Origin of the sequence: Myxococcus sp. CA005, assembly GCF_006518205.1 — a bacterium.
GTDB classification, from domain to species: domain Bacteria; phylum Myxococcota; class Myxococcia; order Myxococcales; family Myxococcaceae; genus Myxococcus; species Myxococcus xanthus.
The window spans coordinates 1-88,526 of sequence record NZ_SRLV01000030.1 but is presented as its reverse complement, the minus strand read 5'-3'; the positions used below and the strand labels follow the sequence as shown (position 1 = coordinate 88,526).

At 66.2% G+C, this 88,526-nt stretch carries 70 protein-coding genes and 7 pseudogenes; 33 read left to right on the top strand and 44 right to left on the bottom strand.

Annotated features, from left to right (window positions below; translation table 11 throughout):
* Positions 1-124 precede the first annotated feature (124 nt).
* From FMQ63_RS15865 to FMQ63_RS15855, 3 genes are all read right to left on the bottom strand, one after another.
* The gene (locus FMQ63_RS15865; protein ID WP_020477694.1) at positions 125-607 is read right to left on the bottom strand and encodes a hypothetical protein; all 483 of its coding nucleotides are present in this window, start codon (positions 605-607) and stop codon (positions 125-127) included.
* 230 nt (positions 608-837) lie between these two features.
* Positions 838-1,191, bottom strand: a complete 354-nt coding sequence (locus FMQ63_RS15860; RefSeq protein ID WP_011551828.1) for a VOC family protein — start codon at positions 1,189-1,191, stop codon at positions 838-840.
* A 169-nt stretch (positions 1,192-1,360) separates the two neighbouring features.
* A complete protein-coding gene (locus FMQ63_RS15855) occupies positions 1,361-2,185 on the bottom strand; it encodes an AraC family transcriptional regulator (RefSeq protein ID WP_225909819.1) in 825 nt (274 codons plus the stop codon).
* Between the two features lie 393 nt (positions 2,186-2,578).
* Between FMQ63_RS15855 and FMQ63_RS15850 the strand changes: the two genes are divergently transcribed.
* Positions 2,579-3,172, top strand: coding sequence for a hypothetical protein (locus FMQ63_RS15850; protein ID WP_011551830.1), 594 nt, complete (start codon positions 2,579-2,581; stop codon positions 3,170-3,172).
* A gap of 133 nt (positions 3,173-3,305) precedes the next feature.
* On the opposite strand, the gene FMQ63_RS15845 is transcribed toward FMQ63_RS15850, so the two are convergent.
* The gene (locus FMQ63_RS15845) at positions 3,306-4,874 is read right to left on the bottom strand and encodes a S28 family serine protease (RefSeq protein WP_020477692.1); all 1,569 of its coding nucleotides are present in this window, start codon (positions 4,872-4,874) and stop codon (positions 3,306-3,308) included.
* Positions 4,875-5,431: 557 nt separating this feature from the next.
* Between FMQ63_RS15845 and FMQ63_RS15840 the strand changes: the two genes are divergently transcribed.
* Positions 5,432-5,770, top strand: a complete 339-nt coding sequence (locus FMQ63_RS15840; protein ID WP_228556431.1) for a hypothetical protein — start codon at positions 5,432-5,434, stop codon at positions 5,768-5,770.
* Between the two features lie 93 nt (positions 5,771-5,863).
* Positions 5,864-6,046: a hypothetical protein gene (locus FMQ63_RS37970; protein ID WP_020477690.1), complete on the top strand. Its 183-nt coding sequence runs from the start codon at positions 5,864-5,866 to the stop codon at positions 6,044-6,046.
* A gap of 417 nt (positions 6,047-6,463) precedes the next feature.
* Here FMQ63_RS37970 and FMQ63_RS15830 read toward each other — a convergent pair whose 3' ends face one another.
* Complete coding sequence (locus FMQ63_RS15830; RefSeq protein ID WP_011551836.1) at positions 6,464-7,345, bottom strand: LysR family transcriptional regulator; 882 nt, start codon at positions 7,343-7,345, stop codon at positions 6,464-6,466.
* Positions 7,346-8,023: 678 nt separating this feature from the next.
* Between FMQ63_RS15830 and FMQ63_RS38735 the strand changes: the two are divergent.
* The 6 genes and pseudogenes from FMQ63_RS38735 to FMQ63_RS15800 form a co-directional block, all read left to right on the top strand.
* Positions 8,024-8,209, top strand: a pseudogene (locus tag FMQ63_RS38735) (helix-turn-helix domain-containing protein); the annotation flags it as partial.
* 15 nt (positions 8,210-8,224) lie between these two features.
* The gene (locus tag FMQ63_RS15825; RefSeq protein ID WP_020477689.1) at positions 8,225-8,641 is read left to right on the top strand and encodes a hypothetical protein; all 417 of its coding nucleotides are present in this window, start codon (positions 8,225-8,227) and stop codon (positions 8,639-8,641) included.
* A complete protein-coding gene (locus tag FMQ63_RS15820) occupies positions 8,638-9,804 on the top strand; it encodes a DUF418 domain-containing protein (protein ID WP_011551838.1) in 1,167 nt (388 codons plus the stop codon). Before FMQ63_RS15825 ends, FMQ63_RS15820 begins: the two co-directional genes overlap by 4 nt.
* Before the next feature lie 514 nt (positions 9,805-10,318).
* Positions 10,319-10,576 (top strand): YjhX family toxin, encoded by a 258-nt coding sequence (locus FMQ63_RS15815; RefSeq protein WP_020477688.1) that lies wholly within the window; start codon positions 10,319-10,321, stop codon positions 10,574-10,576.
* A gap of 653 nt (positions 10,577-11,229) precedes the next feature.
* Positions 11,230-11,733, top strand: coding sequence for a TlpA disulfide reductase family protein (locus tag FMQ63_RS15810; RefSeq protein WP_100248062.1), 504 nt, complete (start codon positions 11,230-11,232; stop codon positions 11,731-11,733).
* A gap of 208 nt (positions 11,734-11,941) precedes the next feature.
* Entirely contained in the window at positions 11,942-14,287 is a 2,346-nt protein-coding gene (locus FMQ63_RS15800; RefSeq protein ID WP_011551841.1) for a hypothetical protein, read from the top strand.
* Positions 14,288-14,433: 146 nt separating this feature from the next.
* Here the strand turns inward: FMQ63_RS15800 and FMQ63_RS15795 are convergent, their stop codons facing one another.
* The gene (locus tag FMQ63_RS15795) at positions 14,434-16,854 is read right to left on the bottom strand and encodes an Ig-like domain-containing protein (RefSeq protein WP_216608933.1); all 2,421 of its coding nucleotides are present in this window, start codon (positions 16,852-16,854) and stop codon (positions 14,434-14,436) included.
* A gap of 281 nt (positions 16,855-17,135) precedes the next feature.
* On the opposite strand from FMQ63_RS15795, the gene FMQ63_RS37450 reads away from it, so the two are divergent.
* The 4 genes from FMQ63_RS37450 to FMQ63_RS15785 all read left to right on the top strand — a co-directional run bounded on the left by FMQ63_RS37450 (position 17,136) and on the right by FMQ63_RS15785 (position 20,843).
* Positions 17,136-17,297, top strand: coding sequence for a hypothetical protein (locus FMQ63_RS37450; protein WP_011551843.1), 162 nt, complete (start codon positions 17,136-17,138; stop codon positions 17,295-17,297).
* A 174-nt stretch (positions 17,298-17,471) separates the two neighbouring features.
* Positions 17,472-18,920: an Ig-like domain-containing protein gene (locus FMQ63_RS15790; RefSeq protein ID WP_011551844.1), complete on the top strand. Its 1,449-nt coding sequence runs from the start codon at positions 17,472-17,474 to the stop codon at positions 18,918-18,920.
* A 423-nt stretch (positions 18,921-19,343) separates the two neighbouring features.
* Entirely contained in the window at positions 19,344-19,484 is a 141-nt protein-coding gene (locus FMQ63_RS37445) for a hypothetical protein (RefSeq protein ID WP_020477684.1), read from the top strand.
* A gap of 288 nt (positions 19,485-19,772) precedes the next feature.
* On the top strand, positions 19,773-20,843 hold the full coding sequence (locus FMQ63_RS15785) for an acyltransferase (RefSeq protein WP_231405763.1): 1,071 nt from the start codon (positions 19,773-19,775) through the stop codon (positions 20,841-20,843).
* Between the two features lie 360 nt (positions 20,844-21,203).
* On the opposite strand, the gene FMQ63_RS15780 is transcribed toward FMQ63_RS15785, so the two are convergent.
* The 7 genes from FMQ63_RS15780 to FMQ63_RS15745 form a co-directional block, all read right to left on the bottom strand.
* Complete coding sequence (locus tag FMQ63_RS15780; RefSeq protein WP_011551846.1) at positions 21,204-22,631, bottom strand: hypothetical protein; 1,428 nt, start codon at positions 22,629-22,631, stop codon at positions 21,204-21,206.
* Positions 22,632-23,038: 407 nt separating this feature from the next.
* Positions 23,039-23,803 carry a hypothetical protein gene (locus FMQ63_RS15775; protein ID WP_020477683.1) on the bottom strand — a complete coding sequence of 255 codons (765 nt, stop codon included), beginning with the start codon at positions 23,801-23,803 and terminating at the stop codon, positions 23,039-23,041.
* Positions 23,804-24,235: 432 nt separating this feature from the next.
* Positions 24,236-25,915 carry a hypothetical protein gene (locus FMQ63_RS15765; RefSeq protein WP_020477682.1) on the bottom strand — a complete coding sequence of 560 codons (1,680 nt, stop codon included), beginning with the start codon at positions 25,913-25,915 and terminating at the stop codon, positions 24,236-24,238.
* Positions 25,916-26,182: 267 nt separating this feature from the next.
* Positions 26,183-27,541, bottom strand: coding sequence for a M23 family metallopeptidase (locus FMQ63_RS15760; protein WP_011551850.1), 1,359 nt, complete (start codon positions 27,539-27,541; stop codon positions 26,183-26,185).
* Positions 27,542-28,441: 900 nt separating this feature from the next.
* Positions 28,442-29,287, bottom strand: coding sequence for a fatty acid desaturase (locus tag FMQ63_RS15755; protein ID WP_011551851.1), 846 nt, complete (start codon positions 29,285-29,287; stop codon positions 28,442-28,444).
* On the bottom strand, positions 29,284-30,720 hold the full coding sequence (locus FMQ63_RS15750) for a cytochrome P450 (protein ID WP_011551852.1): 1,437 nt from the start codon (positions 30,718-30,720) through the stop codon (positions 29,284-29,286). Before FMQ63_RS15750 ends, FMQ63_RS15755 begins: the two co-directional genes overlap by 4 nt.
* A 20-nt stretch (positions 30,721-30,740) precedes the next feature.
* Positions 30,741-32,768, bottom strand: a complete 2,028-nt coding sequence (locus tag FMQ63_RS15745; RefSeq protein WP_011551853.1) for a lipoxygenase family protein — start codon at positions 32,766-32,768, stop codon at positions 30,741-30,743.
* Positions 32,769-32,973: 205 nt separating this feature from the next.
* Here FMQ63_RS15745 and FMQ63_RS15740 point away from each other — a divergent pair, with 205 nt between their 5' ends.
* Positions 32,974-35,043, top strand: a complete 2,070-nt coding sequence (locus FMQ63_RS15740; protein WP_225909820.1) for a lipoxygenase family protein — start codon at positions 32,974-32,976, stop codon at positions 35,041-35,043.
* Positions 35,044-35,518: 475 nt separating this feature from the next.
* Here the strand turns inward: FMQ63_RS15740 and FMQ63_RS15735 are convergent, their stop codons facing one another.
* Positions 35,519-37,015 carry a PLP-dependent aminotransferase family protein gene (locus FMQ63_RS15735; RefSeq protein ID WP_011551855.1) on the bottom strand — a complete coding sequence of 499 codons (1,497 nt, stop codon included), beginning with the start codon at positions 37,013-37,015 and terminating at the stop codon, positions 35,519-35,521.
* 61 nt (positions 37,016-37,076) lie between these two features.
* Here FMQ63_RS15735 and FMQ63_RS15730 point away from each other — a divergent pair, with 61 nt between their 5' ends.
* Positions 37,077-37,859, top strand: a complete 783-nt coding sequence (locus FMQ63_RS15730; RefSeq protein WP_026113806.1) for a YggS family pyridoxal phosphate-dependent enzyme — start codon at positions 37,077-37,079, stop codon at positions 37,857-37,859.
* 78 nt (positions 37,860-37,937) lie between these two features.
* Here the strand turns inward: FMQ63_RS15730 and FMQ63_RS15725 are convergent, their stop codons facing one another.
* From FMQ63_RS15725 to FMQ63_RS15705, 5 genes are all read right to left on the bottom strand, one after another.
* Positions 37,938-38,396, bottom strand: a complete 459-nt coding sequence (locus tag FMQ63_RS15725) for a GNAT family N-acetyltransferase (RefSeq protein WP_011551857.1) — start codon at positions 38,394-38,396, stop codon at positions 37,938-37,940.
* On the bottom strand, positions 38,393-38,854 hold the full coding sequence (locus FMQ63_RS15720; protein ID WP_141276655.1) for a transposase: 462 nt from the start codon (positions 38,852-38,854) through the stop codon (positions 38,393-38,395). The genes FMQ63_RS15725 and FMQ63_RS15720 overlap by 4 nt, the downstream gene beginning before the upstream one ends.
* A complete protein-coding gene (locus FMQ63_RS15715) occupies positions 38,851-39,036 on the bottom strand; it encodes a hypothetical protein (RefSeq protein ID WP_176973859.1) in 186 nt (61 codons plus the stop codon). Before FMQ63_RS15715 ends, FMQ63_RS15720 begins: the two co-directional genes overlap by 4 nt.
* A 229-nt stretch (positions 39,037-39,265) precedes the next feature.
* Complete coding sequence (locus FMQ63_RS15710) at positions 39,266-39,745, bottom strand: (2Fe-2S)-binding protein (RefSeq protein ID WP_011551860.1); 480 nt, start codon at positions 39,743-39,745, stop codon at positions 39,266-39,268.
* Positions 39,746-39,747: 2 nt separating this feature from the next.
* Positions 39,748-41,904: a xanthine dehydrogenase family protein molybdopterin-binding subunit gene (locus tag FMQ63_RS15705; RefSeq protein ID WP_011551861.1), complete on the bottom strand. Its 2,157-nt coding sequence runs from the start codon at positions 41,902-41,904 to the stop codon at positions 39,748-39,750.
* A gap of 283 nt (positions 41,905-42,187) precedes the next feature.
* Between FMQ63_RS15705 and FMQ63_RS15700 the strand changes: the two genes are divergently transcribed.
* Entirely contained in the window at positions 42,188-42,613 is a 426-nt protein-coding gene (locus FMQ63_RS15700; RefSeq protein ID WP_020477680.1) for a hypothetical protein, read from the top strand.
* A gap of 263 nt (positions 42,614-42,876) precedes the next feature.
* Here FMQ63_RS15700 and FMQ63_RS15695 read toward each other — a convergent pair whose 3' ends face one another.
* From FMQ63_RS15695 to FMQ63_RS15680, 4 genes are all read right to left on the bottom strand, one after another.
* A complete protein-coding gene (locus FMQ63_RS15695) occupies positions 42,877-43,401 on the bottom strand; it encodes a cyclophilin-like fold protein (RefSeq protein WP_196942308.1) in 525 nt (174 codons plus the stop codon).
* Between the two features lie 242 nt (positions 43,402-43,643).
* Positions 43,644-44,411: a glucose 1-dehydrogenase gene (locus tag FMQ63_RS15690; protein ID WP_011551863.1), complete on the bottom strand. Its 768-nt coding sequence runs from the start codon at positions 44,409-44,411 to the stop codon at positions 43,644-43,646.
* Between the two features lie 266 nt (positions 44,412-44,677).
* On the bottom strand, positions 44,678-45,733 hold the full coding sequence (locus FMQ63_RS15685) for an aldo/keto reductase (protein WP_011551865.1): 1,056 nt from the start codon (positions 45,731-45,733) through the stop codon (positions 44,678-44,680).
* Positions 45,734-46,668: 935 nt separating this feature from the next.
* Positions 46,669-47,613: a LysR family transcriptional regulator gene (locus FMQ63_RS15680; protein ID WP_011551866.1), complete on the bottom strand. Its 945-nt coding sequence runs from the start codon at positions 47,611-47,613 to the stop codon at positions 46,669-46,671.
* A gap of 129 nt (positions 47,614-47,742) precedes the next feature.
* On the opposite strand from FMQ63_RS15680, the gene FMQ63_RS15675 reads away from it, so the two are divergent.
* Complete coding sequence (locus FMQ63_RS15675; RefSeq protein ID WP_026113804.1) at positions 47,743-48,759, top strand: zinc-dependent alcohol dehydrogenase family protein; 1,017 nt, start codon at positions 47,743-47,745, stop codon at positions 48,757-48,759.
* A 233-nt stretch (positions 48,760-48,992) separates the two neighbouring features.
* Here the strand turns inward: FMQ63_RS15675 and FMQ63_RS15670 are convergent, their stop codons facing one another.
* Together FMQ63_RS15670 and FMQ63_RS15665 are read right to left on the bottom strand one after the other, a co-directional pair.
* Positions 48,993-49,769, bottom strand: coding sequence for a DNA alkylation repair protein (locus FMQ63_RS15670; RefSeq protein ID WP_011551868.1), 777 nt, complete (start codon positions 49,767-49,769; stop codon positions 48,993-48,995).
* Entirely contained in the window at positions 49,766-50,266 is a 501-nt protein-coding gene (locus FMQ63_RS15665) for a MarR family winged helix-turn-helix transcriptional regulator (RefSeq protein ID WP_020477676.1), read from the bottom strand. The genes FMQ63_RS15670 and FMQ63_RS15665 overlap by 4 nt, the downstream gene beginning before the upstream one ends.
* Positions 50,267-50,900: 634 nt before the next feature.
* On the opposite strand from FMQ63_RS15665, the gene FMQ63_RS15660 reads away from it, so the two are divergent.
* Positions 50,901-51,395, top strand: coding sequence for a hypothetical protein (locus FMQ63_RS15660; protein WP_225909821.1), 495 nt, complete (start codon positions 50,901-50,903; stop codon positions 51,393-51,395).
* Between the two features lie 490 nt (positions 51,396-51,885).
* On the opposite strand, the gene FMQ63_RS15650 is transcribed toward FMQ63_RS15660, so the two are convergent.
* The 8 genes and pseudogenes from FMQ63_RS15650 to FMQ63_RS15615 form a co-directional block, all read right to left on the bottom strand.
* On the bottom strand, positions 51,886-54,285 hold the full coding sequence (locus FMQ63_RS15650) for a kelch repeat-containing protein (RefSeq protein WP_225909822.1): 2,400 nt from the start codon (positions 54,283-54,285) through the stop codon (positions 51,886-51,888).
* 1,158 nt (positions 54,286-55,443) lie between these two features.
* A pseudogene (locus FMQ63_RS37440) lies at positions 55,444-55,731 on the bottom strand (IS3 family transposase); the annotation flags it as partial.
* Positions 55,732-55,738: 7 nt separating this feature from the next.
* Positions 55,739-55,993, bottom strand: a pseudogene (locus FMQ63_RS15640) (IS30 family transposase); the annotation flags it as partial.
* Between the two features lie 64 nt (positions 55,994-56,057).
* On the bottom strand, positions 56,058-56,363 hold the full coding sequence (locus FMQ63_RS15635; RefSeq protein WP_011551874.1) for a transposase: 306 nt from the start codon (positions 56,361-56,363) through the stop codon (positions 56,058-56,060).
* A gap of 169 nt (positions 56,364-56,532) precedes the next feature.
* Positions 56,533-57,090: a dihydrofolate reductase family protein gene (locus FMQ63_RS15630; protein WP_011551875.1), complete on the bottom strand. Its 558-nt coding sequence runs from the start codon at positions 57,088-57,090 to the stop codon at positions 56,533-56,535.
* 9 nt (positions 57,091-57,099) lie between these two features.
* Entirely contained in the window at positions 57,100-57,288 is a 189-nt protein-coding gene (locus FMQ63_RS15625) for a transposase (RefSeq protein ID WP_011551876.1), read from the bottom strand.
* A gap of 21 nt (positions 57,289-57,309) precedes the next feature.
* Positions 57,310-57,795, bottom strand: coding sequence for a transposase (locus tag FMQ63_RS37965; protein WP_225909964.1), 486 nt, complete (start codon positions 57,793-57,795; stop codon positions 57,310-57,312).
* Positions 57,796-58,366: 571 nt separating this feature from the next.
* Positions 58,367-59,746 carry an SH3 domain-containing protein gene (locus tag FMQ63_RS15615; RefSeq protein WP_011551878.1) on the bottom strand — a complete coding sequence of 460 codons (1,380 nt, stop codon included), beginning with the start codon at positions 59,744-59,746 and terminating at the stop codon, positions 58,367-58,369.
* A gap of 939 nt (positions 59,747-60,685) precedes the next feature.
* Here FMQ63_RS15615 and FMQ63_RS15610 point away from each other — a divergent pair.
* Positions 60,686-61,828: a DUF1259 domain-containing protein gene (locus FMQ63_RS15610; protein WP_225909823.1), complete on the top strand. Its 1,143-nt coding sequence runs from the start codon at positions 60,686-60,688 to the stop codon at positions 61,826-61,828.
* A 214-nt stretch (positions 61,829-62,042) separates the two neighbouring features.
* Here FMQ63_RS15610 and FMQ63_RS37435 read toward each other — a convergent pair whose 3' ends face one another.
* From FMQ63_RS37435 to FMQ63_RS15585, 3 genes are all read right to left on the bottom strand, one after another.
* Complete coding sequence (locus FMQ63_RS37435) at positions 62,043-63,254, bottom strand: hypothetical protein (protein ID WP_020477669.1); 1,212 nt, start codon at positions 63,252-63,254, stop codon at positions 62,043-62,045.
* Between the two features lie 1,432 nt (positions 63,255-64,686).
* Positions 64,687-65,769 carry a hypothetical protein gene (locus FMQ63_RS15590; protein WP_011551883.1) on the bottom strand — a complete coding sequence of 361 codons (1,083 nt, stop codon included), beginning with the start codon at positions 65,767-65,769 and terminating at the stop codon, positions 64,687-64,689.
* Positions 65,741-66,442: a hypothetical protein gene (locus FMQ63_RS15585; protein ID WP_011551884.1), complete on the bottom strand. Its 702-nt coding sequence runs from the start codon at positions 66,440-66,442 to the stop codon at positions 65,741-65,743. The genes FMQ63_RS15590 and FMQ63_RS15585 overlap by 29 nt, the downstream gene beginning before the upstream one ends.
* A gap of 239 nt (positions 66,443-66,681) precedes the next feature.
* On the opposite strand from FMQ63_RS15585, the gene FMQ63_RS15580 reads away from it, so the two are divergent.
* The 3 genes and pseudogenes from FMQ63_RS15580 to FMQ63_RS37960 form a co-directional block, all read left to right on the top strand.
* Positions 66,682-67,407 (top strand): hypothetical protein, encoded by a 726-nt coding sequence (locus FMQ63_RS15580; protein WP_225909825.1) that lies wholly within the window; start codon positions 66,682-66,684, stop codon positions 67,405-67,407.
* 23 nt (positions 67,408-67,430) lie between these two features.
* Complete coding sequence (locus FMQ63_RS15575) at positions 67,431-67,781, top strand: hypothetical protein (protein WP_216608932.1); 351 nt, start codon at positions 67,431-67,433, stop codon at positions 67,779-67,781.
* 545 nt (positions 67,782-68,326) lie between these two features.
* A pseudogene (locus tag FMQ63_RS37960) lies at positions 68,327-68,706 on the top strand (transposase); the annotation flags it as partial.
* Positions 68,707-69,082: 376 nt separating this feature from the next.
* Here the strand turns inward: FMQ63_RS37960 and FMQ63_RS15565 are convergent.
* The 7 genes and pseudogenes from FMQ63_RS15565 to FMQ63_RS38730 form a co-directional block, all read right to left on the bottom strand.
* Complete coding sequence (locus FMQ63_RS15565; protein ID WP_255509245.1) at positions 69,083-69,457, bottom strand: VOC family protein; 375 nt, start codon at positions 69,455-69,457, stop codon at positions 69,083-69,085.
* Between the two features lie 233 nt (positions 69,458-69,690).
* Positions 69,691-69,921 carry a hypothetical protein gene (locus tag FMQ63_RS15560; RefSeq protein WP_020477665.1) on the bottom strand — a complete coding sequence of 77 codons (231 nt, stop codon included), beginning with the start codon at positions 69,919-69,921 and terminating at the stop codon, positions 69,691-69,693.
* Between the two features lie 5 nt (positions 69,922-69,926).
* Positions 69,927-70,217 (bottom strand): annotated as a pseudogene (locus tag FMQ63_RS15555) (gamma-glutamylcyclotransferase family protein); the annotation flags it as partial.
* A 66-nt stretch (positions 70,218-70,283) separates the two neighbouring features.
* Entirely contained in the window at positions 70,284-70,979 is a 696-nt protein-coding gene (locus FMQ63_RS15550; protein WP_020477664.1) for a hypothetical protein, read from the bottom strand.
* Positions 70,980-71,100: 121 nt separating this feature from the next.
* Positions 71,101-71,391 carry a hypothetical protein gene (locus FMQ63_RS37955; RefSeq protein WP_026113803.1) on the bottom strand — a complete coding sequence of 97 codons (291 nt, stop codon included), beginning with the start codon at positions 71,389-71,391 and terminating at the stop codon, positions 71,101-71,103.
* A 254-nt stretch (positions 71,392-71,645) separates the two neighbouring features.
* Positions 71,646-72,383 (bottom strand): MBL fold metallo-hydrolase, encoded by a 738-nt coding sequence (locus FMQ63_RS15540; protein ID WP_026113802.1) that lies wholly within the window; start codon positions 72,381-72,383, stop codon positions 71,646-71,648.
* Positions 72,384-72,490: 107 nt separating this feature from the next.
* Positions 72,491-72,697, bottom strand: a pseudogene (locus FMQ63_RS38730) (head morphogenesis protein); the annotation flags it as partial.
* Between the two features lie 21 nt (positions 72,698-72,718).
* On the opposite strand from FMQ63_RS38730, the gene FMQ63_RS38725 reads away from it, so the two are divergent.
* The 11 genes from FMQ63_RS38725 (at position 72,719) to FMQ63_RS15485 (ending at position 88,037) form a co-directional block, all read left to right on the top strand.
* The gene (locus FMQ63_RS38725) at positions 72,719-72,928 is read left to right on the top strand and encodes a transposase (RefSeq protein ID WP_309247151.1); all 210 of its coding nucleotides are present in this window, start codon (positions 72,719-72,721) and stop codon (positions 72,926-72,928) included.
* Positions 72,925-73,275, top strand: a complete 351-nt coding sequence (locus tag FMQ63_RS15530) for a hypothetical protein (protein ID WP_011551893.1) — start codon at positions 72,925-72,927, stop codon at positions 73,273-73,275. Before FMQ63_RS38725 ends, FMQ63_RS15530 begins: the two co-directional genes overlap by 4 nt.
* 1,073 nt (positions 73,276-74,348) lie before the next feature.
* Positions 74,349-75,506, top strand: a complete 1,158-nt coding sequence (locus tag FMQ63_RS15525) for an HlyD family secretion protein (RefSeq protein ID WP_228556429.1) — start codon at positions 74,349-74,351, stop codon at positions 75,504-75,506.
* A gap of 2 nt (positions 75,507-75,508) precedes the next feature.
* A complete protein-coding gene (locus tag FMQ63_RS15520; RefSeq protein ID WP_011551896.1) occupies positions 75,509-78,238 on the top strand; it encodes an ATP-binding cassette domain-containing protein in 2,730 nt (909 codons plus the stop codon).
* Positions 78,235-80,346 (top strand): ABC transporter ATP-binding protein, encoded by a 2,112-nt coding sequence (locus tag FMQ63_RS15515; RefSeq protein ID WP_011551897.1) that lies wholly within the window; start codon positions 78,235-78,237, stop codon positions 80,344-80,346. The genes FMQ63_RS15520 and FMQ63_RS15515 overlap by 4 nt, the downstream gene beginning before the upstream one ends.
* The gene (locus FMQ63_RS15510; RefSeq protein ID WP_011551898.1) at positions 80,343-81,842 is read left to right on the top strand and encodes a TolC family protein; all 1,500 of its coding nucleotides are present in this window, start codon (positions 80,343-80,345) and stop codon (positions 81,840-81,842) included. Before FMQ63_RS15515 ends, FMQ63_RS15510 begins: the two co-directional genes overlap by 4 nt.
* 6 nt (positions 81,843-81,848) lie before the next feature.
* A complete protein-coding gene (locus FMQ63_RS15505) occupies positions 81,849-83,597 on the top strand; it encodes a hypothetical protein (RefSeq protein WP_011551899.1) in 1,749 nt (582 codons plus the stop codon).
* An 8-nt stretch (positions 83,598-83,605) separates the two neighbouring features.
* The gene (locus tag FMQ63_RS15500; RefSeq protein WP_011551900.1) at positions 83,606-84,616 is read left to right on the top strand and encodes a phosphotransferase enzyme family protein; all 1,011 of its coding nucleotides are present in this window, start codon (positions 83,606-83,608) and stop codon (positions 84,614-84,616) included.
* 248 nt (positions 84,617-84,864) lie between these two features.
* On the top strand, positions 84,865-85,734 hold the full coding sequence (locus FMQ63_RS38720; RefSeq protein WP_309247152.1) for an integrase core domain-containing protein: 870 nt from the start codon (positions 84,865-84,867) through the stop codon (positions 85,732-85,734).
* A 643-nt stretch (positions 85,735-86,377) separates the two neighbouring features.
* The gene (locus tag FMQ63_RS15490) at positions 86,378-87,166 is read left to right on the top strand and encodes a hypothetical protein (RefSeq protein ID WP_020477660.1); all 789 of its coding nucleotides are present in this window, start codon (positions 86,378-86,380) and stop codon (positions 87,164-87,166) included.
* Positions 87,167-87,692: 526 nt separating this feature from the next.
* Positions 87,693-88,037: a hypothetical protein gene (locus FMQ63_RS15485; RefSeq protein ID WP_011551903.1), complete on the top strand. Its 345-nt coding sequence runs from the start codon at positions 87,693-87,695 to the stop codon at positions 88,035-88,037.
* A 369-nt stretch (positions 88,038-88,406) separates the two neighbouring features.
* Here the strand turns inward: FMQ63_RS15485 and FMQ63_RS15480 are convergent.
* A pseudogene (locus tag FMQ63_RS15480) lies at positions 88,407-88,526 on the bottom strand (transposase); the annotation flags it as partial.

Below are 88,526 nucleotides of genomic sequence, written 5' to 3'. Positions count from 1 at the left end.
AGCGGCCGGCTTTCAACAGCTCGACGACCCGCTCACGGAACTCCGGCGGGTATGGGGGACGTGACTTCGGCATCGTGGGACCCTTTTCGCACAGCGGGTGGAACTCCACGAAACCGGGGCAACTTCAGTCCTTTGGGTTCTTGCCGCCCTCGATGGACTTGGCGAAGTTGTCCTTCACGCCCTCCTTCATTGTCTTCGCGAGACCGTGCCCCGCGCTTCGGTTGTCCTTCCAGGTCTGGACTCGGTCCTTGCCATCCTGGAGCTGCTGGCGGGCTGTTACCGTCGTGTCCAGCGGTTTGGGATACGTCTCCCAGTTCTCGAGACCCTTCGAATCCTGCTCCTCTTTCTTTGGGGCCGCGGGAGCTGGCTGTGTCTGGGGCTTGTCGTTCTTGGGCTCATGTCCGGGGACGTAGGGCCCCATCTGCAACCGCGGGGGCGTCGTCCCGGGGCTCGTGGGCTTGAAGGAGTCCTGGGGCGGCTGTGTCGCCGCCGGGACGGGCTTCTGTGTGGCCGGCGCGCGCTTCGACTTGGGCGGCTGTAGGGTCGCGGGCGAAGGCTTGACGGGAGGCGGCTTCGGCGGGTCGCGGCGGATAGGGGGCGGCGGCATGTGGAGGTTCCTCTCTTCGCTTCGAGATGGGCGTGGAAGGCGTCGCGCCATCCGCCAGCCGGCGAATGGCTGCCCATGTACTCGAGGAGAAAGAGGGGAGGCGCCTACCGGCGTCCCAAAAATCTCGCCTCAGGAGGCCCTCCAGCACGAGTCGGTTGTGCGTGAGCAGTGGCGGCAGGTTCCGCCGTGCTCGTAGCCAGCACCGCGTGCGGCTCGAAGCCCCGCATGGCTCAACGGTGATGGGTGAGCAGGTTCACCAGCCTTCCGAAGGGGTCGCGCACGAAGAATCTGCGCACGCCCCAAGGCTCGTCAGCCGGTCCATACTCTATCGGGATTCCCGCCTTCTTCACCCGAGTGAGGGCCGCATCGAGGTCGTCGACCTCGATGGACATGTCTGGCACTGGTGCGCCTGAGCCCCCTTGCGACATGAAGCTGATCTGCACAGTCATCGTTTCGCTTGAGCCGTAGGTTTCAATCCACCCCATATCCATCAGGACGTCGAGCCCGAGGACGTCCCGGTAGAATCGCTTGGCGGCGGCTGGCGTCGTCGCGCCCACATTGGTGACGATACGTAGGACCTTCACGACTGCCTCTCCTTGTCGTGCTTCGATGGGGCCATCTGCTTGCGAAGCGCTTCTTCCGTGAGCGCTTCCGTCTGCCCGCCGAGAAGCCACATGTGACTGAACAGGTCGCGCACGCGACCCTCGAGCTTGCCGTACGGTCGGTCCTCAAGGGGAAGCGGTTGGACTTCGGTCAGGGTTTCGTTTGGGGACATTGGCGCAATGTGCCCCGGGGCGGCCCGCCTCGTATTGAAGGAAATTGCCGCTCGTCGAGAGGTACGTGGTTGCGAGCCTCCTCCGACCGAGGGCGATACGCGGCGGGAGTGGCTCCCGAGAATGCCCTGAACTCGCGGACCAGATGTGCCTGGTCCGAAAACCCGTGCTCACCGGCCAAGGTGGTCCAGGTCATCTCCCCCCCGGCCGATTCGAGCACGCGCTGGAACCTGGCGATGCGCGCGAAGAGCTTGGGCTTGATGCCGACATGTACTTGAAACCGCTCAATGAGCCGGCGCGGCGAAAGGCCGAGTCGAACTCCTACGGCACGGACGCTCGCGCCGCCCATCAACAGCGAGCACGCGACCGCCACTGCTTCGTCGCGAGGCTTGGACGAGCGTGCCCGTGCGAGCAGCGCCGCCTCGAGCACGTCGAGCCGGGCCGCGGGAGTGGAGGCTTGCAGCAGGCGCTCACGAAGGATGGTGCCGTCACGCCCCCAGATTTCGTAGAGGTCGACGACCTTCCCGGTAAGTTCCGAGGCCGGCATGCCCAGAAACGGCGACGCACTCGCGGGGGCGAAGCTCACCCCGCAGATGGAGCGCTGGCAGGCAGTGTCGACGACTCTCGGTGCGGTGTAGGCGCCCTGAATCGCTACACCACGAGTCTTGTGTGCAAGGCGGCCGTCGAGCCTGTAGTCCCGGAACGTGTCCTCATGCAGATTGACCAGGAGCTGCATACGGCCAGACGGCAGCATGCGCTCGAAGCCGTGGGCGAGCTGCCCGTCGTATGTCCAGAGGGATTCCACGAGAGGAGCCAGAGTGGGGCTCCGAGGCTGGCGCGCGAGAATCATGGCAGCGCGACGGTAACAGAGCCGGGATGCACCACTGCGACGGATACGGAGTCCTCCTGCTGCTGAGCCAGCCCCGATTTCGTGGCGCTCCCGCTCTTTATGTGAAGGGGGAGGTTCAGGCGGCCAGCAGCACGCGGCGACGCAGCAAGTTTCAGCCCCGACACGCTGCTGCGGGGCACCTCTGCGTCGGAGAGCTTCCGCAGCTTCTCCTCGGCCCATCAACGGCGCCGCCGTCCCGGGGGGCTGAAACAATGTTGGTCGATTTCACGCAACGGTGTCGCACGGCCTGTCTCTTCCAGTCAGCAGGGGGGGGCATGGGGGCTCCCTGAGGACTCCTGGGAGGACGACATGAAGGCGGCGACACGGTACCTGGTGCTTCTGTCCATGCTGGTGGTGGGTTGCGGCGACTCAAGCGAAGGGGAGGGGGACGAAGACGGAAGCGGAGGCGGCTCGGACTCCGCGCTCAAGTGTGACACCGTGAGTTGGTGCAGCACGTGGGATGCGGACGGCGCGGAGGTGACGGATGCTCCCCCGCTGAACGGGGGGAAGCTGAGCGACGGCCTCTATCGCAGGGAGAGCGGTTCCAGCTATCCGTTTGCCATGCTCATCAAGGGGAAGTCCGTCCTCCTGATTGAGGCGGACTTGAGGAACGATTTGGGGACTTGGAAGGTGGAGAACAACCGTCTGGTCATGACCATCACGAGCCGCTGCTCAAACACTGAGAAGGAAACCTCGAACGAATCCTGGACCTGGGAGCACGCCTTCGCGGTCAAGAACGGCGTTCTCTATACGAAGGATTTGACCTGGGAGAGGCCCGTCGTCGCTTGGCGCAAGGTAGAGTCGCTGTGTGAGGAGTCCGCCTCGTTCAAGTGCATGGTGAGCAACTGCGCCTGTGAGTTCAAGACGAACACGTCCCTCCTGGGGCAGACGAGTTGCTTCTGAGCGCGGACATCACGGGCCTGGAGTGAGGGTAGAGCCCCCCATCACGGAGGGGCTCCGCCATGGGGCCTCCTGAAGCACGTGGTCCGCTGTCGTGAGGTTCAGTTCCCTGGCGCCCGCCGTGAGGGGGTGGGTATCACCGGCGGGCCCTTGGGGCTTGGAGCGACTCCGCCATCGTCTTGCGGTTGGGCGCGTCGCTGTCCAGGCGGATGAAGCCCGATGACCGCGCGTCCCACTCACTCGCATGGACGCGCTGCTGAAGGTGGCCTCGTGGCACCCATGACGCAGCGGGCTTCGAAGTCGCCGCCTCGGTCGCATGCTCGAGTGCCTGCGCGCGAACCGCCGCGGAGGGAACGCTCATCCCCATCCACGTGAAGAGGCGCTCCATGACGAGGGCCCGCTCGGGCTCGGCAAGGCCGCCGATGCTCGCACCGTGGTTGCCCTCCGGAGCGAAGTAGCGGAACGCGTCGTTGTCCTCGCGCACGGAAAATGCCGTGGCGGAATACGGGTCGTTCTCCCCGTAGATGAAGAGCATCCGCTTGCCGTGGTTGCGGACCCAGTGCTCCACCCGAAGCATGGCCCTCATGTCGAACGGCTCCGTCACAGGGAAGCTCACGTACACGTCGGGCGTGTTCTCCCCTGGGTAGCGCAGAAGCCCTCGCAGGTGATTCGCGGGGTAGCGCGACCAGCCCAACTGCGTCGCGGCTTGGTAGTAGGCGTACTCGAAGGGGGCGATGAAGCGGTCCGAGTAGGTGAAGGCAACGCCGACGACATCGTCCAGGAAGGCGAATGTCTCCGCCGCCGGCGCGCCGGCGGCGGGAATGCTCGCGCAAGCGGACGCGGTGCCGTACTGCCAGAAGTAGAAGGATGCCTCGACGGCGGAGAACTCCAGCGCGCGGTCCGGACCGCCCACGACGGTGAAGCCGGTGTTCCACTTCGTACCTAGCGCATCCACGAAGGGCAGCAGCTCCCCGCGGCGTAGCAGCACGTCCTGCTGGAAGGCCTCCAGCTTCGTGCGGCAGTCCGCATCCCCCAGCTCCGCGAGGAAGTGGACGTAGCGCACGTCGCGCAGCCCATGGTTGCTGGGCGCGACATACGGCAGGGTGGCGTCCACGTCATCCGGGTAGAAATAGCGGTGATACACGGCCGTCACGCCGCCCTTGCTGCCTCCGGTGGAGAGCCAGCGCGCGGGGTACAGGGGTTTGAAGGCCTGGACGGCGCGGTGGCTGTCGCTCGCGGCCTGGTAGATGGTGAGCAGCCGCGTATCCCGGGATGCCGGCACGGATGTCCCCATGAAGCGGTGCTCCACGGAGAGCTGGTTGGCACCGAGCAAGGCGGTGGGCTCGGCCTGCCAGGGCCTGGGCGCCAGCATGTAGCCCTCGGTGGAGAGCACCATGGGCGCGTCCACCGAGCGGTGAAGGAGCGTCATCCGGAGCTGGAAGCGCTCCCCTTGAGGACGCTCGTGGTCTGCGGGCTGTTCGAGCTGAAGCAAGAAGAAGCGTGTGCCCGGAAAGGGCGAGGGCTGCTCGAGGACAACGCTGAGCCCGGGAATGGATTGGAGCCGGGCGAGGATGTCCTCTGGCTCCGCCGCGGTCTCGAGCGCGGCCGCAGGCTGCTCCGATGAGGCTGGCTCCGCGAGGGATGTGTCCCCGCACGCCAGCAGCACCATGGCCAGCAGCAAGGCGGGCCTGTGAGTCTTCGTCATGGGATACACCAGGGGCCTTCGAGGTGCCGCTCAAACGCATGCCGTGCACCGCCATATCGGGCATGCCGGACACCAGCGGCGGAGTCCCGAGCACGAATCCCTCCGCGCCTCCAGCCCGGGAAGGTGGCGTCAACGAAGCATCAGTAGTTCCACGCGGTGCAGTCGGTCGTCGTGCGCGTGACGAACTCGGCCAGCGCGCGCATGTTCCTGACGAACGCGCTCGTATCGAGATGCCTCAACGGTGAACCTCGCCGGAAGACAGCACGTTATTGGCAACACCCCCGACTGGAGAGGGAGCCCACGCCCCAGTGGAAGCGCATGCGTGGAGACGCCTTCGCCGAGAAAGCTGGGATATGACGCAGCGTCCGAAAATCTCCAACGCAAGGCGTCAGGGACGGGCACCTATTGCATTGTCAGAAAAAGGTCGCTCCAGGAGCCACCAAGACTTCGGATGCATTGGCAAGAATCAAATCCTGTCGTAGACTTGTATAGCCGGATTAGCCGGCTCGATGAATGCGCCCCCTAATTGGAGTACACCCATGCGTTTGATTGCATCCATGCTCGCTGCGACTGCCCTTCTCGTTGGCTGTGGAGGGGAGGAGCAAGCTCCGGAGACCCTGCAGGAGGTGCCAGTGGCGCCCGCGCAGCAGAAGGATGGCGAGGGCTCGGTGACCGCGATGGCGGGCCCGTACTACTACGCGTGGTCGTCGGACAACGGGAAGCGGCTCGAGATCTGTGCCAACGACCTGACGGTGCACCGCTCCAACGGCTCGACCTGTACGCTGACTCGCGGGCAGACCTTCACCGTGTATAGCGGTGGCAGCGAGTGGGTTTCCGGCCACGCCTGGGGCAACTGCAACCTGGACGGCCAGGTGCAGAACGGCTGGTTCTGCTGAGACCGGTCGTCCCGGGGCCCGCGTGTGGCGCTTCGCCTTGCGCGGGCCTCGGTCCTTATCAGGATCCACGCGCACGACGGCGGCCTTCACCCTGTGTCCCGAGGAGTCGCGCGCACGCGCTCGGAGGTGCTCAGCGAGGAGCTGGATTTCGATTGCGCGGAGCGCGAAGCGGCCTGTCGCTTCAAGGCGCGCTACCGGCTGCGCAACGGAACATCCGAGGCGGAGGTCATCGATGCCGCCTTCCTGGGGCTCCGTAGGCGCGAGGTGTGCGTATGAGAGGTGGGCAGCAGCCCGGACGCATCCGCGCGCACACTGCCGGTGGCCGCGGACAGGCGGCTTCGGCACGAGGGCTCGCATGCGGTGGCGGAGCGGCGTCTCACGGCGGCGACCGCGCCCGAATGCCTCAACGTCACGCTGACGAATCGCAAGCCGTGGTGGGCTCCGGGCGGTGTGCAGCTGGGCCTGGGCGCGCGGCTGCGCCGCGGAGCCGTTCAGGTTTCGATGAAGCCGACCCTTGCCCCTCCCGAGCACGCAGGTTCCTTGGCCTGGTTGACCGACAGGGCGGCCCATGACACTCGGGAGTGCGCCGGCACGGAAGGCGTCGTGAGCCTCTGCGCGGCTGGCGATATCTGCGGCGCGCTCGGTCAATGTCGCCAGCCACGCCCAGCAGCGTGGTTCCCGTTCACCACGTCTTCAAGCACGAACCGCAGCTTCTGCACGCTGGGTGCAAAGGTCGGACAGCTCGTCGCGCAGGGTACGGCCGACGGCGCCGAGATTCGAACGGGCGTAGAGGGCAAGCTCGAGCCCGTCTACGACAGGAAATCCATCCTTTTCGCCCAGCACGCGATGGCCGGCCTGCACGCTACTCGCAGGCAACAGACTGACGCCGAGCCCAGCGCTCACCGCTGCACAGAGGCTTGCGAGGCTGGCACTCGAGTAGCCAATCCGCCACGCACGCCCGCGGCTCTCCAACGCGTGGATCATGTCCTGCCGATAGAGCGCCCCCACGGGGAACGCCACGAGCGGCAGAGCATCCGTGCCACCCTCGTACCTCGCCGTCACCGGCTGCGTCGCGCTGTCGATCCAGCACAGGGATTCCGCCCAGCGCGCATGGGAATCGCTGTCGGCGCCCCACTGCTTGACCAGCAACAGATCGAGCTCGCCGTTGCGGTAGAGGCGCAAGAGGTGGTGGCTCAACCCACACTCGACCTCCAGACGCAGGCGCGGTCGCTCGGCTGCGAAGCGCGTAAGCAGCGGCATCAGCGCTTCGCCCCCGAGATCCTCGGGCACACCTAATCGCAACACACCGCCGCTGCCGCCGGGGTTCAACTCAACGGTCGCCTCCTCGGCTAGGCGAAGGATCCGCTGCGCATAGCCAAGCAGGCGCTCCCCCTCTTCTGTGGGCACTACATGACGCTGGCTGCGGTTCAGCAGTCGGCAACCCAGGCTCTGCTCAAGGCGAATGAGCTGCTGGCTGACGGTCGATTGGGTCAGGTGCAGGCGCTCGCCGGCCCGGGTGAAATTTCCCGTTTCGACGACCGCGACGAAGCTTCGCAGCAAGAAGAGATCGAGCATGCGGGTGTCTCCACGATGGGCTCTCGGTCAAACTATTCAGAACTCCACTATGAGTCACTCTAGTATTTCGTTCTCGTATGAAATGGCAGGGGATTAGTGCACGTCGTCAGGAGGTGAAGTCGTGTCCCTGGCGAACATCTGGAGGGTGATGCTCACGACGCTGTTCACGATGGCCTGCGCAGCTTCTGCGGGAGCGGGGAATGGCGGCTTTCCATCGCCGCCCGAGGCGCACTTGCAGGCCGCGAGGGTTTCCCTCCACCGGCAGCCGGGTGGCCGATGTCGACATCGACAAGCAGGGCTTGAGCCGGGTCGTGGGGTACTTCTCGGGAGCCACGGACTTTGGCGATGGGCCGGTGACTCCCGTGCCCCCATCGACCGGGTTCGTGCTGGGACTTGCGCGCTGAGGTGAGGAGTTCGTCAGGGATCGTGCGCGAGCGACGGAAGTGAGTGTCTCCCGCGCCATGGGGACGAGCAGGCTCGCCGCGCCTCCTCGAAGAACTTCCTCGACGCCACGTGGGGAGGTGCCGGTCGCGTCGGGATGTCGCTCACTCGCATTGACGCACGACTTGATGCGTTCGTGACGCACCCAGGACGCAGCGACCGAATTTTGGGTAGGCACAGGAGCGTGCGCGGGCCCGAGGTTTGCCTTGCGCCTTGAGTGAGACTAAAGTGTCTCACATGGGACGAAAGCGAATCAGTGCGGCTCCGCCTGTCGCGTCTGGCTCGGATACTCGAGCGAGCATCTTGAGCGCTGCGGCTCGTGCGTTTGCGGTGGACCCCTCCGCGCCACTGGTCGATGTGGCCCGGTCCGCGGGGGTCGGACGGGCGACACTTCACCGGTACTTCGGCTCCCGAGAGGAACTCCTCCGCGAGGCAGGGTTGGACTCCCTGGTGCAGCTCGAACAGGCGTTGAAGGCGCACCGCTTCGAGCGGCTGGCGCCCGATGTGGCTCTGGAGTCCTTGGTGGGCGCACTGGCCCCATGGGGTGACAGGCTCCGGTTTCTCCTGGTCGTCTCCGAGCTGAGTCAGGAGCCCTCGCTCAAGGCCATCGAAGCCCGGGTGGACGAACAAATCATGCGCATCTTGTTGCGCGCCAGGGACGCAGGCGTGCTGCGCCAGGACCTCCCGAGCGCGTGGCTGTTCGCCACCTTCGAGGCGCTTCTGTACGCGGCCTGGACGGCGGTCGCCCAAGGTGACCTCGCCGCGAACGATGCCGCTCGAACGATTCACGAGACGCTGCTTCACGGCCATGGCACGGGGCACCTCACTGGCGCCAGGAAGGCGCGCCCACGATGACCCCGAATCCCTCGGAGCGGCTTCATGGCATCGATATCGCTCGAACCTGTGCCACCTGCGGGATGTTCGTGGTGCACGCGTTCCTCGTCCTGGGGCCTCCCAGTTCGGGTCTTTCGGGCTGGGAGCGCATCGTGTTCAACCTGACCGAAGGGCGCGCTGCCGCCACCTTCGTCCTCTTGGCGGGCCTGGGAGTGGGGCAGCTTCTCTCGCGGAGGGAAACCACCGACTCACGTCGCGTGCTGTGGCGTCGAGCCCTCTTCCTGGGGGGGCTGGGAGTTCTCAACCTCATCGTGTGGCCCGGCGACATCTTGCGGCTCTACGGCGTCGCGCTCTTGGCCGCGCCGTGGTTGCACCGCTGGTCATCCAAGGCGCTCTCGGGGCTTGTGGCCGCTCTCATTCTCATCTTTCCGCTCGCGGCCGTCTTCGTGGACTGGGATGCCCGTTGGGACTGGGCAACGCTCACGTACCGGGGCCTTTGGACTCCATCCGGCTTTACCCTCAACTTGGTGGTTGATGGCTTTCGTCCCTTGCTCCCCTGGTTGGCGTTCTTCGTGCTGGGCCTGCGGCTGGCCCGTCTCGACTGGCGCGACAGTGCCACGCCGCGGCGAATGCTGTGGGCGGGCATCTGTCTGTTCGTCCTGTCGGAGTTCGTCTCAGCGGGGCTGGTGAAGCTCGCGATTCAAAGCGCGATGGGCGAGCACCTGGGAGCAAACGTCGTGATGGCGCTCCTCGGCACGCACTCCCTTCCTTCCATGCCGCTGTTCATGCTCTCCGCGCTGGGTATCGCCTGCTTGGTCCTGGGGGGCAGCTTTGTCCTGGGGAACCACCTCCCGCGACGCATTCGGGAGGCGCTGGTGTCCACGGGGCGTCTGGCGTTGACCTGGTATCTGGGCCATGTGCTGTTGTTGGTGGGGCTCTCCGTCGCGGGCTACGGCAACCGCCTCTCCGCGCTAGCCGCCATGGGGGTGGCGTTCGCTGGATTCGCGGGTGTCATCGCCGTGTCGTACTTGCGAGGCGGAGCACCCATGCTGCTGGAGCGAATGCTCCGGCGCTTCTCCACATCGAGCCCAGGCCCCGGTCCTGACAAGGCGGCAGTCGTGCTGCCCCAAGACGTCGCTCCTGCTGCTGCTCGGCGGAGAGACGGCGAGGCTGCCAATCCATGAGAAGTGCATCTCCTCACGAACTCAACAGCCTCGCTCTTGGCCTCACTCCCTGAACCTCATTGGCTGACGCGCTGTTCGTGGCGCGGCCAATGGGCTGGGGAGCGGGCCCAGCCACAGAATTGGCCAGTTATCGTCCCGGCTACTATCCCTGCCTGCTGGTGTTGTTGCGGTGGGTGGGCCCACATCGCCTGCAACGCATACGCAGGACGGGGGCACCACGCCGCGTCAGCCAGCGACGAGCCTCCCGCCGGCTGCTGGCCTGTTTCATCTTCAACCGCCCGGCCTCCCCTGAACGCTTATCTCCGAAGTATTCGCCAGGGACGCGGGCCCCGTCACTTGACAACCCTGGGTGCCCCCGTTACCAGAAGGCAAACCGCTGACGTTCGAGGTTGATGCGCAGGAGGCCTAGATCACCCTGAGGCCCCGCCCACACACTGGGCGGAAATCGGCTGTTGAGACAGCCGAAGGGGGCGTCGTGTGCCCCTCTCCCGCATCAAATTGGCAGGATTCCTCCGTGAACGTCTCACGCAAGGAGCTGCGCGTCCTGAACGTGCTGGCTCAAGGCGGGCGTATTCTGAAGCACAAGGATGAGAACGGGCGTTTGACCCATGTGGCGTGTGTCACGCCAGAGGGCTGGCAGTTGTCGCTCTGCACGCTGGAGGTCTTCCAGCAGTTGAAGCGGCGAAAGCTCATCTCCTCGGTGAAGGGCGGCCCGTACCTCATCACCAGGCTGGGGCTTCAAGCGCTCTGCGGAAGTTCAAAGACACGCTAGTGATGAACTCAGAATTGCCTCAAGAGGTCTCGGATGCACCCGAGTAGCCGTTCAGGGGTGGTGCGGAGTGCTGGCGGAGGCAGAGCGCAGCACGACGCCCGGTGAAGTCGTGGCGCTCCTGCGCCGGGAAGGGCTGTACTCCTCGTTGGTGAGTGCGTGGCGGTTCCAGCGCGATGCAGGGGAGTTATCAGCTTGAGGATGTGTGCAGTCCCGTGCAGCAACCTGCGCACCTTCTTGCGCCCCGACGTCGGGCGATCAGAGCAGCGGCTGGGACTCCCTTTGGGCCACTGAAATGGCAGCCCCGGCACATCCAGTGCACTGGTCGCACAGTGCGCTAGCGATGGTGGCACCGGAGCGCTGTGTTCCGAGGAAGGCGCATCGTGTCAGCCGAGCATCGCTTGTCGAATGGGAACGATTGCTTGCGAGGGGCAGGTCACCGCATGCGTACCACCCGGCAATTCGCCAGACGGAGCTCCCTGTGGCGCGAACGCGGTGTGCTCGGACGGAGCCTGCGTTGCCTGTACCGCTGGTGAGGCGTGCGTCTCTTCGACCCCTTGTCGCACCGCCACCATCGAATGTTCCACCGGAGCGCCGCCGGAGTTCCCGCGCGGAAAGTAGATGCGCGGGCGTGCTTCCGTGTGCATAAAGAGCCCATGCGCCGTCCCCTCTGCGCCCCGCTCCTGCTCGCGCTCGCCCTGCTGCTGGGGGCATGTGACCGCCAGGACCGCTATGACCGCCCCGGCACGCCGGTGCCGGAGAGCCTGTGGGCGGAGACGCTGGAGGGCGAGCGCATCGACCGGGCGGCGCTGCTGGGCCGCCCCTGGGTCATCAACGTGTGGGCCCCAGGCTGACACGCCTGCGCTCGGGAGTTGCCCGAGCTCGAAGCCCTGAGGAGTGAGTACGAGGCGCGCGGCGTCGGTTTCCTCGCGCTTTCGCTCAACCCCAGCGAGGCGCGCAACCGCGAGACTGCGGCTGCGCTGGGGGTGCACATGACCGTGGCCACGGCGAAGGGCGAGGTGCTGGGCCCGCTGCGCATCTCCACCGTGCCCGCCACCGTCTTCATCAACCGCGAGGGCGTGGTGGTGGCGGCCGTCAACGGCGAGCGCTCACGCGGGTTCTACGCGCGGCGCCTGGAGGCGCTGCTCGCTGCGCCGTAGTTGCTGGATCGGGCCCGCAACCGTCTTACCTGGGCCGTCATGATGCGCGTCTTGGCGCAGGCACCCCGCAGCGACCGAATTCTGGCTAGGCACACCGGGAGCCAGGCCCCCCTCGGCGCTCCCACCTCGGGCTCCATCTTGTCCGATGCGTGGCGCGGGGCCGACTCTATGCCGGGTTCTTCCGCCTCGCTGTAGTAGGTTGACGTGAATGGTACGCACTTCAAGGCTGGTGTTGCTCGGGTTCTTCATCCTCGCCTCCGCCGCGTCCGCCCAGGCTGGCGCCGCGAGGTCCATCGGGGAGGCATCGAAGCGAGTGGAGCGTGCGCGCGCCGACCTCGCGACGGCAGTGCAGCGGATCGAAGTGGAGCCGCCGCGCAACGCCGACCTCGACGCCGCCCTCGCGGCGGTGGAGGCGCTGAAGGTCGCGCTCGACGCCGGAGCGAGCTTCGAGACGGAGGACCTCGAGTACGCGAAGCTGGTCCTGGCAGCGCGCAAGCAGCTCCGGACGCAGCGGGAGTACGTCGACGAGCGCCGGGCCAAGGTCCACATCCACGAGTACCGCCGACGCATCGACGGCGCGCTCGCGCCCCTGAACGAGCGCATGGCGAAGCTCGGCCAGGGTGACCCGGGCTCCAAGGCGATGGACGATGCCCGCGCCGCGGTGGACGCGCTCGTGAAGTTGGCGGAGGAGGGCCGGCCTCTCAAGAGCCAGGACCCGAAGTTCTCCACGTACCTCACCGAGGTCGAGGCGACCCTCGCCCGTCACCAGAAGACGCTCGACGAGCGGTGGCTGCAGCTGTCGGCGCAGAAGCAGCGGGGCCTTCTGGATGAGAGCCGCAAGACCCTGGCGAGCTCGCTCAACGAGGTGGGCAAGGCCTGGTCGGACGAGAAGTTCGCCGCCACCGACAAGGCGGTGGCCGCGCTGCAGAAGCAGCTTGAGGAGGGCAGGCCGCTCGAGGCGCAGGACAAGGCCTATCGCGCGGAGGCGGAGAAGGCCCGCGCCGAGGTCACCCAGGCCAGGCGTCGGATGGATGAGCTCGTGGCGCAGGCGGGTGTCTCGCGGGTCAAGGTGGAGCTGGAGCCTGCCCATGAAGAGCTCCGTGCGTCCGCCAAGGCGCTTCGGGTGAAGCGGCCCGCGCCCGAGCAGCTCTCCGAGGCCAAGACCGCGGCGTTCGTCGTCCGGAAGCTGGTGGACAAGTACGAGCCGCAGGCGGCGAGGAGCCAGGCCATTGGCCAGTATCTCGCCGAGGTGAAGAACACGCTCGTCGAAGTGGAGGTGGCGCTCCAGGTCCGCACCCTCGACGCGGCGCGCGCCGAGGTCGTCCAGGCGCTGCGGAACGTCGAGAAGCGGTCCGTGACCGCCGAGCAGTTCGAGGAGGCGAAGACAGCGATGGTCATCCTGGAGAAGACGCTCGAGACGGTCCACGTGAAGAACCCCGCCATCAGCCCGGTCGCCGCTGACGCGCGTCAGCTCCTCAAGGACGGGCGGGCGACGATGGAGCGGCGCCGGTACGAGGTCGACCTGCAGCAGCAGCGCGCGAAGGTGGACGAGGCCCGGAAGAACGCGGTGGCGCTGGTCTCCCAGGTCCAGAAGGAGACGCCCTCGGAGGCGCAGCTCCAGGCGGCGGAGAACGCGGTCAAGCAGATTGGCGTGGTGCTGGAGGCGGGTGCCGCCCTCGTCAAGAAGGACCGTGATTACGCCCTGTACGCCAAGGAGTCGAAGGAGCGGATGGCGGAGCTGAACGACCGCATCACCCGGCGGAAGATTGTCCTGGCCGCGGCGGATGCCCGGGTCCAGCTCGCGTCCCGGCTGGCCGCCACGAAGGAGCAGCTCGAGGTCGCCAAGGCGATCTCGGCGACCGACGCCGAGGTTGAGACCGCCTCGAAGAGCGTGGACGAGATCATGCAGATGTTCGAGACGCACGCGGCGCTGGAGCGGCAGGACGCGGGCTACGCTGCGTCCGCCGAGCGGTCGCGCGCCGACTGGCTGAAGATGGTCGAGGCGCTCGAGTTCGCGAAGCAGGTGAGGGCGCTGCGCCGGCTGACCGGTGAGGCGCTGGACGTCGCCGGCAAGGCGGCGGCATCCGCCGCGTCCTCCACGGACCTGCGCAAGCGCAGGGCCCTGTACACGAGCGCTGCGGAGAAGCTCAAGGCTTGCCAGGATGAGGGCGCCCGGATGGTGAAGGAGAACGCCGGCCTCGCGGCGGTTGACGTGCTCGTGGACGGGGTCCGCACCCAGCCCCAGGACGTGATGGCCCAGTGTGCCCAGAAGGCAGAGACCCTGCAGGCGCCCCTGAAGCGCGTCGACGTGGAGCTCCGGTTCCAAGAGGGCCAGCGGAAGGCCTACGACGCGGCGAAGGCCCACCTCTCCAAGGGACGCAAGAACGAGGCGCTCGCGCAGCTCAACGATTGCATCGCGGAGGGGCGCATCCTCGAGAACCGATACCCCGACTTCAAGGAGCAGAAGTTCGACATCGGCGGCGCCAGCATGAGCATGTTGGAGCTGGTCCAGGTCTGCGCGAAGGAGCGCAAGGCGCTGCAGCCTTCCCCTTGAGCCACCGCTCCAGGGCCCTTCGTTCAGCTCCCCGAATGAAGCCCCGCGCGGAGCGCGAGCCAGAGTCCGAGTCGAAGGCCGCATGGGCCACCTGGATGCGCGCCTCTCCTACGACCTGGAGGGCGCGCATCAGGGACCCCGTTGATTCAGTACACCACCACTGAGGCGTAGACACTGGTGCCGTTCGTGTAGGCCACCAGGGCGCCGCCGTTCGAGGGGAGCGCCGCGACTGCTGGCGCGGCGCCCGGCCCTACTGTCCTGGCATCCGTGGCCAGAATCATGGCGGCCCCCACGAGCATCCGGTCCAACTGGATGTCGCCCGTCCCCCGTTGGGACGCGATGTAGCCGTTGCCGAGCGCGTCCGCGTCAATCACCCGGAGGGGAGCGGGACCGATGTCCGTGGGGAGGCCCGGCACCTGGGTGCTTGTCCCCGGCGCGGACATCGGGATGACGTCCACGTTGTCGTCCCCGAAGGAGCCCGTGACGTAGATGAAGCCGTTGGAGCCCGTCCAGTCCGAGAAGAACGCCTGCCCCGGTGGGGAACTCTGCGGGCCGAAGGTGGTCCCCTGGTCGCTGCTGCTGCGGATGCGGAAGGAGGGGTCGTCGCTCACCGAGAAGACATCTCCGCTGATCTTGTCCACGATGACGTCGAAGAAGGCATTGTTCTGGTCTACATCCGTCACGCTGAAGTCATTCGCGCCTCGCGCGAAGTTCTGGAGGACGCTCACTCCCGTGGAGCCTCGCGAGACGGAGATGTAGAGGGCGTCACCCCTGGAATCCAGACTGACGGTAGGGTTGGCCGCCGGGCTGAGGACTCGCGGCGCCTCCCAGCTTGCTCCCGCGTCGACGGTCCGGGTGAATATCAGCGTGCCCGCGCTGGTGGCCGCGACGTAGGCAATTCCGGTGGGGCCGCCTTCAATCGCGACTTCCGCCGCGTTGGTGATGCCCAGGGGAGTGGGACCTACCCAGGTGTGGCCACGGTCCACGCTCACGCTGACATGGACGGCGCCACCGCACCTCATGACGACGTAGAAGCGCCCCAGTGCATCCACCGCGGCCTTACGGCCCGGGTTCGAGTTGGCCGTGGTGCAGTCCAATGCCCCGCTGATGAGCGTGGGGGGCACATTTGAAAAGGCATCCAGTTGGCACGCGGCGTCGCAGCCATCCCCGGGGATCGTGCCGCCATCATCGCACTGTTCTCCCGTCACGCTGTCGACCAGGCCGTCGCCGCATACCTCCACGCCACGGCAGTCCGCTCGGCAGCCGTCTCCCGCGACGCGGTTGCCGTCGTCACACACCTCACCCGAATCGATGTAGCCGTCGCCGCAGACAGGCGGCCCCCTGACGGTGATGATGACCGTGGCGGTATGGGAGGTCAGCGCGCCATCGTTGGCCGTGAAGGTGAACGAGTCCTCCCCCTGGAAGTCCGCGGCCGGCGTGTAGAGCAACTGGGCGCCCGTCCCGGACAGGGTTCCGTGAGCGGGATCCGTCACGGTGAACGCGAGCGCATCCCCATCTACGTCCGTGGCCGCCAACGTGATGGGCGTCGACGTGTTGTAGCCCACCGTCACAGTGGCAGAGGCAGCCACGGGCGCGTCGTTGACCGGAGTCACCGTGACCGAGACGGTGGCCGTTGCCTGCTTCTTGCCGTCGGAGACCGTGACCTGGAAGGTGTCCTCTCCGGCGAAGTTCGCGTTCGGGGTGTACGTCACCGACGCCCCCGTGTCCGTGAGCATTCCATGGCCGGGCAGGGTGAAGGAGAAGTCGAGCACGTCGCCATCCGGGTCCACCGCGGGGATGGTGATGTCCACCGGGATGTCCTCGGAGGTGTTCGCGTGGACGTCCTCGACCGTGGGCGCTGAGTTGTTGTCGCAAACGCTTGGCTGCCCCGTGCAGGTGTAGCCCGGCTCCACCTCACAGACACTGTTACAGCCGTCTCCGGAGAGCTGATTGCCGTCGTCACACTTTTCGAACCTGCCCAGCACCCCATCACCACAGACGGCCCGTAGCGACGTCTCCACCGCGTCCACCAGGTAGAGCGCGAGCACAGAGCCCCTCAGTCGCACGTAGCGATAGGGCACGTTCCCCGGGTACGTCGCCACCGCCACATGCGTCCCCAGGCCCAACTCCACCAGGTGCAACGAGCTGGAGCCGATGAAGGTCCCGTCCGCCTTCAGGAAGTCCACCTGCGCCACCAGCGCCAACGACAGACCCTGGTAGTACACGCGCAGGTCGCCGGTGCCTTCCTCTCCCTGGCCCAGGTCCAGCACCAGCGCCGTGTTGAGCAAGCCCAGCAGTGTCGCGGCCTGCCCGTCGGGAGCGCCCAGCGCTGCGCTCGCGTTGAGCACCGCCGCCGTGGTGCCCGATGCCACCGCGTCCGCATACGGGTCCCACGTCAACGAGGCTTCCGGACGCTCACGCGTCAACGCCTGGCCGTTCCCTGGCGACACCCCATTCTCCAGAGGACGTACCTTCTCCTCCAGGGACTCCACACCACATGCGCCCAGCGACAAGGCCAGCGTCACGCCCAGCCCCCACGACCGCAGCACAGCAGAACGGCTTCGCATCGAGTGTCTCCCCCCGAGGAGCACGATGAAGCCCGGAATGGGCCGCCCCCTCATGGAATGCACGACGCCACTCCACGCTCTCGACGGCTCGGCGCGCAAGACGCGGATGGCCAACGTCGTCCCGACATCCGCCGCCAGGCACTTGAGTGCCATGGACACAAAGTTCCTGGCATGTATCCGCCCGCCTCCGCGAATCGACGGGGCCGTGAGGGGGAAGGGCAGCGGTATCACTCACCTCTCCAGGTGAGTGGATCATGCCCAGCCCATGATTCTGCGCCTCGATGAGACAGGGCCAGGTGCTGCGCCGGGGCAGCACCCAGGGCATCCGGCTGCTGGCCTTCGAGTTCGGCGGCTGGGCCTGGGCTGAGAGCCCGCGCTGTGTAAGCACCAGGTCCAATATCCATGCGCTGGCATTCAGAGTTGAGGTGGCCGCGCTGACGTGACCCGGTACCTGCTCTGGTTGCTGGCCGTCTGGGCGTTTCCCCAGCATGACCCCAGAGCCACTTCGCACGATAAATCTACCCCTCCCACTTCTTGCCTTTTGAAGGTTGCGTCGAACCCACAACCCGGCGCTTCATGTTGACAGTCCCATGTAGGGCTCCCCACGAGGAACGTTCATGTCATATTTGCTTTCAAGATGGCTCACAGCGCCAGCCGCCGCATTGCGCGCCGGATTGGTGATTGGACTGGCCGCCAGCACCCTCGGCGCTTGTCGCGACAATGACCCGCCGCCCAACGCACCGCCGGTAGCCAGCGACATCACCCTCGAGACGGTGGAAGACACGCCCCTCGAGGTGCGCCTGCCGGCCAGCGGCAATGGGGCACTTGCCTTCACGATTGTCGATACACCGGACCACGGCACGTTGAGTGAGATCAGCGCCAATGGCTCCGTCACCTACACCCCCGGCGCCGACTACAATGGCGTAGATGCGCTCATCTTTCGCGCCACCAACCGCGAGGGCCAAAGTGCCCAAGCCACGGTGAGCATCACCATCACCCCAGTGAATGACACGCCCACGCTCTCCTCGGTGGCCGACCAGAGCATCCCTGCTGGCAGCTCGACCGGCGACCTGGCCTTCACCGTGGGCGACGTGGAGACCGCCGCCGACAGCCTCACGGTCATCGCCACGTCCTCCAATACCGACCTGGTGCCCAACGACCCCAGCAATCTCGCCCTCGGTGGCTCCGGCTCCAGCCGCACCCTCTCCGTCGTCCCCGTCGCCAGCGCCAGCGGCTCCACCACCATCACCCTCTCGGTGAGTGACGGCTCCGACACCACCTCCACCACCTTCACGGTCGACGTCACCGGTCTTGCGAGCCTCTACTGGATGACTGCCGCCGGCTCGCTGTGGCGGGTTGACGTGAACGGCACGAATGCCATTGAGCTCGAGACCGGCATCAGCGGGGCATCTTCCGTCGCAGCCGACCCGGTAACCCGTACCCTCTTCTACACGCGCGACAGCGCAATCGTTCGAGCGGACAGTGATGGGGCGAACCCAGTCGATATCGTGGCGAACGGAGGTTACCCCAGCGGGCTGGCAGTCGATTCGACGAACCGCAAGCTGTACTGGTCCGATTTCAATGGAAGCCGGGTCATGTGCGCCGAGCTGGACGGCAGCAACCCCACGCAGGTCGTCGGCGGAATCGGTAGCCCGTCTGCCATCGCGGTCGATGTCCCGAACGGTAGTGTGTATGTCATTGCCTACAACAACACCAGGCTCGTACGGTTCAATCTGGATGGTACCAACCTGGAGACCCTCGCCTCAAACCTGGGCGGACTGGGCGTGGGTCTGGCGGTCGATTCGAGCGGCGGGAAGGTGTACTACTCGACCCGCGGCAACAGCATCTATGTCGCCAACCTGGACGGCTCCGACGTCACCACCCTGGTGACCAACCAGACCACCGTGCATGGGATTGCCATCGATGTCACGGCCGGGCGGCTGTATTGGGCGGATTGGCTGGGGACCGTGCTCCGGAGTGCCAATCTGGCCGACGGCAGCGATATCCAGGACGTGAACTCAGGCAGCGCCAGGAACTTGGGCCTGGCCTGGATGCCTGCGCCGTAGCCAGGAGCAGGTGGCTGTACCGCACCGGATTGTTGAGACACTGGGTTGGTGGTGGTTCGGCCGCCTGCCTCTGCATCAACGCTCGCCGGGCTTAGCTCGGCGAGCGGAAGTCGTGATTCTCCAGCAGCCAGTGCTCGTTGTACCGGGGGCCACTCCAGCAGGGGGCGCCGGAATTCCTCTGCGGTGGCGAAGGCGCGCCCAGCGCAGTCGTTGGAGGTGTGCCCGATGAGCGGTGACGCACGAGGCCAACGTTCTGACGTGGTTGGCTCGGACCGGCACCGCGCTCGTTTTGTCACATACACGATTGTGGTTTCTCTCCGCACCTGGATGCCTCGCGGCGCGTCGCTCATGCTCGTGCCGTGATGGACTCCGTCCACCATGTGCTGCCTGGTTCCGGGGGGAACCGTGATGAATCGACACGGAATGATGCGGTCAGTCGGCATGGCGCAGGCGCTCGTCGCTTCCCTGTGCGGCTGTGGCGCCGAGGACCGCCCGGGCTTGCTTCGCCAAGAGGACATGGCGCCCTACTCGATGGCAGTGAAGCAGGGCGGCACTGTCTGGTGAATGCGTAACCACGCTTTCATCCACGAACCACTCATAGTCGACCCCATGGCCACGGGCGGCCAAGGCGTCGCCGACTGCCAGCGCTGAGCCAGTCGATCCGCTGTTCGGATCCGGAGCAAGGTGGCTGCCACGAGGAATCCCCGGGAGCGAACGAACAATCATGGAGGCATTGCCGTCCTCGAGTCCGTGTGAAAGACAATGCGAGGCGCCCTTCATCCCCCCTCTCACCCGCAGACCTCAGACGCGGGAGTCCTGGACTCAGGGCCCTCACGCAAGGACGGCCTGGACGTGCTCCGGGCTTTGGCCATCGTTTCGGTGCTCTGTTTCCACGCCCCGGAGTCCGTGCGGCGGGCCCTGCCGGAGGTGCTCCGTGCCGGCTTTGAAGTGGGCTGGGTGGGCGTGGACCTGTTCTTCGTCCTCTCCGGCTACCTCATTGGTCGGCAGGTATTCGCGATGGAGGACTCAGCGCCTCTGGGACTTCAGCTCCGCACGTTCTGGCTCAAACGGTGGATGCGAACGCTTCCGCTCTACTTTGTCGTCCTCGCCTTCTATGCACTGAAGCCATGGTTGTTCGGGACACCCTTCGTGGGAGGAGGTTGGCACTATCTCGTCTTCCTCCAGAACTACGTTGGCGTGCGCGACTTCGTACAGAGTTGGTCGCTTTGTGTCGAAGAACACTTCTACGTGGTCCTGCCGCTGATCGCCTTCGGCCTGCGCGCCCGCTCCGCCCCCGCCTGGGCATGGCTGATGCCCTTGCTCCTGAGCTTGGGCGCCCGGGCCTGGGAGGTACACACCGCCACGCCGGGCCTGCTGCCCGCGGAACAGTGGGTGCGATTGCAGTGGCGCACCCACCTCCACCTGGATGGACTCGCAGTGGGTGTCTTTCTCGCGAAGACCGCGCCGCGCTGGCAACGGTGGCCCCAGGCTTGGCGAGGGGCCTGCGGCGCGATGGGTGCCCTGTTGCTCGGGGTGACCTTGGCAGTGTGCGTGCCTCACCTGCCGGACTGGGGAGGCGTGTGGATCTTCGCAGGGCTCGCGGTGGGATTTGGCGGGCTGCTCGTGGCCACGGAAGCGGTTGCGCTGCCCGTACCGCTGAGAGGCCTCGTGTACCAGACCGCGGTCCTCTCCTATGGCACCTATCTCTGGTTCTGGGTCGTGGCGCGCGTGTTCGAGCGGCGAAACCTGACCTTGGGTGTTTGGGGATTGGATCTGCTCGCCTTCATCACGGTGACGCATGGGGTCGCATGGGTGACCTACGTCGCAGTGGAGAGACCTGCCCTGCGGCTGCGGGATAGGCTGCTTGCGTGGCAGGCCTCGCGGGCGGAGGCGCGTGACGGGGTGGTGGCACCCGGACGCTAACGGCTCGGCAGTACAGACATGGGCGCAGGGCCATGCGGGGTATCACTCATTTCGCCCGCTGGTTTGCGGGGTTGGCGCAGGCCGAAACGCAGACCACCGCCTCCGGGCGAGCCTGCCTCGCCAAGCGCGCCGCGGGACGGCGGCGACTCGTGGAAGTCGGTGTCTGGCATGGGGGGACGACGCGGGTGCTGCGCGCGGTGATGGACCCGACGGCCACCGTTTGGATAAACGCCCCCGCGCGGTTCGCCGTTCTCGAACTCACTGTCTCACTCGCGTTGACAGGCTCCGAGGCACGGCCGAGGCTCCTCCTCGCGTCATTCGAAGGCCGAACGCGTGCGTCCCGGCAGGTCATTCAGGCAGTCATTTCGATCGCTGCTCAAGCTTCCGCAATTCTCGCTCCGCGTACTTGCGTTGAGCCGCGGTGACCTTGCGCAGCAGGAAGGACCGATAGGCTTTGATGGCCTCAGGTCCCTTCCCCATGTCCCGAAACAGGTCTCCCCGATTCAGGTTGAGCACGTTGCGCTCGTGGCCCGTCGCGGTGAGCAGCGCCAGGCATTCGTCGAGGACGGCCTCGGCCTGGGACCACTCCTTGTGGGACCACAGCGCGAAGCCGAGGTTGTTGAGGATCTCCGCCCGGAGGTCGATGGTTGCCTCCAATTGCTGGTTCAGTTGTTCCCGCAGGGTTGCGTCCTCCACAGCGAACTCGTCCAGGGTTCCCCCAGCCATGGGCCGGCCGTTCTCAAGCCATGTTCGGTACAGCGTGGTCCACGCGCTGAGCGCCGCCTTCTGGTCTCCCGTTTTCCACTGAGCGAGCGCATCCTCGTTCGCGGCGAGCAGGCCTTGATGGGTACGACGGAGGTCCTCCAACTCCTTCAGGTTTTCGACCCTGTTCTTCTCCGTCAGCCGTCCGTCCTTTTGCATCTCCTCGAACTCCGGAAGGGAGTATGGGCGACCCATGTACGCCTCGCACGTGACGCCTGCTTCACCTGTCTGCGCGAACGTGCAATCACACGAAGGAAGCGCAGTGCCCGCACCCATCCTGCTCATGGTGTACGCTGTCTGGGGCAGCCGGATATACGGGTCGTCGGCGGAGACGGTCCCCTCGAGACACTCGCAGATCTCCCGTGTCATGGCCTTGCTGGCCGTGGCGTTCACCTCAGGGTTGATGCTGTCGATGACCCACAGGGCGCACTCATCCTGGGACGCAGCGAGCAGCCAGCGGGAGTTGGGCTGGTAGGACCAATTGAGCTCGCGAGCCCCTCCGTCCCTGGGACCCAGTGCCTTCTCCAGGGCGGCAACTGCCTCTGGAAAGGCCTCCACGGGGGAGTGTGCCTCATCCGGGAAGAGGGAAGCGGCCCATGCCTCCTTCGTGCGCTGGAGCCGGAACAGACACCGCTGAGGAGCATTGCCGAAGCGGATCGCGGCGGAGGTCTCGCTCTCGGGCTCGGGGATGAGCCGCGCCACCTCGCCCATCGTCGGACAGCCATTGCGCGGCAGGCTCGTTCGTACCAGGGCCGGGGCAACGAGTTGCCCCGTGCGTGGGTCCACCACGAAGAAGGCGTCATGGAAAGGGAGCTTGTCCGCGTACTGGCGGGTCCATCGGCTGGCGACGACGAAGTAGCCCACGCGAAGTCCGACCTCCGGGAGGTCGACCCAGCGCTCCTCGAAGAGGAATCGTCCGCCGCGCCAGTCCTGGAAGGCGGGGGTCTTCTTGAGGTTCGCCGACGAAATCTCCGGGGAGGGCGCGGGCGCGACGGAGAGCAGGAGTGGCAGGAGGAGTGAACGCATGAGCGGTCAATGAATGTAGTCCTGACGCGGTCTTCGCGTGAAGCCCGCGACCCAGTGGAGTTGCCCACGTCCATTCATTGGCGGAGCGGGAGCCTCTTCAGAGTGGGATTCGACCGCCCGCATGCAGGTCGCCGTGGATGCTTCGTTGTTGACGGAGGCCAACCGTTATCCGGTCAGATGAATCCGGTAGCATTGGGACCTGGCGCGGAAGTCGGCGTAGGCCACGAGGAGCCGCAGCAGTTGGAGAATCAGGCCTGCGACAGGTCATCCCGCCCAGGTGGGGCCCTGCTGGCGCACGAAGTGTCTGTCGTTGCGCAGCCTGGACCGGGGTTCGATGCATCGGTCTGATGCACGCTTCGGGCGCGGTCACGGCAGAGGCCTGCCTGCCCTCTGCGCTGTCGCTCGCCTCAGGGGCTCGACCTCGACGCGGGAGCTACCGCGCCAGGCAGCGCGACCTCCGACGGGGGCAGCTTCGAGAAGACGGAGCCCGCGGAGCGGAGGGAGATGCGCTGATAGCGCGCATAGGCCTCCACGAGTGCCGTGCGCATGGCCTTGGGCTCCGTGGGCCCATGGCGCGCCACGGTGCTGGCCAGCGCCTCCAGCAGATAGGCCTCGGGCGCCATCAGCGTTCGCGTGAGCGCGATGGGGCTCGCGCCCAGCGTCTTCAGCACCGGACCGAAGTACTGCTCGCTCATGCAGGCGAGGACGACCACGGGCCTGGGCGTGGCTCCCGGCGGTGCATCCACTCGGGGAGGCTCGCGGTCCATGAGCCGGTCATGTCCGGCCCACACCAACAGGTCGGCGCGACTCGCGCCCGCCGCCGCACGCAGGAAGTCCTCTAGCGCCGTGTCTATCGCGTCGCCCGCATAGGCGCGGAGCCGCAGCCGCACGGGCCGCTCTCCCTTCGCCGCGGTCCGCTCCAGGACGAGCTCGCGCAGCACCGCGGCCCCTTCGGGTCCCGGCTCTCGGCTCACCATCTTGAATCCAGGAGCCCGTGAGAGGAACCGCTCCGCACCGTACATCGCCCCCCAGTAGAGGTTCGTCTCCAGCGCGCGCGGAGCCCCTGCGGGAGGACGGCCGCACTGGATCAACGCGTTGTCACACAGCGGGACGAAGACCTCGACCTCCACCGGAGGCACGGCCAACAGGCTCAGCAACACGACGGTCAGCACAGGGGACCTCCAGCGGGTGCTTACACGAGACACTCGTGGCGAATCCACCGTTCCGTCGCGCAAGCCACTCGCCCCTCCCATGGCCTGCTCGACGGCTCCGTGCGTGGGGGCGCCTCGCGGAGCCATCCGGCTACGCGACGCTCGTCTCCCAGGAGCGCGCCTGCCTTGGCCCGTATGTCATTCGACAGCGAGCCGCTGGCCGTCTTGGAGGAGGGGCTCACCACTCCTCTTGGAGCGTTCCTCGACTCCAGGTACGACGTGAGCCGGGCATACTTCCCATGCGCGCTACCGGGCGTCCGTGTCCCGTTGGCGCCGCCCCGGCTGAACAATTGCTGCACTTTCGTCGAAGCTCTGCTGGTGAAGGCCTACTTTGCAAGGAAGCCGTGCACGGAGCGCCTCGATATCTCACTCGATGCGCTCCGGCGGCCAGGGTCAGCGGCCGAGGATGGCGTGCCAGGCATCGCCGTTGCTGCCGTTCAGGTAGTTCTGGACGTCCGCTTCGGAGAGCACGCCCGTCTTCACCGCGGCGTCGAGGGCGGCCTTGGCGCCGCTACGGTGCGCGTCCAGGCCGTGCTGGTTGATGTACTGCACGAAGCTGTCCAGGGAGCCGTTGTCCTTCATCCGATTGATGAACTCGCTGGTGTACGCCTCGTCGCCCTTGTTCTGCTCACACAGGTTCGCGTACACGAGCGGGGAGTCCATTGTCCCGGCGTAATGCTCGAAGTCTTGGCCCGCCTTGAGGCGCGACTCCGCGGTCTGGCCGAAAAGGTCCGGCGCGTGCTGCTGTGCGTAGGCATATGCATCCGGGTAGCGGCCCTGGACGTAGGTGCGCCACGATTCGTCCGTGGCCGTCGGGTGTGTGCCGTCCCCCTGCATGTTCGGCATCACGCCCAGCAGGTCCCACGCGAAGTCCGGACGGCCTTTCGACAGCGAGTCAATGAAGCCCATCGCGTCCTGGCCCTTCATGCCGCACGCCTTGGCGGCGTCGATGACCGCCTGGCCCAGGCCCGGCGCGTCGAACATCGTCGGGTAGCGCTTGGCGAGGTCCTGAATCTGCGCCGGGGACAGGCCCAGGTCCGAGGCCAGCCGCTCGGGCTGGTCATCGCCGTGACCGAGCGTCCTCGCCACGTCCGGGTCGAGGCCCATCTCCAGGAGAATGCTCTCGGACTCGTTGTTCAGCGCCTCCTGTTTCTCCTTGTTGACGAGCAGGCTGCCGAACGCGGAGACCACCAGACCCACGCCCTCGATAATCTGCCCGACGCCTGGGAGCCCCGTGCCCACGAGCGCTCCCACCCACGCCACCGCGTCCCCGAAGGTCTGCAAGGCACTGCCGACCGTCGGGTCGTCCACCATGTCCTTGAAGTGGTCCGCGACCACCACCGAGTTGGCCACCACACCGAACGCGGGCGCCAGGCGCGAGAGGAACGCCGCCGCCGCCTCGCCCGTCTGCGCGGCGATGCGGCCCGACTCACCGAGGGTGCGCATCGCGAAGGCCGCGGCCTCCGCGCCGCTGCGGCCCGAACTGGCCAGGTCCTTGATGAAGTCGCCCCACTCGCCCCGTATCGCGTCGTTCGTCGCGCTCGCCAGGCCGTAGGCGGCGCCCACGCCCGCCAGCGCCGCGCCCAGCTTTCCGTCTGACTTCGAGAGCTCCAGCAGTGGTTCCGGAGTGCCCGACGCGAGTGCCGTCTTGATTGTCTCAATGCCAGACTTGACGGACGCGCCTCCCTCGGAGAGTTGGACGAGCGGCTCGGTGATTACCGTGAGTTGCTGCAGCGCCGCCTCGACATCGCCGTTGTTCTCGGCCAGGAGCTGGCCGGAAGTGGTGGTGAGCGCCGTCGCCACCACGTCGTCGTCAATCTGGTCCTTGAGGCTCTCGAAGGCGGTTCCCGCCGGGCCATTCGGGTCCAACGCCTTGGCAGCCCACTCGAGTGCGCCCTTGGCCTGCGAGGACTCCCCGAGCGACGTTGCCGCCTCGAGGCTCTCCTTGGCGACGTCCGGGTTGTTCCTGGCGGCTTCAAGCAACTGCGGGTCGTTGAGCGCGTCGTTGAGCTGCTTCGCTGCTGCCTCTTCGGCGGCGAACGCATCCGGGTATTTCGCCCGGAATTGCTGCACGTACTGCTGCCTCCGCCGCGCGCCGAGCGGCCTCCGCCGCCGCGCTGCTCGCGGTGGACGCACCGGCTGAAGAGACACAACCTGTGACGCGCGTTGCCATGCTCATACTCCAGGATTCACGGACGTGGAGTTGGAGTCCGGTCTTGGATTATTTGAACGCACGGTCCAAAGTTGCCTGGCGATGTGAAAGAAACATCGTCGGACCGAACCCTGGACCGGGCAGCGCGGGCGTGTGGGGCGCCCTCGTCCGAGGAGGTGAGGCGCGTCTCAGAGTGTCAGGCCGACCAACGAGGCCGAGGCGACATCCGGGACGAGGCTGAGCCGCCGTCCCGGGTTCGTCGTCTGTCCAGTCGGCACGCACATCCAGCCCGACGAGGTGCCCCAGACGTGGGTGATGGCACCGTTGTGGTTGGCGACCAACTGCGGCCAGCCATAGGCGGCGCGGCCGGCGATGGGCGTCCCAGTCGGTAGGGACGCCGTGGTCGGTATCCGGTTCCACCTCCCGTTTGCCCCGAAGATGTGGTGCACCCGGCTGAACTCCAGTGACAGGCCTTGCAGGCTTCCATCCGGCTGAATCACGGCGACCAGGTCGGAGCCGGGCTGCAGGTCCACCTGGGTGTCACCCTTGTGCCAGCCGGAACCGTCAGCCCAGACATGGAACAGCCGGCCGTTGTCGTTGAACAGGCCATGAAGGTCCGTTCCATTGGCCGTCATCGAGAAGGTGCAGTTGCCAGACACCGTCACGGACGACGGGAACTTCTTCCAGCCATTGCCGTCGAAGGTGTGCCAGAGCCGTCCGTCTTCGAGGGTAAAGATTTGGGCCGAGGCATTGGCCGGGGTCCGCAGCACGTTGAGCGGCGCCCCCGGGTCCATCGCCAGGCCACTGCTCATCGTGGTCCAGCCGTTGCTGCCGGCGTAGACCAGCATCATCACGCCGTCGATGTTCGCCATGGCGCGCGGCGACTGTCCAGGGCCCGGCGAGAACGCCCCGTAGGTCGTGTTGCCCGGCAGCACGAGGTTGCTGAGCATGTGGGCCCAGCCCCCCGCGGTGCCGAGATGCCCGAGGCGCCGGTCCTCCAGCGGCAGACCGCCCCCGGTGCCGCCGCTGCCGGCGCCGACGTAGTCGAGCGGGTTCACCCGGGTGCCGCCGGCGGTCACCAGATGCCAGTGCAGATGCGGACCCGTCGAGGACCCGGAGCCGGGTGCACCCGCAGCGCCCCCGGAGTACCCGACGATTTCTCCCTGTTGGACGTAGCGCTCGCCGCCGTTGAATCCAGACAGGTGGAGGTACTGGCTCCTCATTCCGTTGGCCATCACGATGGTCGCGGTGTAGCCGCCCGTGCCGTTGTTCCAGTCGATCCGGAGCTGCCCCGACGCGCAGGCCGGGAGCGGCGTACCAACGCCCATCACGTAGTCGATGCCGCCCAGGGAGCCGCGGTTGACGTGGTCCCACCACCCATCCGAGATTGAGTAGCCAGTGAATGGGTTGATGATTGTCTCTGCGGCGTGGGCGGTGCCAATCAGCAGGCCAGACCTGCCAAAGGCGGCGAAACCGGCCGCGACACTGCCGGCACGCAGAAGGGAGCGCCGGGAGAATTGGCGACGGTTGCGGGACTCGGGAGACATAAAACCTCGAGTGGGGATGGGGAGAGGTCGTGAAGACTGCGGCTCGTTTTGTCACGGTCTGTGGCTCGCCCAGGCAGTGGAACCGCCGCGAGTTATTGGCCTCAGGGGGCGCGACAATGGCTTTATCGAGTCGAGATGGTTTAGATATGCGTGGAAATGTCGAGTGTCCGTACTGGCGACGCTCAAGCACCCGGTGACAGGCAAGGGGCCCGCGCATCCGGAAGAATTATCTAAGCCGATCTCGTTTTGTTTCCGCCCAGCATGCTTGATGGCGTTTTACCTGATGATGTGCGAGCGCGCGTCGAGGGGGCGACTGACCGGGTTGGTTGAATATTTCAGACGGACTGGGACGAGTGTCCGAATCAGCCCCCATTTCCGGGAGTTGGGTATCACCCGCACTCCAATGCAATCCGCACCGAGGGCTCACGATGAAGTCCCCCCGCGAGTTCCGCACTGCGAACGCTCAACCCTGTGCTGTCCGATTTGGCGGGGGCAACTCCACGGCTTTCGCCCCCTGCCCACTCAGGGTCCACACGGTGCGCCGGTTGGTACTGTTGAGCACCCGTGCCAGGACGGTGCGCGCGGGCTCCTGGGTGACAGCATCCAGGGTAATGGGGGGCTCCAACTGGAGTCCGGGCGTGCTCCCCATGCATGACGCCGACGCAGATGAAGGGGTTGGAGGGAGAACTGGAGAGCCTCCTCGCGTCGATGTTCTCAGGCCTGGGCCATGTAGAGCGGCGACGAGCGATGGACTGGTACGTCAAGGGCCTCGGGCGGACCCGAAAGCAACGGCATCACGTCCACCGCGTCGCACGGGAACCCCTGAGTCAGGGGCGTTGTTGCCTCGGCCGGGGCGCCTCGCTCGCTCGCGCCCCGTGCACCACGTCCGGCGTCAACCTATCACTGGGTGATGGCGCCGAACTCCGCCTCGGCCGGCTCGATCTTCGCCTCCGGGTTGGTCCACACGAAGGGGATGCCCGGCTGCCGGTAGTGTGTGGCCGGAATGTCCTGGGCGAGCTGCGCGTGAAGCTCGGGCAGTTGAGACCAGTGCAGCCCGTGCTTCGCGTGGTGCGCGGTGTGGTAGCCCAGGTTGCCGGTCATCAGGTTGTAGCCCTTGTGCAGGATGTTGTACGAGGCGTGGGTGTGCTCCGTCGCCTCCAGCCCCACGTGGTGGAAGTAGGTGGCCCAGACGGTGACGTAGAGCGACACCGCCATGGGCAGCAGGAACACCCAGAGGGCGTTGTACCAGTCGTGCCAGAACAGCACGCCGAGCAGTGCCACCTGGAGCGCGCCCATGGCCAGGAAGACGCGCATCACCTTGGGATATGAGCGGCCCACGCGGAAGGCGCGGGGATAGGCGACGAGCGTGTTGAAGACGGAGTACTCCGCCTCGCCCATGGTGGACCCGTCGCGGCGCTTCCATCCCGATTCGTCCTGGGTCTGGTCCAGGTAGTTGCGGTGGTGGCCCAGCACGTGGTGCAGGAACCACGCATGGGACGTCACGCCCGTCTGGAAGCCGAAGATGACCTCCAGGAGTCGGTTGGGCAGCGCATGACGGAACATGGGCACATGCTGGTGGTGGTGGTTCCACGCGCTGATCCACCCCTTGGGAATCACTCCCAGGGCGAGCCAGAGGATGGGGAACCACCAGCTTCGCGCCGTGAAGAAGACCGTCAGGTCCAGGGCGAACACCAGGGTGAACAGCAGGACGGGGATGCGGTCTCGGGGATGTCGGAACAAGGTCATGCGGATTCCACTGCGGGGGGAGGAGGGGCTCCCGTGGGAGGGTGAAGGGTCTGTACCTGGCGCGGGACGAGCTTGCCCGTGACGCCCTGGGGCCGCACCACGCCAAAGAAGAAGCCCTCCTCGAAGGGCTCCGTCGAGTCGACGTGGATGCGCGCGCGGGCGGAGACGGTGGCCAGGGCCGTGCGCAGGTACACGATGGCGAAGTCCCCGGCCACGCAGGCGCGAGGACCCCGGCCGAAGGGGAAGAAGTGGTCGCTGCCGTGCGGATTCCGGGCCGCGCCCCCGTCGAGCCAGCGCTCCGGGGCGAACGTCTCCGGGGCCGTCCAGTGGCTGGGGTCCCGGTGCAGGTGCTGGTTGGAAATCATGAGCGTCGTGCCCGGCGGCAGCGTGACTTCCGCCAACCGCGTCGGTGTGGGCGGCGTGCGGCGCAGGAAGATGCGCACCGCGGGCAGGATTCTCAGGGCCTCATAGGCCACGGCCTCGCCCCAGGGCGCGTCCTTTAGGCGCTCCAGGGTGAGCGGCCCCTGCCCCAGCGCGGCGGACTCCAGCGCCAGCCGCTCCTCGGTGGCGGGGTACTTGTTCAGCTGATGGAAGGCGCCCACCAGGGTGGTGCTCGAGGAGAACACGCCTCCGAAGAAGAACCCGCCGAGCAGGTTCGCGTGCACCACATCGTCGAGCTGGGGCATCTCGCGCAGCGTCCACGACATCAGGTCCACGCGGTGCGGCGCCGGGGCCTTCCTGGCCGCGCGAACCTTGTCCAGGAACAGGCCGTAGAAGCGCTCCTTCGCATCCGCGAAACCCTTGGGCGGTGAGACGAACTTCAACGGCAGCTTGGCCTGGATGCGCGCGTCGGCCGCCGCCGCCAGGAGCATGAAGTCGTCGTACACGGACGTGGGCAGCTTCTCGCCCACCGTGGCCACGCAGAACGCGTCGAACGTCAGCTTGCGCAGCGTGGGCGTCAGGTCGATGGAGGGTTGCTGGAGCAGCGCCTCCACCGACTCGAGGATGGCCGCGCGCAGGGGCTCCACCTGGGCCGCCTGCCAGGCGGGAGTCCACGGCTGGGCGAGCGGATCCATGGCGTGCTTGCGAGCCCAGTCCTCGCCCTGCTGTGCGATGAAGGGCGTGTCGTCCGTCACGGAGTGGCGAATCTGGTCGCCGATGTTGCCCTTCTCGAACTCCAGCCGGCGTGTCTCCAGCACCTCGTGGATGAGGGTGGGGTCATTGAGCACCAGCGCCGGGCTGGGTCCCAGCCAGGCGACGGCGACGGGGCCGTAGGTGCGCGCGTAGCGGGCGCAGACGTCCCACGGCTGGGCGCCGAGGAAGTCGCCGATGTTACCCAGAATCCCCGGCGCGGGGCCAGGAAGGCTGGCCAGGGGCTTGCGCCGGCCACCGAAGAACAGACTGAAGAGACCTCGAGAGAGCAGGTTGGGCATGAGCGTGTGTCTCCAAGGGCTCAGACGGTGATGCCGCAGGGAATCCGGTCGGGACGCAGGATGGTGTAGGGCACCTCGGCGCCCGCGTTGCGCGCCTCCACCGCCTCGCGCTGGGCGCGCAGGCGCTCCTGGAACCGCTGGCGGATGGCCACCAGCTCCGGTTCGTGGAAGTACTCCTCGCGCCAGCCGCCCTCGTGCAGCAGGTACTCCTCGTCGTCTCCGAAGCTGGAGAGCGCCCGGCCGATGGCGACCTGCCAGAGCATCTGGGACTTGGTGGGAATCATCTCGGGGATGTCCTCTGCACGCAGCGTCCCCTTCTGGCGGGGTGGCTCCCGGCGCATGCTCAGGGGCGCATTCGGTACGAAGGCGTAGTGCTCGTATTGCAGGTAGTTCACCGCCGCGTGCTGCACGCTGACCGTGAAGAGGACGGTGGTGAGGATGTCGACCAGGTCGTCGACGCGGCGCAGCTCCCGGCAGGGCAGCTTGTCCACGGGCAGCCCGTGCTCGGTGAGGTCCTTCCACCATTGCTGCATCTCGGTGTCGGCCTCGAGGTCGGCATCGGTCCGGTAGAAGTGCCTGAGGACGCCGCCGACGTACTCCTCGAACGCGTCCCACAAGGGCAGGGCGTCGTCCCGGTACGGGTAGTTGGGGAGCACGGCAGGGTCCAGCACGCCCCGCCGCTCCAGGTCAGCACGGGGCTTGTTGTCCGCCAGCGTCCAGCGCTGGAAGCCCTTCTTGCCCAACTGGAGGTGGCCCTTGTCGGGGCCGCCTGTCGCGATGAAGTCGTCGAACACCCCGCCTGCGTCGAGCAGGCCCTTGCGTGCGCCCTCGTTGATGGCGAGCGTGTAGCGGAAGTGCCGCCGCAGCAGTTTGTAGACGGGGTGCGGGTCCGGCAGGTTGCGCATCGTCGCCATGACGAACGGCTCCGCCACGAAGTGTGTGCGCAGCGCGTGCGACACCATCTGGTGCGAGTTGCCCTCGCTGCACCGGAGGTAGATTTTCGCGGCGAGCCAGTCGTACGCGTCGTCGTTCGGCGTGAAGACAGGGTCCTTCTGGGCGTCCCGCCCGAGCTGGATGGCCAGGGGTCGCAGTTGACGCTGGTCATCCAGGTACAGCAGGCAGCGCGCCGCGGGAGCCCAGCGCCGCTCCTCGACTCCGTCCTCGCCGACCTTCCGGTACATCCTGATGTCGTCGAGGATTTCGAAGTCGATCAGGAAGATGCGCTTGGCGTCGAGCGCCCTGGCCAGCGTGGTGCCGGGCGACAAGAGGCCCCGGACGTCGTCGTCGGTGAGCGGCATGCCCTGCGGCAGACTGGGGACGAGCGTGATGTGGAGGGGGGCGATGCCCTGGACGGCCTGCCGCGCGAACTCGAGGTCGTCCTTCCAGCGCTGGGCGAGCTGGGGCACCTCCAGGTGTTTGAAGAAGTCGAAGATGTCCACCAGCCCGTTCCAGGCGCGGGTCAGCATGGGCAGGTTCAGCTTGATGGCCGCCAGCGTCTTCGCGATGACCACTTCGTAGCTGCCCTCCGTCAGGCCCCGGTAGAGCTCGTCCTTCGGCAGCGGCCTCCCCTCACGGAGGTCGAGCGCGCCGGGAAGCCCCTCGGTCATCTCAGGCGCGCGCCACGGGTACATCCGCTGGCGGGCCTCGAGCAGCTCGCGCCGCGCCGTGGACTCGCGCTCGCTGCTTGCCTGGCGAGCGAGCTTCGCGGTCCCCTCGAGCACGTCGACCGTGGCGCCACTCAGCACCCACCGGTAGAAAGGGAAGTGCCACTGCTTCTCTCCGGCCGTGACGATTGCCCAGTCGAGCAGCCAGTCGGCCGCCACGCCGCCCGCGTTGCTGAAGCGCAACAGGACCAGGTCACCGAGGTCCTCGGAGGAGAGGGCGTAGACGTCCTCCGCGCCCGCCTCGAAGTCGTTGTGGAAGTGCTTGTCCAGCACGCGGGGGGCGCTCTCTCCTCGCGTGCCCACGAGGACGATGGAAATGTCGGCATCCGTCCCCGCGCCGAGCTTCGTGCCCGTCCGAATCGTGAGTTTGTACTCGACAGTCATGGAACCCTCTGTGTAGCGGGCGCAGACCGTAGAACGAGAATAGTAGGACCTCAAGCCATGGTATCCTCCCCTCAGGGAATGAAGCCGGCGTCGCTCAGCGCAGGAACGCATTGAACCAGCGTCTGACGTGAGCGCGAGTGTGACCCGGAGAGGTGGAGCTGATGACAGACGTTGGGACGGGCGCGCCCGCGGCATGGGGACGGGGATGATGTTCGCAGGGCTGCGCCGATGGATGGGCGCTCTCGGGGGCAAAGGACGCGAGAGCGGAAGCAACGAGGTGCTCGACGCGGAGGAGCTGTCCCGGTGGTACTCGGGGCTCGCGCTCGAGGAGCGTCTGGCCATCAGCCGCGAGCTCGCACCGCGCGTCCGGGCTGTCCGTCCCGCGAGGGAGCCCAGCACGCTGCCAGCCGTCGCGGTCGGGCGGTTGGTCTTCGAGCAGGACGGGCCCCAGGGCCCCATTCCCATGCATCACATCAAGGTGGAGCTGTGGGACCGGGACTTCGGCACGCCGGATGACTTCCTGGGGGAGGGGTTCACGGACTCGGATGGATGTTTTTCCATTCGCTATGACCCGGCCGACGCGGGCGTGAATGACCTGCCCGACCTGGAGGTGCGCTTCTTCGAGCCCCAGCACAGCTTCCGCCCGGATGGGCGGGTGGTGGAGGCATGGTGCCGCATCGGCTCTGAGAAGGGGCCGGATGACCATGGTGGGCTCCACTACGACTTCGGCACGCTGCGGCTGCCTTACTGGGAGTACGACCCCACGACGCCGTTGGCCCGGTTGCTTGTCACGGAGGAGGGGACTCCGCCCACGGCCTACGCGCCGGGGCGCGCGCTGGCGATGCTGAAGGCGGTGGCGCCCATCGAGCTCGTCAAGCGCCGCCACCTGCTCCAGGGACGGCTGGGACAGGCGCCGAGCCTGGACAGGATTCAGGCGGACTATCCGGAGGCGATGACGGTGCGGATGGAGCGCGAGTCGCCGGGCTCCACGCGCACCGACGCCTTCTTCGGAGAGCGGCTGCTCAACGGCATGTTCTCCACCCTCATGGATGGCGACCCGGAGGCTCCCGGGGACCCGGAGGCGTTCCGGCTCTACTTCCCGTGGAACGCTTACGAGCAGGACGGCGTCCACTGCCTGCCGGACGTGGACGTGCGGCTGCGGCTGGTGGAGGGGCGGCTGTTGCCGGTGCGCATCATCCTGGGCATGCGCGAGCCGGGCGCGACGGCGCCGGGCTCTCCCGTGACGCGGCGGAGCTACACGCCCGCGGACGGCGAGGCCTGGGAGGCCGCCAAGCGGATGGCGCGGGTGAGCGCGACGCTGGAGACGGAGCTGGGCAACCACCTGGGGCAGTGCCACTTCAACGTGGAGCAGTACGCCATCGCCGCGCACCGCAATCTGCGCCGCAGTCCGCTGCGCTGGCTGCTCATGCCGCACCTGCGGGAGGTGGTCCTCATCAACCACTCCGCCAACGGCTTCCTCGTGGGACCCACCGGCTACATCACCCGCGCCAGCGCGCTCACCGAGCGCAGCGTGGAGACGCGGCTGTTGCACCTGATGGGCAGCTACGACTGGAAGGGCTTCGCGCCCGCGCCGCCCATCTGCGAGTCGCACCGCTACGCACGCGCGGCGGGCCTGTTCTGGCGGCTGGTAGGGGAGCACGTGGATGCCTTCTTCGCCGAGCACGGCGCGGCGTTGGAGGCGCAGTGGAGCGAGGTGCGGCGCTTCTCGGACGACCTGGTGGGGCACTCGGCGCCCGCCTTCGTGTGCCGCTACCTGCGCGCGACGGTGCCGGGAAGGGCGGCGCCGTGGTTCGTGCGCTCCGAGCGCATGGACCTGGACGCGAAGGTCGCCGCGACCCACGCCAAGGCCGTCAGCGCGGTGACCCGGACGGACGCGCCCCAGCCCGGAGAGATGGAGGCGCTCAAGCAGTTGTGCCGGTACGTCATCTACTTCGCGACGTTCCGCCATGCCTGGGCCAACAACCTCCAATGGGACGACGCGGGCGAGGTGCTCTATGCGTGCCTGGGCCTGCGCTGGGGCAAGGCGGGCGCGCTGTCGACGGAGGCGGACCATGACGTCGCGCCGCCTCCGGAGGAGGCCACGGAGATGCTGTGGATTTCGTGGATGCTCTCGAAGACGAGCTACGGCTTCCTGCTGGCCAACGAGGAGGCGGACGTGCATCCCCGCTTCGTGGAGTGCCTGCGCGCCCACGCCGCCGAGTTCTCCGCGCTGGGGATGGACATCCGCACCGTCAGTTCCCGCATCAATATCTAACACGGCTGCGTCAGGGCCCCGACGGGTGGACGGGGAGACCAGGTGGGCTGCGCGAGGCCGTGGATGGTTTGCGCGGTGGCAGGTGGGGCAGCGCGGCAGCCAAGTGGCAATCCCCCGGGCCGTGGCGAGCCGTGCGGTGATGAAGCTGTCGCTGGAAGTGCCACAGGCACTGTCCCCCCAGGATGACGCCCGGAGGGACACCGTCCTGCACGGCCCGCTCCGAGTCCACGGCGAAGTGCAGCCTCCACTGCAACTCCCTCTCCGGCTGTCCCAGGCGCTACGCCAACGATTCCCTCGTCGTGTCCATGATGCGAGGAGAGCGCAGGGCGCATACCGCCCGGGAGGTTCCGGTTTCGCGTCGGCGAAGGCGTAGGGGCCTTCCTCCTGTATTTCTTCCCAGCGCACGGAGAGCAGCTCATCCTTCTGGCCGCCGCTCTTCGCCAGCTTCCGGTCAGCGAGGACTCTCGCTCTCGCTTCAACTGGTCCGAAGATTGGGGCGCAGACCAGGTCGGCTTGGAATGCAACGGGCGAGCGTGTCGCAGATTCGCGAAAGCTCGTCCGGCGTGTGCGCGGCGAACCCGAGCCGAACGGCGTCCAAGCGCCCCTTGGGAAGATAGGTGGAGCCTGGAGCCATCAGCAGGTGCTCCTCACGCGCCCTTGCCACCAACGAGTCGATGCTTCCCTTGCGCAGGGTCAGCCACAGCGCCAACCCACCCGCCGGCACGGAGTAGTCGAAGCACTCGTCGAGCGCAGGCGTCGCGCGGAGCCGCGAGAGGAGGTGATCTCGGCGTGCTTTGTATTCTCGACGGGCTCGCCTCGCGTGACGCTGGAGCGTCCCGTCTTCGAAGAGCTCCGCGATGGCGTGCTCTAGGACGACGTCACCTTGTCGTTCGAGCAGCTCACGCGTTTCCTTCAGCTTGCGAATGCACCCCTCCGACGCGACGAGGTAGCCGAGCCGCACGGTCGGCGCGAGCAGCTTGGACAGCGACGCGATGTAGACGACGCGCCGCGATCCTCCGGTCGCGTGGAGCGGTAGCAGCGGCTCACCTTCGAAGTGGTACTCGTAGTCGTAGTCGTCCTCGACGATGGTGAAGTCGAAGTGCTCGGCGAGCTGTAGCAGCTTTATCCGTCGTTCCGGCGTCATGGAGACCGACGTCGGGTACTGATGATGCGGCGTCACGTAGACGGCCTTCAGCTTGCCCGACAACCTCCGCGCCGTCTTCTCGAGGACGTCGGTCCTCAATCCCTCGCCATCGATGGGGATGTGCGAGATCTTGGCCCCCGCGAACTCGAACGCGCGCCACGCAGGTGCGTAACCTGGCACCTCCACAGCGACCACGTCGCCACGTTCGAGCATCGCCAGTGCGTAGAGGCTGAGCGCGCCCTGCGATCCACGTGCGAGGAAGATCTCATCGATGGTTGTGGAGAGCCCGCGAGCCTGATTGACGAAGCTCGAAATCACTTCGCGGAGGCTCGGAGCTCCTGCTGCGTCGCCGTAGCCCGCCGCTGTTCGGCTGAGAGAGCGAAGCGCCCGCGCGTATGCGCGCGCCAACTCCGCCTGCGGCGCGAGCCGAGGGTCCGGCAACCCATCGGTGATCGACACGAGGGAGGTATCCCGACGGAGCAAGGCCGACTTGCGCTGCGTGGGCAATTCGACGTCAGCGAACGCCGAGCGCGGTAGGGAGGCCGCCACGCGCGTTCCAGAGGCGGGGCGCGTCTCAAGCCACCCCTGGGCGACGAGCTCGTCAACCGCCGCGACGACCACCTTCCGATTCACCCCGAGCTGGTCTGCGAGGGTTCGGCTTCCCGGTAGCATCGAGCCCGGAGGGAGCCTCCCGCGCTGGATCTCGTGGATGAGCGCTCGGGTGAGCTGCGTCTGCTGCGACACGGACGTGTCCCGTTCGAGGGTGAAGTCGAAGCGCCACGGTCGCCTGACTGGACCCTCATCATTCTTGATTCTGGGGCTGTCCATGGGGCCAGTCTCTTGCCATTTACGAACGCGCGCAAGGACGTGCGCGATCCAGGAGGCAACCATCAACACCCCGGCATATTCAACTGCGTACAGCGTCGAGGACTTTCGGCGCAACCTGGCGACTGTTCGCGGACGCATCGCCGCTGCGTGCGCGCGAGTCGGTCGCGATCCAGTAGAGGTCCGCCTCCTGCCGGTCAGCAAGACCATGCCCGAGGCCCGCATCCGCATGGCCTACGCGGCTGGCTGCCGCGAACTCGGAGAGAACAAGGTCCAGGAGGCGTTGGGTAAGGCCGAGGCGATGGCAGATCTCACCGACCTGCGGTGGTCGGTGATCGGGCACCTCCAGACGAACAAAGCGAAGGTCGTCGCGCGCTTCGCCAGCGAGTTTCAGGCGCTGGACAGCCTTCGTGTCGCGGAGGCGCTCGATCGACGCTTGCAGGTGGAGGGGCGCGCGCTCGACGTGTTGGTGCAGGTCAACACGTCCGGTGAAGCCAGCAAGTTCGGCCTGCCGCCGGATGAGGTCGCCCGTTTCTTCCGCGACTTGCCCGCCTTCTCCTCGCTGCGCGTCCGTGGGCTGATGACTCTCGCGCTGCTGTCGGCCGATCCGGCGCGTGTGCGTCCGTGCTTCACGCTGCTTCGGGAACTGCGCGCGCGGCTGCGTGAGGAGGCGCCGGCTGGCGTCACGATGAACGAGCTCTCGATGGGGATGTCCGGCGACTTCGAGTGGGCTGTCGAGGAGGGAGCTACCATCGTGCGCGTGGGACAGGCGATCTTCGGCCCGCGCGCGCTGCCCGACAGTCACTATTGGCCTGAGCCGAACGCGACCTCAGACCCCACGTCGTAACGACCGTCGAAGCCCCCGCCTCATCCATGCCGAGGGCCTCACGCATGGCCGCGACGCGCTTCGACGGTCATCTGTCGTTCAAGCGAGCGACATCCGATATTCGATCACACCAGGCTTCTCTCCGATCCAATCGTAGAGTCGTTGCGCCGTGTGATTGGTTTCTTGAGTATGCCAGTAGAGACGCCCGCAGGCCTTTGCGCGGGCGCGCTCCTGTACGAACTCGATGAGCTTCTTGCCTGCATGGCGTCCCCGTGTCTCTGGAGCGACGAAGAGGTCTTCGAGGTAGCAGAAGTCATTCTGCGCCCACGTCGAACGGTGAAAGAGATAGTTGACAAACCCAACGATTCGTTCGCCGTCCACCGCGACGGCCGAGTGCATCGGCTCGCGGTCGTCGAAGAATCGCTCCCAGGTCGCCTGGGTCACTTCCTCCGGCAAAGTGACCTTGTAGAATTCCTGGTAGCTCTTCCAGTACGGAAGCCATTGTTCAAAGTCGCCCCTCTCAACAGGGCGAACGATCATGTGATTCTTCTCGCTCATTCCAGCGCTCCTTGTCGTTGGTTCGTGTCAATTTCAAACGTGAAGGCGCGCGATGCTGGGCATCGCCCTCGTCGCTCGCCAGCGGGAATCGAACCTTCCACGGTCGGGGCTATTACCCTGTCGCAAGTCCCGCGACATGCTCCAGAATTGAGAACTGGACGGGTCCAGATGGACTGGCAGATTCCTCGCCTGTTCTTCCTCGAAGCGTAGGCCTTGTCTCCATGGGCCTTCGTCGGGCGAAAGCGTCGCTGTCCCGTGGGAGTCTTCACCGCAGGTACCGAGTCAATCACCGGGAAGCGCCCGTGCGTGTCGTGCACGTTGGCGGCCGTCAGCGACTCGGCCAGCGGCAGTCCCTGGGCCTCTACGAGCAGATGATGCTGACTGCCCGCCTTCGCTCTATCCGTCGGGTTTGGGCCCGTGAGGGCCCCCTTTCGAGGCCCGCACGGACGAGGAGTCAATACCCGGTGCCGTCGCGAGGTTTGCCGAGTCCAAAGGTCGCCATGGCTTCGGCATCGGTGGGCTTGCGGGTGCTGACGAAGAAGTGCAGTTCGCGGCTTGTCTCGGTGCCGTTCGGTGTAATGACAGAACGCTCTCGAACCAGCGCCAACATACTCCTGGCGTGCGGCAGGTAGTCCTGCACGCCATGGAAGTGATTCACGTCAAAGGCCCAACCCCATGGACGCCGCGAAGGCGCCCTTCATCTCCGCAGAGGACTTCCCACACGTCGAGGACGCAAGCCGTGGGTTGCGCGGCCAGGGCTACGCCTATGTCGAGGATGGCGTCACCTGAGTGCATCCCGGGTGGTGTCGCAATGGAACCCGATTTTCATGGAGCGTCTCGACGTAGCGGGCGCCCTGGCCTCCTCGGTATCACCCGCCGCCCGCGCCGCTTCGCAGCAGCAGGGCGGCGCGCTTGATGGCGGCGCGGATGCGGACATAGGTTCCACAGCGGCAGACGTTGTCGCTCATCGCCGCGTCGATGTCCGCGTCAGAGGGCTGGGCGTTCTTCTTGAGCAGCGCCACGGCGGCCATGATCTGCCCCGGCTGGCAGAAGCCGCACTGGGCCACATCTTCCTCCATCCACGCCTGTTGCACGGGATGCAGTCCCTGGGCGCCCAGCCCCTCGATGGTGACCACCTCGCGGCCAGACAGCCCACCCACCGGGTGGATGCAGGGGCGGAAGGCCTCGCCGTCCAGGTGGCTGGTGCACGCGCCGCACACGCCCACGCCGCAGCCGTACTTCGGGCCCGTCACGCCCAGCACGTCGCGCAGCACCCACAGCAGCGACAGGTCCTCGGGCGCCTCCACCAACACCGTCTGGCCATTGAGGATGAACTGATGTGCCGCCATGCTCAGACTCCCTCGTCGAGGATGGGAAAGCGGGTGGGCATCGAGCCTCGCGCCCGGGCGATGGCGTTGGTCAGGGCCGCCGCTGCGCTGGGATAGCCGAGCTCGCCCACGCCGCCCACCCGGTCATCCGAGCGGACCAGGTGCACCTGGATGTCGGACGGGACGTGCTTCATGCGCATCCAGCGATAGTCCGCGAAGCTGCCCTCGCGCACGGTGCCCGCGTCGATGTGGATTCCCGCGCTCAGCGTGGTGGACATCGCGTCCACCGCCGCGCCCTGGAGTTGGGCCTCGATGCCCTTGGGGTTGATGGGCAGGCCGACATCCGCGGCGATGACGATGCGCAGTACCCGAGGCGTCCCTCCGGTGACGTCCACTTCGATGAGGTGGGCGATGGCGCTGTCCCATTCCTCGAGGACGGCGACACCCTGGGCGACACCGGGTGGCAGGCTTCTGCCCCACTGTCCCTCCGTGGCGACCTTGTCCAGCACCGCCTTGAGGCGATTCGAAGTGAGCCGCTCGCGTCGCAGCGCGACGGGGTCCACCTGGAGCTCGCGGGCCAGTTCGTCGACGAAGACCTCGTTGGACACGCCCACCTGGCTGGTGAACACCGAGCGGAACGACGCGGTGGGAATCGGAATCGCCACGTCGCGCAGCTCCTGGCTCACCCATCCGAATCCGTATGGGAGCTTCTGGGAGAGCGCGAAGAAGACCGCACTGGTCACCTCGGGCAGGACCTCGCCGGCCAGCGCGGTGAGGGCGTCACCGAAGCCGTGGGGGAACTCCACGGTGGGAATGGCGGCGCGGTGATGCCAGCCCAGGACACGCCCGCCCGGGCCCAGGTAGGCGAGGATGCGGTGGTGGCTGGCGGGGCGAAAGTGGCCGTGGCGCATGTCATCGTCGCGGCTCCACATCAACTTCACCGGTCTGCCGATGGCCCGTGAGACGAGCGCGGCCTCCACCGCGGCCTCGGTGAAGAACCTGCGGCCGAAGCCGCCACCGGCCCGGGCGATGTGCACCGTCACTCGCCACGGCGTGAGCTCCCAGCCGAGCGCCCGGGCCACCTCGCGCTGCGCGTATTTGGGGTCCTGCGCCCCCAGCCAGACCTCCGCCTGTCCACCTTGCACGCGGGCCAGGCAGCTCTGCGTCTCCATGGTCGCGTGCGCCAGGTAGGGGAAGTCGAAGCGTCCCTCAAGCGTCCGTGTGGTGAACAGCGGCGGCAGGGGCCTTGGGCCGATGCCGTCGCGCAGGCGGGTCCGGATGTCCGCGTCCGACAGTGCGCTGGCGGGTCCGGGCGTCCAGGTGATGCGCAGCGCCGCGCGCGCCGCAAGCGCCTGTCCGAAGGTACGGGCCACCACCGCCACGCCGGTGCCCAGGGGCACCACCGCCACCACGCCGGGCATCGCCCGCGCCGAGGCATCGTCGACCGACTGGACGGTGCCGCGCAGCGTTGGGGGCCGGGCCACCACCGTCGGTAGCGCCTCGGGGATGTCCAGGTCCAGGGCATAGCGCGTGGCGCCCGTGACGATGTCCCTCGCGTCGATGCGTCCGGTGGGCTGGCCCACCAGCTTGAACCGGCTCACGGGCCTGGGCTGGCTGGAGACCGCGGGGAGCAGCACGCGAGCGGCGTCCTCCGCCAGCTCACCATAGCCGGCCCGCCGCCCGTCGGGGGCGCTCACCACGCCGTGCGAGGTGGCGAGGGTGTGGGCCAGGACGCGCCAGCGCAGCGCCGCGGCAGTGACCAGCCGTGCCCGGGCCTCCGCCGCTGCGGCGCGCAGGGGGCCCGTGAGGAAGCGCATCGTCGACGACAGGCCGGTGAGCTGGATGGCCCAGCGGGGGTCCGCGTCGGCGCTGCGCACGTCGACCTGGTCGAGCGCCATGTCGAGTTCCTCGGCGACGAGCATGGCCACGGCCGTGGTGATGCCCTGGCCCATCTCCGTGCGAGGCAGGGTGGTGACGACGCGCCCATCGGTCTGGACGGCGAGATAGAGGCTCATCGCCGTTGTCGCTCCTTCCGGGCGCTCCGCCGCCTCGGCCTCGGGCACGTCGGGCCCCAGCCGGGCGGCAATCATCAACGTGGGAGAGGTCATGACCCACGTCAGGAATCGACGGCGGTCCAGCCCCTCGGAAACGGTCGCGTCTGACTTGAGCGTGTCCGCCATGGGGCAAAGGTTCTCACACTCTCTGCGCGGGTCCAACAACGCGAAGCCGTGCGTTCACCCGTCCAACACGCGTGCCGTTCATCTGAGGACTGTGCTGCCTCGCCCCCTTTGTCAGGGAAGTTGTCGCCTCGGCCGAGTGTGCCTCGCTCACTGGCATTGACACTCTGCCCGGCGAGGCCTTGAGGCACCCGTGACGCAGCGGCCGAATTGGGGGGAGGCACAGGAGGCAAAGCCCTGGCGCGACAGATTCTGGGGACGGCAGAATGCGGCAATGGAACGGCGAATGACCTGTTTCTCGCTGCGCGAGCTCATCGTTGAAGCCCGACTTGGCGGTGCCGCCGTCGGCATGGGCCGCGACGACGTACGCCGGCGGTTGGGAGCGCCGGACGAGTGGGGAGTCGAGGAGACCGTCGAGCGCGCGTCGATCTGGCGCTATGGGAACTTCGAGCTGCACTTCGGCGAGGATGGTCGCTGCTGGATGATCTTTAACGACTCCGCGCAGGCCGGCCTCAACGCCGGACCTGGACGCACGCTCGAACTGTGGCTCTTCGCCGATGGTCCCGATGACTCCGTTGTGTCGGATCGCCTGCGCGCCGATGGCTTGAGCCTCGACGAAGGCATCGAATGTGACATGCGCCGTCTGCGTGTCGGTGCCGCAAAGCTATTTTTCGAACACAGTCGTCTCGCAGTCCTCAAGGTGATGGGGTAGCCGCTCACCGCTCGAGCGATACGTCCACCGACGCCGTCACGTTTCGCTCGCAGACACGCACGCGCAGCGTGAGCGCGGGGGGGGGCCTACCCAAAAATCGGTCGCTGCGTCACGGGTGCGTCAAAACGTGCGCCATGACTGAGCGCAACGGGGCCAACGGACCGTCGGGCCCTCTCTCATTCATGAAGGGGGCGGAACTACGCTCTGCTCAGTGCCCTCTGCGCCCGTCGTGAATGAAGGGGCTGGAGAAGCACGTAAGCGAATCATAATTCGAACATGACCGTTACGTTGCCCGAGCCCAGTGTCGCGGCCAGTTCTGAGGCGTTCTCCACCTTGCCGATTCGCGTGTAGGTGTAGGACGTGGAGAACGTCTTGTAGAAGAGCACCAAGGTGTTGGACCCGTACAACATCACATCGCCCACCTGGATTGTCCCTGGGTTCGATGCATTGACAGGTAGGTCGCTTGGGAGGCGGTAGTATTTCTCGTTTGCGTTCAGGTCGGCCATGTTTGCCGTGGTCGGCAACATTGCCTTGAAGGCCGTCGCTGTTTCACTGTTGTGGAGTTTGACGGTAAAGGGTTTGGGACCAATTGTGATGCGCATGTCGGTAGACGCCGGGTTTGGAGTGGTGCCCGCATCGTCGCCACCTTCGCCGCCTTCCATAGGTGGTATTGATGGGTTCAAAACATCAGGTTGCGGTGATGGCTGGTTCGTGCAGGCACATCCAGCGAGTAGGCAGAAGAAGGCAAGACTGAATTTTCGCATCGTCGGTAAGTATGCACGCAACATGCGGGGCTCCCTGGCTTAAAGAAGGGCATGGCCCATTCGGCGAGATTGGACAATCGAGGAGAGTTCCTGCCTCATCCGGCGCCGCGTGAACTGCTCTGCAGCCCCAATGACGCGACGTCGTCAGATATTTCGAATCCAGTTGCAGAGCCAAATGTCCTCACCGTCGAGGACTTGGCCGCTCATCAGGATGACGCGCTGGACCGGCGCACGCTACCCCTCCTCGCGTGGCGCATCGCCCAGGCTCAGCGCGCCGTGTATCCACCGTCGACCGGAAGTGCCACGCCAGTAACGAAACTTGCGCCTGGGCTGCAAAGCCAGAGCACCGAGGCAGCAATCTCCTCAGCCTCTCCCAGGCGCCCGATGGGCTGATTCGCAATCGCCCCGGCGAGATCAAGTTCCCCCTTGGCGAGCATGTCCGTGACCATGGGCGTAGAAATGGTTCCTGGACAGATGGCATTGATGCGGATGCCACGAGGTGCGTACTCCAACGCAGCGCTTCTCGTCAGGCCGATGACTCCGTGCTTCGACGCGTGATAGGCCGCTCGACCAGGCAGGCCGACGAGACCACCGAGCGACGAGCAGTTCACGATGGCGCCGCTGCCTTGCTGACGCATCTGCTTGAGTTCATGCTTCATGCAAGCCCAGACCCCCCGAAGGTTGATTCCGTTGACCCTGTCGAACAGGTCAGAAGGCTCATCCGCCGCATCGGTGGGCGGTGCCTGAATGCCGGCGTTGTTGAAGGCCATGTCCAACCGGCCATAGGCCTCAACTGCTCGCCGGACCAGCGCGGCGACCTGGGCTTCGTCGGACACGTCGCAGGTGACACCGAGCGCGGAATGTCCGGCCGATGTCAGGGCGTCGACAGCCGACGTGAGCGCTGCCGTATTGACATCTGCAAGTACCACGGAGGCGCCGGCTGCGGCGAAGGCCTTCGCGGTGGCGAGGCCCATGCCAGAGCTAGCGCCGGTGACGAGCGCTACCTGTCCTTTGAAGTCGTATGTAGGGTTCATGTCGGTTCCTCTAGTTCTGCTTCTTGATATCGATGACGAAACGCTAGCGGGCCTTCTTCCCGACGGCCTTGGGCCACGCTTCGTTGATTCCCGTCATGGGGGACTCAATTCCGGGCTTGATGTTGTTGAGTTCGCAGAAGTCGATCATGTCCTGTGCCCCGCGAATCCGGCGACTTGCGCTCCTCTTGCCGTTGTCGTTCAGGTGGGCCCTCATGCCGCCCGGCGTGGAGCTGTGCCCGGCTGTGCCCATCCGATTCCGATGGATTTCAGTCCTTGCCGATCTGGTCCATCTGCTTCGCGTCCATACGGCCGCCATGCACGGTGATATTGGCGAAGGCCGCTTCGATTTCTCGCAGGTCTTCCGGCGTGAGGTTGACGTTGAGCGAGCTCAGGTTCTCGCGCGAGTGATCGAGATTTGTTGTCCCGGGGATGGGGACGATCCAAGGCTTCTGTGCTGCCAGCCAGGCCAGGGCAATCTGCGCGCGCGTGGCGCCCTTCTTCTCGCCGAAGGCCTTCAGGAAGTCGAGGATGGACTGGTTGGCCTGCATGACCTCCCGACTGAAGCGGGGGAAGGTCTTGCGCAGGTCCGTCTTCGCATCGAACCTGGCCTGTGCATCCAGGGGCAGCTTGCCGGGAAGGAAGCCTTGACCGAGCGGTCCCCACGGCACGAAGCCGATGCCCAGCTCCTCGCACGCTTGCAGAACGCCGTTGTCCTCCACGCTGCGTTCCATGAGCGAGTACTCGGTCTGGATCGCAGCCAAGGGCTGCACGGCGTGAGCACGGCGGATGGTGCGTGCGCTCGGCTCGGACAGGCCGAAGTGCAGCACCTTGCCCTGCTGGATCAGGTCCTTGACGGTGCCAGCCACATCCTCGATGGGGACGGTCAGATCGACGCGGTGCTGGTAGTAGAGGTCGATGCGGTCCGTCTTCAGGCGCTTGAGCGATTCCTCGACCACGCGGCGGATGCGTTCGGGGCGGCTGTCCAACCCGTTCGTGCCGTCGATTTTGAAGCCGAACTTGGTGGCGATGACCACGTGGTTGCGCACTGGCCCCAGTGCTTCGGCGACGAGTTCCTCGTTCACGTAGGGGCCGTAAACCTCGGCGGTATCGAAGAAGCGAATGCCGCGGTCATAGGCGTCGCGAATCACACGGATGCTCTGGGGACGGTCCACGCCCGGACCGTAGTGGCCAGGGCTGTTGCTCATGCATCCGAAGCCAAGCTCCGACACCACCAGGTGGCCCAGCTTGCGGGACCTCAGGGTGTAGGCCTGGTTGGCGGATTGGGCCGAGCTGGCGGGTGCGCTTGTCGTGCTCGCGCGCATCCCCCCATGCGCCGACGCGCACGCTGCAAGCGGGGCGGCGGCCAAACCAAGCAGCAATCTTCTTCTCTCGAGTGAATGTGACTCACCACGTTGATCTGAGTCGCTCATCGTGCTCTCCGTTCTGACGTTTGGTTCTTCCCTCGGTTGAATGGCCCAGCTATCGCGCGCGGCGCTGATGCTGCGCTCCCGAGCGCTGCAGAAGGAGTATGCACACGCCCTCGTTGTTCAAATAGTCGCCGCCTATTACATGGCCCGGTAAGCGCTGCTTGACAGCGGCCGACCTTGTGCACGGAGAGGCTCGTTCAAGCCCCGGTCTTCGCGAACAGAATCTGAAGGTGCCGAGCGGGACGATGTCGAACTCGTGAGCCCTGTCCTGACGAGCGGGAGTTCGGCGGGCACACCCTCCGCGGCATCGACGGCTTCTCCGTGCTCGAAGACCAGGGGCGGAGTGTTCCACCGCGCGAACAGTTCATGGGTCGCCATCGCCACACCAGTATTCGCTCGGTCTCTCCGCCAAACCAGTCACCGGCTGCTGTATGGGCCAGGAAGCAGTGCTGGACAATCCTCAGTCCGTTGCCAATTCGTCTGGTGTCGAGCAGCCGTTCGTCAGCTGGTGCCTTCTTGAAAGGACCACTGGGTAGCGGACTGTGGGCGGGCTGCTCGGACGGCGTTGGGGCCGGCATCGCACCAGCCGTAGCGGCAATGTGGCGCTCGCACCGGCGCGGCTCTCCATTGCCCTCGCTTCTGCCAAATGCGGGAGCCTCTTCGCTCGCAACGCGACATGGGAGGGATGACTCCAGTATCGGCTGACTGGGAGTGGGGCTCAGCCGTCAGCCGGGCATCGAGGTCGCGTCGGTCTTTGAAGACTCAATGGCGAACGATGGCGTGTTGAGAGAGGTTGCGGTGTGCGCGGTTGCCCGACGCCGGGAGCCGCCTCAAGGCCCGAGTTGTTTCGTGGCCACTGGCGGCTTGCGTGTCAGCTCACGGACCGTTTCGACGAAGAGACGAAGTGGAGCTGAGCTCTGCGCGCGGCTGGGATAGTAGAGGAAGAAGCCAGGAACGGTTGCGGCGTACGGCTCGAGCACGCGCTGCAGACTTCCCTTTCGAAGCTGCTCGCCGACCAAAGGCTCCATCACATACGCGAGGCCCAGCCCTTGCTCCGCCCATCGTATGCAAATCAGACCGTCGTTGACGACAAGGCTTCCACGGACGGGCACCCGCCACGTCCGGCGACCGCGTTCGAATTCCCAGGCGTAGAGCGAACCCGTGGTGGACGAGCGAAAGGTCAAGCACTCATGTTCGAGGAGATCTTCTGGGCGCCCTGGAGTCCCGTGCCTACCTAGGTAGGTGGGTGAGCCGACGACGATGAATCGAAAGGCATCGGTGAGACGAACACTCACCATGTCGCGCTCAACATACTCGCTCAGGCGAACGCCCGCATCGAACCCCTCGCCGACGAGGTCCACCATCCGGTCCTCGAAGACGAGGTCGACCTCGATACGAGGATGACGTTCCCGGAACTTCGGCAAGACGGGCTCAATCACGAAATGAAAGGCGGCGCGGGGGACTGTCAACCGTACGCGGCCCACCACCTCACCTGGTTTTGCAGAGGCCTGCGTGAGCGCTGCTTGAACCTGTGTGACGGCTGGGCCTGCGGACTCCACGAGGCGCCTCCCTGCCTCTGTGAGGGATACGCTGCGCGTCGTGCGTGCGACGAGGGGCACTCGAAGCTTCCCTTCGAGCAAGCGCACGCTCTGGCTTACTGCGGAGCGCGAGATACCCAGGTCGCGAGCTGCGGCGCTGAAGCTCCGCGTGCGCGCCACAGCGAGGAACGTTTGGAGGTGAGGGAATAGGGAAGTATTCACGATTAGGACTTGCATGTTACGTTTCCAGCCGAGTGGCGGCTGTCAAGTGCAGCTTGACAGCCCATCCTCAACCAGCATCTTCACGGGGCGAGCGCGGGTACGCATGTTCCATCCGTAATCCACTCCGAGATGAAAGGAGCTGCTATGCGTGCCACCGTTCTCCACAAGCCCGGCGACGTCCGCTTCGAGGAGCGCGCCGAGCCGAAGATTCTCGCGCCGACGGATGCCATCATCCGTCTCTCGGCTACATGTGTCTGCGGCTCGGACCTATGGCCCTACCGAGGCGTGCAGGCGGTGACTGAGCCGACGCCGATGGGGCACGAGTACTGCGGCATCGTCGAAGAGGTCGGAAGCGCTGTCGCTTCGGTCAAGCCAGGGCAGTTCGTCATCGGTTCGTTCTTCGCCTCCGACAACACGTGCCCTCACTGCAAGGCGGGTTACCAAACGTCGTGCCAGCACCGAGAGCCGGTGAGTGGGGCTCAGGCGCCAAGGATGCGAGTGCCGCTCGCCGACGGCACGCTGGTCGTGACGGCCGAGGTGCCGCCCGATGCGCTTGTGCCCAGCCTGCTGGCCGTGTCGGACGTGTTTGGTACCGGTTGGTTCGCAGCCGACGCCGCCAACGTGAATCCCGGCTCGACAGTCGTGGTCGTCGGCGACGGTGCCGTCGGGCTCCTGGCGGTACTCTCCGCGAAGCAGATGGGAGCCGAGCGCATCATCGCGATGAGCCGCCATGAGACGCGCCAGGCGCTCGCTCGTGAGTTTGGTGCCACGGACATTGTGTCCGTGCGAGGCGACGAGGGCGTTGCTCGCATCAAAGAACTGACCCGGGGGATTGGTGCCGATTCGGTGCTGGAGTGCGTGGGCACACAGGAGTCCATGCTCCAGGCTATCGGCGCCGCGAGGCCCGGAGGCTTCGTCAGCTACGTGGGCGTGCCTCATGGCGTGAGCCTGGACGGCGAGAAGCTCTTTTTCTCGCACGTTCATCTCCACGGTGGCCCTGCGCCGGTACGTCGGTTCATGCCTCAACTGATTGACCTGGTCTGGAGCAGGAAGGTCAATCCCGGGAAAGTCTTCGACCTCACCCTGCCGCTCGAGAAGGTCGCCGAGGGCTATCGCGCGATGGACGAAAGGCGCGCAATCAAGGCGCTGCTTCGCCCGTGAGTGACTGGTGGCGACTTGGCGGGACGTGGGGGCTGCGGCAGAAGAACGAGTTGCGCTCGCCGCGGAACTGAGCACTCCCCCCGATGGGGTGCTCGGAGGGAGAGCGCCCCCGGGGACGTCGGCACTTCCTGAGATGGGGGAGGGTTACTGCTGGCGTCGCTCGGAGGGCAGCGCCTTCCAAGATGCGTTGGGCGTATACAGTTCGATGAGATACTGAGACATTTGGCTATCCCTCATTTCAAGTTGCGTGAAGCGCGTTTGCAGATACGGCGGGTAGCGTCGGCGGGGTCGCCGCGCAGCCATTGGTCGCAGAGATCGCGCACCCAGCCGGGCTGGGTCTTGGCGGCGTCATTCAGCCAATTGGCTACCGAGTCCTGCACGTAGACGGACGGATCGGCACGCAGCGGCGAGAGGATCGGGAGCGCCCGCCCTGGTTCTCGCTGAAGTTCTGCGATGTGAGCGGACCAAACGCCGCGCGGGCGCAGGGCCTCGGTTGCGAAGCGGCGCACGTATTCGGAGCGCGAAGACGTCCAGGCCGAGAGCTCGGCGATGGCGATGTCCAGCTCTCGCGCCAGATGGCGCCGCACCGACATCCATGCCCATTCACGCACACCGAAATGCGAGTCATCGGCGAGCGGGCGGATGGTGGCCAGTCGGGCCTGCAGATCCAGCTCGGGCCGCGCGCCGACCATGAAGCAGGCCCAGCCGCGCACCATGTCCGCGGCGTGCGTCCGAGAGCGCTCGATGCCGGCGGTGCCGAGCTCCTCCAGCAGCAGCGCACCGATCGCGCTCATGCGCTTGAGGATGCCGAGCTTGCAGGCTGCATCGGCGGCCGCCAATGCATCGGGGGAGAGCTCGGGAAAGACCGCCCGCAGCAGACGGGCCTGGTCGAGCGCCATGCACTCGGCGAGCGTGGCGGTCTGCATCTCGCCGTGCGACAAGGCGTCCAGCACGTCAGGCGGAATGTCGGTGGCGCGGGTCGCGCCCTTGCGGGGAAGGGACGGACTCATGGCTCGGCCTTCCTCGCGGTCAAGTTGCCAGCGAGCTTGTCGAGCAGGGCCGTGAGCTGCCCGCGTTCTGCCGCCGACAGGTTGCCGTACAGGCTCGCGATCCAACGGCTGTGCTGGTCGAAGACTTGCTTCGCCGTCTGCTTGCCCTTGCGGGTCAGACGAATGCGCAGCGCGCGGCGATCCTGGGCGTCGTAATGCCGCTCGATCAGTGCTTCTCGCTCCAGCCCATCGAGCAGCCCCGTGACGGTGGCGCGGGTCACGCCCGCCCGCTCGGCGAGCTTATTGGGTGCGAGGGCATCGTGGGCGGCGTCGAGCAGGAACAGCAGCACGAAGCGGCCCTCCGAGAGGCCGTGGGGCGCGAGCAACGCCGCGCAATCCCGGTCGATCGCCGAGGCTAGCGAGAGCGTCTGGAAGACCAGCCGGATGCCGGCCACGTCTGGGAGCTGCCGCCGCTTCGCTTCGTGTAGGAGGGCTTCGTATTTCTGCTCGAGGTTCATTTGTGATGCCGCCATATCGTATGCCGCCTAACGACTAGCGAAGGGCTCGGCGGGCGTCAAGGAGATCGTCCGCGGACATCCGCTCGGGGGGCGTACGGTCTGAAGGAGCTCCCCTCGCTGGATGGCAGACGCTCACGCGACCGCGACCGTCGTCCTGCAGCTGAGGGCCTCCTGCCACCGAGAGGGTCCTGAAGAGTCAGCCGCGGGTGCCGTCGGTGGCCGATGCGATGGGTGGCAAGTTTCCCGGGCGCTCCCCGCCAGGATGAGCATCGCTGCCGCGCACCATCCGAGCGCACCTTCGATTGGCGCGGCATCGTCACGGACGGCGCGCGGAGCCAGCGCTCAGCCCACCAGCTTCGTCAGGAGCGCAATCCCGCGCGCGGCCTCGGCGAGCGTCGCTGAGCTCGAGGTACACGCGGCCCACCGCGCCGCTGACGCTGCTGCAGTTCTCGGTTCCAATGGAGTCTGTGTCGACGTCGGAATTGGGTATTGGTCGCCCGCGAACTCCAATGTCCGCAATGCCTGCACGAATGCTCCCGCGAACGCGGATTATACGAGCCCAACGGCTGCTCAGGCCACCTGTCCTTGGACGTGCAAGCCCGGGTATCTGCGAGACGGCGCGGGGACGAAGTGCGTGAAGAACGACGCCGTCCAGGTGCTCACGTGCGGGGGGGGCGAGGTCGCAGTTGGAATCCACGGGCAAGAAGGAGCGGGGTTGGATGCGCTCGGGATGCGCTGTGCTCGCTTCAACTCAGGAGAAATCATCGGTACGGCCATGGGCGCTCCCTCGATTGGTGGCACGGGGGGCAATCCCTTCACCCAGGACTGTGCGGAGGGAGAAGTTGTCCAGAAGGTCGCCGGCATCAACGGTTGGGCGGAGGACTCAGCGAATGAAGACTGGTGCAGTAAGAATACCCTCTCGACGATTCAGCTCTCCTGCAGGAATCTCAAGACGGGGAGAATCACGGTGATGCCCACGGTGGGCGGGAAGAACGCTGGCTGCAAGGTGGGCAACCTGCCCGAGTACTCCTTCGGCTGTGGCGCAACTGGCTTCCTCCGCGGACTCGTGGTGGATAGCGCGAACACCTCCCTGTACGTTGGATACGTGCTCGACGAGAGTTGCCTTTAGGCGGACTCCGGCCGCCTTCGCATCCTCCAGAGCCAGATTCCGAGGCCGGCGCCCACGCTTGCCGGCGTCGGGCAGCGTCGTCTCGAAGCGCTTGCCGGCCATGAAGGCCGCGCGGCTTGTGTTCGAGACGGCACGCACTGGCAACTGCGTCAAGTTCAGCTCCCAGGCGATGCGGCCTCGGCAGGCTGCGCTCTGACAGGGGACGGCGAAGGCGTACTCGGGGCCGTAGGTGAGGACGCGCACCTGGGGGAGCGCGTAGAGGCGGTCCCCCTGAAGCACCTGACCCCAATTCACCTTCCCGTCAGTGAAGGCGTAGGGGCCTGCCTCCTGCATTTCCTCCCAGCACGCGGAGAGCAGCTCATCCACCTGTCCGCCACTCTTCGCCAGCTTCCTGTCCGCGAGGACGCGCTCCTCCCGCACTCGCATGCCGCGGATGCGGCCCGTCAGCCCCGGGGGGGCATGAGATATGGAGACTTTTGGGGACAAGCTCTCAGGGGGTGTATATCTCTGCCACCCCGAGGTTCGGGCTGTTGTATCCGGTTGCCAGTACCTTCCCCGAGTGTAGCAACACCACCGCATTGGTGTATCTGAACTTTGGGCTGCCAGTGCGGAACCAGGTGCCTGTTTCCGGGTTGAATACCTCTGCGGTGTTGACGCCACCTGTTACCAATACCATTCCGGAGGGGAGTAGCGTGGCCGAGTGCTCATAGCTTTCTGTTACCAAGCTACCGGTGAAGGCCCAGCTATTTGTTGCTGGGTCGTACAGTTCTGCGGTGCCGGCGCCTGCTACCAGCACCTTGCCTGAGGGGAGCAGTGTGGCTGTATGGAGAAAACGCTCTGCAGAGAGGTTGCCTGTGGATGTCCAAGTACCAGTGTGCGGGTCGTACATCTCGGTCGTGGCGAGAGTGCCGCTCAATGAATTACCGCCTGTTACAAGCACCTTCCCAGGGGGAATCAGGGTGGCCGTGTGAGCACTTCGGCTCGCGGAGAGACTGCCAGTAGTGGTCCAGGTTCCAGTGTGCGGGTCGTACAATTCTGCCGAGGCGAGGTTCGTTGTGCCGAGAACGCCGCCTGTCACCAGGACTTTGCCTGAGGGGAGCAGGGTGGCTGTGTGGTAGATACGGCCAGAGGCCATGCTTTCGATAGAGGTCCAGATGCCTGTGTCTGGGTCATACACTTCTGCCGTGGCGAGGTACCCAGGGGTATTTCCCTGGCCGCCTGTCACCAGGACCTTTCCAGAGGAAAGCAGCGTGGCGGTGTGAGTGCTTCGGCCCGCGGAGAGATTGCCAGTGGAAGTCCAGATGCCTGTGGTCGGGTCGTACAATTCCGCCGTGGCGAAGTGCTTTTCGCCACTCCCGTAGCCACCTGCAACAAGTACCTTGCCCGAAGTGAGCAGCGTGGCCGTGTGCTCAATGCGACCCGTGGAGGGGTTGCCGGTGGAGCCCCAGGTGCCTGTCCCCGGATTGTAAACCTCTGCTGTCACAAGGTCGTTTCTGCCGCCTGCCATCAGCACCTTGCCCGAGGGCAGCAATGTGGCTGTAGCCTGATTGCGGCCCACCGAGAGGCTACTCGTTGCGGTCCAGGTGCCTGGGGTCGGGTCGTAGACTTCTGCGGTCGTTCGGTATCCGCCCTTGCCGGAGCCGCCTGCCACCAGCACTTTGCCCGAGGGTAGGAGCGTGGCCGTATGGAAGTTTCGCTCAGTGGAGAGGCTTCCAGTGGAGGCCCAGGTGCCTGTGTTCGGCTCATACACTTCTGATGTGGCGAGGGTTCCGCCAATGCCATAGCCGCCTGTTACCAGTACCTTGCCAGAGGGAAGCAGCGTAGCTGTGTGCTCGCGTCGGCTCGCAGAGAGGCTGCCGGTGGAGGTCCAGGTATTATTGTATGGGTCGTAGAGTTCCGTTGTGGCGAGGAGTTCGTTATTGAGAGTCCCTCCTGTTGCCAGGACCTTGCCTGAGGGGAGAAGTGTGGCAGTGTGGAGGAGCCGGCCCGAGGTCATGCTTGCGGCGGAGGCCCAGGTGCCTGTGGTCGGGTCGTAGAGTTCAGCCGTGGCAAGGGGGCCGCTGTTGGCATTGCCGCCTGTGATCAGGACTTTTCCGGAGGCAAGTAGCGTGGCCGAGTGGCGGCCTCGGCCCACGGAGAGATTGCCAGTAGCAGTCCAGGTGCCGGCGAACGGGTCGTACACCTCCGCCGTGGCGAGGAATCCAGTGCTTCCGTAGCCACCTGCGACCAGTACCTTGCCCGAAGGGAGCAGCGTGGCCGTGTGACCTCTGCGACCCATGGAAAGGTTGACGGTAGCTGCCCAGGTGTCTGTCACCGGGTCGTAAATCTCAGGCGGGACTGTGTACCCCTGGGTCGCCCCGTATCCTCCTGCCACGAGTACCTTGCCCGAGCGTAGAAGTGTGGCCGTGAATTCAGAGCGGCCTTCACTCATGCTGCCGGTTGGTTCCCATGTCGGGCAATCCGGGATGCCAATGGCGGAGAACTGGGCCGAGGCAGATAGTTTGAAATCATTGCTCGCGGTGATTGTGAAGGAGGCAGTGACTCCCGAGGCCAGGCACGCAGGGGCTCGCCAAGTGACATGGCTCGTGCTGGAGGTTTCCTGGGCGGAGCTCAAGGTGCCGACGTTCGCGAACCAATCAAAACTGAGCGTGCTGCCCTGCGGATCCACTGCGGAGACGTGGAAGTCTAGCTGGCCTCCTCCTTCCACATATGAAGAGTGTCTGGGGACCTCGATGAGTTGAGGCGGATTCGGCTCAACCGCCTTGGGTGGGTCACATCGCTCAGGGTTGCGTCGGCAGAAATCGCTCTTCTCTTGCTCGAAGTCTATACAGCCGGAGAAGAGGGGCAGGAGAGCGCCCAGTGCTATGCAGTAGCGGAGGATTGTGCTCATGGCCATCGCCCAATCATGAATGCAGATGTCCCATCCGTCGTCACACTGACTCCCGGCCTGTCCGGTACCGAGGGACTTCCTAACAGGTACATGCCAATGGAGACGCCCATCCCCACCACGCCAGCGCTGGCAAGCCCCAAGCCCACCGTCTGGAGGGTGCTCCCGCGAGACGCGCTGCGATTTGCGTCTTGGAGAGTCCCTAGGCGTGCATCGTTGTTTCGAAGACGGGAGCGCTCGCTCCAGGCTTGCGAATAGGCGACTCCACCACCGACCAGCAGTGCGCCTCCTACTACTGCAGGGATCCAAGCTCGGCTGCGCATGGTGCTACGCTCGGATGCCTGAGTGATTAGGGGGACAGACTTATCTGCAACTGTAGGTGTGGCTTGGGGCGCTGACACAGTTAGTGGCGTGGGATGTATTTCCGCGACAGGGCCAGATACCGGCACGTCGTCGGCAGGCCGCTCATTGGCGGGGGGCGGCACTCTCCCACGAGGCTCCACCGTTGCGATGCGGCGGTGCCTCTCTAATTCGCGTTTCACCTGCTTCCGAATGTCCTCGAACCTTCGCTCTACTTTGGGCGACGCCTTTTCGGGTAGCTTTGAGTCCGGCCTGAGGACGAGAGCCGCCTTGAAGGCTGCATCGGCTGCATCGTTCCTCAGAAGGTCCGCTAAGATGATGCCTTCATAGAGTGAGAGAAGCACGCTGTCCTCTTCTTGGATGGTGAGGCTGCGGGCTTGGGTGAGCTGTGCGAGTGCCTGCTCGTACTCGAGGTTGTCATAGTGGCGCCGTGCGGAGAGGAGGTAGGTTTGCACCTCGTCCCGTTCCTGTGCGTGCCCATGAAGGGGGCCAAGTACGCAGCAACTGAAGAGCATCGCTGCGAGGACACCCCTTCCTCGCGCGGTCCTCCATGTCCTATACCTGATGAAAAGTACTTCACTGGACACGTATGGTCCTCCGTTCTTGCTGCAGCGCGGCCTTCCCGCATTGCCAGGGCTTTGCGCTGACTCCCTTGAAGGCTACGTCAAGCAGAATGTAAATGGAGGGGTATTTTCAGTCTTGGGCAGAATTCTTCACCGCGACCTTGAGCCCTGCCTGGCAAGGCTGGCTCGAGCCACTGCGCAGGGCTGTGAGCATCACTCGCTTCGGTGGACAGGTTGGCTACGCTGCCTGCCTTCGCAACTCAGCCGTTCGCTCGTATTCCACAGGGCTGATGTAGCCGAGTGAGGAGTGACGGCGCTTCCGGTTGTAGAACACCTCAATGAAATCGAATAGCGCTCGTCGAGCCTCTTCTCGCGTCAGGAAGCGGCGCGTGTGGACGAGCTCCATCTTCAAGCTGCTGAAGAAGCTTTCGACGACGGCGTTGTCCCAGCAATTGCCCTTGCGGCTCATCGAGCAGGTGACTCCGTGCTCTGCCAGCCGCTCCCGGTAGTCCTCGCTGGCGTATTGCTCGGATTCAAGCGGTCGTCGCAACGCCGTTTGGTTGAAGTAAGTATAGATAAGAGTTGAGAGCCTCGGCAGGTGTTTTCCAGCCAAGCGTCTTGCGTGGCCGGCTGTTGAGGGCAAGGGCGACAGTGGCCAGCTCCGCACGAGAGTAACGGGACAGGTCCGTCCCTTTCGGGAAGTACTGACGGAGCAGTCCGTTGGTGTGCTCGTTCGTGCCTCGCTGCCATGGACTGTGCGGGTCACAGAAGTAGATGGCCAAGCCCGTGTCGGCGCGCAGGAGGGCTACTGGCAGAGAGGCCTTCTCCACGTGGATGAAGCGGACCTTCACTTCATCTCCTTCGCGAAGAAGGCCGCCGCGTTTTTAGTAGCTCTTTCTCCATTTCCAGCTGCCGCAGGCGTTTGCGCAACTGGGAGAGTTCCGCCCGCTCCTCGCTGGTGAGGGCGCCCGGCTTGCCTTGCCCCCGGTCCGTCCGGGCCTGCTCCACCCACCGGCGGAAGGCCGTCTCCGTCAGGTCCAAGTCCCTCGCCACCTCCGCGATGGACTTGCCCTCCTCCAGCACCAACTTCACCGCCCCGGACTTGAACTCAGGGAGGAAGCTACGTCGTTGCCGCCTCTTTTTCTCGCGCTCCGACATCGAACACCCTTCCATCACATCGGGGGTGTCCACGGAATCGGGTGACGCTCAACAGGCCCCATCACTCTGATGCGTTGGGTGAGCCAGAAAACGTGGGCCGGGAGTATACGGGGCCGCCCCGCTCTAGGAGGATTCGGCTCCCTGCTCCCGGCGGGCGGGGCCGGGCGTCTCAGCGCGCGCGCCGGTAGTGCATGGCGACCGCGCCGCTGCGGAGCGGCTTCGCCGAGAGCAGCTCGAGCCGTCGCGTGCTGGGCAGCCCGCTCTGGTACAGGGTCGGGCCGTGGCCGGCGATCCTGGGGTGGACGAGGAACTTGTACTCGTCGATCAGATCCAGCCGGTCCAGCTCGGTCGCGAGCTTGCCGCTACCGAGGAGCACGCCGGCCGGGGTCGCGTCCTTGAGCTTCTGCACGCCCGTGCGCAGGTCGCCGGCGATGTGGTGGCTATTGGTCCACGGGAAGTCCTTTCGCGTCGACGACACCACGTACTTCGGCTTGGCCTCCAGATTGACCGCCCACTCGCGCATCGCCGGCGGCGCCTCCTCGTCGCCGCGGGCGACCGCTGGCCAGTAGCTCTCCATCATCTCGTAGGTGACGCGGCCCCACAGCATCGCCCCGCCCTCGTCCATGAGGCGGGTGAAGAAGGCGTGTGTCTCGTTGTCGGCGATTCCCTCCTGGTGGTCGACGCAGCCGTCCAAGGTGACGTTGATGCTGAAGGTCAAGAGTCCCATGCGGCGAGTCTAAGCCATACACTCCTGGCGATGGAACGGCAGGCCGTCGCAGAACTTGTCGCTGAGGATGTGCGCCAGGAGCGAAGGTGTCGCGAGCGCGCGCGGCAGGAGCTGCGGCGGCAGCGGTGCGGTCACGCTCGTCGGCTCGGCAGTGTCCGCCGCGTCGGCGTCGCGGTACTTGGCGCGGGCGATGACCATGCGGACGTGGCTCGGGCGCCGTCAGGCGAGCTGACAGCTCTCCTCCCAGCCGCTCCTCGGGGCGGAGCCCTCGAGCAGCGGGGCGTTCAGTTCGATGCGTTCCTCCGGGAGGTCGGCCTCGCGTAGGTCGCGACGCCCAGTCGGCTTGCGCTTGCCGCCAGGCGGGCGCGCCCCGCCCGTCTCGGTTGGATCCGCCGGCGCGGACGCAGCGGGCTGTCCGAGCTGGTGGTTGAGCGCGTCGAGTGCCGCGAGCTTGTAGGCAAACTCGAGGCCGAGCTGGGTCGTATCGAGCCGCTCGGCTTTGGCGACGAAGAGCCGGCTTCGCATCAACTCCAGCTCTTGCTGCAGGTTGCGGTAGGCGAGCCGCAGCGTGTCGCGTTCGACGGTTAGCGCCGCGACCGCTGCGCGCTTAAGCTCAGCGCCGCGGGGAGACGAAGTTTGAGGTTTCCGAGATGGAGCCCCCTGGGTCAGGGAAGATGTCGCCTCTGCCGTGCGGGCCTCTCTCACTTGCGCTGACGCACGGTTCAACGGGGGACTGATGCTGCGCCAGAGGCTGAGGAGGCGCAGCCTGGTTCGGGACGGGCAGCCCCGCCTCGCGCATCAGCTACGGCCAGCGGAACTTCGCGAGAGGGGCCTGGGCGGCACAGCCAGCTCCATGCCTTGGCGGTGACCGGGGCCAAAGATGGGAACTACCGGAGGGGGACCGAGTCCAGTATGGCGATTCCTCCGTCATCCCCAGCGGTCTTGGAAGTTCAGGCCTGCCGAGATGGGGGGAGGTGTCGGAAGTCCGGACACCCCTCGGTGATAGCCCTGCATCACAGCCGCACGCGCACCTGCCCCGTGCGCGCCTCGCTCACTCGCATTGACGCAATGTCCTTCGTGGATTTGACGCGCTCAGGGCGCAGCGACCGAATTTGGGGTAGGCACAGCCCCTGGCCTTCCTGGCCGCGCCGCTGGTGCCAGTGAACTGGCTGCCGGAGCGGCGTGCCGCGATGGTGTCGCCGCGCGTGATGATGTCCGCGAGAGGAGGCGTCCGCCCGGGCCGCGGTGAGGGACCCGACGCGCTCGGCGGTCGGGTCTATGGCTGCGTGACGTGCACGAGGCTCGTCATCGCGTCCACGTATAGGGTCGTGTCGTCGGCGTACAGCGGCAGCAGCGGGGTGACCGACACCTGGTTCAGCTTCGTCTTCCGGAGCTGCTGCGTGGCCGGATCCTTGAATACGGCATACGGCACATCCTGGATGACGTAGGGCTCGCCATTCACGTGGCCAATGAGCATCAACACATGACCGGGAACGACGATGAGGTCGCCCACCTGCGCCCGGGCCAGCGCGCGCAGCCGCTCGGTGTGTGAGTCCTGGGCCGTGAAGAGGCGGTGGTTCAGCGCCGCGCTCTTCCCTTGCATCCCGGAGTTGGGCGGCAGGAACAGCCCCAGGCTGCGGTACACCTCGCTGGTCAGGCCGCTGCAGTCGCGCGCATTGAACTGGTGCCCCCAGCCGTAGCGCTCGCCGAGGAACTTGAACGCCTGGCGGAGGATGTTGGCACGTGTCAGCGGCAGATAGCCCGGCGCGGTGTCGGCGGTACGGCGCAGCAGCGCGCTCTGGAAGGCCAGCGTGCCGTCCTGCTCACGCACCGGCAGCAGCACCGGCCACGACGCATAGCTGCTGGCGCCATTGACGGGCTCGCCGGGCGCCACGTCGGCCCGCGGCAGCGCGACCCCCATGTCGAGCTCGAGCTCGGACACCCCGGGTGCTTCCGGCGTGAAGACCGTGCGCACCTGGTCGCCCGTGACGACACGCCCGGGCGCCTTCGCCACGTAGGAGAACACCGTGTCCGCCGTGCCTTCCGCGACATCTCCGCGCCGGACCCATGCGGGCCCCTGGGTCGTCAGGACGAACAGCCATTGCTGGTCCGCGCTGTGGTGCGCGATGACGACCGGCTCGCCCGGGAACAGGATGCCGGCCTGAAGGCTCTCGTAGTCGCGCAGGTTCTCCGCCGCGAAGAATCGCCGCTCGGACGGGAGGGACCGCAGGGGCGTGCGCCGCACGCTGAGGCCGTAGCGCGCGGTGGATGCTTCGGGGATGTGCTCGGCCGCGGTGTTCTGGCGCAGCTCTTCGAGCATCGCCTCCGTCACCAGCCGGCCCTGTTCGTCGATGGCTGCCTGGATGGGCGTCTGCTGCGCATCCTTGACCCAGCTGGCGACTTCCGCCCGCGTCAGCGTGGCTGGGATGCGCTTCAAGTCGACCAGGCCGCCATCCGGACCGAAGGCGCGCATGCGCTTCGCCGCCACCTGGTCGGCATCGAGCAGCACCTCGTCGGGAGACGGCGCGCGGCGAATCCAGAACTCGGGCGACAGCATGTCTTCGCTGAACGCGGGCACCCCGGCCGGAGACACGGCGAGCGCGGACGGCGCGGCGCAGGCGGTGGTCCCCATCACCGCAAGCGAGAGAATCCGCATGCGCCATGTGCGTGCGCCAGCCCGGAACGTCGTCGCACATGGCTGAGTGGAGGGGGATGCCAGGCGGCTCATGTGTTCAACTCCCTGAGGGGAAGACGGCTCCATGTGACTGCGCGTGCGTGAGGGGGCGAGCAGATCGTCCCTCTCGTGGCCGGTTGCTCACCCTCAAGCACAACGAACTCTCAACGCGAGCTATTTCGCATGCGCGCGGCGTTTCTCCGGGAGGCACCCCGAGGATGTCCGAGTTGCAGATGCAGCGGTGGAGGATGCCGATGGCGACGTCATGCGGTCCGGGGGCATGCCGCTCGAGGGTGAACGGGGCGAGCAGACTGACGGCGGCGGCGTAGGCCGCGGTCTTCATGGGCGGGCAACTGATGCGAAGCGCCTCTCACTGCACGATGCGCCGTAGCTCCAGAAGCTCCGCGAACGGCCGGTCCGCCTTGTCGGCTACGCGCCGCCTTCACGGACCAACTGGGAAGCCCCTGTGTCAGGGAAGTCGTCACCTCGGCGGACGCGCCTTGCTCGCTCGCAATGACGCGGTGCCGAGTGAGGCAGTGGCGCCCCATGACTCAGCGACCGAATTTGGGATGGGCACAGGCGGATGCCGCGCGCTGGCGGAGGGGCTCGTGAGCCTCGAAGCCAGCCCCTACCTTGGCCGCATGAATGCCGACGCAGTCGGAGGCGGGGGGCGACGGCGATGAACTCGGTGGCCTTGCCCTCCCGCGTCGCAAGGGGGCAGATAGCTTCAGTGTCCCCATGATGTTGGCCATGGTGCTGTTGCTGTGCCGCGGACCTAATGCCTTGCGTGGGGCATCCAGGGGCCAACAGTTCTGTTTCGCGCATCATTTGCAAACAACGACACGGGGGGTATCGGCGCACTTTCGATGTACTCCTTCATCGCTTTGGCCTCGACGATGGCGCGCTCGTCGCATTGGGAGCATGTGCACGTACTTCGGCCTGAATGACTCGAAGTTTGGTCGCATCAAGACTGCCGGCTTCGAGCGCCTGTTGGCTGGCATCACTCTCAATCCCCGCGCCGACAAGAAGAGACTGGCACGCGCCTCGACCTGTACGCCGTCTTCACCAAGAGGCTCGTTCGCTGACATGTGGGATTGGGTAGCACTGCCCGAAGTTGGAGGACTCGTGATGATGCTGAGAAGCGAATGCTGGAAGTGCCTGGCGCTCGTCGTGGCCCTGCTATTCACCGGCGCGGCTCATGCCCAGCAGCGCAAGGGCGACCAACCCAAAGACGTGGGGATTGACACTGCGGATATCGAGCGGAGAACCGGCGCCAAGGGCGAGCTGAGCGCCGACGAGGGGGTGTTCAAGGTGAATCTGCCCCGTACTGACCTCAAGGTGGGCGCGGCCGGCGTGAAGCTCATCCCGCCCCTCGGCCTGACCGCCTGGGCCGCCTTCAAGCGCGTGGGGGACGCCACCATGGTGATGGGCGACATCGTCCTGCTCGAGGACCAGGTGAACCCGGTGATGGACGTGGCGCTCCAGAACGGGCTGGAGGTCACGGCCCTGCACAACCACTTCTTCTGGGAACAGCCGAAGGTGATGTTCATGCACATCAGCGGCATGGGGGAGACGGCCAGGCTCGCCGACGCGGTGGGCAAGGTGTTCACCCGCCTGCGTGAGACGGCGGGAGGGAAGGGCCGTGTGCCTCGCGCCTCGGTGGACCCGGCCCGCTCGAAACTGGATGTCACGAAGCTCGACGCGTTGCTAGGCCAGAAGGGCACGTCCAAGGACGGCGTCTACAAGGTCACCGTGGGGCGCACCGTGCGCATATATGGGCATGAAATGGGCAAGGCGATGGGCGTCAACACCTGGGCGGCATTCGCTGGTACGCCGCAGCAGGCCGTTGTAGACGGGGACTTCGCCATACTGGAGAGCGAGCTGCAGCCCGTGCTCAAGGCCCTGCGGGCGGCGAACATCGACATCGTTGCCATTCATAACCACATGACGGGCGAAGAGCCACGGATGCTGTTCCTCCACTATTGGGGAGTGGGGCCGGCAGACGCACTCGCACGCGGAGTTCGCTCGGCAATGGAGCTCACCCTGGCGCCTACTGGGCCGTGAGCCCGCCGTGGTATACGCGACTCTGTCCCTATCTCCACGGCCGACTGCCCTCGCGTCCTGTAAATGGAAGGCCAGACTCCTGGCCCCTGCGCGCCTCGCTCACTCGCATTGACGCACTCATGACGCAGCGAGTGACTTTTAGGCAGGCACAGTGGGGACCAGCACCCTGGCTGGCCGCGCGCGAGTCACTGTCTTCCTGGCCCTTCGACTCCAATTAGAGCGTGAGGCTGCGCAGGGTGGCGTCGTCCGCCACGCGCATCCACGGCTGAACGTATTGCTCCACGGTGGGAAACGGCCGCCCCGGCTCGGCGAAGAAGAGCATGCCCGCGTTGACGTCCACCAGTGTCTCCTGCCCCTTCCCGTCTCCATCGGAGAAGGAAACCTTGAGCTGGGGAGTGACGCTTGTCGGGTCGTAGTAGCCGAGCTTCGCGGGCGTCGGCATGAGCCAGCGCAGGCGAAGGTCCACCTCCACGGCATCGGGGGAGGTCCACCGGATGGTGGGCAGCGGCGTGTCCTTCTTCCACGGAGGACGGAACCAGGTGGCCACGGGAGTCCCTCGCGCATTGCGCGCGACCCCCAGCTGCACATACTGGTTCGTCCCGGACTTGGTGGCGGCCCACTCCGTCCACGACAGCTCGAGGTGGTCCGCGGCGAGAATGGCCTTGGGGCTGCCATCCGTCGCGGTCACCATCTTGTCATCTCGCAACCGGACGCTCACCACCAGCAGGTCACCGCGTCGGCGCAGGCTCACTTTCAGGTCCGCGTCCTCGGGCCCCTTCCAGTGCTTCTGGCCCCAGGAGACCTGTCCAGGAGAAGGAAGAACCGTGGCTTCTAAATCAGAGACGCCATGCGCCATGCCGTCCGACTCGGACTCATCTCCCTCATCATTCTCGTCGTCCGACATCGGCGCTGTGTAGTTGGACGAATGGGTACGCTGGGTCAACAGGTCCATGCTGTTCGAGCTGAACCGGGTATTCACCACGCTGCCCACGAGGAGGGGGCCCTTCCGGTCGAAGCGAAGCTTCACCCGCGAGGAGGTCCCCCCGCCCTGTCGCTCCACGATGAGCACCGCCTTGCCGGAGCCCTCCGCCTTGTCGGGCGGCATGGGACAGGCGGAGAGTCCGTCGGGGCCTGCCCCCTCGTTGAAGGCAAAGCGCTCGCCACTGGCCAGGCCCACCAGGATGAGCAAGCCTGCCTCCATGACCTGCGGGATGTCCTTTCGCATGAACCCGTAGCAGACCACCTCGTCGTCCCGACCATCACCGTCGAGGTCCACCTGGAACCGCGTGAAGACCTTCGGCTGCTCCTCGTTCACGCGGGCGTCGAACCAGACCGGGAAGGACGGATGCGCAGGCGCGACCTGGGGAACAGCCGGGGGGGCCGTGAGCACGGCGACAAGCACGGGAAGCCAGAGCACGAAGGCCATGCACCCACTGAAGCCCAGATGACGGGCCCTCGACAAGGGAAGACCTCACGCGGGAACACCACGCGGCCGGGGGGGGCGCGGCGGGAACAACCTTGCACATGTCATGGGCGAGCCCAGGTGCTCCAGAATAGCCTGCACCCTTGGTGATTCCGACTCCGCCTCGCCAGTACAGGATCTCAATGGCCCCTCGCGCGCCTCGCTCTCGCGCATTGACGCACTGCTGAGCGGGACTTTGACGCGCCCATGACGCGGCGACCGAATTTTGGGTAGGCACACCGGGGAACGACGCGCCGTACTCAGCGTTGTTGATGACGGGGCGATGCCGGTTGGCCCTGCTGCGGGGCGCCGCTTCCACTCATGCAGCGCTGCATCCCTTCTGCCATGCGCTGGACGTCCTCGACTTGACTGGGGTTCTTTGCGGTGAGGTGCAGAGTGGCCCCTTCTTGCGTCTGCTCCACCTGCACGTCCGCCATTCCTCGCATGGGGCAGTTCATTCCCGCGCCGCCCATTCCATGGGCCATCATACCGCTGCCCGTCATCCCACAGGCGCAGCCTGGCTGTTGCCGTGTCGAGTCATCCGCCTGGCGTCCCGCGGACGGTGGTTGGGAAGCCCCTTGGGCTTCAGCAAGTGTGCCGATAAGCAGCCCCGTGGTGACGAGTAGTCCATATCCAAGCTTCCTCATGCTAATTCCTCCCGGAAATTGGCATTGTTCGCCTGTAAGATAAGAAAGCTTATGCCGGGGTCGGGAAATGGCCTGCAGCCCCTCCCGCCATGAAGCGGAGGCTGTCGGGGCATGGCTGTTCGCTTTCTCTCCAAGTAGGAAAGACGTTGCAGGCCCGCCCACCATCAGCGCCGCGATACGCTTCATCACGTCGGAGCCCGTGCGCCTGTGGCCCATGAGCGCTGGCAAGCGGCCAGTCCTGTTCGCCGCCACGGTCATCAGTTTGGGGCGGATGCGCTTGGATGCTCCCATCGATAATGGCTTCCGACAGCTTCCCCCTTGAAATGCAGCCCTCCATCACCCTGCGATGGGCGAGGGTGAGATAGAGCAGCATCCCCCCGTCTCTTCGTCCAAGCCCGCGAGAGCGATAAGGCCCACCCACACCACTCCCCATAGCGAGGGGGCCACCGAGGAAGTAGAGCCCTCGTTGATGACGGGGTTGACCAGCACCACCGCGCTCGTCACCTCGCCGAAGTGCCCCGGTGACCTGGGTGTGTCGCCTCCACCCCCCATCATCGCCAGACCCGCCACCGCTACGGCTGCCCACTGTCAGATCATGAATGGCATCTCCTCTGAGGGACTCTAATTCTGGGTAAACGGCCACGGCATTCGTTGAACCATCGCGCCGCCGGCTTGGGCATTGTCGTGGGGTGGGAAACTCCGCCTGGTGGCAGTTTTGCGACGGAGTGGCACATTCCGTGGGGCGGTGCTCACACCTGCCTGCGCGCCACGGACCAGATGAAGCCGTCGTACCAGAAGTGCATCAGGGAGACGACGAGGGTGAGAGCCCAGAGACTCTCCGCGCTGGCGTCGAGAAGTTCGGCCCACACGCCATAGGTGAGCACGGTGCCGAGGAACAGCGCGAGCGCGAGCCAGCGCCACTTCAGCCGCAGCCGCTCACGGAGGCGCTCGCCCTCCATGGCCCATACCAGTGCCAGGTACTGGATGGCATGGAGCAGGTTCATGATGAAGAAGGCTTCACCCCACGAGTTGAAGCCCCAGGTGTAGATGGAGCAGGCCCCCGTGGTGACCAGCAGGAACGCCTTGTGGAAGGAGGGGCGGTGGCCTTGGCGCAACAGGCGCACCGTGGCCCCTATGTAGAAGAGGAGGAACATGCCGCCCACCGCCACGACGCCAAGTGTCCAGGCGCGGTGGGTGGCCGTCATGCGCGCGGGCACGGAGGCGAGCCACGGCATTCCCACCCCGTCGAAGGACTCGAAACTGTTGAAGTGGTCCAGCATGGTGGCGCCCGCGAGGATGGGGCCCGCGTACAGCAGGTGGTTCAGCCAGAAGTCGAGTTGGCGCCCCACCTCGGGTGGGTTGCCTTGGTTGCGGTCGTAGATGCGGGCCAGGCCGAACGTCTGCAGTCCCGAGTGCCACACGTCCCAGAACGTCGCGAGCACCGTGGCGCCGGCGGCCACCACTGCCGAGCCACGAATAGCGGCCCACGCGAGCACGGGCACCAGGATGAAGCGAAGCGGGTAGAGCCGGAAGATGGCGGGGTTGCCGTGGCTACGGAAGAACACCGCCACCAGGTGGGCATGGATGAGGCTGCCCACCATCAACCCGGCCCACGTCTTCTCCTGACCGAGGCGCTGGACGGGGGTGTCACTGAAGGGCGTGCCCGAGATGACGATGCCCAGCCCGAGCGCCAGTAGTGGAGGAAGCAGGAAGAAGGCCCAGTCGAAGAGGGGCCCGGCGATGTAGGGCGCGCGCGAGGAAGAGGGGGGCGACACACGCACCGACTCCGCCGGGCGCTGTGTCTCAGCGGGGAGCGGCTGGGCCAGGCCCATGGGGCTCCTCCTTTCGTACCGTGAGCACCACCCGCTCGCCCAGTTCCTCTGCCAGCGCCGCGAGGAACAGGCTGGCACCAATCAGTTCCAGGGCCTCTTCCACGTGGTCGATGAGTGCGTACACGAGGTTGTCGTTGCCGTGTTGCTCCGCCCACCACCCCAGCGGAAGCTCCATCACCAGCGCCCCACCCACGTACAGCACCCCAGCGAGGATGAACTGTCGGCGTCGGCGCGGGCGGAGCCCGGCGAGGAAGGGGAGGAAGGCAAGCCCGCCGAGCAGCACGAGGACAGCCCCGGGCACTACCCAGGTGAAGAAGAGCACGCCACCCAGGGAGAGCTGCCCCCCGAGGTGCTCGTGGAGGCCCACGCTCTCGTCGAGAGAGATGTACGCGAACGCGCCCGCCAGCGCCCGCCAATGACGCCATCCCTGCTCCCGGCCCTGTCCCGCCATATGGCCGATACACGCGAGCACGAGCGCGCAGCTCAGCAGCAAAGCCGACGCGTACCAGGTGGGCAGGTTCCGCTCGTAGCTCAACGAGAGGAACGCGACGAATGGCTCCAGCCCCCGGGCGTCGAGCGCGTAGTACGCGACCTCGACTCCCGCGCCCAGGAGGGTGAGGAGGCTCGCCACAGCGAGGAGCCAGCGGCGGAGGGTGTGGGGAGCCGGGAGCATCGGAGGCTGGCGCTAAAGGTTACTCGGGAGCTCGCGTCCCGGGGCGAAATGTCATGCGGCGGAAATGTTTCGTGCTGGCTGTTTTCATGCTGCGCGCGGAGCACATGTGAAGACACCGCGAGTATGGCTGACCGTGAGCGTGCTCGACCTTGAGGGAGCTGGGTCCGGTATAACGTGTCGTTCCGAGGGAGAACCCCACTATGTCACGGATGAATCTGGCCGGCCTGGTCGCGATACTCATGCTCGCTTCCTCCGGTGTGGTCGAGGCGAAGCAGTGGAGGTACGCGGGCATGCACCCGCGCACCGGGCTGCCGGCGGATGGGCTGTGTCACATCGAGATGATGCATGTGCACACCGCCGCGCCGATGCACGCCGACACGCTCTACCGCACGCGCGACAACGTCTATGTCTTCATTGGAGACCCGACGCCCTTTGGCTACGAGGGGCCGCAGCATGCGTACTACGGGCACCACCCCGTCGTGCTCAACGTGCTCGTGCGCATCGATGTCGACGTGGACGTGGTGGAGTACTGCTACCACGACGGGCCGCACTACCACGCCTATCCGCCTCCGCCGCGCCAGGAGTTCGTGGACAAGGAGGACGTCCACTACTACGCGGGCGAGTACCCCCAGGAGTACCGGCGGGAAAGTCCGAAGTTGGTGCGAGTCAATACGGTGTACCGCTCCTGGAGTGCCCCACGCCCGGTGGTGACGTTGGCCCCGCCGCCGGAGTACCACGGCCCTGTCATCCAGGTGGGCCTGAACATCCCATTGCCCTCTGTCGAGGTGCGGGTCGGGACACCACGGCCGCCGCCTCCTCCCCCACCCGAGTGGGAGCGAGACGTCATCCGGCATGAGCATGTGCACGTGCACCATGACCACTGCGAGCACCACGTCCACAAGAAGCACAAGCACAAGCACAAGCACAAGAAGCACAAGCACAAGAAGTTCAAGGGACGGGACTGAGCGTGCGGAGCGTGGCTCTTGGAATGGTGACGTTGCTGTTGGCGGGCTGCTCCAGCGGCGTGGACGACGTGGTGGATGCGTGGAAGGCGGCGGGAGAGTCGCCCTCCGCGTTCACTGATGCCGGTGAGAAGCTCCCGGGCGGAAAATGTCAGGCGGGCAAGGTGAGTGGCTTGGATGCCACGGTATGCGTGTTCGAAAGTGCGGAGAAGGCACAGCAGGCCGAGGAGGCGGCCTGGAGTCTCATCGGCAATTCTGTCGGGGCCGCGGCGGTCTCCGGCAAGATGATGCTCGTTATCGCCGACCCGAAGAAGGAAGACCCTAGCGGGCGGCGCCTCAACGCGCTGGTGAAAGCCTACCAGGAGAAGACTCGCTGAGCGGGACGTCGGGAGTCCCTCGTTCCCGGGGGGCATCTCCACTGGACTCCTGCTCGCCTTGACGCACTGCCCACTCTGAAATCGGTGTACCCGTGAAGCAGCGAGCGACATTTCCGTCAACGTTGCGCGGCGTGTTTGTTTCTGAACGGCGGAGTGAGTACAGGGGCTGGGCGGACACGGAGGCGCTCCCTGGTGTAGACCGAGCCTGAACGAGAGGAGGGGCCGTTGGGATTCGCTTCGATGACCAGCGGCTCCCTGTGACTATGCCGACGCCGCCACGCGCATCCGTATTGCTCCTGGAGGACTACCCAGACCTCCGGGCGTAGTGGCCTTCTTTGCGCAAACCGATGGATTTCGACGAACTCCTCGAACTGATCGCTCAGCACTGCCCGCGAGCGAGCACATAGGCAGGTTTCGTTGTGCGATGGGATGACGCGTCTTCTCTCGTGGGAATGAGTTTGCCCGTTGTACTGCTGCTGCAGAATGTCGCGCTTGCCCCCCCGCGAGTGGCTGCTGGAGTGGCGGAGTTGCTGACGCCCCGAGGCGCTGGTCTTCCTCTCGCCATTGGCGCGGCAAGCGCTTCTCCCCACGAAACCAAGCTCCTCGAAGCCACCCTCGACGAGAGCCTCATCGACGAGCTTCCCGCGCGGCTCATCGGCGACAAGGCCTATGACGCTGACAAACTCGACGAGCGGCTGTGGCGCCAGCGGGAGTGAAGCTGATTGCCCCGCACCGTCGAGGGCGCAAGACGAAGACTCAGGATGAACGTGAGCTGCGTCGATACCGGCGCCGCTGGAAGGTAGAGCGGCTTTTCGCCTGGCTTCAGAACTTCCGTCGTCTCGTCACCCGCTACGAGGTGAAGGTGGAGAACTTCCTCGGCTTCCTCCACCTCGGCTGCATCCTCATCCTCTTGAGGCAATTCTGAGATCACCTCTAGTCCGTGCGAAGGCCGAGTACCGAGCAGCGGAGCCGGCTGCGATTCATGCGCTGGGAGTCCGCGATGCCCTGGCCCTTGCGGAGCGTGAGCTCGCAGGCACTCCGGTAAGCGTAGGGTGAATCCTTGCGGCGCCCAGCCGGGCGAGTGCGCCGGTGCATGAGACTTTCTGTGTCAGCGTAAATGACGCCTCGGTGGAGACGGTGAAGCTGAACGGCGTGGAGCCTCAATCGCTACCCCAATGGATGTGCTCGACGCCGTCCTGGACGGCCAGCGCATCCTTCTGCCCCACCCACGGGTCTGAGTCGAGCATGGGCCCGGGAGCACTCAGGACCTACGCTGCGCACGCGACGGACTCGGCGAGGCTTCACGCCTCAGCGGACTCTCCGTCTGGACTGGCGAGGACGACGACATAGCCATCTGGGTCCTTGAGCCAAATCTCTCGGTGCTGCGGCGCAGGGTTGACGTGCGGCTCTTCGATGACCTGAGCGCCCAGATGTCTGGCGCGGTCCACGGCAACATCAAATTCATCAACTTCGAACCAGAGAAGGACGCCATGGCCATGGGGGGCCAGGTCGGGACCAACCAGGTTGGGGTGCTCCTCGGCGTTCCAGCGGTGCAGTTGGAGAACGAGGGCGTCCCCACTCATGAGTCGGTCATAGACGAGACGATGGGGATGGTCCGGCTCGCACCCCGAGCGGACTCCCAGCAAGGTCTGGTACCAGGTGCTGCTTGCCTTCACGTCCTGCACCGCAATCAACGTCTGAGGCCTGACTGTCAGTCGAGTAGGTTGTCTCATTGAACCCTCGGATGAGAAGAGCGCGCGAAAGTGTCGCGCCCTGGCATACCGAGTCTTGGGAAAGATGTGAATCTTCGGCGCCTCCTTTGACGGCGCGGGCACTCTCACGCTGGAGCGTGGCCGTCAGGACGGACTTCTCGGACTCCGGATGGAGGGGTACCAGGGAGGACGCGGCCTCACCCCTTCGACGCCAACCCGGTACGCAGCATTTCGTCCACCAGCGAGGCCGCCTTCTCCTCCCCGATGTTGCCCTGCGCCTGGAGCTCCACTCCGTCGAACCTGCGCGCGTTGCCCACCACCCAGTCGATGTACTCGGGCAGCGAGAGGCGCTCCACGCGGAAGGCGATATCCTGCATTCCTTTCACGATTTGGACGGCCGTGCCCTGGAAGACACGACCGTCGCGCATGACGATTACGATTGCTTCCTCTCCTTCAGGTATCGACGCCAGCAACCGGACTCGATGATGGGGCGGCCAGCCAACCGCTCCTTGGGAAACAGGTATGCCTCGACGCGGCCGACGTCGTCGAGGGTAATGGGCGTGCGCCGGTAGAAGCGAGGGTGGCTCTCGAGCCTGTCGAGCGCCGCCAACATGAGCGCGTCGACTTCGTACACTTCGCCGTCGACTGCGTGTTTGCCACCGGAGGCGAGGGCGGGGAAGGGCCCGTAGTCGTGGAGCGAGAAGCGGGGCTGCCATGCGGGACCTGCTTCCCCTCGACAATGGACTGGTGCCCTTCCTGCGCAAGGTCATGGCCACTCTCGCGGCCGGGTTCAGCCCAGCCCCGCCGTCACGCGCGCCACCAGCCAGAAGGTCCCCCTCACGATGTTGCCGGGCCGCAGCCGGGGCGTCGCCTCGTCGGCCGCCGCGAGGACGTCATAAGTGCCTCCATAGGTCCGCACGAGGGCGTGCTGGAACGGGTGGCCGGTGACGCCGTTGGTGCGCACGTCCGCGGCCTCGACGTGCCCGGTGAAGTGGGCTCGGGGCTCGACGGGCCGAGGAGGGCTGCCCTTCGACATGAGCGAGGCAGGGTTGGGGATGAAGAACTGCGAGCCCAGCAGCGCCTTCCCCGGCTTGCGCGAGGCCTCGTAGGCCGCCTTGTCCGGCCAGGCCTGCAGCGACTCGGCGAAGGCGCACGGCGCCAGCTCCAGCACGATGTCGGTCTGAATGCACTCGCGCACCAGCACGAGGTCATCGAGCTGCGTGGCGAATGGGTAGAGGACGTGGCCGTCGGAGTCCACCAGCTCGGCCGCCAGCGGGTCGCAGAAGCGGCAGCTCTTGTGGGCGGCAAAGCCGGTGGCGCGGACCCGCAGGCGCGACTCCGCCCGGAAGCCCGGGGTGGCGCACTGCACCTTGCCCGCGTGGTTGAAGACGAAGCTGTAGCTCGCACCCGAAGCGTCGGACCACACCTTCAACTCGTGGTCGCGCGTCGTGCCCGCGGTCGTGGTGTGCTCCAGCAGGGAATCCATAACGTGCCCGAGGGCCGCCTTGTCGTTGGCGTGGATTCCGATGCAGGCGAGGTGGCTTGTCATCTACCGATGGTAGCACGCGCCTATTGCTTCGCCGCGCCGCGCACCTCGTCCAGGACGCTCAGGTCGACCAGGCCCTGGATGCCGGCGTCGGGGTTGAAGCCGGCTCCTTCGCGTGGGCCGCGGCGGTGGCGAGCGCGGAGGGCACCGGGGCCAGGCTGGGCTCCATGCGGGAGAAGGCATCCTGGAGGACATTGGCGGGCAGGGGCTTGCGGGTGAGCCGGGCGAAGGCGGCGTTTACGGTGTCCCCCGCCCCAAGGTTGAAACCGATGGGCTTGGCCCCCGGCGGAGGGGCAGAAGGTTGGATGTGAAACGCCTGAAGCAGGACGAGCAGCAGCCCTCCCAGCAGCATTTTTCGAGGCCCACCGACACCGCGCCTGACGGCGAGCGCCCCCAGCCCGTGCAAGGGGCCGACAGGCCCGGAGCATCCGGCTTGCCCTTTCAGGGGCGAGGACGCGAGCCACACTCCGCACGCGAGGAGGGGCCTGCTGCCGAGGTACCCGCGGTACGAGGGCGGCCGGGGCGCCTCAATCACTCGCCTTGACGCACGCCATGACGCAGCGACCGAATTTTGGGTAGGCACAGGTCTACCGCATGCGGTGTTTGTCAGAGCCGCGTTCCACGCCGGCGAGCGAGGTCGGCGTCGAGCCTCTCGTCGTAGGCCGCAGCGAGGTCCTGCAGCGCCCGTGCGCAGTCTCCAGTATAGGAGGGGCCGTGCATGAGGCCGAGCGTTCGCGGTCGCAGCGCAGCCAGAGCACGAATCGTGGGGCCAGTCGCAGGCGTCAGACAGGTCGCGTGGCCGCCATCCTCGGTAGCGAGTGCGGGCCCGACGATGTCCTGTGCTGTCAGGGCCGGCGCGTCGCCCATCGCGGTGAACAGGTCTCCACACAACAGCGTTCCGGTAGCTTCCTCAAGGAACAGTCCTGCGTCCCAGCCATGCGGTACGTGAGGTGTCTCGATTCTCCGCAGCCGCTTACCGCCCAGGTCCATGACTTCGCCGTCCTGCAGCGGGCGTGGCGGCCTATCGGCGAGGTCGTTCACCGAGACGAGACACCCCATGGCGCCGTGCGCGACCTGTGCATGAGGCGCTGCGGCCAGCCAGGAGTTCATCGCCCCACACTCGTCTGCTTCTACATGCCCGAAGGTGAGCCACCGGAGCCGCTCGAGCGGAAGCACTTTGCGCACTGCGGCCGACACCAGCGGGAACAACGCCCTGGGCCCGAGGTGGAACAGCGACGGCTCCTCAGCGTCGATGAGGAACTGGTTGTAGAGGAGGTTGGCGCCGCTGATGTAGGTGGAGAGCCGGTAGAGTCTTGGAGCGATTTCTGTCACCTCGGTCTCCACCAACTACCTCCCTGTCAGAGCCCCCCAACGTAGGGATGGCTGCACCGAAGAATACCGCATGCGCCTGCATGCTCACTTCGAAATGCTGGGGACTTCATCTCGCTCCAAGAGATTCCGAGCGTCGTGGTGCGGCACAGGCCATGGTACGGCGGGAATCCCACTCCGACTTCGGCCAACTGCCTGTCCGAGGCGAGCGAGCGGAACTCGCCGACGTCGTCGCGGGTGCCAGCGGCGGAGCGGAGCACCTCGGCCAGGCGCGTCTCCTGGCCCCCTCGGTTGACGTAGAGGAGTGCGCGCCCGCTGTCCGCGTCGAGGCACAGGCACGTGAGGCGGACGTGGTGCGCACCGCCGTCCGCCAATTGCACAGCGCCCCCGTCCTCGCGCAACTGCGTACCTGGCTGGAGGCGCAGGCCCCGCGCCACCCGCCCAAGAGTCCGCTCGGCCAGGCCATTTCCTACGCACTGACGCAGTGGGAGGCCCTCACCCGCTTCGTCGAGAATGAGCGCCTTCCTCTCGACAGCAACGGCTCGGAGGCGGCGGCGTGAGCGCGAGCCCCGAAGCCCAGCAGGCGGAGGCCGGCCTCGTCAGCGCACACGTCCACCGCGTGCGTCGCTCGAAGGTGCGTTTTCGAGAGGGGGCACCACCGTCGCCGCGAGAGGTGTCGCGCCGGCCGGCACACGTCGCGGGAATGCTGGCCCTGGCGCACCATCTGGAGTCCGCCATTGAGAGGGGGCTCGTGGCGAGCGCGGCGGACGTCGCCGGTCAACTGGGCTTTACCTGGGCGCGTGTGACGCACCTGCTGGACTTGCGGTTGCTGGCGCCCGACATCCAGGAGGAGGTGCTGTTCCTCGAAGCCGTCGATGGGGAGGAGCAGGTCGTGGCCCTTCTGTGACAGCTGGCCGAAACCGAAACGAGGAGCGCAGGGCATGAGTGGAGACAAGGCGAGCGAATCGAAGTGCCCATTTCATCGAACAATGGGCTCGACTGGCGCAATGGCTCAAACTCTGGCCTTGGTGTCGACGCGAGCACCAGTGCCCTCGAGGTAACCTGGTCGCAGACGCCGACGAAATGGCGCAGCCACTTCTTCGAAAAACATATTGTTGTCCGTGGCAGACATCTTATGCCGAGAGAGTCATTGGCTCAATTCGTCGGGAGCTGCTGGACCATGTCGTCATCCTGAACGAAGCCCACGCACGGCGCCTACTGCGCGAGTACAAGCGCTACTACAACGCGAGCTGAACGCACCTGTCGCTCGGTAAGGATGCACTTGAGCGGCGTGAGGTGCACGGCCCGGAGCGTGGAGCCAAGGTGCTAGAGTTGAGCGAGGTCTTCGGGCTCCATCACCGATACGAGCGCCGAGCGGCATAGAATCTCGGCCCCTCCAGCAACGGCCTCAGAGACCTGTCGCTGCCGCGCCATCCTGCCTACCTTCGCAGGAGGGGAGGGGGGCGCCCGCATGCAGCGCATATTCGGTTCAAGCGCATGAGAGGTTCTGGAGCAACCTGGCAGGAACGAGCACCTGCAAGATCAAGACGTTGCCAGAACCAGAAATAAGAGGAGGGGCTGATGGAAAATCCTCATCAACCCCCCTCTGGTGATCGAAAACGAGGAACGACCAGCCTTAACAGCTGGCATCAAAACGCCTGACTACTAACGCGCCTTCGGGCCGCCGCGAACGTGGATCTTGATCTTCATGTCGTGCCTCCTTTCGAGTTAAACGCTAAGTGAACTCGAAGTTGGATGTCAAATCGAGCCAAAAACAATGTGTGGCGCATTGCGGCGATGCGGACGACGTCCCGCGTCGCATCGAGGTGCTCGTATTCAGGCAATGGGAACGTGAATCACAAAGCAGTGGCCGAGGTGTTGACAGGGCAAGACCATTAAGGCGACTTTGGTTAGCGGACCATGGCATATCCCTTCGAGCGGACCCTTCGTTCCCTGAACTACGAGTCGGACACGCGCCTCGTGTTCGTCGCTCTGATGGTGTTGTGTGCCGGCGGGCTCATCGCATGGTCGCTGTTCGCCAAGGTCCCGCTCGTCAAGGCCAGCTCACAGGCCCGGATCGAGCCACACAACGCCGTCCATCGCATCGAGCCGCCCAGCGCGGGCAGGGTCGTGCTCTCGCTGCTCAAACTCGACCAGGAGGTCAAGGAAGGCGACCTTCTCATCGAGTTCGACGCACGGGCCGAGCGCCTCGAGCTCGAGCGGAGCAATGCGACGCTCGCCGCGACCGAGAAGGAGCTCGCCATCATCCGCCAGCAGATCACCAACAAGCACGAAGAGGCGGCTTTGACGGCACGGGTGGACGAGGTCGCAGTCAAGGAGGCGCTGGGGAGGGAACAGGAGCTCGCGCCCAGGCACCGGCTCGCGGTGGAACGCGCGGAGCTGGCCTTCAAGAGCCCGGCGGGCGCGGTCTCGGAGATGGAGAAGCTCGAGCGCACGACCGATGTCGACGCGCTCCGCTTCGCGCAGACGGCGCAGGGCCTGGCGCTCATCCGACTGCGGCGCGAGCAGAACGTGCGCCGTCAAGCCCTCGCCGCGCAGTTGCTGGAACTCGAGCGCGAGGCGCTGGGCGCCGAGGGGCGGATCCGGGAGCTCCAGGGGACCATCGACCGCCTTGAGTACCAGATCGAGCGGAAGCTGTATCGGGCGCCGGCCACGGGCCACCTGGTCGACGTGGCGGAACTCGGCTCGGGAGCGTTCATTGCCGACGGGCAGCGGGTCGGCACCATCGTCGCGAGCAATGCCGAGGTGCGGGTGCGCGCCCGTTTCCCGAAGGAGGTCGTCGGATTGATCCAGCCCGGTCAAACGGCGCGCCTCAAGCTCGACGGCTACCCGATGACCATCTACGGGACGGTCCCCGCCCGGGTGACGGCCGTCGGGACCGAGCCCGGCCAGACCGCCACGCCCGAGGCCATCCCCGGTACGGTGCGCGTCGAGCTCAAGTTCGCACCGCCGGACGATCCGCGCATCCAGCTGCGCCACGGCATGACCCTGTCGGTGGAGGTCGAGGTCGCGCGGGCGTCGCCTGTCGCGCTGCTGATGCGGGCGGTCGGCGAATGGAATCCGCAGCCTGAAGAACGGCCCACGAACGTGTTCCGGCCCGAAGCCGAGGCCCGCTGACCATGACTCCTCCCAGGCGCCGGCGCTCAATCATTCCCGAGGTGATCCAGATCTCGGCGACGGATTGCGGCCCCGCTTCACTCAAGAGCCTGTTCGCGGGGATGGGCGCCGAGCTCAACTATCGCGTCCTTCGCGAAGTGTGTCAGACGGACGTCGATGGCACCTCGATCGTCACCTTGGATGAAGTCGCGAACCAGCTCGGGCTCGACGCCGAGCAGGTGATGCTTCCGCTCGATCACGTGGTGGTCCCCGAAGCCAAGGCGCTTCCTGCCATCATCGTCACGCTCAGCGCGGGAGGACGGCCGCACTTCGTGGTGCTGTGGAATCGCGTCGGCCCGTTCATCCAGGTCATGGACCCGGCGGCGGGGCGTCACTGGACCCGGATTTCGACGCTGCTGAGCCACCTGTACCAGCACACCACGTCCGTTCCGGCGACCGGCTGGCGCGAATGGGCTGGGTCCGAGGAGGCGGTCGCGACGTTCGAGCGCCGCCTGCTGAACCTGGGTGCGACGCAGGCGCGGGCGCTGGTTGCCCGGGCGCTCAAGGACCCTGGGTATCTATCGATCGCCAGGCTTGACGCCGCGTGCCGGGCGTCCGAAGCGATGATCCGCGCGGGCGCCGTCCGGCGAGGCCGGATGGCGGCGGGTCTGCTGCAATCCATGATTGCAAAGGACGATTCCAGCGAAGTGCCCATTCCCGCTGCCTATTGGTCCGTTCGCCCCAACCCCGAGGTGGAGGGCGAGCTGTCGATGACCGGCGCGGTGCTGATGCGGGTTCGCGGTTGGCGCGAGGCTCCGCGCGAAGGCGAAGACGCGCCGAGAGCCGTGCTCGCGAGCGACCTGGCGACGGAGCTCATCGCCAAGCAGGTGAGTCCGGCGCGAACGCTGCTCCGCCTGCGAGGCGAAGATTCGTGGGTCGTTCCGGGCCTGATTGCGGTGGGACTGGTGTTCGCCACCTTCGGGCGGATCCTGCAATCGCTGATGCTCCGTGGCGTGCTCGACCTGGGGCGCGACCTCGGCACGTTCGCGCAGCGTGCGACGGGCATGGCCGTTCTTGCGGGCGTCGCGCTCTGCTTCATGCTCATCCAAATCCCCATTTCATTGGGATTGCTCGGCATCGGCCGCCGGCTCGAGGTGCGGCTGCGGAAGGCGTATTTCGAGAAGCTCCCCGAGATGGAGGACCGCTATTTCCAGAGCCGGCTCGCCTCCGACATGGCGTCTCGCACGCACAACATCCAGGCGATGCGGTCGCTGCCGCCCCTGCTCGCGCAGGCCCTGGTCCTGTCGCTCGAAGTCGCGAGCATCACTGCCGCGCTCATCTGGGCCGCACCGCACGCATGGCGCATCGTGCTCGCGCTCGCGGCGGTCACGCTGCTCGTGCCCCTGGTCGCGCAGAAGCTGCTCTTCGAGCCTGACCTGCGCGTGCAGATGCACGCAGGCGCGCTCAGCGGATTCACCCTGAACGCGCTCGTCGGGCTCACGCCGATCCGGATCCACGGCGCCGAGCGGTCGCTGCGCCGCGCGCAGGAGACCTTGCTCGTCAGCTGGAGCAAGGCGCGCTATTGGCTCCAGACGCTGTCGGTCGGGTTCGAAGGCGGGCTGATGCTGGGGAGCTACGGCCTCGTCATGCTGCTCGTCTATTCGTACCTCGCGGGCACGGATCGGGCTTCGCTGGTGTTGTTGGTCGTCTATTGGGCGCTGCGGTTCCCCATCCTCGGCCAGCGGCTGATGATGCTGAGCCGCGCGTTCCCGAATGCGATGAACCGGGTTCGCCGGCTCCTCGACGTCATCGGCGATATCAAGGAGCCTCCGGCCCGGCCCGAGGCGCCAGTGCAGGAGCCTGTCGCGCCCGCGGACGCCGCGAGCGGCGTTTCGATCGTGATGGAGAAGGTCCGCGTGAAAGGCGGCGGTCACACCATCCTCGACAAGGTTTCCTTGAACATCGCCCCCGGCGAGCACGTGGCCGTGGTCGGTGTCTCCGGAGCAGGCAAGTCGACGCTGGTCGGCCTTTTGCTCGGCTGGCTCCGGCCGGCGCGCGGCGAGATCAAGGTCGACGGGCAGGTGCTCGATCAGGCCGCTGTCGAGCGGCTGCGGCGCACCACGGCCTGGGTGGATCCGGCGATCAGTCTCTGGAACCAGAGCCTCATCGACAACCTCCGGTATGGCAACGACGGCGCGCACGGCTGGTCACTGTCGGGGGCGCTCAAGAGCGCCGAGATGCTCGACATCCTCGAGGCGCTTCCAGACGGGCTGCAGACGTCGTTGGGCGAAGGCGGAGGGCTCGTCTCGGGCGGCCAAGGTCAGCGCGTGCGCCTGGCGCGCGCGATGCTTCGCTCCGGCGTGCGCCTGGCCATCCTCGACGAGCCCTTTCGCGGTCTCGATCGCGACCGGCGCGCGCGGCTCCTCGCCGAGTCCCGGCGGCTCTGGGCAGACATCACACTCCTCTGTGTCACCCACGACGTCGAGCACACCCAGGAGTTCGATCGCGTGCTCGTGATCGAGAACGGTCGGATCCTCGAGAACGGGCCGCCGAAGGAGCTGCTCGCGAACAAAGAGTCGCGGTACGCCGTGCTCCTTCGCGCCGACCAGGAGAATCGCACGCTGCTCTGGGGCGGTGGGCGTTGGCGCCATTGGTGGCTTTCGGACGGCCAACTGGTGGAGAGGCCGGCGCCGAAGCCGGTGGAGACGCCGGTCGCGGAGCCCGCCGCAGGCGGTTTGGAGCTGGCGGGATGACGCGCTCGCACTCCGACCTGTTGTGGCCGGTCGAGCGATTGCCCGACGCGCTGGAGCAGCTGGCGCAGAGGCAAGGCTATGGCAGGGCCGCGGGCGAGATCGCTCCGCCCGCGGCGGCCGTCGAGCCGAGCCGGGTCTGGATGTTCGCGCTCGGAGATCGACTCGGCGTGGAGCTCGAGCCGATCACGCCACTCTACCACGAGCTGCCCGACGTCCTTGCACGCGCCGCGCCCTGCATCCTCCAGGTCCGGCGAGACGGCGTCCCGTCCTATCTGGTGCTGCTGGGTACGCGGCGTGGGAAGCTGCGCCTGCTCGCGCGCGACGCCACGGCGGTTTCGGTCCCGACGAAGAGCGCGATCGCGCTCCTGCGCGAAGAGCAGGAAGCCACCGTCGCCGAGGTGGACCAGCTGCTTGGCGGCGTGGAGATGTCGCCCCGTGCGCGCGAGCACGCCCGCTCACAGATGCTGCTGCAGCGGCTCGGCCAGGCGCAGCTGCGCACCGGCTGGATCATGCGCCCCAGGCGCACCGCGAGCCGGCGGACGCTGCTCGGCGACATCCCTTCTCTCGTCGCCGGCATCCTCGTGAGCCACACGCTCCTCTCGCTGGTGCTGGCTGGCTCGTTCTGGTTGCTCGGTCGCGCCGCGCTCCAGGCCCACCTCGAGACCGGCTGGTTCCTGGGGTGGATCGCGGTGATCGCGTGCGCGATTCCGCTCCGCATGCTCGAGGTGTGGTGGCAGGGCGTGTTCTCGATCCGGCTCGGAACGCTGCTGAAGCAGCAGCTCCTTGCGGGAACCCTCAAGCTGACCCCCGACGAGGTGCGGCTCGACGGCATCGGCCGCCATTTCGGCCGCGTCGCCGAGGCCGAGGTCGTCGAGCAGCTTGCGGTCGGCGGCGCCCTGCTCGCGGTGTTGTCGCTCGTCGACTTGATCCTGGCGGGCGTCATCCTCGTGCTCGGTGCGGGAGGGTGGCCCCAAACGATGGTGCTCGTCCTGTGGGTCGTGGTCGCGTTCGTCCTCGCGCGCCGCCACTACGGCGTCCAGCGGGCGTGGTCGAGCGCGCGCGTCGAGATCACCCACGACCTGCTCGAGCGCATGCTCGGCCATCGGACGCGGCTGGCGCAGCTTCCACTCGAGCGCTGGCATGATGGCGAAGACGTCCGCTTGAGCTCCTACTCCGAGATCTCGAAGGTCATGGATCGCCGGACCATGCAGCTGACCGCGCTCCTGCGCGACGGCTGGTTGGTGCTCGCCCTGCTGACCTTGCTGCCGGCGTTCAGCAGCGGTACGGCCAATGCCAGCGCGCTGGCGGTGTCCGTGGGCGGCATCTTGCTCGCGCTGCGAGCCTTCGACGAGGTCGCCGTCTACTTCCAGCAGGTCTCCCAGGCGGCGGTGTCGTTCGAGCAGATCCGCGACTTGTTGCTCGCGGTGGGCCGCCCCGAGCTCGAATCGAAAGTCCCTCTCGAAATGGAGGGAGGCAAGCCCACCGACGCCGCCGGCGGAACCCTCATCGAGGCGCGGGGCGTGACCTTCCGGCACGACGCGCGCACCCGGCCGGTGCTCGAGAACTGCTCGTTCCAGATCGCGCAGGGCGACCGCATCTTGCTGGAGGGCCCATCGGGCGGTGGCAAGTCGACGCTGGTGTCGCTGTTGACGGGCCTGAGGACGCCGCAGGGCGGTGTGATGCTGCTGCACGCGTTGGACCGCGCGACGTTCGGCTCCTCGGGCTGGCGCAAGCGCATCACCGCCGCGCCGCAGTTCCACGAGAACCACGTCCTGTCCGGCAGCTTCGCGTACAATCTCCTGCTCGGGCGCGAGTGGCCGACCTCGCCCGAGCTGCGGACCAAGGCCGCCGCGCTGTGCAAGGAGCTCGGGCTGGACGAGCTGATCGCCAAGATGCCCGCCGGCCTCGAGGAGATGATCGGCGAGACCGGCTGGCAACTCTCGCACGGCGAGAAGAGCCGGCTCTACATCGCGCGCACGCTGCTGCAGGGGGTCGAGCTGGTCATCCTCGACGAGAGCTTCGCCTCCCTCGATCCCGAGACCATGCGGGTCGCGCAGCGCTGCGTCCTCAACCACGCGAAAGCCCTCGTGGTCGTCAGCCACCCATGAGACTTCGATTGACGCTCGCCCTCCTCGCGATGACCTGCTCCGGTTGCGAGCTGATCCGTCCCGTCGTCGTCAAACCGCCTCCGACGCCGAGCAGCTACTCGACCGCCAGCGAACTGCGCACCGAGCCGGCCCAACCATCCAGCGCACCCGAGGGCGGGGTTCCAAGCCCTCGGCCGTCGAAGGAGGGCGTGCCCGCGCAGCCAGCCGAGCGCGTCACCCAGGACGCGGTCTGGTGGACGGCGTTCGCCGATCCGGCTCTCGACACGGCCATCCAAGAGTGCTTCGGCGACAACCTGGTCCTGCGCGAGGTGCGGGAGCTGATCTACGAGAACCAGCTCGACCCCAACGTGCCGCAAGGTTGGTGGTACCCGCTCCAGGTCGGCATCCTGAACCCTGCGGGGCTGAGTCATGTCGTTGCCAACGCCAACCTTCCGCCCGCGCCGCCAACCCGGGCCGAGTACAACGTCGCCACCGTCGGTTTCGGCGTGACCTACCAGGTCGACCTGTTTGGAGCCCTCGGTGCGCAGCGGCGCGCGGGATTGAACTTCGCCGAGCAGCAGCGGCAGCTCACCGAGGGCCGCGTCCAGGACCTCGCGGTGCGGATCACCCAGGTCTGGTTCGACATCCTCGAGGCCCGCGCGCTCCGGGACCTCACGCTGCGGCAGATCGACTACAACAAGAAACTGCTCCGGCTGATTCGAGCGCGGTTCGAGCAGCACCTCACGCCCCGGCTCGTGGTGCTGCAGCAGGAGCAGTTGCTGGTGAACCTCGAATCGCAGGTGCCGCTGATCGCCACCCGGAACGCGCTCTTGAATTCGGAGCTGAAGGCGCTGCTGGGCCGGGTACCAACCCCCGCCGACGACGTCATTCCACTCGATCGACAGCTTCCCGATCTCCCGCCCCCACCGAAACTCGGAACGCCGGGCGACCTGAACGTGAACACGCCCGAGATGCGGCTCGCGGAGCTTCGCGTCGCCGAGGTCGAGCACCGCATCAACGCGAACCTGGCGAGCTGGCTTCCGACGATCCAACTGGTGGGCAACGTGGGCGCTTTGAAGGTCGGCCTCTCGGAGCCGGCCCTGGCCGAGTCCGTCGTCGGGGTGAACCTGACCTGGGCCCTGTTCGATGGAAGGCGCGTCACCGAGTACATGCGACTGCCGATCCAGCTCCAGCGTCGCGAAATCCAATACCAGCTCGCGCTGCACACCGCGATCGGACGGGTGCAGGATGCCGTGGTTCGGGAGGAGAACGAGGCGACGAGCCTGCGCAGCCTGCGTGCGCAGGTCCAGCTCGGGCAGCAGCTCCTGGACGAGGCGAGGCGGCTCTTCGAGCAGGGGCATTCGGACTATCTGACGGTGCTCACCGCCCTGACGAATCTGGTCGGGCTTGAGCGCGCAAGTCTGCAAGCGCAACGGCTGCTGCTCAACCATCGCGTCGAGGTCTATCGCTCGCTCGGCGGCACCTGGTCGCGCGACGTCACACTGAAGCGGGAGTGAGAAGCCATGGCACAGCTGCAAGCGGATGAGATGCTCTACATTCCCAATCGAAGGCGGCTCACGCACGACCGGCTCGACGCGGGAAATGGCCAGCAGGTCCTGCACCTCTTCTATGGCGAGGTGGAGCTCATCTTCGACGAGCCGGACATCGCGCCCCTGGGCGAGAAGCTGCTCCAGGTCGAGCAATTTCAAGCCTCCGATGCCATGGCGTGGTCGGACGGCGCGCCCCATTCCTGGGACAAGATCCGGGACCTGCTCGAAACATTGATCGAACAGCGGGTGTTGAGGCGGGTCTCGGATGCGCCCACGGGCCGCACCGCGGTGTCCTTCCCTGAGCGGTTGGGGGAGGTGCCAGCCGGGCGTGAGCCGCTCACGTTCAGCGCCCGCGACAATCGTTGCCCCGTGCTGACCGAACAGGCGTTCGGACGGGCGTTCGAGCTCTCGAACCTCGAGGTGGTCGTGCCGGTCTACCGCGTGGCGCATCCGGCGCTCGACGGTGACGGCCGGCAAGTGGGCGAGAACAACGTCGCACCGCGCACCTTGTTCCTCGATCTCCCCACCGTGCGCAAGCAGTGCCACTACGCGGGGAGCCGGTACCAGAGCGAACGCCCGATGAACGTGACCGCGATGAAGGGCATGGCACGTCAGTGGCCGGACCTGCTCTCGCTGACCGAGCAGTTCCGCAAGGCCTTCCTCGCGCGCATGCCGCCCCGGACCCCGGGCGTGCTCACCGCGGGCGAGCTCCACATGATGGTCGTCTGCACGCTCGCGTCGGTCGGGTACGTGCTGGTGCGGGGCACCCAGCCGGTGCCGAACGGAGAGCTCGACAGCGGGCTCGCGGCCATGTTCCGGCTGATCGACGGAGTTCGCCTGGTCACCAATGACCTGGTGCGCGACGCCCCCGAGCAGCCCGTCACCGCGCAATCGATCGTGGACTATGCCGAGCGTCACGCGGTCTTCCATGGTCCGCACGGCGTGTGCGCCGGGCCGCCGGCGCTGATCAACGAGTACATGCAGGTGTTGACCGGCTCGGCCCCGGCACCCATCGAGGCCCAGCCCGACATCGCAGCGCGCCTCGGCGATCTCGACGCCGCGCTCGATTACGGCCTGCTCGGGCAGCGCGTCGAATCGGTGGTCCGCTTCCTCGGCGCGACCCAGGGGCTGCTCCACGAACGGCTCCGGGCGGCGTTCGCCGGACACCTCCCGCGCACCGGGCTGCAAGAGTGCGTGGAGGCGCCCATCGATGTCGCGCATTACCCGTTGCTCCGGGACGATTTCCCGCTCGCCGAGACATACCAGCGCGAGATCAAGCTCAGCCGCTGGTTGTTCGCGCGCATCGGCGAGGCGTTCCCCGGCACGCCACAGGGCACCTCGCTGGACGAGCTGGCGAAGCTGGACCCCACCGAGCAGGCCACGAGCCAGCGGCGACTGGCCGAGCTCTTCGCGCATGGGCTGCCGGGAGACAAGGCCGTGGCGGAGCCCCTCTGCGGTGAGCTCGCTGGCGTCGCTGCCAGCGCGTTCGCCCTCGAGCGCCGGTGCCTGCGCGTCGTCGAGCGCGAGCAAGCGATGCTGAACCAGCGGCTCCGGCGCTCGGATCACCCCCTGACCGGCGCAGACCTGGCTGTGTTCACGCGGCCGCGCAATGGCCCCCCGTTGGCGGAGACCCTCGCGCGCGGCCTGGGCGTTTCGGTCACCAGCGACTCTGCCTCGACCGTGCTGGGCTACGGTGAGAGCAGCCTCACGTTGAAGGAATAGAGGGTTCGATGCATCCAGAGCTTGTCCGCCGCTTCCACGAGCCGATTCGCGATGAGGCTGCGCGCCGGTATGGCCTGTCGCCCGAGCAGCTCACCGAGCTCACGGCCTTCGAGAACTTCGTCTACGAGGCGGAGAACGACGACGGCGAAGGCCTTATCTTGCGCATCTCGCACAGTACGCGGCGAACGATCGACTACACGCTGGGTGAGGTCGAGTTCGTTCGCTATCTGGCCGCCGCGCGCATTCCAATCGCCTCGCCGATCCTCTCCGAGTCGGGGCAGTTCGTGGAGCGGATCGAAGACCGCGAGCCCGGCAGCTACTTCGTCGCCACCGCGTTCGAGCGCGCGCCGGGCATCGTCTTCGACGACGCGCCTCCGCTCAAGGAGCGCTACTGGAAGCCCCCCCTGTTCCGCGAGCTGGGCCGGCTGTTCGCGCGGCTCCACAACCGCGCCCAGACCTACGCGCCTTCGAGCCCCAGGCTCAAGCGCCAGGAATGGCATGAGTACGACGTGGTCGACATCGACCGGTTCGCGCCTCCCGAGGAGAAGCTCGTTCGCGAGCGCACCGCGGCGATCATCGCGCGATTGAACCAGCTACCGCGAACACCGGAGAGCTACGGGCTGATCCACGCCGATCTCCACATGCACAACTTCTGCTTCGCCGAAGGGAAGATCACCGCGTTCGACTTCGACAACTGCGAGTACGCGTGGTTCGTCAAGGACATCGCGGTACTCCTCTTCTACATCGCGCGAGGCGAGGCTCGAGAGGCGCGCGACGAAGCGGCCGCTTCGTTCCTGGGGCCGTTCCTCGAAGGGTATCGGGAGCTCCGACGGATGGATCGCGAGTGGCTCGCGGCCGTGCCGGACCTGCTCGCGCTCCAGCGCTCGATGAATTACGCGCTGTTCCACCAGTATCGCGACCCGGCCGTGCTCGACGAGAGCACGCTCGACCGGTGGGGGCGGTTCCGGCGCGACATCGAAGCGGACACACCCGTCCTGCAGATTGATTTCAACGTGTAACGAGCACCTCTCCAGCCTGCTGTGGAAGAAGGACCTGGCTGTGACTACCGGATATTCGAGGCCGGCGAGAAGCGTGCGTCGGCGAACGCGTCATTGCATGCACAGTCCTACGGATGGGTCCGAAGAATACTGGGTTTGACCGGGCGAAAGAGGGTGAGTGTGCGCGGTTCCCTCTGTGATGCCATGCAGTCCGTTACGGGGGGCGGCAGAATTCTGGCGTGCTGGCTACGGCCGGCAAGCATGGCAGGATGAGGGCCTTCGTAAAGGCGCTGGCTCAGACGTTGCGCTCGGCCTTGCGGAGCCGTTCGGAACTGGCTCTGGAGTTGCGCTCGGCCTTGCGGAGCCGTTCGGAACTGGCTCTGGAGAATGTGGCTCTTCGCCAGCAACTCGCGGTCTTTCGCGAGAAGCGCCCATCACCGAGGCTTGCACGGGGCGATCGCCTCTTCTGGGTATTTCTCCAGCTGAAGTTGGGGATGGAGGTAGGCCAGACAACGGTCGCTCGTTACATGCCCAGGCCGAGAAGGGGAGCGCCGAAACCATCACCAACATGGCAGAACTTCTTGCGCTTGCATCTGGCGGAGTCCGCAGGGATGGACTTCTTTGTCATTCCGACTGCGGCGTTTGGGGTGCTGTTGGGATTTGTGGTTGTGAGTCACCGGGACAGGCGAATCCTCCACCTCAATGTGACAGCGCACCCGACGGAAGAATGGACAAGGCCGCAGTTGCGAGAGGCCTTTCCCTGGGCCAGTGCTCCGAGATACTTGCACCGAGATAGGGACAAGCTCTACTCCGAGGGCATTCGCGCCACGTTTAACTATTTGGGGATTCGCGAGGTGCCGAGTGCAGCACGGTGTCCGTGGCAGAATCCCTATGCGGAGAGAGTCATCGGCTCGATACGTAGGGAGCTACTGAACCATGTCGTCGTCTTGAACGAAGCCCACGCTCGGTGCCTGCTGCGCGAGTACCAGCGCTACTACAATGCGAGCCGGACGCACCTGTCACTCGGGAAAGATGCGCCCGAGACGCGTGAGGTGCAGGGCCCGGAGCACGGAGCCAAGGTGATAGAGCTACGGGAAGTCTTCGGGCTCCACCACCGGTACGAGCGCCGCGCTGCGTAGCGTCTCGGTTCTTCCAACAACACCCTCGCAGGTGCGCGCGTGCTGCACCAGCCTACTTGCGTTCGCAGGACGGGATGGGAGTGTCCACACGCGGGCAGAGAGGTGTTGAGGCGTCTGAGCCGGGCGTAATTCCGACCTCTATCAAATGGAAGAGAGGACCCAGCGGCTCGTTATGCGTATCGCTCACGTCATGACGCGCGTTTTGACGCAGCCTTGACGCACTCATGACGCAGCGACTGAATTTTGGGTAGGCACACCCGTACAGCGAGCATGGGAGCGGGCCCTTGGCCTGCTGCTTCTCGTAGATGACCCGCGCTCGTGATCCCTTCCGCCCGGACCTGAGGCTGCCCGAGTCGGCGCCTTCGGTCCGCGACGGTAAGGAGTGCCATCTACAGCTAGGAGTAACATCGATATGCACATCCGATGGATAAAGGCCACGTTGCTTTCCACCGTGCTCATGGGTCTGGCCGGTGCGTGCGGAGGCGCGCCCGGCGCCGATGATGCCTCGAGCGTTGGAGGTCCCGGCGCCGATGATGCCTCGAGCGTTGGAGGTCCCGGCGCCGATGATGCCTCGAGCGTTGGAGGTCCCGGCGCCGATGATACCTCGAGCGATGGAGGGGCGACGGACCGTTTCGGAATCCAGATGCTCTACCCGACGCTCGCGAGCGGAAAGGCGTGGTACGCGCAGTGGGATTCCACCCCCCGTTCCTTCAACGGAGTGGACCCGAAGGACTCCTGGTTCGACGCTGACCATGGGAATGCCTCGTACAAGATTCCCGGTGACGGAACGCTGCGGATCTCCGGCAGCGTCCCCCGCATGTACGTCCACGATCCGGCGAAGCAGGACCCCTGGCGGAACGTGGAGATCACCATGTACTTCAAGCGCGTGAGCGACTCGGGGATCAACTGGGGTGGGATGGTCTCCTTCGCGCGCACCAACCACGGCACGACCGGCTCCGAGAACCGCGACAAGTGCGATACCCGCGGCATCGGCGCGCGCATGCGCTACGACGGGAAGATCGACTTCGAGAAGGAGACGAACCATCCCGACTCGAAGTACGTCGTGCAGAAGAAGTACTGGTCGTCCTCGCTCCCGAAGAACACGTGGATCGGCCACAAGCACGTGGTCTACGACCTGCCGGGCGGCAAGGTGAAGCAGGAGCTGTGGATCGACCTCACCGACGGCGTGAACGGCGGCCAGTGGACCAAGATCAACGAGTTCATCGACGACGGGACCCAGTTCGGCAAGGGCGGCTCGCCTTGCGCCTCGGGGATCGATCCCGCCCTGCCGTTGACCGCCGGGTCGAGCCGGGTGGGCTCGGAGAGCGGCAAGCCGAACATCACCGTCTACTTCCGCAGCGATGGCGTGAGCACTGATGGCCTCTGGTATCGCTGGGGGAGTGTTCGCGAAATCCAGGCGCCGAGCACGTAGCCGGCTCGCCGGTGGGCGGAGCACCGCTCACCGGCACCGCTCGGGGGGGCAGTACGGGGGGCAGCTCGGAGGGCAGCGCCACATCGGCTGGACGCGCCTCATGTGTCGAATACCTCTCCCCTCCGTTCGGCTGTTCCATGCTCGCTCCCTGGAATGCCTCCGCGCCAGTGTGCCCGTCCAAGCCTGTGGCGCGCGCTGTCCGCATCCATCCGAGTCTGTGGGGCAGGGGCCCGAGGATGAGCCGCCCTCCCTGCCCCGGCGTTGGCCTTCGCTCGTGGGCGCCCCCACATTTGGGGTGATGGGCCCTTGATGGAGTGCACTGGCATGCGACGAATCGCCTTGCCGCTGGCTCTCATGACGAGCCTCGGTCTCGGTGCCTGCCGGACCGCGAACGTGACGGGGGCACCGCGCCCGTGACCCAGACCGAGCAGATCCCTAGCGGCTCGACGAGCCTGCAGACAGGCACTCCGCTGAAGGTGCAACTGAAGGACACGCTCTCCACCCGGGATAGCAAGGTGGCGATCAGGTGCGCGCGACGATGGTCGAGCCGATCAACGACGCGGCAGGCAAGACGCTCGTTGCCGCGGGCTCGGAGGTGGACGGCACGATGACCGAGTTGCAGCCGTCGACCCGCGCGGACAAGCCGGCGGCGATCCGGGTGAACTTCGACAGGCTCACCACGAGAACGGGCATGGAGCCAATCGCCGCGGAGGTGGTCGAGGCGAAGCCGGAGGTGAACCAGAGTCACGGGCGTGCGGAGATGGGCGCGGCGATCGGCGGGCTGGGCGGCCTCGCGGCGGGCGCGATTCTCGGCCACCCGTTCACGGGGGCGGTCATCGGCGGCGTGCTCGGCGCTGGGGGCTGGCGGTGACCTCCCGTGTGGCCAGGTTGCGCCACGAGGCCCGCGCGAGGAGCGGGGGCTCTCTCTATGGAGTCTTGGGGCTATTGGAGTCTCTCGGGAGGCTCTGGCCGGGTGAGCCGGCGCCTCGTGAGAAGAGCGAGTGCCACCGTGAAACGGCGGAGGAGGCGGCTGGATTAGAGGCCCCCTAAAAGAGCCCTCACTTTGAGTATGAGCTTGGAGAGTCCTCGCTGGCCTTGCATTGCCCCTTCCAGGACCAGCAAGACATGCAAGAGGCGAAACCGGAAAGCAGAGAGAGAGAGAGAGAGAGGCGTGCTCTGCCCCCGTTCTTCGGACCACGCGTTACGAGAGTCCTGCGGCGCTGCTGATGCCGTTCCTGGTGGAAAACCACTCCGCTGACAGGCACTCGTCCCGGAAGCGGCCGTTGAAGCTTTCGTTGGTACCGTTCTGCCAGGGCTTGCCTGGAGCGATGTAGGCCGTCTGAATGCCATTGGCCTCCAG

What these genes read in the sequence shown, in the direction of transcription:
- FMQ63_RS15865 (WP_020477694.1), bottom strand. Translation starts at nt 607, where the DNA reads ATGCCGCCGCCCCCTATCCGCCGCGACCCGCCGAAGCCGCCTCCCGTC.
- FMQ63_RS15850 (WP_011551830.1), top strand. Translation starts at nt 2,579, where the DNA reads ATGAAGGCGGCGACACGGTACCTGGTGCTTCTGTCCATGCTGGTGGTG.
- FMQ63_RS15845 (WP_020477692.1), bottom strand. Translation starts at nt 4,874, where the DNA reads ATGACGAAGACTCACAGGCCCGCCTTGCTGCTGGCCATGGTGCTGCTG.
- FMQ63_RS15840 (WP_228556431.1), top strand. Translation starts at nt 5,432, where the DNA reads ATGCTCGCTGCGACTGCCCTTCTCGTTGGCTGTGGAGGGGAGGAGCAA.
- FMQ63_RS15830 (WP_011551836.1), bottom strand. Translation starts at nt 7,345, where the DNA reads ATGCTCGATCTCTTCTTGCTGCGAAGCTTCGTCGCGGTCGTCGAAACG.
- FMQ63_RS15820 (WP_011551838.1), top strand. Translation starts at nt 8,638, where the DNA reads ATGACCCCGAATCCCTCGGAGCGGCTTCATGGCATCGATATCGCTCGA.
- FMQ63_RS15800 (WP_011551841.1), top strand. Translation starts at nt 11,942, where the DNA reads ATGGTACGCACTTCAAGGCTGGTGTTGCTCGGGTTCTTCATCCTCGCC.
- FMQ63_RS15795 (WP_216608933.1), bottom strand. Translation starts at nt 16,854, where the DNA reads ATGCGAAGCCGTTCTGCTGTGCTGCGGTCGTGGGGGCTGGGCGTGACG.
- FMQ63_RS37450 (WP_011551843.1), top strand. Translation starts at nt 17,136, where the DNA reads ATGAGACAGGGCCAGGTGCTGCGCCGGGGCAGCACCCAGGGCATCCGG.
- FMQ63_RS15790 (WP_011551844.1), top strand. Translation starts at nt 17,472, where the DNA reads ATGTCATATTTGCTTTCAAGATGGCTCACAGCGCCAGCCGCCGCATTG.
- FMQ63_RS37445 (WP_020477684.1), top strand. Translation starts at nt 19,344, where the DNA reads ATGATGCGGTCAGTCGGCATGGCGCAGGCGCTCGTCGCTTCCCTGTGC.
- FMQ63_RS15780 (WP_011551846.1), bottom strand. Translation starts at nt 22,631, where the DNA reads ATGCGTTCACTCCTCCTGCCACTCCTGCTCTCCGTCGCGCCCGCGCCC.
- FMQ63_RS15760 (WP_011551850.1), bottom strand. Translation starts at nt 27,541, where the DNA reads ATGTCTCCCGAGTCCCGCAACCGTCGCCAATTCTCCCGGCGCTCCCTT.
- FMQ63_RS15755 (WP_011551851.1), bottom strand. Translation starts at nt 29,287, where the DNA reads ATGACCTTGTTCCGACATCCCCGAGACCGCATCCCCGTCCTGCTGTTC.
- FMQ63_RS15750 (WP_011551852.1), bottom strand. Translation starts at nt 30,720, where the DNA reads ATGCCCAACCTGCTCTCTCGAGGTCTCTTCAGTCTGTTCTTCGGTGGC.
- FMQ63_RS15745 (WP_011551853.1), bottom strand. Translation starts at nt 32,768, where the DNA reads ATGACTGTCGAGTACAAACTCACGATTCGGACGGGCACGAAGCTCGGC.
- FMQ63_RS15740 (WP_225909820.1), top strand. Translation starts at nt 32,974, where the DNA reads ATGATGTTCGCAGGGCTGCGCCGATGGATGGGCGCTCTCGGGGGCAAA.
- FMQ63_RS15735 (WP_011551855.1), bottom strand. Translation starts at nt 37,015, where the DNA reads ATGGACAGCCCCAGAATCAAGAATGATGAGGGTCCAGTCAGGCGACCG.
- FMQ63_RS15725 (WP_011551857.1), bottom strand. Translation starts at nt 38,396, where the DNA reads ATGAGCGAGAAGAATCACATGATCGTTCGCCCTGTTGAGAGGGGCGAC.
- FMQ63_RS15710 (WP_011551860.1), bottom strand. Translation starts at nt 39,745, where the DNA reads ATGGCGGCACATCAGTTCATCCTCAATGGCCAGACGGTGTTGGTGGAG.
- FMQ63_RS15705 (WP_011551861.1), bottom strand. Translation starts at nt 41,904, where the DNA reads ATGGCGGACACGCTCAAGTCAGACGCGACCGTTTCCGAGGGGCTGGAC.
- FMQ63_RS15700 (WP_020477680.1), top strand. Translation starts at nt 42,188, where the DNA reads ATGACCTGTTTCTCGCTGCGCGAGCTCATCGTTGAAGCCCGACTTGGC.
- FMQ63_RS15695 (WP_196942308.1), bottom strand. Translation starts at nt 43,401, where the DNA reads ATGTTGCGTGCATACTTACCGACGATGCGAAAATTCAGTCTTGCCTTC.
- FMQ63_RS15690 (WP_011551863.1), bottom strand. Translation starts at nt 44,411, where the DNA reads ATGAACCCTACATACGACTTCAAAGGACAGGTAGCGCTCGTCACCGGC.
- FMQ63_RS15685 (WP_011551865.1), bottom strand. Translation starts at nt 45,733, where the DNA reads ATGCGCGCGAGCACGACAAGCGCACCCGCCAGCTCGGCCCAATCCGCC.
- FMQ63_RS15680 (WP_011551866.1), bottom strand. Translation starts at nt 47,613, where the DNA reads ATGCAAGTCCTAATCGTGAATACTTCCCTATTCCCTCACCTCCAAACG.
- FMQ63_RS15675 (WP_026113804.1), top strand. Translation starts at nt 47,743, where the DNA reads ATGCGTGCCACCGTTCTCCACAAGCCCGGCGACGTCCGCTTCGAGGAG.
- FMQ63_RS15670 (WP_011551868.1), bottom strand. Translation starts at nt 49,769, where the DNA reads ATGAGTCCGTCCCTTCCCCGCAAGGGCGCGACCCGCGCCACCGACATT.
- FMQ63_RS15665 (WP_020477676.1), bottom strand. Translation starts at nt 50,266, where the DNA reads ATGAACCTCGAGCAGAAATACGAAGCCCTCCTACACGAAGCGAAGCGG.
- FMQ63_RS15650 (WP_225909822.1), bottom strand. Translation starts at nt 54,285, where the DNA reads ATGAGCACAATCCTCCGCTACTGCATAGCACTGGGCGCTCTCCTGCCC.
- FMQ63_RS15635 (WP_011551874.1), bottom strand. Translation starts at nt 56,363, where the DNA reads ATGTCGGAGCGCGAGAAAAAGAGGCGGCAACGACGTAGCTTCCTCCCT.
- FMQ63_RS15630 (WP_011551875.1), bottom strand. Translation starts at nt 57,090, where the DNA reads ATGGGACTCTTGACCTTCAGCATCAACGTCACCTTGGACGGCTGCGTC.
- FMQ63_RS15625 (WP_011551876.1), bottom strand. Translation starts at nt 57,288, where the DNA reads ATGGTCATCGCCCGCGCCAAGTACCGCGACGCCGACGCGGCGGACACT.
- FMQ63_RS15615 (WP_011551878.1), bottom strand. Translation starts at nt 59,746, where the DNA reads ATGCGGATTCTCTCGCTTGCGGTGATGGGGACCACCGCCTGCGCCGCG.
- FMQ63_RS15610 (WP_225909823.1), top strand. Translation starts at nt 60,686, where the DNA reads ATGTGCACGTACTTCGGCCTGAATGACTCGAAGTTTGGTCGCATCAAG.
- FMQ63_RS37435 (WP_020477669.1), bottom strand. Translation starts at nt 63,254, where the DNA reads ATGGCCTTCGTGCTCTGGCTTCCCGTGCTTGTCGCCGTGCTCACGGCC.
- FMQ63_RS15590 (WP_011551883.1), bottom strand. Translation starts at nt 65,769, where the DNA reads ATGGGCCTGGCCCAGCCGCTCCCCGCTGAGACACAGCGCCCGGCGGAG.
- FMQ63_RS15585 (WP_011551884.1), bottom strand. Translation starts at nt 66,442, where the DNA reads ATGCTCCCGGCTCCCCACACCCTCCGCCGCTGGCTCCTCGCTGTGGCG.
- FMQ63_RS15580 (WP_225909825.1), top strand. Translation starts at nt 66,682, where the DNA reads ATGCTCGCTTCCTCCGGTGTGGTCGAGGCGAAGCAGTGGAGGTACGCG.
- FMQ63_RS15575 (WP_216608932.1), top strand. Translation starts at nt 67,431, where the DNA reads ATGGTGACGTTGCTGTTGGCGGGCTGCTCCAGCGGCGTGGACGACGTG.
- FMQ63_RS15560 (WP_020477665.1), bottom strand. Translation starts at nt 69,921, where the DNA reads ATGCGCGACGGTCGTGTCTTCCAGGGCACGGCCGTCCAAATCGTGAAA.
- FMQ63_RS15550 (WP_020477664.1), bottom strand. Translation starts at nt 70,979, where the DNA reads ATGGATTCCCTGCTGGAGCACACCACGACCGCGGGCACGACGCGCGAC.
- FMQ63_RS37955 (WP_026113803.1), bottom strand. Translation starts at nt 71,391, where the DNA reads ATGCTGCTGGGAGGGCTGCTGCTCGTCCTGCTTCAGGCGTTTCACATC.
- FMQ63_RS15520 (WP_011551896.1), top strand. Translation starts at nt 75,509, where the DNA reads ATGACTCCTCCCAGGCGCCGGCGCTCAATCATTCCCGAGGTGATCCAG.
- FMQ63_RS15515 (WP_011551897.1), top strand. Translation starts at nt 78,235, where the DNA reads ATGACGCGCTCGCACTCCGACCTGTTGTGGCCGGTCGAGCGATTGCCC.
- FMQ63_RS15510 (WP_011551898.1), top strand. Translation starts at nt 80,343, where the DNA reads ATGAGACTTCGATTGACGCTCGCCCTCCTCGCGATGACCTGCTCCGGT.
- FMQ63_RS15505 (WP_011551899.1), top strand. Translation starts at nt 81,849, where the DNA reads ATGGCACAGCTGCAAGCGGATGAGATGCTCTACATTCCCAATCGAAGG.
- FMQ63_RS15500 (WP_011551900.1), top strand. Translation starts at nt 83,606, where the DNA reads ATGCATCCAGAGCTTGTCCGCCGCTTCCACGAGCCGATTCGCGATGAG.
- FMQ63_RS38720 (WP_309247152.1), top strand. Translation starts at nt 84,865, where the DNA reads ATGAGGGCCTTCGTAAAGGCGCTGGCTCAGACGTTGCGCTCGGCCTTG.
- FMQ63_RS15490 (WP_020477660.1), top strand. Translation starts at nt 86,378, where the DNA reads ATGCTCTACCCGACGCTCGCGAGCGGAAAGGCGTGGTACGCGCAGTGG.